Here is a 115,343-nt window from a genome sequence, read left to right as displayed (position 1 = left end):
TAATGAAAAGCAAACCAAAAAAAAATAAAAGCAGCCTGTCACTCAATTCTAGTGCGCAACTGCATGACCTGTGTAAAATTTTAGATTTTTCAATGGATCTTATCTGCTCTTTTGATCGGCAGGGAAGATTTGTCTGGGTAAATAAAGCCGTAAATCATATTTTGGGCTACAAGCCTGAGGAACTCATGGGGGAAGTTTATACTGATTTTGCATTTGCTGAGGATATTGATAATCCTCATATTGGCTTAAGTTTTAAAAATGCGACCCAGCTATCCATATTTGAGAAAAGATTTTTGCATAAAAATGGAAGTATTGTTTATCTGCAGTGGTCCTTAGTACGGGATGATATTAAGAAATTGAGCTACGGGATCGGAAGAAATATCACCGAGGAAAAAAAAATGAAAAAAGCCTTTGAGATCGAGCAGCTCCGTTTTCATAATTTATATTCTCAAGCACCGGCGTGTATGGGAATTTTAAAAGGGCCTAACCATGTTTATGAACTTGCCAATGAGCGTTACCTGCAATTAATACAAAGAAAAGATATTATAGGCAAGAGCATCAAGGAAGTGCTGCCGGAAATGAAAGCCCAGGGAATTATAAAAATTTTAGATGCTGTCTATCAAACAGGAGAAACTTTTTCAGCCAATGAAAAGCTTATAAAATTTGATCTTTTTGGTACTGGAGAACTTACTGATGTCTATTTAAATTTTATCTGCCAGGCGCATAGGAATGCGGAGAATACTATTGACGGCATTTTTTTCTTTGCAAGCGATGTAACCGAGCAGGTTTTATCGCGAAGAAAAATCGAGGAGCGTGAGCAAATGTACAGGGAACTTATTGATAAACTGCCTGTGGCAGCGTACTCATGCGATGCGCAGGGAAGAATATTGGTCTATAATAAGGCCGCCGCGGCTTTATGGGGAAAGAATCCTGTAATAGGAAAAGATTTTTGGGACAATTCGTGGAACGCTTCTGAAAATATAAAGTCCTCTGTAAGTTTATGTTCGATGGCCGAAGATCTCAAAGAAGCAGGCCCCAACCCTGTCAGGGAAATAATTATCAAACGTCCCAATGGGGAAAAACGTAACGTTTTGCCTTATCCGGTCCCATTTCGGGATTCGCAGGGAAAGGTGACAGGTGCCGTTATTGTGCTTGCTGATATTACAGAAATGAAACTTGCGCAGAAAGCACTCCGGAAGAGCGAAAAAAAATATCGCTATCTTTTTGATAATAATCCAATGCCTATGTGGATAATCGAACCGGTTACCTTCAAATTTCTTGATGTAAATAAAATGGCTGTCCTCCAGTATGGTTACAGCCGTGAAGAGTTCCTTTCTATGACTGCCTTGGACATAAGGCCATTGGAAGATAAAAATCATTTCATAAATTCCAGCGATCCCTCTGCAATAAACCAGTCCAATTATAATAGGGGAACATGGAATCACTTAAAAAAGGACGGCACTATTATTCCTGTTGAAATCATTGCACATGACATCTCCTATGAAGACCGTCAGGCAAGATTAATTCTTTCAAATAATATCTCTGACCGTAAAAAGGCCGAACAAAATCTGGAAAAAAGAAATGAGGCGCTTATTAAAACCAATTTAGAGCTCGATCGGTTTGTATACAGTGTCTCTCATGATTTACGCTCCCCGCTGACTTCCGTTCTAGGCCTTGTTTCTTTTATTGAAACAGATAGCCAGGAAGCCGATACCCTTAAACATGCCGCATTAATACGAAACAGTATCTGCCGTTTGGATAATTTTATTAAAAATATTTTAAGCTACTCACGCAACAATCGTACGGGACTTGAAATAGAAAAGATTTCCCTTAATGATACTGTACAGGAAATAATAGCTTCCTTTCAAACCATCAAAGAGGCAACAGGAATTCGTTTTCTCACTGACATCCGAGCGGAGCATCCTTTTTATACAGACAAAGTACGCATTGTAACGATCTTGGAGAACCTTATTTCCAACGCTATAAAGCACCATAAAAAAGACCATTCTGACAGATATATAAAAATAGCCGCACATTCGGACAGCAAAAGCCTCCAATTTACAATTGAGGATAATGGGATGGGAATTGACCAGGCCTATCACCAGAAAATATACGAAATGTTTTTTCGGATTTCAAATACAGATGGTTCAGGCATTGGCCTGTACATCGTGAAGGATGCCGTAGAACTGCTTGAGGGTTCTATCGAAATTCAGTCAGAGAAAGGAACCGGATCTGTATTTATGATAACCCTAAAAAATTTAAAACCATGATTGAGAATACCCAAAAAAAATTTGATACCGTCATGATTATTGATGATAATGCTATCGATTTATATATTACATCGCGCATGGTCCTAAAAAATAATTTCGCGGCAAATGTGTTAAACTATGAGTCTTCCCAAGAAGCTTTGCAGTTCATACACGATAATCAAAATGCAATTTCTAAACTGCCGCAGGTCATTTTTCTGGATATTTATATGCCTATAATTTCTGGATTTCAATTTTTAGAAGCATTTCATATATTGCCTGATGCGGTAAAAAATTATTGCAAAGTATATATTATATCTTCTACAATAGATAATGCCGATATAGCTGAGTCTAACTCCAATAAGGATGTAGTTTCCTTTCACAGCAAACCAATTACCAAAGAATTTCTTGACAGGATTACCTAGGCATTTCCATCTAAAGTTTCTTGTTTTAAGTTAATTGGAAATTGAAATGCTTGTAAGGTATGATGAAATTTAAATTCATCTATTTAATTAAGCTAATAAGAGCCCTGTTAATCAACACTATACTCCGCCTGCTACTTAATTCAATCCCTGCATTAATCTGAGATTCAAAAACTATGTTAGTGGTGAAAAGGCTAAAATTGGCATCCTTATAAAATTAAAAGGACTTATTATTTTTTTAAAGAGGATTCAATATCTTTTTGATGGTTTGCAAGTCTTATTCCTGCCAGGCATTTTTTACCCAAAAAGCGAAAACATCCAAAAGCAATTATGATACATGGCGGCATCGGGCCCAAACTTTAAATACACAGCCTGAAGATCAAATTTATTTTGGTTAAAAATGGATTTACTACACGTGTTTTTTCTAGTTTTTTTAAATATGATCAAATACTGCATTAATATATTTAAAAATTGACTCTAAAACCTATATTGGGTGTTAGCCCCAGTGATTTATTATCGACTTTAACGGCAGTATTTGAATCATTAGGACTGACTTTGTAATAACGGTTGATAACAGCATTTTTATTAGTTAGGTTAATTGCACCTATAGTGCAGGATGCCTTAATTGCAGATGATACATTGAAGTTATAATTCAATGAAGCATCAGACGCATAAAATTATCAAGATTTTCGCTGTTCGGAGAGCCATAATTTACCCTTATATTATTTCCGTTTTGAACTGTCTGACTGCCTTGAACCGGTTTTGTATAAGGCTGGCCGTTTCTCCAGATACCTCCCATAGCAATTTTTAGATTTTTAACAATTTCATAGTAAAAACCAGCAGACACAGAATGCCTGATATCTGCAATATTAGGAAAAACGGAAGGTGTTAATGCAGGAAATTCGTAGTTATTTATACTAAAGGTGTAACTTAACCAAGCACTATATTGAGGTGCGGTTTTGTTGCCCAGAAATTCAAAACCTTTAGTGGTATAACTTCCATTTGCATTGCTATACTGAAAATTGTTATAGAAACCCTGACTAGAAGAGGTAATGCCATTAACAATTTTATAAAAGCCTGCAGCCTCAATATTTAGTAATACTTCTTTTGTTATTTTTGAGCAGACTAACCAGGGATTGAGTGACAGTCCATTTTGAGCCCAACAGAAACTTACTCGAGACAACAGTAATTACTCATGAATTTGGTCATACAGTAGGACTCACTAACCTTGGTTCAGCCCGGCAAAGCAATCATGAGGATACAGAACATTTTAAACGCTGCAGTGAAAAGACCTGTTTGATGTAATGGTCTTCAGAAACCGGCGCAGGTATCTCTAATATGGTTTCAGGCGGTAAGGCATCAGAATTAGATGCGCAGTGTATTGCAGATCTTCTGGCTAACGGAGGAAAATAAAATTTAAATAAAATATAATATAAAACAGATGAAAATAATTTTTTTGATAATAGCTTTGCTCGTTGGTATAACAACAACCGTAAATGCACAGGATAACACTATTCCTAAATCAAATGCAGGAATAAAACTAGGTTATAATTTAGCGGCGGTAAGTTTTGACGGGGATGGGGAAAGCGGACAACGACACGGTTTTCATATTGGAATATATGGCGAGTTTTTTGTTAGCGAAAGCTTTTCTATCCAGCCAGAAATACTTTATTCCCAACAAGGGAATAAAATTACAAACAGTGGTGGAACCTTTACGCAAAAGCTGGATTACATCAACCTTCCTTTAATGTTTAAAGCCTATCCCTCTAAAAATTTCTTTTTGGAAATGGGCCGCAAATTGGGCTGGCAGTTTCCCATAAAGAAGAATATGACGGGCTTTTTAATACTTCACAACAATATGACCCTAACAGTTTTGATTGGGGTTTAACTTTGGCGCAGGGTTTAAAACAATTCCGTTATAAGCTTGTCGGCACGATATTATTTAGGTTAAGGAGATCATACGACAATGACAAAGCACAAAACAGAGTCTGGCAGTTTTCTATAGGTTTTGATCTATAATAATCTTAAGCTAATTATTATTTTTAAGACATTGCCCCTTTAAGATATAATACCATCATTAAAAGGGTTCTGCTAAAAAAGTTTTAGTGCTTTTTCTGCTGTCCAGGAGCATAAGCTTTTGCACTTTTACTTCCGGAAATCTTTTTTGCCTGTCCGGGAGGAATCTTTCCTGATCTTGAAGATGAACTGCTGACACTGCAGCTTGTGATCACGAGTGATAGCAAGATCACTACAGCTTTGGTTTTAAAAAATTCAATAGTATTCATAGATTTTTTGTTTTTCAAAGTTACATATTTAAATGGCTAGTATATTATGTCTTTATAGTTATTTTCGTTACAATGTGCAGATCTGGCCAAAAGGCAGTCCTCTAGTCAAGATTTCAGAACAAAGCCCAAAAAAATATAACTTTAAAGCAGCTCATCCAGAGACGCACTCTTCAATATACTGTTTGCATTATTCTAATTTCCTTACACTGCATCGAAATCTTCATCTGCAATAATTAAATTTCAAGCAGCACTTCAAAAGTTATAATAAGTCACTGGGGCGATTCGCCGGAAAGAAGATGGTATAGCCGACACCTGAGCCTTTAACGGATTTGGCCATAATAGTTCCCATATGTTTCTCTACAATTCTTTTGCAAAAAGCCATTCCGATGCTGACTTTATTAAACTGTGCCGACTTCTGGAGAATCTGAAATACCAGCGAGGAATCTGTCAGGAAACCTTCCCCGTTGTCTGTATAGGTTATTTTTACAAATTTTTCGTATTGATATTTATCCGATGATTCCATAAAAAGATTTTTTTGGGTTTCTATCATTGAAATATCTATCTTTAAATTCCCTTTTTCAGGGTCTCTGTTACTAATGGAATTACGTATGAGTTCTATAAATAAATGCCCCAGCAGGCGCTGGTCTGCATAAAAAATGGGACAGCGTGAGGGATAAGTTATCGCTATGCTCTGATCGCTGCTGTTTAATTCCCTTATGGCCTGCTGCACTACTGCATCAAGCTGTATGGGATCATACGACAGGTTTTTATTCTCCAACTCCTCGTAGCGCTGCAGGGTCAGAAGCATCTCACGCATCTGGGCGGAATAGCTCATTATTTTTCGGAGCTTTTCTGCCACACCGCTTTCAATTTTCTGGCTATCTGCTAAAAGAAAGTTGCCCGTAAAGACCGTTTTCCGCAGCGGCTCCTGAAGGTCATGGGCAATGATTTTGAATATCTCCTGCTGCTGTTCTTTTAAGGACTTAAGTTTTCTTAATTGAAATTCCAGTTCTTTCTGATGGTCCAGCAGCGCATTTTTAACTGCAGTAAGCTCTGCATTTTCAGCCAGGGTCTGCTCCGCGGTCCTTTTGGCCTCCATGAGTTCTTTCTCAAATCGGTTTCGGTTTGAAATGATCATGCCCCCGCAGTGCATCTCAATGCCACCCTCAGTCTGCGTGGCTTCAACGTTTAATAGTACCGGAATGGAATCGTCCGGCCCTTTAAAGGAGAGAAATATTTCGCGCACCGACTTTTGCATTTTTATCAAAGGATAAAAGTGGGTCTGAAAAAATATCCTGCTGCCCACGGTGAGCAGATCCTCTATACTGCGTCCTATTACAGTGCTATCAACGCCCAGTTTTAAGCGCATTTCGGCATTCATTCTCACTATCTTCCCATTATCTGAAAATGAAAATAAAAAGCACGGGACAGCATTGTAGATCTCTTCCCAGTGCAGTTGTGGGTTTTCGGATTTAATAGGTAGTCTGGTTTAGGAATTTCTGGATCAGTTCCACCGTCTCTTCCGGGTGGCTCATATGGGGGCAGTGTCCGGTGGCATTCATCTTTTCAAAAGTGCTTCCCTTTATTTTATCGTGGATGTACAGCCCTACCTCTTCAGGAGCAATCGCATCATCGGAGCACTGCAGCACCAGGCATGGCATTGTTAAATTCGAGAGGTCTTCCCTGTTGTCCGAGAAAAAAGTAACCTCCGCAAATCGTCTGGTAATCACCGGGTCGGTTGAGCAGAAACTCTCCACAAGTTCTTCTGTTAATTCAGTGCGGTCTTCATTTTTCATAACAACCGGCGCTAAGAAGTTTGCCCAGCCAATGAAATTATTCTCCATTACCTCAAGCAGGCCCTCAAGATCTTCACGCGAAAATCCTCCGGTATAGTCAACGTCATTGATGTATCTGGCTGAAGGACCGATAAAAACCATACAGGAGAAAATATCCGGATTTTCCAGTGCTGCCAAAAGTCCGATCATGGCACTCACACTGTGTCCCACAAAGATGATATCTTCGGCTTCAAGTGCCTTGCAAATCTCCAAAACGTCCTGTGCGTACCCATGCAGATTGGAATAACGATCGGCATTGTAGGCACTTATATCGGACTTGCCGCATCCAACATAATCAAAAAGAACAATTTTATAATCCTCTTCAAATGCAGGGGTGACAAACCTCCACATATTCTGGTCACATCCAAATCCGTGTGCAAACAGCATTACCTGACGGCCTTTTCCCTTTACTGTAACATTATTTTTTCTTAAAATATCGTGCGGCATTGTTTTCTTTTTTTTGTGAAATTTAAAATTATAACAGCAATGAAAAAGTACTGCTGTTTCGCATCGGCTAAATGCTTTTGTGTCCTGCAGCTAATTATACTGCATAAAGAATGCTTAGGTCTCTCCTATAAGAACATACTCCATGGGCGTTATTTATCGGTTTTTTGAGTCTGCACGAAAATTTATAACGCTCAATACATGAAATTATTGTAATGAACCCGCTTAACTTCATTCTACAAAAGAGTAAAGATACGTCATTTTTACACTTATTTAATAAACCTTTTACTTTATTAAACAAAAAATCAATAACTGCCCACTTACAAGTCTTTATTTTATTTTTTCCAGCTGTATTTTAAAATCAGTCTGACATTAAATGGGCTTTCTGCCGTAAAAGGGATTTCCTTTACCGCATTAGTTTGAGTCCCTAATCTGGTTTGAGCCAGGGATTGTGTTTATGAATCAGGTGTTTCGCCTTCTCGCTAACGCGCCCCGGAATAGCGCTTAACTTAATTTTAAAACCGCTTTAGTACAAGAACATTATGTGAGATTTCAAAAAAACCGTAATGATTTTCGAAAGTTTTATCGAACATAGTGTAAATGATGGAAGATTCAATAACGCAAGTGAAGTTGTCAGAGCCGGTCTTCGTCTTTTAGAAGATGAGGAAAATAAAATTGAAGCTTAAGAAAAGCGATCAATTATGGACGGGAAGTACACGTGCAGTAGATTTTGATGCTAAAAAATACCTTACGGTTTTAAAAGCAGGTAGAAAATCAAATGGCTAAATAGTATTTAACAAATAAAGCTGTTGATGACTTATCTGAAATTTGGGATTATACAATCGAACCTGGTCTGAAATGCAAGCTGAAAAGTAATATGATTTACTATGGCATCATGTGATGATTTAGGAAATAATCCAGAACTTGGCAGAAATTATGATATTGTAACAAGAGGAATATTAGGTTTTAAATCAGGTGAACATATTATTTTCTACTCAATTATATCAAAGAACGAAATAGAAATCGCAAGAATTCTTTATGCAATGATGGTTTTAAAAAGCAGACTATAAGCAAACTCACGTAATAACCACTACCACGGGTTTGGAAAATAGGCTTAATAGAAATATTGGTTTTATTTTGGGATGATTTATACTCGCCTGTTCGCTAAGGGTCTGGCACTTGGCATTTTTGCTATTGCTCGCGTTGCAAAACCGGAGCTACAGCGCAATTTATTGCCAAACCCGCTGTAATTCCGGAACATTATATGACATAAAATCGTTGTATCCTTATTCCAAGCTGTTATGTTAATTTTTAAACTATTATCTCTTGGAAACATCATCTGTTTATTTTTACAGCCAAATTAGTGAACTTGCCGAAAGTTACTCCAAAACCAGCAAATTCGAAGAGCTGGCAGCACTTGTAATGCCAGCATACAATAGTGCTAAACATTTACACGGAATATTGCTGCCAAGAGTCAAATCATGCAAAAATAGTAGATGCTCCTGAATCCGGCCACAGATGAAAGTTCTATAACCATAAAGGCCTGATCAAAATAAACAATACGGTATTTAGCAATTAACCTCATAACTTAAAACTCCTATTCTACATAATAGAATAGGAGTTTTCCTTTTTTTACTAAATTAGGTTTTATTTCAACATTTCAATCTCACCTGGTCTCCAAGATTTATCAAAAAATGACTCTAAAGGACTATACAAACGTAAACAAGTAAACCAGCCTTTTCCTGGCACAGTCTGAATCCAGTTCCCTCTTTTTACACCCTGTGGCTGTTTTGGGCTAAAGTATATTACAGTCGTTCCATCAGCTTCAGCTTCAGCAGCTGGAGAAGGATAACTTTGACTTCCAGCTCTTGGGTATTTTTGTGAGTATCCAACATAGATCGGGTAATATTATCGTAAAGTGTAAATGACCAGAAATTGGCTTCCGGAATCCCTTTTAGCAAAACTACTCTATATGTTTTTGCACCATCATAATATTGTTTTTTAGAATCTAATGCATTGATAAGGTATTGAGATCCTATTCCAGGCAAACGCATTGCCATAGCTGGCTAATTCCTGTAATCCCGTAAAAGAAGGCTGACCTTGCATTTAAAGTGCGATATCCAGTAGGTTCAAACGGTTTAACTCCCTCTTTTGTAAACATTACCTCTTTATATTTCAGATTAGGCTTTGTCGCATCTGCCAGGATCAAATATAAGACCTTAAGTAATTTAAGTTAGCCCGCAAATTTACAGACTGATTTAAACATAGTAATCAATATTTAACCATTTGCTTCTTTGTCTGCATCTTTGCAACTTTGATTCCGCTCAATGTTTGTCCGGCCGATTTAAAACTTTTAAAACCTAATTCATTTAGTATACCTACTAATAAAAAGGCGGTCCTGTTCTGCAATACTGTTGAAATATTTAACTGATGAATGTTACCTTTTAGAGCAAACTATTAAATATTTGAACTTGCTAGCGTAACAGGCACGAAACCTAAGAATAAAACCATAATTTAAAAATTAAGGACTCTACAAAAATTTGGAAGAAAAAAAAATAACCTTTAAAATGTCGCTTTACTTTTAATGCATTTTTAGTTTGAATATTCCAAAGTATGTCAATCCACAGGAAGTAAAAAAGCACTATACTATGATATTTACCTTATGCAAGTGAAAAAAACATCTCTAGCTAAATAGAAAAGAATTATCTTAGTTAAGAAAATAGCCGACTATTAATCACTATTGCTAAATTGGTAAATAAGTTATATAATTCACTAGGAAAAGAAGCATTACCTTATTTTTAATTAACATAAAGAAGTCAGTCAATTATACCTAAAATAATAAAATCTGAACTAAATCCCTGCTTTTTAATATGAAAAAAAAACTATATTTTTGCGCAATGGAAGCGTACGAAATCATTTTAACATTTGAAATTATCTTCTGCAATTTATCCATAATCAGGTCCTTAAGCCTCCTTTACATTGCGTACTCGTATGACTATTTCTATAATTTTGATTTCTGTAGAGATAAATACGAAAAATGCAGTATTATATTCACTCTTGCATACTCTATCAGCCCATTTGTAATAGGTGTTTTGTTTTCTTTTATTTTCAAAATGATATTTAAGCTAAATTGGTTTGTTTATATCTTGTCTTTATTTAATGGTTTGTTTTTTTTTAACTTACTAGATTCCAAATTTAGAACCCTTTTTATTTTGTTTGAAAATTCCAAAGTTAATCTTTTAGTCCATTGCCTATTTTTCTTTATTTTGGAAGTAATTGTAATAACATTTTTTTATATAAATAATAATAAGAATAAACTTTTATATCGCTAAAAACCAATAATCAATATAGAGCATCGAAACATGAATTACAAATTCATTTGCAAGCAAATTACAGTGGTATTGAATTCTCTTCTCACATTTCAATATAAAGTGATTGACTTTAATAAAAAACTCTATGCTTGTTGAAAATCTTCCCAATCTTCAATTGTTTGGAAATACCTAAGTTTAGGTATTTCCAAACAATATCCTTAAAATTTCAAAGCTCATTCTTTTACGATCTTGCTTCTTTAATGATCATTAGAGTACAATTTTTTCCTTATTTTGTTAAATCACTTAAGGATAAATTTATAGACCTTTTAAAATAAATACAACTGTTTTACCTTTCTTTCCCATTACATTATCTACTTACGTTTATTTCTTTTCTTACTAAAGCCACATCGTTCCTTAAAGATATTTTAATCTCTAATTATAATAAACTCGCTTCTCCTGCTTCTTTTGTTCTGCTCATTTGTACAAACCTTACAGTCATAGATAGGCTGGCTTTCTCCAAACCCTTTCGCATGTAATCTATTTGGATTTATTCCTTTTTTGACTAAATAGGACGTAGTAGATTTCGCTCTCTGATTGGAAAGTTTCATATTATAATCATATTGACCTATATTGTCTGTATGAGCTCTAACCTCTATTTTAATTTCAGGTGTGTTTTTCATAATCAGAAATATTTTGTCCAATTCGACAGATGCATCATAACGCAAAACGGCACTATTAAAATTAAAATAAATATTTTTTAATTTTAAAATTTTAGCTAAATCATTCTTTTCATCATAATCAATTTTGATTCTGGACATCGAAATATTCAAAATACCATTGTCTGAAGGAGGAACTGATACATTCACATTATCATATTCCTTTTTTTCAGCCGTGATACTTACACCTTTAATTGTACTCAAGGTAAACGTGAATTCACCTCTCTGGTTACTCTCAGATTGCTCAATTATGTTTCCATCAGTATCTTTAACTTTCAAAATAACACTGGAAAGAACTTGTTTTGTTGATGCATCTACGATAGTTCCGGTAACGGTATGATAAAGTGCATCTTTAACCGATTGTTTTTGAATAACACCATAAATATCATCACCATTATTTCTATTTGAACTAAAAAAGCCCTTATTTGTATTATTATTAATTCTAAATGAAAAATCGTCTGTTGGACCATTTACAGGAGCCCCTATATTAAATAATTTTTTATTTTCTATTGATAAATCAATATAGTAAATATCTAAACCTCCAAAGCCAAAATGACCATCGGATGAAAAATAAAGTTCATTTTCAGATGAAATAAACGGAAAAGATTCTCTGCCTACAGTATTTACCTGTGGTCCTAAATTTTGGGGCTTACCTAACGAACCATCGGGATGCACATCCACATAAAAAATATCTGTTTCTCCAAACGTTCCAGGCATATCCGATGCAAAATATAATTTTTTTTCATCATAGCTTAAAGAAGGGTGCGCATTTGAAAATGACTCCCCATTAATAGATAAATCCTTTATATCATCCCATTTCCCATTAATTTTAGAAGCCCGGTAAATTTTCAATCTGTCTATTCCTTTTCCTTTATTCTTTTTATTTAAAGAAACACTGGTCCTGGTGAAATACATTGTATTACCATCTTTGGTGATTATGGGAGAAGAATCATGAAACTTGGTACGTAATTTTCCTCCCAATACCTTAACCTTTCCAAACTTATTTTCAGTTTCATTATAATCAACAATGCTTATATCCAGAAAATTACTATCTGTCCAGGCATCAATATCATTATTATTTACATCATTTTTATTTGATGAAAAATAGAAATTTCCATCATATAAAAAGCCTCCGAAATCAATACCATTTGAATTTATCGGCAATGACTCTATAATATATCTATCGGAATGAGTATCAATATTTTCTATATATTCTTGAGCAGATTTATAAGTATGGCTCAGGCCTCCTTTAGTTTTCAAAAATTTATCATAAATAATGGCTGCTTTAGAATTATTGCCTGTAGCTAATAAAGACTGAGCATACCTCAAGAGAGCAATGTAATCAATCTGTCCTGCATATTTTGTATACAAAGCATCATACCATTTCCGGGATTGTACATAATCCGAGTTCAGATAATAGATATCACCTAAATTCTTTAAAACTTCCAGCGAATTGTTTCCATTATTAGCTAATGTTAAATATTTTTTAGCGGCATCTGAATATTTCAAACCATAAAAATCAACATTTGCCTTTTCCAGTGCTGCTACCTGGGCCTTCACCGTAAAAGAGGGAATGAGTAATAAGATGCCAGCAATAAGTAATATATATCTGTATTTCATATTCATATTTTTTTATGATACTTAATAATTAGAAAAATCTAGGAGAAACTTTTCCGTTATTTTTATTAAAAAATTCATAGCGCAAAAAGATTTCATGAGAACCAGAATTGTATCTGGAAAATTCCGTTGTATCAAAATCATATGCATAACCAATCATTAACCCCTTTGATATTTGAAATCCTGCCAGCACACTTATAGCTGCATCCATACGATAGGATACACCAAAAGTAAATTTATTGTCTAGTAGGAAATTAAACGATACATCGGCAGCCAGAGGTGCGCCAGATGTCATTTTAAACAATACTGCCGGCTTAAATTTTAATCTGTAATTCAGATCAAAGACATACCCCCCTATTGCATAAAAAGTTACCCGTTCAGAGGCAGAAGAAACAGCAATATCATCATAGTAATCCGTTTTCAAAAGATTTGGAACAGACAAGCCAATGTACCATCGATCATTGTGCAGATAGCCGCCAAGGCCAATAATGGGTGACAATCTATTGACATTCTGCTGAAAAGAAGTATCATTTGGATCATATATATTCAATTTACTGTAATCAATATTTAAAGAATTTATGCCCCCTTTTAATCCAAAAGAAAATTTTGTATCACTATAATCATTAACCGGAATTGTATAAGAGAAATCAACGGCGCTGCTTATTTCTTTTGAAGGGTTTATTTTATCATTAACAACTGAAAAGCCCAAGCCAACTCTTGCTGATACAGGCGCATTTACAGATATTGTCTGTGTTGTAGGAGCACCTTCAACCCCCGCCCATTGTGAACGGTGTACTCCATTCAGACTTAAGACCTGCCTGCTTCCGGCATACGCCGGATTTACAACTTGCGTATTGTACATATATTGCGAAAACTGTGCATCTTGCTGCGCAAAGATTGTATTGCTTAACAAGATAATAAATAGTGATATTTGGATATATTTCATGATCGATCAATTAAGATTGTGTATTTATTTTCATTTCAATAATGAAATCTAAAAGAGATGTAAAAAAGTTCTCCGTGAAATTAATCACTATTAATATATAAATATCCCGATTTCCTAATAAGCTGGGGTTTTGAAGAGTCTGTATACTCATAATTTAAAATATAAAAATAAGTCCCCGTTGGTAATTTACTTTGTTTATCAATAGTTATTCGGCCATTAGAGAATCCATTGAAGACATTATCTGTTTCATTATAGCCCTCTGCTTCATAGACTTTTACTCCCCAACGATTAAAAATCAATAATGAATTATTAGGATATTTAGCTATCCCGTCGATAAAGAAAAAACTGTTTTTCTCATCACCATTAAAGGAAATGGCATTATAAATAACAAGATTTCCAGGTAAAACTAAATCTTCTTTAACTCTCCCTAAAGTAAAAATGCCAAACCCGGTGCTGTCGCTTATTGTTGAAACAGTCTTATTTGCCTCATCAACAATACCACCCTCATCAACCCACATCCCTAAAGTTTCATCCCAGCGAAGAACATGCAGGGCTGATTTTGGGGAAGTAAGCAGATTTTGGGGAGTAGTTTGCTCATTCCATGAAAGTGTAACCCTGACATAAGAGCTACCGTTATCACGCGTTAAGGTCCAATATTCCGCATCATCAATTGTTTCAATTATCCCTGCCTTTAGTTTATGAGGATAGAGTGTATTGCTATTTACTCTAAAATATTTAGAAGTAAAATTATCAGATAATGCAGTTGGCGCGGAAATTTCAGATGGCCTGTAAAATAAACCGTCTCCAATAGGATAAACAAAAGACTTATTCCCTTTTTTACTCACTAAACCATTAACATGACCTGCATTTGAAGTACTTAAATGGTATCCGTTATTTTCAAAAACAAAACGGCCTCCAAAAGCATCATTGTTTACAATTCCTTTTAAAAAATCTGCGGTGTTAAAAACGTTAATATCTCCTGATAATTCAAAGGCAGATGGTGTAGTGGCATTGTTAAAAATGACTTTATAAAAATCCGATTCCTGAAGTCCCGATATTTTTTGGACATTCGGACCAACAAAACGTATTAAACTCGTAGTTTCAGTAGGAAAATAAGAAAACAAACCGTCATTGTTAAAATTGGCGTAAACAAAAAGCTCCCCATCATTCATAGCTGACCCTGTAGGCGTGTTATTAAAATCATCTAAAATACTTACCTGGGTATTGGGAAGAATCACTAAATCTCCCACATTAGTTGTTTGAGCTGAAAGTGCTACACCCGAAAAGAGAAATAATCCGAAAATTTTATATTGATTTTTCATCTTACTTTTATTAATTAGTATTGTCATAAAACTGTTATTTAAGAGGAAGGTAATAAATTAAATTACCCACCTTCCTCTTTCCTAACTCAATTAGAACTTCATAGGCTGTTCTACACCGTCCCTGAAATATTTACCATGACGCATGAAATCTGGTAATAATATTCCAACAGTAAAATATTTATTACCTGAAAAATCAAATTTAGCTTCATAATTACTACCATTAATCTCAAACGGAGAAGTTACCAAATTGGTCGTAAATCCTGAGTCATCGGCCACAATTAACACTAAATCTGTTTTACTTGGAAAGCCAGTAAGTGCAGATGCAGGTATTTGAATTGTAACTTCACCTACATTCCCTGTTTCCTGAACCAGCCAATTTCGGCTTATTTTCTTATCAAAACCTGCAGGAATACCAGAGGTTAGCACTATTGAAGGAGAAGCATCATTATTACTCCAGGACAAGAAATCATTATTTGCTGAAAACGAATTTGTATTAAGTGCATTTGTTGTGGCAATAGGCCCCAAACCAATGGTGATTATATCATCTCCATTAGATGATTTAGATTGTTTTTGGTTCAACACCGATATATCGTCTCTTCCAATAACGGTAATATCATGCTTAAATACAGAATTGACAGCAGCATTCCAGGCTATTACCTCCTCTGATGAAATGTAATTGGTAGGTGTTGTCTGGTCTAAAGTTATTCCGTATTTAATAGCCAAATAACTGTTTACTTTAAGTTCATCTATAACTGTCATCATAGTTGTATTTTTATAAACTACAACTTCAGATAATGATGTACCTGCTCCAGAAATGCCCGTGGAAGACAATGAACCTATGCGACTTGACCTGGACGCAGATACATCTGAACTTAAGGTTGTCGCAGCAGTTGCAACGCTTGCCGTTTGTTTTCCCTGTGCATAAGTAACAATATTTGTAGTAGATCTTTTACCCGACATTAAATTGGGTTTACTATACTCACCTGGTGCCAAATTTGCAAAAGCACGTGTAGGAGAAGGAGCATCAAAATATACGTTATTATCAGTATTATTTTTAAATAGACGGGTATCCACCCCAGTAGTGGCCTTTTCACACCATACAGATAGATATTTCCCAGACTCTGGAATTCCAACTGAAAACACATACATGTCATTGTAGGTTACTCCTGATCCGGTAAAAACTGAAGTTGGATATTGATAAAAAGAGGCCCCATCAAATCCTAACGAACTATTAAAGTTCACTCCTGAAGGATTGAGGCTTATAGTACCGGTATTAACAGCATCATGTGTATTACCACTATAATCATTCCAGTTAGTCACCGAAGCTTCTAAATCGGCACGCCACCAGGCACCCATTCCCGCTAGGACTCCACCAGGGGAAATAGCAGAATACCCAATGGTAAACACATCATTATTGGCAAAGTTTACTCCTGAAAAAGTTGCAGTTCTGCCCACTAACGTACCGGTGTATTTAACTATTGTGCCAGTTGTGAAATTAGAATCCCCATCAGAATCTATAAACAACTCTATGTTGGTAGCAATTGAAGGAATATCAAATACGGTTACTGAAACCGGCCCCACCGTTCCTGCTTTTGAAACCTTCCACTCTCTTCCCATACGGTGCGAACAAGTAGCAATACTAGGGCGTTCCGTTTTTTGCAAGGTAGTAGAAACATTATCATTCCCCCAAACCAAGAAGCTCTTATCTGATCCAAAAGTGTTCGTATTCGATGCATTGTCTGTTGCCAAGGCTCCTAAAGACATCGTTATCAAGGCATCTGCATTTACTGATCTAGACTGCTTTTGATTCAAAGCAGACGTATCATCTCTACCAATACCTGCAATATCATTAGCATAAGTGGCACTGGCATTCCACATTTTAGTTATACCATCAGAGGCTAAATAATCCGTTGGCGGGCTCTGGTCTAAAGTAATTCCATACTTCAGAGCGAGATAACTGTTTACTTGAAGTTCCTGCGTAGGTGTCATTGCACTGGAATTCTTATAAACAATAACTTCTGCTAATTGTGAACCTCCACCCGAAACATACGCAGATGTTGCTCCTATTCTGTTAAAGAGTCCTGCTGTTGCTGAACTTCGGCTAACATAAGTTCCTGTAGCGGTAACAGCTTCTTTACCCTGAATAAAATTGGTAATTGTTGTTGGTGTTTTCTTACCTGCCATCAGGTTGGGTTTATCATTGACTCCCCCTTTTGTTACAAAAACATTAGAGGCGCGGTAAGTATAGGGAGCATCCATATACAAATTGTTATTGCTATACTTAAAGAAAGAAGCATCATTTGCACCATTATTTGATCTCTCTGACCATACCGATAAGTGTTGTCCAGCTTTAGGAATACCTACAGAAAACACATACATATTATCATAGTTGTTTCCTCCGACAAAAATTGGGTTCCCAACATACTCAAAGAATGAGTTTGTTAACGCAAAAGCAGGATTAAAATTTACAGTTGCCGGATTTAATACTACAGTTCCATTATTTACGGCATTGTGGCCATTCCCGCTAAAATCACTCCAGGCAGTAGTAGAGGCATTTTTATCAGCTCGCCACCAGGCACCTAAACCTGTAATTACCCCACCCGGTGATAAAATAGAATACCCTAGTGTAAAGACATCCCCGTTATTTAAATCTACACCTGAAAAGGTTACTACCTCTGATGCAAATGAAATACCAGTCGTTATTTTAGTTGCATTGGTAAAATCACCATCACCATCAGTATCTATATACAACTCAAAATTAGATGCAGTAGTAGGAATGTCTTTAAATGCGATGGTAAAATTACTTAAAGATCCAACTTCGGTCACTTTCCATTCTCTTCCAATACGATAGGTCGCTGCAGCTACTGTTGGCTTTTCAGTAGTTTGAGTTGCTGTACTGGCACCGTTATTTCCCCAAGTTAAGAAGTTTCTGTCGACAGCAAAAACTCCGGTATTCAAATGATTATATTCTGCAATTTCTTTTAAACCAATGGTAACAATATCAGCTGTATTTGATGAACGTGATTGTTTTTGGCTTAAAGCAGTCAAATCATCACGACCAATTCCTGCGATATCGTTTTTATAAATACCATTGGCTGCGCTGTTCCAGCTAACCGTAATTCCGTCTGACGCCAAATAATTCCTAGGTGTTGTCTGATCTAAAGACATCCCATATTTTAAAGCCAGATAGGATTCTACTTGCTGGATTTCTACTGCGTTTAAGTCTCTGCCATACATTATCGTTTCTGAAACATAGGCAGCGGCTGGTTCAGAATTTCCTGCAATATTTAGATTTATTGTAGAATTAGCCGAACTAGTTCCTGTATATAAACTTTTTCCAGAAGTATACATATCATAAGCTCCAGAGGCCTGACGTTTTAGTGTATATAAATTTGGATTGGTAGTTGCTACCTTACCCGCAGTCGAAAAATTTGGGTTGTTGTCTAAATACAATACATCCTCTCTTCCATTGTAGTACCCGATGATAATATTACCTACATTGGATTTGTAAATTCTACGATTAGCCGTTCCTGAATATCTTGCCAAACTGAACATGGTGTATTGTCCTTTAAATGCTGTTACAGGATCGTGGCCGTCATCTCCATCATAGTAAACAGCTGGATTAAAGTTAGTACCATTGGTCAATTCATAAGTAGGATCTCCAACTGCAACACCATGTGCAGCAGCAGGTGACTGATCTGTCCAAACACCAATAGGATCATTCTGGTTCACTCCTCCTGTTCCTTCATTGGCTTTTAGCCAAAGACCTAAATTTGGAGAAACACCTCCTGGAAATGGCGCAGTATAACCATAAGTAAACCTGTCATTATTATTTAACATCACACCAGAGAAAGTGACCACTCCTCCCGACACAACTCCTCCGGTTATCACTGTTGCATTGGTAAAATTACTATCCCCATCAGTATCTATGTATAATTCTACATTCATAGCATTAATAGGAACATTACTTAATGCAATAGTTACTGGACCTACAGTGCCTATTTTCGATATTTTCCATTCCCTGCCCACACGGAAAACAGCATTAGCAGCAACAGGACGTTCGGTAGTCTGTAAATTTACTGAGGCATTATCATTACCCCAAACTAAGAAACTTCTGTCTACCGGGAAACTTCCCGCATTCAATTGATTGGTTGCCGTAATTGTTCCTAATCCAATAGTTACTAAAGCATCTGAATTTACAGAACGGGATTGTTTTTGACTCAAAGCGGTTAAATCATCACGACCAATTCCTGCAATATCATTGTTATATAAAGCATTGGCGGTAGCATCCCAAATTTTAGTAGTTCCGTCCGATGCTATATAATCGTATGGAATAGTCTGATTTAAGGTAATACCATACTTTAAAGCTGTGTATGAATTAACACGCTGACGTTCCAGATCGGTCAAAACTCTGCTGTATAATATTACTTCTCCGATATCCCCAGTAAAGTAAGTAGCATTTGTCTCTCCAATTGTTTCCCGATTGGCCGTTAAATTAAAATTAACCACATTACTAGTAGTAGAACTTATTTTAGGCTGCCCATTAAACTGCACACCATAAACATTAGCAGCACTATGAGTACCATAGATGTTCCAGTCGGCTGTATCGACAAAATCACCAGTTGCACTTGTCACACCTGCTTTTGTATCCACAATAGTATTCAGCAGCGGATTAAACCCGACACGATCCGTCGTAAACGAACCCTGATAAATATTATTATTGCTATGGATATAATGAAAACCACGAACACTTCCTCCAAAATCATAAGGATGACCTGAATTAACGCCAACCCCATCGTTTTTGAGTACTGTAATAGCTTCTGCTGCAGTAAAAGAAGATACAAACGGACTAGTTGAAAAACGGAAATAGTCATCTCCGTCAAATCTGATGACCGGATTGTAATTCAGGCCCCCTTCCACTAATTCCGGATCAGAAACAGCAATATTTGCATCGCGCACATTTGTAGTCTGATCACCCCAGGAAGTAACCGCTGTTGTTCCTAGAACATCAGCATCTGCTTTTAGCCAAACTGCTAAACTTCCTGTAACTCCCCCTGGGAAAGGGACGGTATAACCTACAGTAAATAAATCATTATTTTTTAAATTTACTCCAGAAAAAGTTACTGTTTTACCCACCAGTACACCACCGGTAATAACGGTTGCATTGGCAAAATTACCATCACCATCTGTATCCACATACAATTCGATGCTGGTGGCACTAGGGTGAATGTTATTGAAAGCAATTGCTAAAGGACCTGTATCATCTCCTGTTTCCTGTACCTTCCATTCTCTTCCCAGACGATAGATGGTATTGACTGAAGCTGCAGCTGGTCTTTCTGTAGTTTGCAAAGCAACAGGAGCATTGTCATTACCCCAAACCAGGTAACTTTTATCTCCGGTAAAAGAATTGGTATTACTTGAGTTATCTGCAGCAATAGCACCAAGACCAATGGTAACTACATTATCCAAGTTTACCGATTTGGATTGTTTTTGAACCAAAGAAGTAAAATCATCCCTGCCAATACCCGTAATGTCAAATGAATAAGCAGCATTGGCTGTAGCATCCCAAATTTTTGTTCCGTCAGTCGCCAAATAATCAGTAGCAACTGTCTGATCCAGAGTAATACCGTATTTAATGGCTAAATAACTATTGATCTGCTGAGCATCCGTAGCAGTCATTGCTGAGGAATTTTTATAGACAATGACCTCAGACAATTCTGAACCTCCATTTGATATGTATCCAGAGGTGGCACCAATACGGTTTAAAGCAGTACTGTTGTTAGAAGAGTAAGTAACATAGGTTCCTGTTACCGTTGCGGCTGCTTTACCTTGAATATAATTAGTAAATGATGTTGGTGTTTTCCTTCCCGCTATTAAATTAGGAATATCATTAACCCCACCGCCAGTAAGGAATACATTAGATAAACGATACCCATAAGGCGCATCCAGATACAAACTATTATTGTTAAGCTTAAAAAAAGCAGCATCATAGCCCTGTGTTGCTCTTTCCGACCATACAGACAGGTTTTGACCCGCTTTAGGAATTCCTACAGCAAATACATATATATTATCATAATTATTTGGAGAGGCAAAAATGGATTTCCCCGCAGGATATTCAAAATAAGAACCACTCAAATTGTACGAAGGATTAAAATTGGCACTTCCGGTATTCAATGTCAAAGTTCCAGCGGAAGCTTTTGTCGCATCATATCCGTTACCGCTATAATCAGCCCAGGTAGTGGTAGTGGCATTTTTATCAGCTCGCCACCACGCTCCTAATCCCGCCGGCACCCCACCTGGCGAAAGATTCGTATATCCTATAGTAAAGACATCATTATTATCTAAGTCCACACCCGTAAAAGTAGCGGTTCCATTCACTAATGTTCCTGCATACTTAACTATCGTTCCACTTGTAAATACCCCATCTCCATCTTTGTCTACATACAGCTCAAGGTTGTAAGAGGAATCCGGAATACTATTAACGGTAACAGTTAAATTACTTATGCTTCCGGTTTCCTGTACTTTCCATTCCCTTCCAATTCTAAAAATAGCAGTAGCCACACCAGGCAAATCTCCTGTTTGTGGAGAAAGAGAACCACTGTCATTGGCCCATACCAGGAAATTTTTATCTGCTACAAAAGTATTGGTATTAGCAATATTATTTGCTGCAATTGTTCCAAGACCAATAGTTAAAAACGCATTGGTATTGATCGATTTTGATTGTTTTTGATTAAGACCCGATAAATCATCGCGACCAATGCCCGCAATATTATTTTTATAAGCTCCTTTACCGGAAGTATCCCATATTTTAGTAGTCCCGTTAGAAGCTATGTAATCATAAGGAGTTGTTTGGTCTAATGTTACGCCATATTTAATAGCCAAATACGTTTCGACTTTTTGTGTTTCTAAAGCAGAAAGTGCTCTTTCATAAAGAATCGCTTCAGACACATACGCAGCAGATGGCTCTGTATTGCCTGAAATATCCAGATCAATAGTCGAATTAGCCGAAGTAGTACCCGTATACAAAGACTTACCTGCTGAATACATATCGTAAGCGCCAGAAGTCTGACGTTTTAGCGTGTATAAATGCGGATTGGTAGTTGCTGCTTTACCAGTTAACAAATTGGGTGTACCGTCTAGATATAAAACATCTTCCTTACCTTGCCAGTAACCCGCCAAAAAGTTACCCACATTGGATTTAAATATTCTGGCATTTTTAGTTCCCGACAATTTAGACATCGTAAGGAAGGTATATTGATCTTTTACCGATGTTGCCGGATTGTGTCCGTCATTACCGTCATGATAAATAGTTGGATTAAAATTTGTTCCGTTAGTGAATTCAAAAGTAGGATCTCCCACCGCCACCGCGTCCAATGTTTTGAGTGACTGGTCCAGCCATGTTCCTACTGCATCGTTTTCATTTACTCCTCCTGTACCTGCATCCGCTTTTAGCCATAAACCTAAATTTGCCGGTACTGCGCCCGGAAAAACAGCCGTGTAGCCCAATGTAAATAAATTATTATTATTTAAATTAACTCCTGTAAAAGTTACTGTTTTACCTACAAGTGTTCCGCCAGTAATTACCGTTGCGTTAGTAAAATCTCCATCACCGTCCGTATCTACATACAATTCAATATTGGTAGCCTGAGGATGCACATTTGTAAATGAAATACTTAAAAGACCAGTGTCAGGACCTGTTTCCTTAACTTTCCATTCCCTGCCTAAACGGTAAATAGTACTGGCAGATGCCGCAGCAGGACGCTCTGTTGTTTGTAATTCTAAGCTTGCATTATCATTACCCCAAACCAGGAAGTTTTTATCTGCGCTAAATGTATTGGTGTTTAACTGATTGGTTGTCGCTAATGTGCCTAAACCTATGCTTACAATAGCATCCGAGTTAACGGAACGGGATTGTTTCTGGTTTAAAGCAGTCGCATCATCACGGCCAATACCTGCAATGTCATTACTATACAAAGCATTTGCAGTAGCATCCCAGCTTTTTGTAGTTCCATTGGACGCCAAATAATCTGTAGGCGTAGTTTGGTCCAGTGTAATACCGTACTTTAAAGCCGTGTAGGAATTGACACGCTGACGTTCTAAACTCGTTAAAACCCTGTTATATAATATGACCTCACCAATATCGCCAGTAAAATAAAAATTTCCGGTAGCACCAATAAGCTCTTTGTTTACCCCCAAACTAAAATTGGTAGTATTTGTAGTTGTATTTATTTTTGTTAGTCCATTAAACTGAATAGTATATTGATTAGCTGCACTTTGTGTGTCGTAGATATTCCAGTCTTTAGTATCAATAAAATTTCCTGTAACTGCAGTCACACCTGCCTTTGCATCAGAAATCGTATTTAATAAAGGATTAAAACCGATACGGTCTGTGGTAAATGAACCCTGATAAACATTTCGATCTGACCATGTATACGTAAATTCACGAGAAGACCCGCCAAAATCATAAGGATGTCCGGAGCTAAGTCCATTCCCATTGTTTTTAACAACTGCAATTGCCTCGGCAGCAGTAAAACCTGTTACAAACGAATTGTTTGTAAAAGCCAGGTAATCATTACCATCAAAATTGACAACTGGATTGTAATTTACAGCTCCTTGTATTAATTCAGGATCTGAAACAGCAATATCTGCGTTTTTTAAATTCCCCGATTGATCTGCCCAGGACGTTACAGCAGTTGTACCTACTACATCTGCATCCGCCTTTAACCATAATAGAACAGCTGTTGAAACACCACCAGGATAAACGGCAGAGTAACCTAAAGTAAAAGAATCATTATTATTCAAATCTATACCCGTAAAAGTAACGGTTGTTCCTGCTAACGTACCCGGATAAATAGTAGCATTGGTAAAATCACCATCATTATCGGTATCGATATACAATTCTAAATTGGCTACTGAAGTTGGGATATTTTTAAAACGAATGGTCAGGTTATTCACATTTCCACCTGTTTCCTGTACTTTCCATTCTCTGTTGTATCTTAATTCTGCATTGGCTCCAGAGGGTAACTCTGTTGTTTTTAAAGTAAGATTACCTGTGTCATGACCCCAAACCAAAAACGTTTTATCACTCGCAAATGTAGCAGTATTTGCGTCATTAGAAGCAGCAATGCCTCCATAACCTATTGTAACAACTTCGGCAGGATCTACAGCTGCTGACTGTTTTTGTAATAATGCAGAAGCATCATCACGGCCTATACCGGCAATATCTTTAGAATATAAAGCATTTACTGCAGCGTTCCACATTTTGGTTGTTCCATCAGAAGCCAAATAATCTGTTGCTGTCGTTTGGTCTAAAGAGATACCATATTTAAGAGCTAAATAGGAATTTACTTTTTGGATTTCAAGCGGGGTAATGGCTGAGGCATTACTATATACTATTAACTCTGCGATTTCAGAATTTGCTGTTGAGGGATTACTTGCTATAGCACCAACATAATTAAAAGCTCCTGTAGAAGAATAGGATGTAAACGGTCCTGTAAGTGGAGTTCCTATTTCTTTACCTTGCAATAAAGAGGTCATATAGGCCGGTGTTTTTTTGGCTCCAAAAAGGTTAGGCACATTTGTAATACCGCCTAAAGTTCTATAATCGGCAGTAGTTTGCTGAATATTTGAAGGTGCACCAAAACTAATAGCTTCTGTAGTCCATTTATAAAAACGAAAATCATTGGTACCTGAATTAGAACGTTCCATTATAAAAGACAAATTACCTCCATCTTTTGGAATACCTACCGCAAAAATATATACGTTATCATAATTTACAGGAGCTGCAAAGATGGGGCTATTATTATAATTAAAATAGGAGCCATTAAAACGCATTGCCGGGTTAAAATTAACGGAATTTGTGGTAAGTACTATGGTTCCTGTAGTAACTAAATCATGTCCATTTCCACTATAATCTTTCCAGGTAGTGGCTGTAGCGTCCCTATCGGCTCTCCACCAGGCACCAAGACCATTGGTAACACCAGCTGGACCTACATTTTGTATTAAAGCTGAAGCACTAAATTCTGAAACAGATGCATTTTGAGAAAAATCTCTTAATGTAGCGGTCCAATATCCCGTCGCATCCCCTGCGTAGGTTAAGGTTCGTGTATAGGTTCCTGCTGCCAAGGCTGTTTCGGTTTTTACATAAGTACGACCGTTATCCTTGACATCTGTTGGAAGATTTCCGTAAAACTCGATGTTGCAATTGGTGCAAAAAGAAGGCACAATAAAGGTCACATCATAAGTCCCTGCGACTGTTCCGTTTTTAGACGACAATATCGTTATCGATTTACCTGTACTTTTCTCCAATCCATCGTTTCCATCTGCTGTAACATTGTCAATTCCGCCTTTAGCATTATTAAAATAGGTGTTTAGCGAATACAATACCCCATCGGCTTTTTCATTATAGATTCCCTGGCCTGTATTATTACTAAAAATATTATTGGTAATCTGAATATTTTTCACTCCTCCAATACCTGCCAGCCACACTCCTATTCCAGGGCCTGTTCCATTTGAAAAGGTGTTGTTGTGGATATTAAATGCATTAGTAGCATTATCAGTAACAATCTTTAAAGCAGTGTGACCTGATTCATCAAAAGTGGAGTTTTTTATCTCATTATTAGAACGGGAAGTATTTCCTTCGAATTGTATACCGTAATTATTGGATTTGGTAATATTACAATTATCTATGGTATAATCGTTAGCATTCAGAAAATAAAATCCTCCAAGGTCTACTTCAGTCAAATTTACTCTTGTTAATTTCACATTATTGGATACGGATGAATTAAAATAAAGCCCATAATTAGCATCATCAGTTGTTCCTGTAACATCACCATTTATAGTCACATCCGTAATAGTAACATTAGTTGTATTATTATTAAATTGTATCATATAGGCTGCACCTGAGCCATCAAAATTATCAAGCACCCCATTTAAAAGTGTAAAATCAGTAGCCGCCAAATTAACGAATATACCATTCGACTCTGCATCATGAATGGTAAAACCATTTATATTTACTGAAGAAGCAGTATTGACAAAATAAATACCTAAATTCCCATCCACATTACTAGTAGGATTATCCATATCAAGGAGAATATTGGTCATAGTTATCCCTGTAGCGGCCTGCTCAAACCTAATAGCATGTGAGGCTGATCCCCCTCTTCCCGTAGTAAAAGTATAATCTGTAATAGCAACAGTATTAGTAGTACCATTGAACCAAAGACCGTAAGTATCAATATTGAGTGTCTTTACATTGGTTAAGGTACTATTCAAAACATTGCTATTGAAAATAACACCATAATTCCCATCATTACCAGGTACGGTCATCGCACCATCTATGGTGACATTAGTCAATGTAATACCATCCGAAATACCTGAAAATTGAATCCCCTGAGCATTTACATGTCCTTCAAGATTATCTATTGTGGTATCTAAAATATTAACTGTAGTTGCTGCAGCTCTCAAATAAATTCCTACTACTTCTGCATCATGAATGGTTGAATTTTTGATGATAAAATTACTGGCTGCTCCAACTACTTCCATACCATAATCTCCATCATTTGTACTTCCTGGTACATCCATGTTAAGTATTGCTGTATCTATAGTAACATTATCAGCAGTAGTAGCAAAAGACAAACCAACATTTACACCTGCAGTTGCGCCAGATGTATACGTGTAACGGGTAATATTAATTCCGTTTGCATTATTAAGAAAATGTATGCCTCGAAAATCAGCACGCATAACACTTACATCTGTAATATTCACAGTTGTAGCAGTACTGTTGAAGTAAATTCCATAACTGCCATCATCTGCACCCGTTGGATTATCCATATTCAATGAAAGATTAGACATGGTAATGCCGGTTGCTGCTCCGTTAAAATTTATTCCGTAGGAACCTGTTCCACCTCTTCCGTTAGTGAAATTATAATCGGTAATAGCGACAGTGTTTGCAGTACCCACAAATCGAATTCCATAGCCATCGAAATTTAATGCCTTTACATTGTTCATGGTAACATTAGATGTATTGCCGTTAAAGTAAATTCCATAATCGCCATCGTTTCCTGCAATGTTCTTAGCGCCATCTACAGTGACATTGGTCAAGGTAACACCGGACGAAATACCATTAAAATTAATACCGTACACATCCGTATCGCCTTCCAAATTGTCTATTGTAGTATCTGATATATTTACAGTTGTGGCCAAAAGCCTAAAAAAAATGGCTTGACTTTCAGCATCATGGATAACACTATTTTTAATAACCGTATTGGTAGCATTATTATAAAAATAAAAACCGTACTCACCATCATCCGTATTCCCCGGCACATCCAAACTAACGTTTGCAGCATCAATTGTTACAGTGTCCATTACACCAATAATATAAATACCATAACTTCCTGTACCGCTCCCTCCCGCTGTAAAAGTATAACGTGTCATTTCTACTCTGGTGGCAGCTCCACTAAGATAAAGTCCTTGAATATCACAACTCAATACTTTTATATCTGTAAGGTTTACATCAGTAGTAGTGCTGCCAAAAACGATTCCATAATTACCATCATCAATACCGGCTGAATTATCTAAATCAAGTGTAGTATTTTTTATGGTTACGGTGTTAGCAGCTCCTGTAAACCTCATGGCAGCATCTGCCATTCCTGAATTAGAAACATTGAAATTATCAATAACCGTATTTGTGGTAGTACCTTGTACATAAAACGCAAAACGAGTAGTTGTGTTTTCAATTTGACTTACCGTCACATTCGTAACCGTCAGGCTACTAACATTCCCAACAAACCAAATGGCTTTGTCGATAAAATTATTCTCCGTGTGTTTTACTACAATATCCTGAATAGTAATTCCGGAAACAGTAGCTGTGAACTTAATGGCGGTATCCCCCATGTCCTGCAAAACAAAACCCTTTATTGTAGTGTTATTCGCTGCAGCTGTTCCCTGAAAAATAATAAAAGTATTATTTCCCGTTCCTGCATCTATAGTAATATCCGGTATATTATCATTGTTAATGTCTCCATTAATAGAAACCCCTGAAACAGTTAGAGTTGGTAAATTAGTCGCAATGTTTATCGTTTGACCGGAGAGCGCCGGACTAAATGTTATGGTATGCGGTCCTGCTCCGGCAGCATTTACATTAAGCATGGCCTGACGTAATGTTCCGGCTCCTGAGTCTGCAATGCTTGTAACAGTAATATTGAGTGCATTTGCATTATAGGTCAATAAAAATAATGCAAGCATATAAAAGGTACGCATGTAATTATTCATCATAATCTTAAGTTTATATGTTTAGTAGTGTACTCTTATTTTTTGTAGTTAAGAGTAATGTCTCCTATGCGTATTTTGGCAGTACTGTCACTCACTTTACTTGATAATTTTAATACAATTATACCTGTAGAACCTGCTGTAAGCGCTGCAACTGAAGTAACATTTATGTTTGTCCAGGTAGCTGCGGTAGAAACGGGTATTGTTGCCAAAAGCGCACCTCCTGCTGCATATACGAAACCAGAAAGATTAGTTCCTGCATCTGCCCTGTAAGAAATTTGTATAGGGCTTGCAGCATCCCAGGCCGTAAAATCGCTTGGTACCGTAAAACGTAAAATTACATCGTAATCCTGAACGGTAGCCTGACCACTGGACCACTCGTAGAAATTTATCCAATCTGGCGCACCGGTATTATCAGATGTCAAAGTCCCAATATTATTAGTACCATCGGCCATTAACACACCTCCTGCATATTCAGCACTATAAACTACTTTAGCAATTGAATTAATATAAGCACCTCCGTCAGTTCCTACCTTAATAGCATTATTTGGATTTGCACTTATTACATTAAGTTCTTCAGCAGTATTAACATCTTCATCCGGGACTCCTTCTTCATCAAAATATCTAATGACACCAGTAGTATTATCTTGTGATATTCTTGTTATAGTTTCTTTTAAAATAACATCTGCGTTTGCCTCATTCTTATAAGTTCCAATATCATGTCCTGTAGTCAAAGCCCCAGTAATAGCTGTTACAGTTTCATTAATATCAACCGAATTACTTAGTTCATTTGTATAAGTTCCAATCAGATTACCTGTCGGCAAAGCACCGGATAGTGTAGTTACTGTTTCATTAGCTTTAATAGTAGCCTGATTAATGAATACACCCCTGTCGGTTCCAGGAATGATTAAATTACCAGTATCAGCACTAATGAAAGCCCCCCATTCTGTACTCACTCCAAGTGCATCTGTTCTTAAAACCTGATTTGCAGCACCATTATTAATTTTCTCCACTGTTACATTTTTATCCGCTATATCTGTAGTTTTTACTTCTCCGTCTTTAATATCCTCAGATAAAATAGTTTCGTTTAGGATTTTTGCTGTAGTAACGGCTCCGTCAATTATTTTTGGAGTAGTTACGGCATTGTCTGCTAACTGCATTACCGTAATGCCTGAATCTTTTACTAAAAATGGACTGGTGGTTGTTCCTAATCCTGCTATAGTAGATTGATCTGCAATGGCTCCAAATGCACTTTTATCCAGCCATGCCACAACGCCGGCTGCATCTGTAACCAATACTTTGTCATTTCCTCCCGAGGCTATTTTAGTTGTAGTTACCGCATTGTCAGCTAATTTAGCCGTTACAATTCCAAGGTCTTTTACCAAAAACGGACTCGCTGTGGTTCCAAGGCCCTCGATGGTTACCTGGTCGGCAATAGCGCCAAATGCACTTTTGTCTAGCCATGCCACAACACCTGCTGCATCTGTAACCAAAACTTTATCGTTTCCGCCTGAGGCAATATCTTCAGATAAAATAGTACCGTTTAAAATTTTTCCTGTAGTCACCGCATCATCTGCTAATTTTGCCGTTACAATTCCTAAATCTTTTACCAAAAACGGGCTTGCAGTAGTTCCAAGGCCCTCGATGGTTACCTGGTCCGCAATAGCGCCAAATGCACTTTTGTCCAGCCATGCCACAACACCTGCTGCATCTGTAACCAAAACTTTGTCGTTTCCGCCTGAGGCAATATCAACCGTGGCTACCTCGCCATCTTTAATGTCTTCTGATAATATAGTTTCGTTTAGAATTTTTCCAGTAGTCACAGCGTCATCTGCTAATTTGGCCGTTACAATTCCAAGGTCTTTTACCAAAAACGGGCTTGCAGTAGTTCCAAGGCCCTCGATGGTTACCTGGTCCGCAATAGCGCCAAATGCACTTTTGTCCAGCCACGCCACAACACCTGCTGCATCTGTAACCAGAACTTTGTCGTTTCCGCCTGAGGCAATATCAACCGTGGCTACCTCGCCATCTTTAATGTCTTCTGATAATATAGTTTCGTTTAGAATTTTTCCAGTAGTCACAGCGTCATCTGCTAATTTGGCCGTTACAATTCCAAGGTCTTTTACCAAAAACGGGCTTGCAGTAGTTCCAAGGCCCTCGATGGTTACCTGGTCCGCAATAGCGCCAAATGCACTTTTGTCCAGCCACGCCACAACACCTGCTGCATCCGTAACTAAAACCTGATCATTGGATCCTGGTGCTATTTTTGTAGTGGTTACGGCATTGTCAGCAATTTTAGCTGTTACAATTCCTAAATCTTTTACCAAAAACGGGCTTGCAGTAGTTCCAAGGCCCTCGATGGTTACCTGGTCCGCAATAGCGCCAAATGCACTTTTGTCCAGCCACGCCACAACACCTGCTGCATCCGTAACTAAAACCTGATCATTGGATCCTGGTGCTATTTTTGCAGTAGTTACGGCATTGTCAGCAATTTTAGCCGTTGCAATTCCTAAATCTTTTACCAAAAACGGGCTTGCAGTAGTTCCAAGGCCCTCGATGGTTACCTGGTCCGCAATAGCGCCAAATGCACTTTTATCCAGCCACGCCACAACACCTGCTGCGTCTGTAACCAGAACTTTGTCGTTTCCGCCTGAGGCAATATCTTCAGATAAAATAGTACCGTTTAAAATTTTTCCAGTAGTCACAGCGTCATCTGCTAATTTTGCCGTTACAATTCCTAAATCTTTTACCAAAAACGGGCTTGCAGTGGTTCCAAGACCCTCGATTGTAATCTGGTCCGCAATAGCGCCAAATGCACTTTTGTCCAGCCATGCCACAACTCCTGATGCATCTGTAACCAAAACTTTGTCGTTTCCGCCTGAGGCAATATCAACCGTGGCTACCTCGCCATCTTTAATGTCTTCTGATAATATAGTTTCGTTTAGAATTTTTCCAGTAGTCACAGCGTCATCTGCTAATTTTGCCGTTACAATTCCTAAATCTTTTACCAAAAACGGGCTTGAAGTGGTTCCAAGACCCTCGATTGTAACCTGGTCCGCAATAGCGCCAAATGCACTTTTGTCCAGCCATGCCACAACTCCTGATGCATCTGTAACCAAAACTTTGTCGTTTCCGCCTGAGGCAATATCAACCGTGGCTACCTCGCCATCTTTAATGTCTTCTGATAATATAGTTTCGTTTAGAATTTTTCCAGTAGTCACAGCGTCATCTGCTAATTTGGCCGTTACAATTCCAAGGTCTTTTACCAAAAACGGGCTTGCAGTAGTTCCAAGACCCTCGATGGTTACCTGGTCTGCAATAGCGCCAAATGCACTTTTGTCCAGCCACGCCACAACACCTGCTGCGTCTGTAACCAGAACTTTGTCGCTTCCGCCTGAGGCAATATCAACCGTGGCTACCTCGCCATCTTTGATGTCTTCTGATAATATAGTTTCGTTTAGAATTTTTCCAGTAGTCACCGCGTCATCTGCTAATTTGGCCGTTACAATTCCTAAATCTTTTACCAAAAACGGGCTTGCAGTAGTTCCAAGGCCCTCGATGGTTACCTGGTCCGCAATAGCGCCAAATGCACTTTTGTCCAGCCACGCCACAACACCTGCTGCATCTGTAACCAATACTTTGTCATTTCCTCCCGAGGCTATTTTAGTTGTAGTTACCGCATTGTCAGCTAATTTAGCCGTTACAATTCCAAGGTCTTTTACCAAAAACGGACTCGCTGTGGTTCCAAGGCCCTCGATGGTTACCTGGTCGGCAATAGCGCCAAATGCACTTTTGTCTAGCCATGCCACAACACCTGCTGCATCTGTAACCAAAACTTTATCGTTTCCGCCTGAGGCAATATCTTCAGATAAAATAGTACCGTTTAAAATTTTTCCTGTAGTCACCGCATCATCTGCTAATTTTGCCGTTACAATTCCTAAATCTTTTACCAAAAACGGGCTTGCAGTAGTTCCAAGGCCCTCGATGGTTACCTGGTCCGCAATAGCGCCAAATGCACTTTTGTCCAGCCATGCCACAACACCTGCTGCATCTGTAACCAAAACTTTGTCGTTTCCGCCTGAGGCAATATCAACCGTGGCTACCTCGCCATCTTTAATGTCTTCTGATAATATAGTTTCGTTTAGAATTTTTCCAGTAGTCACAGCGTCATCTGCTAATTTGGCCGTTACAATTCCAAGGTCTTTTACCAAAAACGGGCTTGCAGTAGTTCCAAGGCCCTCGATGGTTACCTGGTCCGCAATAGCGCCAAATGCACTTTTGTCCAGCCACGCCACAACACCTGCTGCGTCTGTAACCAGAACTTTGTCGTTTCCGCCTGAGGCAATATCTTCAGATAAAATAGTACCGTTTAAAATTTTTCCAGTAGTCACAGCGTCATCTGCTAATTTTGCCGTTACAATTCCTAAATCTTTTACCAAAAACGGGCTTGCAGTGGTTCCAAGACCCTCGATTGTAACCTGGTCCGCAATAGCGCCAAATGCACTTTTGTCCAGCCACGCCACAACACCTGCTGCATCTGTAACCAGAACTTTGTCGTTTCCGCCTGAGGCAATATCAACCGTGGCTACCTCGCCATCTTTAATGTCTTCTGATAATATAGTTTCGTTTAGAATTTTTCCTGTAGTCACAGCGTCATCTGCTAATTTTGCCGTTACAATTCCAAGGTCTTTTACCAAAAACGGGCTTGCAGTAGTTCCAAGGCCCTCGATGGTTACCTGGTCCGCAATAGCGCCAAATGCACTTTTGTCCAGCCACGCCACAACACCTGCTGCATCCGTAACTAAAACCTGATCATTGGATCCTGGTGCTATTTTTGCAGTAGTTACGGCATTGTCAGCAATTTTAGCCGTTACAATTCCTAAATCTTTTACCATTAAAGGACTGGTAATTGTGCCCAAACCTTCAATGGTTGTCATATCCACCACTGTCTCAAAAGAATCTTTATTTATCCACGCCACTGCACCCGATGCATCCGTAACTAAAACTTTATTAATACCTCCTGAGGCTATATCCTCAGATAATATAGTTCCATTTAAGATTTTTGCACTAGTTACAGCATCATCAGCTAGTTTAGCCGTTACGATTCCTAAATCTTTTACCATCAAAGGACTGGCAATTGTGCCCAAACCTTCAATGGTGGTCATATCCACCACTGTCTCAAAAGAATCTTTATTTATCCACGCCACTGCACCCGATGCATCCGTAACTAAAACTTTATTAACACCTCCTGAGGCTATATCCTCAGATAATATAGTTCCATTTAAGATTTTTGCACTAGTTACAGCATCATCTGCTAACTTCGCCGTTACGATTCCTAAATCTTTTACCATTAAAGGACTGGCAATTGTGCCCAAACCTTCAATGGTTGTCATATCCACCACTGTCTCAAAAGAATCTTTATTTATCCACGCCACAGCACCCGATGCATCCGTAACTAAAACTTTATTAACACCTCCTGAGGCTATATCCTCAGATAATATAGTTCCATTTAAGATTTTTGCACTAGTTACAGCATCATCAGCTAGTTTAGCCGTTACGATTCCAAGGTCTTTTACCATTAAAGGACTGGCAATTGTGCCCAAACCTTCAATGGTGGTCATATCCACCACCGTTTCAAAAGCATCCTTGTTTATCCACGCTACTGCTCCGGCTGCATCAGTAACTAAAACCTTATTACTACCACCTGAAGCAATTTTCGGTATTGTAATACCTGAGTCTTTAACCTGCACGCCATTGGCTGGATTAACCTCAAGTGTAGTATTATCTACTTTTACCTGTAGATTCATATCCGCTAAAACCGATTTATTCTGTACTCCTGAAATAGAACCGTCCGATGAAGTTACATTTTTGCCTAATTTATCTGCGCCTACAACGGCATCAAGAAAAGCTTTGCCATCAGTACCCTGGATAATTATATTTCCCGGATCAGTACTTACTGAGCTAGAGGATTGAATTGACCATCCTCCGCCTTTAAATGTATAAATTTCACCCGTAGTTTCATTAACATATATATTACCGGCAGCAGGATTAGCAGGAAAAAGAGCCGTGGGAGCTCCCGGCCCTGAACTTAGAGGTAGATCTTTTTTATTTAATAGTTTGTTCCATTGTCCGGAGGACCAATAATAAAAACCTGGAGGCATTCCGGAAACATTAGTAATATTATAAACTATCAACCCTTCTACATTCCCACTAGTTATTGTCAAATTATCTGTTAAAGAGGTCAGGTTTAACTTTGGTATTAAAAGCCCCTTATTAGAGGATACAATCTCAAGTTGAGCTGAATTATTTGGTGCTGGTGTTCCAATACCGACTTGTGCATAAACACCTGATCCAAAAAGAAAGATTATTAATCGTAATTGTTGCTTCATAATTTCAGTAGATATAATTAATAAAATAAGGTAGTAAATAAAAAAACAACAACATTTAACAAAAACAGAACAATAAATAAATGCTGTTGTAATATGAATCTTAACAATATAAAGTTAATATTTTTTTTTAATTAAATGTAATTTTAGATAAAAATATGTTAAATTAATTATTTATAAGTAATCATTTACTTAAATTTTAATTGACAGCAAAAAAAAAGAAGGTTAAAAAACAGACATCTAAATTGTTTTGTTTTTTTTAAATTGGCCAGTAATACACCATTGACAGCATTTACAGAATATTTAGAATAAATTTTTCTTAAATATTTTTAAATAAAATAAGACCTTAAAGAGATTATTAATTTTATGCTGTACTTTAAAAAATAATAAAAGATTTCATTCTGCAACAAAAATAAAACCTATAAAAAATTATCGGTGTGTTTTTTGACACAAGGCAGGTATTAAAATGTTAAAATAAAACTATTTCACCCCTTTTTATAGACAGGAACATGGAGAAAATTTATTTTCCCAAAATGTAGTGGTACGGAGAAGTCAGATTTAAAAGAACATAAAAGATTAAAATCTGCAACGAATGGGCAAAAACGATTTTTTTATGATTTGACGGCAAAGCAAATTTAATTTTCCCCAATCTTGTTACTCCTAATAACGGCAAAAAAAATATAGTACAAGGGATCCCAAAGAGTAAAAAGAGGTGTATAAACTTAATGTTTAAACACCTCAATTAAAATCTACTCTTCCAAAGTATGATTAAAGATAACCTAAATTATCTTTAATCAAAAATAAGTATTTATTTTTATAATGATAAGTGTTTTTTTATAATATTTTCTATTTATTTACAGAATTACATAAATTTCAGACAGATTTGGTCTTTAACCCTGCTTGGAATAGAAATGATCATTAAGAATAATTCTCTTTCCAAAAAAAGGCTTATGTAACTGAAGAAGTAAGCACATTCATTGATAGATCAAATCCTATCGAAAACTGCCAAACTCTATTAAATGATTTATTTTCCTTATATAATTGCCTAACCCATAGGATGGCAGACTCCAAAACTTATACCAGAATCTGAGTTTATACCTGCCCAAAAATTTACCTCTCCAGTGAAAACTATTAGGATGCACTCTTGTGAACTGACAATAAAACCATAATATTCTTCTTTGTGGGCAGCAGCTCAGCCTATTTGAGTACCGCTTAGAGATAAAAATTTTTACAGGATAAGCCTTCAACATTAAAGGCAAATTAATTTAGTTTTTGCTTTGTGAAAGAATTTTGGACTATGGTATTTAATCTAGATTGAATAGATGTGCAGCAATTGGGTTTGAATGTGCACTTATCCAGGACAAAACAGGGGCCCTGCGGCTGCCCTAGCCCCGATAGCAGTAAAAATCCTTTTGTGCCGGTCTTCGGCACAAAAGATGGAACGATAGCGGGAAAAGCTCCTAAAAAAATATTAAGCCCAAAAAATAATATTATATCCAATTGACGATGCTGACCACTCCGAATTAAATTCCGGTAGCAACTCCTAATACCCGATTAATCCGGGACCTGCAGAACTCTGCCCGCTTTTGTAGAATCAAAAAAAGAAAAAGCATTATTTTGCAAGCAGCAAACAAAAATCTCCAATGACCCAAAATAGCTGTTGGGGGTTTGCGAGCGGCATAAGTACAATGATCCTGCCGGCAGCCCACGCTGATCTAAATCGCGTTTTGGGTAGCCGCAAGTTTTATAAAGGCTGCTAAATGTGCCTGCTTTGATTTCAGAGATAATTAAAGAATCAAATAATATTTTTATCTCTACATTTAAGTGTCACCAAAGCGCAATAATGAAGATCTGGAGCACTGGTACGGCAACAGCTTATTTTTTAACGTTTATTCACAAACGGGCAACAACGAGACATTCGTTGATATTTTTAATGCTAAAAAACCAGACTTCAGGCTGCAGCTGGGAAAAATTACTGCATCAAGCTCAAACAGGTAGGTTTAATTTAGTGTGGGTTTTAAACAATTCCGCCAAAAGGCCAAGACGCAATCCATTGACAATTGGCATCCATTAAATTCTGATGCTAATGTCATTTATTGGTATTTAATTGCTATATTGCCACCCTTTATTGCAAAGTATTGACGAACTTTCAATGTAGAATAAGATCTTTAAAGAGTTCGGCCGGTAAATCTATATTTATTTTTTTATATAAATGAAGAAAACATATTTAACTACAAATAAAAATTTCATGATAAAAAACCCAGCCTTATTTATTTTGATAGTATTATTTAGCGCTATGGGGTACTGCCAAGGCGGCCCAATGATTGAATTTGAAGCTCCGGAGAATACCATAGATTGTGGTAGAGTTTCAAAAGCGGATAACCAGGTTCATTCATTTGAATTTAAAAATACCGGAGATGCCCCCTTGTTAATCACACGTGCAGAATCAACACTAAGTTCGATCGTTGTTACCAAACCTGCCGCGGCTGTTATGCCGGGTAAAAAAGGTAAAATCAGTTTTAAGTATAATAATATGGCCCCAGGTCCCATTCGTAAAACAATTACAGTGGAGAGTAATGCGGTAAATTATCCTGAGGGAAGAGTTGCTTTAAGGATTAAAGGCGAAGTGCTGTAAAAAATAAATTCATTCTTACTTTTGCTTATTTGGCCTTCAGATTTCTGGATGCCTTTTTTTATGCCTATTTTTAAGCAGCAGCATCCCGGCAATGATCCCGGAATGAAAACTTTAATTTCAATATAATATTTAAAACAAAACAGGAACATTCTACTCAATTCGAATGTTCCTGTTTAAACTAAAACAAACACAATACTATTTTAGCCTGCTTTTAAAATTTCAAAATATACAATCTATTGCCATCTCTATTAGTCCCACTGGCAGGCGATAGTGTTTTTGCTTTTATTTTATTGGCTGCATCACTCCATATACCAAAATCATCATCATTGATAATCCCGATGGTATTGGAATTAATTAGCCAGATACCTTCTAATTTATCATGCGGGTAATTGCCCAAATACTTAAACACGTCCACCGCAAGCACCTTTGAAACCGGCTTGATATTCGCTGTGGTTAATTCTTCCTACGTATTTGCCTCCAATGCTTTACCATTGACCAAATATCCGTTTTCGGCATTAAAGTCAGTACCTGAAACATCTGTCGCCCCGGTAATATCAATTTTATAGATATGCTTCATCACCGCACCATCCCCGCTAAAATTTCCATCTCTTTCTACAAGAAGAAACTGAGTGGCGCTTAAAGCCGAAATTTCAGAATTTGAATTATTATCTATTTCCTGTTTGTATAAATATTGTTTGGTTGCCCATGATGCGATATCGAAAGTCACGATTCTGGTCAATGTTTTATTTATTGCTCCTGCATTTGATGGGTTATATAAACGTGACTGCATGATTCCAACAAGTGTTTTTTCGTCCGGGGTAATCGCCAGGCCTTCCATTCCGCGGTTTGCCTAACAGCTTCAGGTTTACAATTGCTTCTGTAGGTTTAATATTTTCGTCAAAATAAGGTGTAAGCGATTGAAATAAGCTTATAATATCAGCTCGTGGCTCTATTTTGAAGATACCTTTATCGCTTATTGTACATTTTTTGGGTAATTTGGTCTTATCTATTTTGCTATAAAACTCTCTTAAAACAGCTCTGTTAAAAACGAGGGAATTCCTTTATAAGAATCATCTCCTTTGCTTTTTTTATACATAACAGCACGATGATTTCTACGAATAAATGCGCATTCACCGGCATTTATAGTAATTCTTTCCGTATCATTTTCGATGATTTGCTCCCCGGAATATAAATAGGACAATATATGTTCTGGTGCTGCTTCAACACATTTCTCTGCCTGCTCATTAAAGCAAGATAGAAAAATGCCTGCGTAGCTTATTGTTTTTAAGTTTTCGTTCTGTTGCACATCCATAAATGTTTTTATTTATTAAATCTTACAAAGGTAAATAATTAGAGATGGAATTTTATTGCTTTAAAGCTCAATTTCTATTGTTGTCAGGCTCAGATTTATTGGGCATACTTTTTTGAACCATAAACCTATTTTTGACTTTTAGTTATATTTCTCTCTTCACCCCAAAAAAAAAGTGGAGTACACAGCTTCTGTGTACTGACCTTCATCGAGTTCTAACAATAAGAAAATTTTAGATAATTAATAGTTTATTTGATATATTTCCGCAACATCAAAAACGCTTTTCATAAATAAAAACAATAAAATTTTATGGTAGATATGGAAACAGAGGAACTGATAAGGAAAGAATATAACAATGAAATTAATTTGTTTTGTTTTGCTGGAGAAGCGGTATTAATTTGTGTTGGTCATAATTGATTTCTCATTTGATAACCTAGCAAGTTCGAAGACCAATGATAGAACAGAAACTGAATATGTAACACCCTGATTTGTTCCAATTAATTTTTAATGGCAAATAACAACGGGGCAATTTTACAATTAAAAATTGTCAACTTAACTTTTTAGCCCCGATAGCAGTAAAAATCCTCCTGCGCCGGTGTTCGACGCAAAAGATTGCTTCGCCAGTTCGCTTGCGCTCGGGTGAAACGCACAGCGGGAAAAAGCTCCCAAAAGAAAGCATTAAAAATCCCCATACCACTACAAAATCGCAGGCAGACTTAAAATGAAAGCAGGAAGCGATAAAAAAATAAATCCTAATTTTGCCTTTTTACACAGATTAAAACCTGCCACTTCTGGTTTGACAGTGCTGGAGACATGAAGAAATTTGAAATTAAAAAACAAGACAGCGGCAAATGGCTGACTGGCCTTTCCATTCAATTCTGCTCATATCGGTATCCCAGAACAAGCTTTTCCTTAAGCGGCTGTATTGGGCGCTTAGGGTTTATTTTTAGAATCTTTTTCTTTTATTTTATCTATATCAAAATACACCTGAAGGATCATCAGCGTACCCTGCTCAAGGGCAAGCGCGTGTTGTATTTTCAATGCGGTAGCTGTAAGCACCGTTTTTATTGGCTTAAAAACAGTTAATCAATTTAATCGCTAATTATTTAAAGCACGGATTAAGATACAACTAATTTATCTCATTTTTATTATAACAAAAATTATAAAAACCTAACCCTAAATCAGTCACTCGATGTTTGTAGCGCCTAATCTGTTGGTAAATTTAATGCTTTTCCTTATTTTAAGTTTGTAGCAACATCGTGGCGCATTTTATTTTGAAAAAAATAAACCCTCAGCAAAATATGGCTAAAGGAAACTTAGGTTCAAGCTGTATTGCTTATTATAATTAATTTACTTAGACAGGTTCTAGTCCTGTTCCTGCCCAAAATAATAATTCTAAATATGTTTAAATCTTGTCATTTGAGTTTTGTGGCAAAATCGCAGCAAATAGTATTTTCGAAAACATGAAAACCAGAAAAATCAGGCCTTCAGAAGCTCAGGTTCGAAAGTGTATAAGAAATATTGATTAAAAAGCCGATATTTTACAACTAACTAACTAACTAACTAACTAACTAACTAACTAACTAACTAACTAACTAACTAAGACAGCTTGAGACAGCTTGAGACAGCTTGAGACAGCGAACCGAAATTTACAGCAAAAATTCTATTTCATAAAAATCAAATTATTTCGTATTTTTGAAGTATGAGTACTAAAATTCAAATAGAACAAGATTTCATAATTGACAAATTAACAGATTCCATTTTAAACACAATTTCTGGAGACAGTTTTCAAACAGAAGTTAGCAGAATGACTACAGCTGACTTGAAAAATGTAACCAAAAAGAATGGCTGGAATTTTGACTGGAAATTAGAATTCAAAGATTTACAGAAAGAAGTTTATAAACTAACAATAGTAAACAACCCATCAATTTTGCAAGGCCTTTTAAGTATCACTGTTGAACAAGACCACATTTATATGAATTTACTTGAAAGTTCTCCGTTTAATATTGGTAAAGAAAAACTTTATGAGGGTGTTGCTGGAAATTTAGTGGCTTATGCTTGTAAAGTTTCTTTCCAAAAAGGTTTTGATGGTTTTGTCGCGTTTACAGCTAAAACAAACTTAATTAAACATTACGAAGAAAATTTAGGTGCTTTTCATTTTAAAAATCAGAAAATGATTATTGAAACGGAAGCAGCAAAAAATTTAGTGAAAAAATATTTTAAATCTTAGAGAGATGAACTTAATAAAAGAACCTAAAGGGGTCGATTTTATAATTCAAAGTCCCCCATTAACTGACCCAGAACGAAAAGAAATCAGCGATTTTATTGCAAGTAGAAAATCTAAAAAAAATGTTGCGAAAAAAATTGCAAAAGGAAAAATTACGGTGAAAAAATAAAAGCCGATCACATAAAATCAGCAATGGATTTGAGCAATCAGCTTAATAGGAAGCGGTCTTCATTTGAATAATTTGCTTTACCAGCCCGTTTTCTCTGTTTGCAATCCGAAGAATAGGCTTAATTTATTTCCAAAACTTTAGTATCAGAAGGTTGTTTTAAACCTAAAAAAAGATTCAATAAATTTCCAAACCGCACAAAAAGCTTGAGAAGGCACCCTCAGGCTTTTCAATTTCATAGTGCAGATAACAGACCCCGAACCAGTGCTGGAAATCTCATTAAACCATGAGTAATCAAATAGCCACCAAATAAATCTGCCAATAAAATCAAAAACATTCTTCTGGAAAGTCCCCCTATCACCGGCCAAAACAATAATAAAAAAATCTTAAAAGAAAAAAAACACAACTAACTAACTAACTAACTAACTAACTAACTAACTAACTAACTAACTAACTAACTAACTAACTAACTAACTAACTAACTAACTAATCTTTACGGTAGTAGCTTCAAATCTCCAGTAAAAAGTAATGGTTCGAATCTCGTCAATGTCCCTCTGCATAACAAAACAAACCATTATTTAATTCCGTAAACAAATGATCATCTTTGAGTGACAAAATAAGGGAAGACTTATAGATAATTCTTCAAGACAAAATAGGGCTTCTCAGAGTCCCTAGCCCCAATAGAAGATGAAATCCTTTGCGGCGGGATTCGTCGCAAAGATTGTAAAGCATAGCGGGGAAAAGCTCCAAAAAGACAGCATTAAAGAGCCCCATACCACTGCAAAATCGCAGGCATACTTAACATGAAAGCAGGAGCGATAAAAAAATAAATCCTAATTTTGCCTTTTTACACAGATTAAAAGCTACCACCTCTGGTTTGACAGCGCAGGAGACATGAAGAAATTTAAAATTATAAAACAAGACAGCGGCAAATGGTTGGTATCCCACAATGAGGTTCCAAAGTTCACCTGCCTTTTTGAAAATAAAAAATTTAATTACCAGAGGACCATCACAGGGCTATCCGACCCATCGGGAAATCCAGAGCAGATCCATCTGCTGCAGAAAATGGAAAAGTGGCTCTCACAGCATCACGGGGAAAAAATAAACGGATAACAGCAGCTCCGGGTTCCAATGCCAGCCAAATCCGCATTACTTTAAGGTAAACGTATCTGCAAGGTTTTCCTGATCGATAAATGCCGCGATATACTGCCGGGCTTCACCGCGCTTCTCCAGGTCCGTTTCAAAGGTATTGAGATGATATTCATCGTCCTGGTCCAGGATATGGATAATCTCGATATAGCCTTTCGATATCAGACTCCCTTTGAGCTTGATCACGCTGAGCTGCTGGCGCGGGTCCAAATCTTTTCTCACCTTTAATTGTATTGCGTTTTCCATTGTGAAAGATCTGTATTTTATAATAGTGGTAATTTTCATATCAAATATAGCAATTAAGATTTCAACCTCAGCGCCTTGCACTGTCTGGAAACATCAAAATGGCTATGGCCGCAAAAGCGAATCCAGCTGGGAAAGCAGCCCGCCAAAACTGTTGGGCTTGTGAGATAGGCAAGGATGTTTTGCTGCCCGATTTTGCTCTTCATGTAATCCGCTGAGGGGGTCGAGATCATCAGTACCGGAATATCCTTCAGCCTTGCGTCATTTTTTAAGGCCCCCAGCAGCTCCAGCCCATTGATTCTGGGCATATTATAATCTAGAAAAATCAGTTCGGGCAGGTTATCCGATTCCCTGAGTCCTTCCAAGGCAGTCTGCGGACTGCTCTCCCATCGCAGCAGTATGTTTTTATTGAGCAGGTCTACCGCTTCCATAAACAGCTCGGCATCATCACGATCGTCATCGATAAGCAGAATATTTTTATATAACATGGCACATATATTTTTAAGCTCCACGGCTGCAGTTAAATACGTTTTTTAGCTGGATGCGGTTTGGCGCGGCAGGCAAAAAACATAAATCGCCTATACAGCCCCGATAAAGGTACAGTGATTTTCTGCGGAAAATGGACGGCGCCTGCTAAAAGTGAAAATTTTATAACAGTATTTAGGAATTATATAAAAACAGTAGTGCAGTGAAGATTATTTTTTACGTTTTTATAAGATTTTTCATTACCTATCTGTATCATTTTAGATTTAAATGGAGGCTGTGAGAACCCTACTGCTCCTTTTTTGTGTACTGGCTGCCTGGCGCTTCTATCCGTAGCAGCACCATGATCGTAAAGTGCTTCTTGCCATTGAAACGGAGACTTTTTGAAAGGACAGGGGCGCTGCCCTGAAAAAGGCCGCCAGCCAGTTCCCTGCCTTTGCAAAAGAAGCCGCTGATCTTCAGAAAAAGGCTCAGGCGGTATTTGGAAGGGCAGAGAAAAATGCGGAACTCTTTCTGCGGCAGCAGCTCAGTGATCCGCAGTTCAGCAGTTTTAAAAAACACATTGACTTCTTGATAAAACAGTAGCTGTGATGGAAAAGGAAATGAAAAAATACTGATCTTAATTAATAATCTCCCCCAAGAATACCAAAACCTTGCACTTAATGAAAAATCCGTACAGGAAATTATACCCCCAAAGCAGGCTTATCCGCACAGAGCCGGTTACCATCGATGATATGCCCAGCATAATGGTGCAAATAGAGGAAATTTTGGACTCTCCCAAAAATAATATGAAACTGCCTTCTCCGACAAGCTCTTCACTTTCAGGCTGCAGTATTTCTACAACAACCAAACCGCTTTTCCTTAAGGCTGATGATGCCTTGTTTTCACAGCTGGCTGATATAATCGGCGAGTTGCTCTGTGAGATAAAAACATTCCGGTCAGACAGCGGACACCTTGTAAGGTCACTGCTTTACTTTATACTGATCAAACTCAACCGGGCCTATGCATCGCATTACCTTCTGTCATCCGAAACAGAAAATAACAGCACTGCATTCAGGTTTAAAGAGCTTTTACAAAATCAAATACGCAAAACAAGAAACATAGACCATTATGCCCGGCAGCTGGGAATCAGCAGGGTTATGCTCAATAAATGCATCCAAAAGCAGTTCGGGGTCACCGTCTCTGAAATGGTAAATGAATTTATTGTCTTTGAAATAAAGTCCCTGCTGTGCTATACCAGCCTTACTGCAAATGAAATTTCTTACCAGTTAGAATTCTCCCAGGCCAATCATCTGACGCGTTTCTTCAAGGCCCAGACCGGGACTTCCCTCAAAGAATTTAGGAATGCTTATCAAAATGGTAGTTCTGTTATCTAAGCGGTAATTATTCCCTTTGGGCTGTATTGTATTTTTGTACATGAAGATATTTTCCAAAACAGTCTGTCCATGAAAAAGCACATCCGATTTACCTTTATGTTTGCCTTAATACTGTTCCCCTGCTTACTATTGGGACAGCAGCGGCAAACTATTGAACTTGCTGATTTATACAAAAAAGCAAAGCTCAAACCGGTAAACAGAGAGATTAAAATTGTTTCAAGTGACAGCGGCGCTTACCTAAAAATAGCGGAAAATAAAAAGGAGGGCCTTGTATGGCTTACTGTTAAGGACTTTAAAAACGGAACAATTGAAATTGAAATGCGCGGAAAAGACGTTTTCCAACGGAGTTTTATCGGGATTGCCTTTCACGGGACAGATGACAGCACTTATGATGCTGTCTACTGCCGTCCTTTTAATTTCGCCGCAAAAGATTCCGTCCGCAGAATTCATGCCGTGCAGTATATTTCACATCCCGATTTTACCTGGGATAGATTAAGAAAGCAGAGCAATGCGGTTTTTGAGAAAGCAATCATCAATCCGCCTGATCCCAACGGATGGTTTACAATGAAATTAGTAATTGACGCCGCAACTGTCAAAGCGTATATAAACAATGCATCCCAGCCCTCGCTGACAGTCAAAAAACGCAGCAGTAGAACATCTGGAAAAATAGGGCTCTTTACAGCAGACAGCAGCGGAGGAGACTTTAAAACCATTAGGATAAATCATAAAAAATAAAAACACTGCCCAGCCCTGTGCCGGCAGTGTCCGGCCTCTTACAAAGAACCAATTTATTGACCGCCCCGCGCCTGGTCATATCGCAAGAAAGGCCTGTTCATTTGCTCTATAAAAACAGATTAATATTATGATCAAAAGAATGCTTTTAATTATCCTTCTCCTTACTCCCTTCTCGCTGCTCCATCACAAAAGCAGGGCTTTACCATCTGGGGAAGGATTGTTGATACTGGATACAGCCCTATTGAATCATTTTGCATTAAGGTTTTCGAGCTTGATGTTTTTACAGATCAGAGAAAAATGATCCAGAATTTTTAGCTCAGGGACAATAATGGGGAATTCTTAATAAAAAATCTTCATGCGCAGACTTATCTTATTGAAATTACAGTTGAAAATTATACCCGGTACAGTATCATTAAAACAGTCCTAAACAAAAACCAATCTGCCGGAGAACTCGTTCTGCAGAATACCTGGTAAAAATAAATGAAGGCGAAACTATACCGGAATTGTGTCCTTTTGAAACTAAAACTTACCAAAATGATGCTCTGGTATGACACAGATTTTTTCATCAGCAAAGCTTAAGCCGGCCAGGTTTTTAGAAGCGACAGCTGTGAAATCTGTCTGTCGCGGACTGCGTCGCAGACAGACTATAACGGACAGCGGGAAAATGCTGCCGGAAAAATTACTGCAGGCTTAAAAAGCAATTCTCAAAAAAATACCTTCTTGAGGCCAAAAAGAAAAAACAATCTTTTCTATTTTATCCTGTAAATCAGCTGCTGAATAATCGTAAGCCAGATTGCAGTGAGCAGCATCGTTGAAGTAATTACAGCCAGTGTTATCTGATAGACATAATTTTCCACTAATTTTAAAGAAGCTGCCATGGTCATCAAAATAAAACTGAATTCCCCTATCTGCGATAAGAGTGCCCCTGCATATAAACTGTCGCGCCAGGAGTTCTTAGTCAGTTTAAAAACAATAGTATTGATCAGGCTGTTTATAAATAGCACTGAAAATGAAATTAATATAATGGTTCCTGCATTCTGGATAAAAAAATGAATATCCAACTGCAGTCCCACGGCCAGGAAAAAGAAAGCCATAAAAAATACCCTGAAAGGAATAAGGGAACTTCCCAGCCAGCGGGTTGCCTTATCATGCCCGATTAATATCCCCGACGCAAAAGCACCAAAAGCAGTGGACAAGCCAAACCATCCGCTGATCCAGGCCATTGTGAAACAGATGCTGAAGCCGATAAAGACCTGCAGTTCATGGTCAGCGGCAATCTCTTTGCGCATCGGAATTTTAAAAAGCTTTTTAGTCACAGCCCCTTTCAAAAAAAGAACCATCAATGTCCCTCCTGCGCATACTTTTATCAATTGGACTGCCGATACAGCGGCACCGGACATAAAATTCAATGCCAGCATCATGGGTATAACCAATATATCCTGCATTAATAATACACCGCAGGTAATCATGCCCAGCCGGCTTTTAATTTCGCCTGTTCTGGCCAGATACTGAAATGCAATGGCCGAACTGCTGATGCTTATTATAAAAGCAGTCAGTACAATTGTGGTCATTTTCCATCCCCCATACGATCCTATAAAATACATGCCGATAAAACTAAGCGCGATCTGAACAAATGCAATTAACAGCGGCTTGTAAAAATTACGCGTGAGATCCTGAAGGTCAATCTCGCTTCCTAAAGAAAACATCATAATAATGATCCCGATCTCACCAAGTTCTGATATCACATCAGGTTTGTGGATAATATTAAACACCTGTGGACCTAAAAGCACGCCGGCCGCTATGTAGGCAATAAAGTAAGGCTGCTTTAAACGGCGCAGCAATAAAATCATCAATAAGACAATAAGGGATAGCACAGCTATCCCTGAGAATAATTGTGACAGCATATCTTTACATTATAATCAAGAAAGCTGCCTTTAAGGGCAGCTTTCAGTAAAATTGACAAAAGTTTTACGAAATCTCTATCATTCGCGGAGCTTTTTGTTTGCTCTGCTCCAGTTTGGGTATGGACAGCAGTAAAATTCCATTTTCGTATCGGGCACGAATTTTATCTTCGTCCACGACATTTTTAGGAAGCATAAAACTTCTCTGGAAAGACTGGTAGCTGAACTCTCTGCGCGTGTAATTTTCGTCCTGTCTGTCTACCTGCTCCTGCTTAAAAGAGGAGATAAGCAGCTTTCCATCCTCAAGGGTAACCCTGAAGTCTTCCCTGTTCATGCCGGGAGCAGCAACCTCTACTTCATAATTCTGGTCCGTTTCCTTAATGTTTACAGAAGGGAGTGTGGTGCTTGTAGCTGAAAAATTGTTGTTTTCCCAATTGAAAAGATCGCGGCCAAAAACATCATCAAAAAACAAACGCTGGAAAGCCGGCACACGGCCTTCGTTTCTTTTAATAAGATTCATAACAGTAATTTTTAAAATTGTTGTACAATAAATTTTTGAACTTGCACTAAGGCGTGCAGAAGAAAAAAAACAAAAAATATGCCAGTGTCCAATTCTGACATTTTATCATAATAGATAATGAAAAAATGTCATTAAGGATTATGGGAAACTTTAATCTTACTGCCATTTGTCCCTTTGACAAGAGCATGTGCAAAATACCCCTAAATTGCTGCTGCCGAATCAGCAGCGTGCGTCTAAGTATTCCCAGCTGCCTGCTCAATATCTTCTTTTTATAAAGACCCACTGCCTGTTTCTCAGGCAGATCGGATCAAAATCCTGATCAGCGCCAGTAAAATCTGTAAAGTTGCGCTGTATGGCTTCAGCATCATGCATATACTCGCATCGCCTTGCATGCAAAGCCATCATGTCAGCAATGCTGTAGTCCGGCAGAAGCTCATGCAGATCCCAAAAATCATTCTTGCGACCCCCAAACATCACGACATCAAGTTTCATGGCTATAATATCCTCAACACTTGCCATACGCACTCCATCCATCTCTAGAGCCGGATCAAGGAATTTCTCATTACTATAGTAAATATCCAATTTGATGGTATTTTCAGCATCAGTGCCTATCAGGTAGGATTTTCCAAAGGAAGCTATCCCTCCAAAATTGGGGTCTACATAATGGAAATGTCCTAGAAGATAGCTTTCAATTGCATCGAAATCAACTGTACTGTAATCCTGATCTGTAAAAAGGTCGATATCAATAGACATTCAATGCCCCCTGTGAAGACTCAGCGCTGTGCCTCCGACCAGCCTGAAACTACTGAATTCCGGCGCCTGCATTAAATCCAGCAGGCATTGCCTTAGCAGCCCATTAACCGTTTCCCAGTGCATCATTATTTTTTCATTTTTCATTTCTGCGAAACGGGCGCATCATTTCGTTTTTTTCTTTTAATTGGACTTATGCTTTCCGGCTTTAAATCTTTTGCGGCATTTAGCACCTTATTTTTAGGATCAAACCTATAATGCAGTTTTTTCGCTCTCAAATCCATTTTGGCATGCGCTGCATTAAGAACAGTCCGGATTTCAAGAGATCCATAAAATTTTACAATTTCTTTTTTCTCCCCTATATTCCCGCGTTCAAAAATCCTGTTGATTACTGCTGCTGATTGGCTTTTCCATTGTATCTTATTAATATCGGTATCCCAAAATAGACTTTTCCTTAAACGCTCGGTATTAGGTGTCTGAAGTTTTTTTTCCGTATCTTTTTCTTTTATTTTTTGTATATCAAAATAAACCTGAAGAATCATCAGGGTACCCTCTTCAAGTGCAAGCGCGTGTTCTATTTTCAAAGCTGTAGCTGTATTTAAGCTTCGTTTTCCTTTTAGTATGGCATTGATTGTCTGAGGAAATTCACCTATTGAAATGGCAAAAGGACGCTGTGCCATATTGCGTTTATCCAGTTCTCGTTTAAGTACGGTCCCTGGATGCAGTCCTTTGTATTTCTCATATTTTGGTTCCATAGTGCAAATGTAAACAAATTTGTTTACATAAAAAGATAATGAACTGTTAATTCATTTTTAGTGGCCACCCATCTCCGATATAATGCCTTTACCAAGAAAAAATCAATTTTCTATTTTAGACTTCATACTGTTTCTTCTACAAAAAGCTAAGATAAATTTTATAGTTTTTATCCTCCACAATTTTGGTACATTGTGATGGAGTTGCGTTCAATTTGCCGCAAAAGTTAAGGAGGTTTTAATAATAAGTCCTTAATGATTTGTTTTTCTAATGAAGCGAAATGTTGGTTTATTTCTTTATCGATAAAGTTCGAATCGTGCTCTATTTGAAAGAGATTAAATAGCATCAAATCAAGAAATTCGAAAGAAAAGCCGTATTTGTCTTTTAGACAGCGGATCGCTTTGCATTAGATGGTTTTGATGATGCATTGGAGCAATATAAGTATTCCTGACGTCTATTTATTTCGGTTATGATTAAATTTCAATGCGTCTGATTCGATTTCCTGAATGGTTTTCTTTTTTTCTTTAGAAATCCATTCCAAAAGTTCTTCTTCAAAAAAATAAAGTTTTTTACCATACTTATAGCACGGAATTTTTCTCTGCCTTACAAGAGCGTAAATTGTTGGCTTTGCTTTCCCTATTAGCCGGCTTGCTTCTTCAATGCCCATAGGAATGGTTTTTTCTTTAGATTCATATACCTGCACATTCTGAATCATAAGTTTAATCTCAGCAATTTCTTGCACTAAGTGCGCTACTGCTTTGGGCAGGTTCTCAAAAGAGATTTCGTTTGTGTCCATAACTGTCGTTTTAATAGTTATGGTGCAAATGAAAAAAGTGTTTCTGCTGTGTCCTTCTTCACAGCAGAAACACCTGAAAAACACAGTGATTTACAAGTATCGGCATTTAAAAATCTGTAAGATCTTCCATAATCTTTATAAGCCCTTTCTGTTCATCATCTTTCAGATGCGTTTTAATGCTTTTCTGCTCAACATCTTTTAAAGCGTCGGCAAAAGTCAGTTTTAAAAATTGTGCGGCTCTGTCCTGTCTGCTGGCTTTAAAACAATTCCAGATATTCCAGCCAAAATGATACAGATCCAGATTGGACAGATCTTTTACTTTTACCGGTTTAATCTTTTCAAAATTTATGCCTTCAGCATATATAATTATGTTGCTGCCCAATTGCTCCAGATCATCATCCGACATGTAAAGCGCGAACTCCTGCTGCGCATATCTCACGGCGATATCAATTCTGGCCTGTTTTTGATTTCTGGCTGCATTTTGCCGCTCCTTCCTTATCTGCTCAATATCAAGGGCTGAATTTTTATTTTCAGGCATTTCCGGCTTAATTAAAGCATCCTCTCGCTCCTCTTCTATTTTTACCAGGTCCTCACTTGTAATGCGGCTTTCAAGCGATTGCTTTTTTTCAGCCTTCAAAAAACGATTCACCAATCTCTCAGCCAAATCGTTTAGAAACAGGCTTAGAATTGCAAACATTAAAACTCCAAATCCAGTGCTGATCCAAAAGAAAACACCGGCCGTATATTCATCCGCACCTTTTTCCAGCAGCACCAGTCTTCCGATTACACCGACAAAGACACAGACTAAAAAAACAGACAGATAAACTGTAATATATTCGAAGTACTTTATTTTCATTGCGCTCTTTTCTTTAAAGATTCCAATTGTATTGCCTGCGAAGCTCTGTTTTTCTTCTCATCTATTACCTTGGCGTAGATTTGAGTAGTTTTTACGTTGGTATGCCCCAGCATTTTACTGACCGTATAGATGTCTGTCCCGCTGGACAGCTGCAGTGTTGCAAATGTATGGCGGAAGCAGTGGAAGGTTATGTTTTTTTTAATGCCTGCAGATTCAACCCATTTTTTCAGAGGGCGTGAAATCCACGACGGATCCGGCAGATCCTCAAAAACAAGCTGCCCGGGAAGCCTTGGCTCTCCGCAGAGCTGCAAAGCCTGCTCAGAAATAGGCATATATTCGACACCCCTTGTTTTTTTCTGGGTGAAATGCAGTTTGGCCATGTCGTCTTCCAGGCTTATCTCTTTCCAGCGGAGTTTCTGAATGTCGGAATGCCGCAGGCCGGTAAGCGCTGAGAAAAGCGCGGCTCTTTTAAGGACATCTTTTTCGCAGGGCGTTTCAGCCAGCACGTTCAATTCTTTAATGGTAAGATATTCGCGTCTTGATTCCTGCTCAGGTATGCCTTTTATTTTTGAAGACAAATCAACGGTTAGATACCCGTCGATAAAAGCCTGTTTCAAAGCGGCTTTAAATATGGAAAAATACCTTGCTGCAGTGTTACGGGAAAGTATTCCTTTTTTGCCTCCTCCGAGCGGCGCAGCCAGCAGAAACAGCTTAAAATCTTCCGCCATTCGGCCGTCAATCTGGGAAAACATCAGCCTGCCTTTGGAATAGATTTTTAAAAACTCTCCGGTCCGCTCCCAATTGATCATAATGGATTTTGAACTTCGGGCGTGCCTTTTAGCCGCCACAGCTGCAATGTATTTGATAAAATCCTCTTTTGCTTTTTCTTTCTGTTCAGCCAGCAGGTTCTCAGCATCACTGTACAGATCTGTATTATCGTATTCTTTCTGCCTGATTTTACGCACTCCGTCGGCATAGAGCATAATTTCACGGTCGATTTCGCTTCTGGTGATTATTATTCCGTTATCGCTGCGTCTGGGCTTATAGGATTTTATGCCCTGCGCATCTGTACGGGCGGTTCTCTGCTTGTCCCACTCCACGGTTTTTACGGTTCTGTTTAAGTATTCACGGATTCTCTGTGGCGTTTTCTTTCCAGAAACCTCAACAGGATAGCTTTCTATGTAGACATACCATTCCTCTCGGTCTTCTGCTTTTCGAAGACGCACAGTCACCTTGGTTTTTGCTAATTGTTTCATATAAAATCATTTCCGTTATACAAGTTATCAATTTCGCTTTTTGGAGCATATACATACTTTCCGATCTGCCTGGTAGGTATTGAATATTTCCTGATATGGCTGTAGACAGAACCTTCAGATATCTGAAATCTCTCAGCTATTTCGCCGATGGAATAGCAGTCTTCTTTCTCAAGGCTGTATAATTTTTTCTTCGGTGCGCTTTCATCCTGCCGCAGGCTGCGGGCAGGGCCAAACATCCTTTCCATAATGCTCCGGTCTATCCGTACAAGGCGGGTTCCCAGATTAACTGAAGGAATTTTTCCCTGATCGACAAACCTGTAAAGGGTTCTTTTTGCTATGCCAAAAAGCATGCCAGCTTCCGGGACAGAAAGAAATGCCCTATCCTGCGGTATTTTCTCGATCATCGCTTTGATGTCTGCTTCATTTTGAAGCTGCTTCATCTTCTGCTTGTATGCTTTTTTGCTGCATTTTGGCGAGCAGTAGATAGAAGTTACGGTCTTGGGCAGAAACACTTCCCCGCATACAAGACATTGTTTATTTATTCTTTTCATCCCCTTTATCCTCAATTTAAGTGCCATAAGTGTACATAAGTGCCACATTATCGCCTATTAAGTGCCGGTACAAATATGGTACAAATATATGATAAAAAACGATTAAAAAATAGTAGAAACAAAAATGCATAAAAAAGAAAAACCGCTGTAAACTTTACGTTTACAGCGGTTTAACACTTATTGTTAACTGATGTTAATCAGTACTTATTTGACTTCTTCGAATTCAACGTCTTCAACATTGTCTCCAGATTGCTCTTGTTGTGGAGCAGCTTGTTGACCTTGTTCACCACCTTGAGCGTACATTGCTTCTGTAGCTGTTTTCCAAGCTGCATTTACATTGTCTAATCCTTTTTGGATTGCCTCAAGATCTTGAGATTGGTGAGCAAATCTTAATTCAGTTAAAGCAAATTCGATAGCTGTTTTTTGATCGTCTGTTAATTTATCTCCCAATTCTTTCAATTGACTTTCAGTTTGGAAAATAGTACTATCAGCTTCGTTCAATTTCTCAGCTCTTTCTTTTGCAATTCTGTCAGCATCAGCGTTAGCTTCAGCATCTTTTTTCATTTTTTCGATTTCTTCAGCTGTTAATCCAGAAGAAGCTTCGATACGGATATCGTGAGATTTTCCAGTTCCTTTATCAGTTGCAGATACTTTGATAATACCATTAGCATCGATATCGAAAGTTACTTCGATTTGAGGAACTCCTCTTGGTGCTGGTGGGATACCATCTAAGTGGAAACGACCAATAGTTTTGTTATCAGCAGCCATAGCTCTTTCTCCTTGTAATACGTGGATTTCAACAGATGGTTGAGAATCAGCAGCAGTAGAGAATACTTGAGATTTTTTAGTTGGAATAGTTGTGTTAGACTCGATTAATTTAGTCAATACACCACCCATAGTTTCGATACCTAAAGAAAGAGGTGTTACGTCAAGTAACAATACATCTTTTACATCTCCAGATAAAACTCCACCTTGAATAGCAGCTCCAATAGCAACAACCTCATCAGGGTTAACACCTTTAGAAGCTTTTTTACCGAAGAATTTTTCAACTTCGTCAGCGATTCTTGGCATACGAGTAGAACCTCCTACAAGGATTACTTCGTCGATATCAGATGTAGATAAACCTGCATCTTTTAATGCTTTAGCAACTGGCTCCATAGAACGTTTTACTAAAGTATCAGATAATTGCTCAAATTTAGCTCTAGATAATTTTTTCACTAAGTGTTTTGGTCCAGAAGCAGTAGCAGTTACGTATGGTAAGTTGATTTCTGTTTCAGCAGAAGATGATAATTCAATCTTAGCTTTCTCAGCAGCTTCTTTTAAACGTTGTAATGACATTGGATCTAAACGTAAATCAATACCTTCTTCAGATTTGAATTCGTCAGCTAACCAGTCAATAATAACCTGGTCAAAATCATCACCACCTAAGTGAGTATCACCATTTGTAGATAATACTTCAAATACACCATCACCTAATTCAAGAACAGAGATATCAAAAGTACCTCCACCTAAATCGTAAACAGCAATTTTTTGATCAGTTCCTTTTTTATCTAATCCGTAAGCAAGTGCAGCAGCAGTTGGCTCATTGATGATACGCATAACTTTAAGACCAGCAATTTCACCAGCTTCTTTAGTAGCTTGACGTTGTGCATCGTTAAAGTAAGCAGGAACAGTAATAACCGCTTCAGTTACAGTTTGACCTAAATAGTCTTCAGCAGTTTTTTTCATTTTTTGAAGTGTCATTGCAGACAACTCCTGAGCAGTGTATAAACGACCATCAATATCCACACGTGGAGTATTGTTGTCACCTTTTACAACACTGTAAGGAACTCTTTTTGCCTCATCTTGAGTTTCAGCAAAAGTATGTCCCATAAAACGTTTAATAGAAGCAATCGTTTTTGTAGGATTCGTTACTGCTTGTCTTTTTGCAGGATCCCCTACTTTAATTTCGCCACCTTCAACAAAAGCGATGATAGATGGAGTCGTTCTTTTTCCTTCTGCATTAGGGATAACAACTGCTTCGTTACCTTCCATTACAGAAACACAAGAGTTCGTCGTACCTAAGTCAATTCCGATTATTTTACCCATTTTTTATATATTTAATTTTGATTTAATTTTCATAACTCACGTGGCATAAGTCAATCTTTGTGCCAAGATAAAAAACCAAAGTAAATTGTCAGTTTTAATATTGGCACAACAATAATCATCTGACAACATGACATTTTTCAAGACTGACAACCATGGCATAAATCTATAAATATGTCATAATTAAGGAGCTTATTCCCGCTATCCGCTATATCTTTTATGCTCTCGTTAAAGAAACGAGACCATAAAAGGATGCCGCTTCTATCGGGGCTAGGGCATTAGTTTTCATTAGAACTTTTGTCTTTCTCCAACCAGAATAATTTTTAATTAAATACTGAATTAAGTAAATTAGCATTTTTCTAAATCCAAAAAATGGAAAATTACAGTATCATTATATTTATACTTGCCATCGTAATCGGTTTATCTGCCTTTGCTGATAAAGCAAAACTTCCCTACCCTATTCTTCTTGTAATTGTTGGAATCGCCATTGGTTTTATTCCAACCATGACCGAAATCCAGATTAATCCCGAAATTATCTTTTTGATATTTCTGCCGCCATTATTATATGATGCTTCTTTTAATATTTCTCCAAAGGATTTTAAAACCAATCTCAACACCATCAGCACGCTGGCGATAACTTTAGTTTTTCTTACCACATTTTGGATTGCCGTAGTAGCTCATTATATGATCCCGAATATAACCTGGCCGCTGGCATTTGTACTCGGAGCAATCCTTTCTGCAACCGACGCCGTTGCTGCTGTAAGCATTACCAAAGGACTCGGAATATCTCATAAAACCATTACAATACTTGAAGGCGAAAGTTTAATAAACGATGCCTCTGCCCTTGTTGCCTATCGTTTTGCTGTTGCAGCCGTAATGGGATCTGCTTTTGTAATCTGGAAAGCAACACTGCAGTTTATTTTTTTATTAGGAGGTGGTTTTCTGGTAGGAATGATAATAGCAAAAATCCTAGCCTTTATATTAAGTAAAGTACATAAAAATACCAATGTCACGATTAGCTTTATGCTGTTAATGCCGTTTGTAGCCTACTTGGTAGCCGAACAATTCCATGTTTCAGGCGTAATTGCAGTAGTAGTTTCCGGATTGGCAATTGCCCGTTTCAGCAAAAAAATATTCCCCGAAAATTTAAAAAACAGTTCCCGAAGCCTTTGGGACATTATCATCTTTCTATTAAACGGATTAATCTTTATTCTAATTGGTCTTAATTTCAGGTATCTATTAAAAGATATTGATAACCACATGATTCTCCCTTATATTGGTTATGCTTTTATCATTACAATTGTAGCTTTGCTAATTAGGATGGTTAGAGTATTTCTCCAAAAAATTAATCTTCAAAAAGCATTTCAAAAAAACCGAGGCGGAAAAAGAAAAGTTAGTGAAGATGCGCTTTTAGACTTTAACAACAGTATTATTTTAGGCTGGTCCGGAATGCGCGGTATTGTATCTCTTGCCATTGCTATTGGACTTCCAAAATTCCTTGAAGACGGCACTCCGTTTCCCGAAAGAAATACAATTATTTTTATTTCTGTAGCAGTCGTACTTTTTACGCTTATTGGCCAAGGACTTACACTTCCGTGGATTGTTAAACGGTTAAATACTAAAAGTGAAAAAGAACAAAAACTAGAAGAAAATTTAAAATAAAAATAAAATACGGCTTCAAAATACAATACTATTTTACCTACATTAGCTTCGTTAACTTTAACCAAAAACTTCTAATGAAAAAAGTAGTATTACTGGCGATTGCCTTTATTTTCTTTTCTAATTCTTACGCCCAAAAAACCGAATTGAGAGTTTCTTTAGATTCAGGACTTTCTGCTTTTGGAGGAAAAAGTGCAGAATCATCTTCTTTTATTTTAGATTCTGAAACCATAGGTTATGGATATACCAATAATCCTTACGGATCAAAAAATGTACTCTCATACGGAGTTTCATTAAATCTAAAAAGAATAACCAAAGTTAATTTTATATACGGTATAGGAGCTGGTTACGAAGATCTGCGTAGCAAAACTTCCCTAACATCTGTATTTAAATATGAAGAAGCTGTTGCTATTCCCGTTTCTGGCGAAACTTTCATGAATGTTAACACCATCAACATAAACCCATTTGCCGGATATCGTTTTAATGCAGACAAATTTCCTATTGATTTAGTGGCCGGTTTTGATATTGCAAATATCCTTAGTGCCAAAGAAAAAGGAGATGCAGTTGATGCTTCCGGAAATAAATATACTACGTCCAGAGACAGAAAAACAATAAGTACAGATTTTCGCCCAAGAATTCAAATTTCAACAGATTATAAAAAATTTGGTGTTTATCTGGGTTATTCTTTCGGATTAAAAAATTATCTGGACGGATATGTTGGCGGTACAAACGAAGCTTATTCAAAAATTTTCAGATTTGGAGTAACATACCAAGTACTTTAAAAACAATTAAAGATTCTACAAAATGAAAAATAGCATTGCAATTTATGGCGCTTACGGACACACGGGAAAATTTATTGTTGCTGAACTTTCCAGAAAAGGATATCAATTAATTCTTTCCGGAAGAGATGAAGAAAACCTCCAGCAATTAAAAAAACAATATCCAAATTCGACAATAAAAGCCGCAGATATTAGTGATGCAACAAGTTTAGACAATGCTTTTTCTGAATCTGAAATTATTATAAATTGTGCAGGTCCGTTTTTAGATACTGCCGAACCTATCATTGAATCTGCTTTAAGATTAGGTATTCATTATATTGATTTAAGTGCCGAGCAAAAAGCTGTTTTAGATGTATTTGAAAATTATGCTGAAAAAGCCAAAGGTAAAATTTTAATAATTCCTGCCGTTGCATTTTATGGCGGTTTAGGAGATTTATTGAGTACGGCAGTAACGCAAGATTGGGACAAAATTGACGAAATAAACATTTATATTGGTCTTGATTCCTGGTATCCCACAAAAGGAACCAGATTAACGGGCGACAGAAATCATTACACCAGATTAACATTAAAAAACAATCAATTACAAGAACTGGAACCAAGTGTTCCAATTGACTGGAATTTCCAAAACCCAATTGGAATTAAACAAGTTGTGAGTCTTCCTCTCTCTGAAATTATTACCATTTCACGTCATTTAAATGTAAATACGATCAATACTTATTTAAGTCAAAATTCTTTAGACGATCTTAGAAATAAAGATACTCCTGAACCTGAACCTACTGACGAAAAGAACAGATCTTCACAGCATTTTTCTTTAGAAGTTGTTGCCACAAAAGATAATCTCAAAAGAAAAATTACGACACAAGGACAAGATATTTATGCCGTAACTTCACCTTTAGTCGTAGAAACGGTAAACAGAATACTATCTGACAAAACAGCAAAAACTGGTGTTACCGTTGTTGGAGAAATTTTTGACGCTGCAGATTTTTTAAAGTCTTTAAATGAAGATGACATCACAATTTCGGCTATAGAAGAATCTCATTTATAATTTTTCATTAGAAAAAAGTATCCGTAAAGTCCTGTAAACACAAGAGTTTTTAATTATTTTCAAATTTATTTCAAAAAAAATAAAATATTTTGTCCAATTCCGAAAGTTCGATTGTTATTAGAGTATAACATTAAAACTTTATACAAAATGGAAACAAGAATTAACATTCACGAAAAAGGACAAGACGCATTAAAAACACTTTACGGAATTGGTGGCTATTTAAAAAAATCAACTTTAGAATCAGCTCTTTTAGAATTAGTTTTATTTAGGGTTTCACAGATTAACAGCTGTGCTTATTGCTTAGATATGCATTATAAAGATGCACGCCATAAAGGAGAAACAGAACAACGTTTATACGGATTAAGTGCATGGAGAGAAACCTCATATTACACAAATCGCGAAAGAGCTGCTTTTGCCTGGGCCGAAGCTGTAACAAAATGCGACGTGCCAGATTCTGTTTATAAAGAAGCTGCAAGCGAATTTAACGAACAGGAATTAATTGATTTAACCTTGGCAATTACAAACATTAACACTTGGAACCGCATCAACCTTGCATTTCCTAACGAACCGGGAACTTACAAAGTTGGACAGTTCGGTTAATCAAAATAATTATCGCATAAAAATATTGAAATTAAAAAAATAATATCATGAACGAATTTGTATTAATATTTAGAAGAGATTATATCACTAAAGAAACGCAGCCTTCTCCGCAGGAATTGCAGGATTCACTTAAACTTTGGCAGGATTGGCTGGGCGGAATTGCGGCTCAGGATAAGCTTGCAAAACCTTTACAACGCTGGGATGGCGAAGGTAAAATTGTAAAATCGAACAAAAGTGTAATCAACGGACCGTATGCAGAAATTAAAGAAGCAATTGGCGGTTTGATTATGATAAAAGCGGCAGATTATGATGAAGCTGTAAGTATTGCAAACGGATGTCCGATTTTAGAATTGGGCGGAAATGTAGAAATTAGAATGGCCGTAACCGGAGCATAATAATCTTAAAAATAACTTCTTATCCTTTTAAAAAGGAATTTTATAAAATGGAAGAAAGTCAGCTTTTACCGAATTTATTTAGAACAGAGTACCGAAAAATAGTTTCGGTACTCTGTTATTTATTCGGAATTGAAAATATCGAAATCGCCGAAGATATTACCAGCGATACTTTTCTCGCCGCAACAGAATTATGGAGTTTAAAAGGAATTCCGGAAAACCCAACGGCATGGCTTTATACCGTTGCAAAAAACAAAACAAAAAATTACTTAAAACGTGATACACTCTTCGAACAAAAAATTGCGGTCGAAGTAAAACACAATGCTAATAAGTCTGAAGAAATTGAAATTGATTTATCCAATAAAAATATCTTTGACAGTCAGTTAGCCATGATTTTTACAGTTTGCGATCCCATAAATTCTGCCGAAGCCCAAATTGCATTGGCACTCAACCTATTATGCGGATTTGGAATTCAGGAAATTGCAGACGGATTTTTAACCAATAAAGAAGTCATTTACAAAAGAATTAACCGCGCCAAAGAAAAACTGAAAGAAGCCAATGTAAAAATTGAGCAGCCCAGCAATTCTGAAATAAACAACAGACTCGAAAATGTCTTAACAACCCTGTATTTATTATTTTCAGAAGGTTATTATTCGACTTCACAAAATACAATTTTAAGAAAAGACGTTTGTGCCGAAGCCATGCGATTGACTTTTTTATTAATCGAAAATCCTTCAACAAACCTGCCACCAGTAAACGCATTACTTTCCTTAATGTGTTTTCATTCTTCAAGATTTGATGCCAGAACAAACAGCGATGGAGAAACGGTTTTATATCAAAATCAGGATGAAACACTCTGGAATCAGGAACTTATAGAAAAAGGCACTTATTTTCTCGGTAAAGCATCAACCGGAAATACACTTACGAAATACCATCTTGAAGCCGGAATCGCGTATTGGCATACTCAAAAAGAAGATTCTGCCCAAAAATGGGAAAACATATTACAACTTTATAACCAATTATTAATTCTCGAATATTCGCCAATTGCAGCGCTCAACCGCACATTTGCCTTAGCCAAAACAAACGGAAAACAGACTGCCATTATTGAAGCAGAGAAATTACAATTAATCGATAATCATTTTTATTACTCTTTATTAGGGAACTTATATACACATATTGACAATAAAAAAGCACTCGAACATTTCGAAAAAGCTTTGCAGCTTGCCAGTTCCGTTTCTGATAAAAACATCATAAAACAAAACATCGATATACTCAAAATATAGATTAATCTCAAATTTACTTTCTCAGTTCCATTCAGTTTTTATTTGTAATTTAGATTTCTTAAAATGTATGTTCAAAAAACAATTTCAGTACAGCATTTAAAAAATTATTAAATTACAAATACAAAAATGGCTTCATTTATTAAAGAAATCTCTTTTCGCTGGTCAGATCTTGACCCAAATTTTCACGTTCGTCATAGTGCTTATTACGATTTTGGTGCACAGCATCGTATCGAAATTCTCGAAGAACTTGGCTTGACATTAAAAGTAATGCAAACGCAGGGTTTTGGTCCGGTTTTATTTAGAGAAGAATGTGTTTTTAGAAAAGAATTAAAACTTTCAGACAAAATATTTATTCATACCAAAACATCAAAAATGAAAGCAGATGCTTCGCGCTGGTCCATTATTCACGAATTTAGACGAGAAGATGACACACTTTGCGCCACCATTACAGTCGACGGTGCATGGATGGATACCAAACTTAGAAAACTGGCTTCTCCAACTCCCGAAATTGCAATTCAGGCATTAAGTATTTTCCCAAAAAGTGATGATTTTGTTGGATTGTAAAACACAAAACAAATGAAATATTCTATAGCGTTTTTAATTTTTCTGGCTGTTTTTACAAGCTGTGAATCGCATAAATCCAAAAAGGAAATCGCAACTCCAAAAGAAACTGTTACGGCTTATTTAGCTGCAACAAATCATTTTGATTTTAAAGCTGCGAAAGAATTCGTGATTCTTAATAAAGAGAATTTAATGAATTTAGAAACCCTTAAAAAGATGGAAAAAAGTATTCCGGATGATCAAAAAGCAAGATTTCTGGATAAAGAAAAAGACGCTCAATATTTCGAAAAAGAAATTACAGATTCGACTGCCCAAATAGTTGTTTCTCCAAATCAGGATATTGCTATGCCAATAGAATTTAACCTGAAAAAAGTAGACAAAAAATGGTTAATCGAATCTGTAATTTTACATTAATACAAAAATTCTCAAAGCTATGATCGATTACTTAAAAGACTTTAGAATAGGAATTTTTATTGCTATTATAGCCATCACAACCATAATTTTAGGTTCCATAACAGACAAAGTACTTCGTTATTTTTTATACCGAAAATTAAGCGATAAGGAATATGATGTAACCGGATTTAAGTTTCTAAAACATTTTATTATTACTGTAATTTATATTTTGGGATTTGCTTTTGCCTTAATTCAAATTCCTGAATTTAAAATCATCGGGCATTCCTTTTTAGCTGGTGCCGGCGTAATTTCTCTAGTTGCAGGTTTAGCTTCGCAACAGGCTTTGAGTAATATTGTGAGCGGAATATTTCTGGTGATTTTTAAACCTTTCAGAATCAATGATAAAATCACCATAAATAATTTTGTCGGCACAGTTGAAGACATCAATTTGAGACAAGTTGTTTTAAAAGATGCAGAAAACAACAGAATTATAATTCCAAACTCCGTTATCAGCAATCAGATTATTGTCAATACCAATATGCACGATACCAAATGCTGTAAAATAATCGAAATAGGAATTGGATACGAATCAAATGTTGAAAAAGCATTAGAAATAATGCAGGATGAAATTGCCAAACATCCGCTTTTTATTGACACCAGAACCGCCGAAAATAAAAAACAAAAAACGCCTTTGGTCGTAGCAAGAGTTGTCGCTTTGGCCGATTCTAGCGTAACATTAAAAGCCTGGGCTTGGGCAAAAAACTCTACAGACGGTTTTGTAATGTATTGCGATTTACTGCAAAGTATCAAAAAACGTTTTGACGAAGCAGAAATTGATATTCCGTATCCGCAAAGAGTTGTAACACTTAAAAAATAGTTTATAAACGACACTTCTCTCTTTTTTCTGATAATTTTAAGACTTTAATTTTTGCTTTTCAAAATGCATAGCGGTAAATTTATAATTCTTAATAAAAATGCATCAGAATGAAAATTATAAAACTCATCATATTAGTATTACCCTTATTTTGTTTTTCGCAAGAAGAAAAAATAAAGGCCTTAGATATCAATTTAAGCAATTATGACTATCCGTTTCCAATTCAGTTTTTAGAATTGAATAATCAGCGCCAAAATTTAAAAATGGCGTATATGGATATTAAACCAGACAACTACAATAACAAAAACATTGTTTTACTTCACGGAAAAAATTTCAACGGCGCTTATTGGGAAACTACAATAAAAGCTTTGACGGCAGCAGGTTTCCGAGTTATTGTTCCGGATCAGATTGGTTTTGGGAAATCATCAAAACCAGAAAATTATCAATACTCATTTCAGCAATTTGCCGAAAATACCAAGAAATTACTGGATCATTTAGGCATTACAAAAACAACGATTGTAGGACATTCTATGGGCGGAATGTTAGCTACAAGATTTACTTTGATGTATCCTGAAACTGCCGAAAAATTAGTTCTCGAAAACCCAATTGGTTTAGAAGACTGGAAACTTGTCGTTCCTTACAAACCAGTCGATTGGTGGTATGAATCTGAATTAAAACAAAATTATCAGGCTATCAAAAAATACCAAATGGAAAATTATTACGACGGAAAATGGAATCCCGATTATCAAAAATGGGCCGAACTTTCTGCCGGCTGGACTTCTGCTCCGGATTATAATAAAGTGGCCTGGAACTCTGCTTTAATGTACGATATGATTTTTACACAGCCTGTTTTATACGAATTCAAAAACATCAAAAGCCCGACGCTTTTAATCATCGGAACAAGAGATAAAACTGCAATAGGAAAACCTTTAGTTTCTGAAGAAATTCGGAAAACAATGGGAAATTATGCTGAGCTTGGTAAAAAAACTCAAAAAGCAATTCCGAATTCAAAATTGGTTGAAGTTCCAAATACCGGACATTTACCACACATAGAATCTTTCGATCAATTTATAAAACCATTAATCGTATTTTTGAAATAATATATTTTAATATATTTTTGGTTTGCCACAAATTATATTTTTATTCGCCACGAATTTCACTAATTTACACTAATTAATTTGAGCGCAGCGTAAATAAAAAATTCGTGAAAATTAGTGTAATTCGTGGCAGACAATAACTATCTAATAATCTAAAAATTAAATAATATGTTTACAATAGACCAAATCAAAGAAGCACATGCTAAAGTAAAAAGCGGCGCCGATTTTCCAAATTATATACAAGACTTAATTATTCTGGGCGTAAAAGGTTATGACACTTTTGTGAATGACGGACACGTTGAATATTATGGTGTTAATGGTTATTCTGTTACATCTGATGAAAAATACAATCCAATTTCAATTGCCGTAAGTGTAAACAAAGAGCTTTTTATCGAGTTTTTGGTAAAACACCAGCAAGGAGAAACAGATTACCTTACTTTTTGTAATCATGCCGGACAATGTGGAATTGCAAAATGGAGAGTTGATATTATCGAAATGACCTGCACTTATTTTGACAGCGCAGAAAACGAAATTTTAATTGAAAAAATTCCAGGTTAATCTAAAAAAATCGATGGCAAATTTAAATCCAATTTATTCGCTGATTAAAAAAGCTGTTTTAGTATTGCTTTTTTTAGCAAGTTTTTCAGGCTTTTCTCAGCATAAAAAAGAAAAATCAAAGTTTAAAGTAATTGCTTTTTACACCGCAAAAAACGATCAGGCACACATCAGTTTTGTGCATGAAGCTAATAAATGGTTCCCAAAAGCAGCCGAAGAAAATCATTTTGTTTACGACTCTACAGATAACTGGAACAATCTAAACGCAAAATTTTTAGCCAATTATCAAGTTGTTTTATTTTTAGATACAAGGCCAGAAACTCCAGAACAGCGTGAAGCTTTTCAAAAATATATGGAAAACGGCGGCGGTTTCATGGGATTTCATTTTTCGGCCTTTGCTTTAAACAATTCGAGTTATCCTCAAAATTGGGATTGGTATCATAATACCTTTTTAGGTTCGGGAGAATACGGAAGTAATACATGGCGCCCGACATCGGCAGTTTTAAGAGTTGAAAACCAGCATCCGGCAGTCAAAAATCTGCCTAAAACATTTACGTCTGCACCAAACGAATGGTACAGATGGAGCAAGGATCTTAGAAAAAATCCGGACATAAAAATTCTTCTTGCAATTGACGAAAGCAGTTTTCCTTTAGGAACCGGACCAAAAGCGCATGAAATTTGGCATGAAGGTTATTACCCAGTAGTTTGGACAAACAAAAACTACAAAATGCTGTATGTCAATATGGGACATAATGATATTGATTATGAAGGCGGAACCAACAAAACGCTTTCGTACACTTTTGAAAATAAAAACGAAAGCAAATTCATTCTTGATGCATTGCTTTGGTTAGGAACTTCTAAAAAATAAATGGATTAAAAATGTCTAAACTTTCACCCATTATAAACGCTGAAGAATTAGTAAAACTTAATTCCTCAGAAATTATTTTAATCGATGCCAGAGCAGGAATTAATGCAGAGGAAAACTTCAAGGCAGAACATTTAAAAGGTGCTCGTTATGTCGATTTAAACAAAGATTTAGCAACAGTCGACTGCAATCCGAAAAATGGTGGAAGACATCCGCTTCCATCTTTAGAAAAATTTTCAGAAGTACTTTCAAAAACAGGAATTTCACCAGAAACTCATGTTGTCATTTATGATGATAAAAATGGCTCAAATGCCGCTGCGAGATTTTGGTGGATGCTAAAAGCCGTAAATCATGAAAAAGTTCAGGTTTTAAATGGAGGTTTACAAGAAGCTATAAAAGCTGGTTTTCCTATAAGTTCAGAAATAGAAAATTTTGAAAAAACAGAAAATTATCCAATTTCAAAATGGAATTTAAAAACGGCTGCTATTGAAGAAGTCGAAAAAGCCCGAAATAACAGCGAAAATATCGTAATCGATGTAAGGGATAAAAATCGTTTTGATGGGCTTACAGAACCTTTAGATTTAATCGCCGGACATATTCCCGGAGCGGTAAATGTTCCGTTTAGTGAAAATCTGGACGAAAACGGGCTTTTCAAATCTCCTCAAGTTTTAGCTGAAAAATATACTGAAGTTTTAAATAATAAAACGTCAGAAAATGTAATTGTTCATTGCGGTTCGGGCGTTACGGCTTGTCATACTTTATTAGCTTTGAATTATGCAGGAATTGAAATTCCAAAACTTTACGTAGGTTCCTGGAGCGAATGGTCAAGAAATGACCGCGAAATGGCAACTAAACAATCAGAATAAATTATTTTTTTTGCCACAGATTAAAAGGATTAAAAAGATTAATCATTTAAATCTGTGCAATCTGTGGCAAAAAAATAATACAATCAATAAACAAAATACCACAATGCAACATTGGGATATACTTTTATCTAATCAGGTAAATAAAAAAGCATTCATAGACAGTTTACTTAACGGAGAAGCAAAAGGAGAATTAGCCGTTTTTAATACTCAAAAAGGGATTTTATTCTCAGACATTGCAATTGAAAAATTCATCGAAAAAGAATACCAATACGACAGCGTAGAAGCATCTCCTGAATCACACAGACAATTACGCACATTTTCATCTGGAGAACGTAAAAAAGAATTTTTAAAATACTGCATTAATCAAAAACCGGATTTTATCATTTTCGATAATCCGTTTGATCATTTGGATCAGGCTTCGAGAGTAATTTTAGCCGATTCGTTAAAAGATTTAACTACCGAAATCGCTATTATACAGCTGCTAAATCGTGTTGTTGATGTTTTGGCGTTTGTTCCAAATAAAGCACAGATAAACGATAATAAATTTGAATTACATCCCATTTCAAAAACCGAAAGTCATTTTAAAACTTTAAATACAGCGGCAATTCCAAAAGCAATTGAACCGCATTTTTTCCACGAAAGTGTATTAATAAAACTGGAAAATGTTTCGGTTAGTTATGACGAAAGAAAAATTCTTGACAACATTTCATGGACTATTAAACAAGGCGAATTCTGGCAGTTAATTGGCCCGAACGGTTCCGGAAAAAGCACGATTTTATCTTTAATTACAGGCGATAATCCAAAAGGATTTGGTCAGGATTTATATTTATTCGGAACAAAAAAAGGAAGCGGAGAAAGCGTTTGGGACATTAAAAAACAAATCGGAATCTTCACAACGTCAATGACGGATTTATTTCAAAAAGGACACACTTTGGAAGAAATGATTCTCTCCGGTTTTTTCGATTCCATCGGGCTTTATATCGAGCCAACAACGCATCAAAAACAAATTGTTTCGCAATGGCTTGAAGTTATCGAAATGACGCATTTAAGAAAAAAACGTTTCATTGATCTTTCTATCGGTCAGCAAAGAGTAGCTTTGATTGTTCGTGCCGTTTTAAAACATCCGCCTTTATTAATTTTAGACGAACCTGTAGAAGGTCTGGACGACGAAAATGTAGATTTGGTAATTCAGCTTATCAACACCATAAAACAAGAAACAAACGTTACAATTTTATACGTTTCTCACCGAATCGAACAAGGCCTCGCTCCTACTTCTGTTTTCGAACTTCTAACAAACCCAACGGGATCAATCGGCAAAATAAAATATCATTCAGAATTAAATTAAAAAAGATTGCCAATAGCATTATAGCACAAAGTATATATGTAGAGGCGCACTGCAGTGCGTCTCCGCAACGAATATCCACAATACGTTAGACGCACTGCAGTGCGCCTCTACAGAAAATTGGAACGATATAAAATTATAGCAAAACAAAAAAGCTCCCAAAAGGAGCTTTTTATTTATTTTCGCTAAAGAAATTATCTAATTTTCTAATTGACAAATTATCTAATTAATTCTCCTCATCTTCCGTATTATGTGACTTCACATACGTGCGCCATTTTTCAATACAATCCTGAAAATCCTGCGGTAACTCTGTATCAAAACGCATCATTTCGCCCGTATTTGGGTGAACGAATCCAAGCGTTTTAGCATGCAGCGCCTGACGCGGCAATGCTTTAAAACAATTCTCTATAAACTGTTTGTATTTTGTAAACGTAGTTCCTTTTAAAATCAAATGTCCGCCGTAACGTTCGTCATTAAATAACGGATGTCCGATATGTTTCATGTGCGCACGAATTTGGTGTGTTCTTCCAGTTTCCAGTTTGCAGGAAATCAAAGTCACATAACCAAAACGCTCTAAAACTTTATAATGTGTAATTGCCGGTTTACCTATTTCTGGATCAGCAAAAACCGCCATTTGCATGCGGTCTTTTAAATGTCTGGCAAGGTTTCCTTCAATTGTTCCGCTTTCTGCAGCAACATTTCCCCACACAAGGGCAATATATTCACGTTCTGTAGTTTTAGCTTCAAATTGTTTTGCCAAATGCGTCATTGCCGCTTCTGTTTTGGCAACAACCAAAAGTCCAGAAGTATCTTTATCAATTCTATGCACTAAACCAGGACGCTCACTGCTGTTCATTGGCAGATTATCAAAATGATGTGCCAAAGCATTTACAAGAGTTCCCGTATAATTTCCGTGACCCGGATGCACCACCATTCCCGGCTCTTTATTGATTAATAAAAAGGCGTCATCTTCATACACAATATTAATCGGAAGATCTTCCGGCAGAATATGGTTTTCATACGGCGGATGCGATAACATAACCGTAATCACATCAAAAGGTTTTACTTTATAGTTTGATTTTACCGGAATATCATTTACAAAAATATTTCCGTCAGATGCTGCGTTCTGAATTTTGTTACGCGTAGCATTCTGAATCAAATTCAGCAAATATTTATCAATACGTAAAAACGCCTGACCTTTTGGTACTTCAAATCTGTAATGTTCGAATAATTCGTCTTCCAGATCTAAATTTTCTTCAATATTATTGTTCATCTTTTGGGGTTTCTTCAGGCACTGCTGTACTATCTGCTGCCTGACTGTCATCTACATAACTCGCTTTTCCGTCACCTAAAACCAAATCAATTTTAGACGCTTTCAAAACACGGTCTCCTACTTTTAAATTTCTGCCTTTTAAACGCATTTCCAAAACCATATCTTTTCCAAGATTCGGAATATAAGTAATTGTTCCCGGCTCAAGTCCTAAAGCTTTTAAAGTTGGTACCGCTTCACGATATGTTTTTTCAATTAAATCAGGAATTTTCACAGACGAAAATCCCGAAGAATTAATTTTAATATATATTTTTCTTCCTACTTTAACTTTAGTTCCCGGCAGCGGATCCTGCTCTACAACACTATATTTCGGAAATTCACTTCGGTAATCAACACTATCCAAAAGCACATAATCTAAGTCCAGCTCGTCCAGTTTTTCTTCAACTTGTTCTTCAGTCAGCCTGGCTAAATTAGGAACAGCAATTTCGTGTCCGTGATCAGTTGTAAAAGTCAACCAATGCATAAACAAATAAACCAAAACCGCAACAATAGCAGCCGCACTTAATACCTGCAAGAAAAACACTCGGCTAGTTAAATACTTACGTAAACTCATAAATTTATTTTTAGTTGTCGCAAAGATAAAGTATTTCATTTCAAAAAAAATGATAATTTTGTTTAAAACAATAAACTCCTCAATTAGGCAGATAACCCTAGTGAATGCTGGATGTAGTTGGCACACGGATTTTACAGATGTAAACAGATTTGAAAAAAATAATTCATGAAAATTCGTGAAATTCGTGGCAAAAAACCTGAAACCTGAAACAAAGAAAACCTGAAACAAAATATAAAACAAAACATATAAATGAAAAACATTGCCATCATCATGGGCGGATATTCAAGCGAATACAAAATCTCGCTTATCAGCGGAAACGTTGTTTACCAATATCTTGACAAAACAAAATACAACGGATTCCGAATTCATATCTTCAAAGAAAAATGGGTTTATGTAGACGCAAACGACGCCGAATTCCCAATTGACAGAAATGATTTTTCTGTTACGGTAAATGGAGAAAAAATCACATTTGACTGTGTTTTCAACGCCATTCACGGAACTCCGGGCGAAGATGGATTAATGCAGGCTTATTTTGAATTATTAGGCATTCCGCAATCATCTTGCGATTATTACCAATCGGCATTGACTTTCAATAAAAGAGATTTATTATCTGTTTTAAAACCATACGGAATCAAAACCGCTATTTCTTATTACTTAAATAAAGGTGACGAAATCAATACAGCTGAAATCGTTAAAAAAGTTGGCCTGCCATGTTTCGTAAAACCAAACAAAGCGGGTTCAAGTTTTGGAATTTCAAAAGTAAAAAGCGAAGCTGAACTTCCTATCGCAATTGAAGTAGCGTATAAAGAAGACAACGAAATTATTATTGAAAGTTTCCTTGACGGAACTGAAGTTTCTGTAGGCGTAATTAATTACAAAGGAGAAGTTATCGTTTTACCAATTACCGAAATTGTATCAGACAATGATTTCTTCGATTACGAAGCTAAATACGAAGGAAAATCACAAGAAATCACACCAGCCAGAATCTCTGACGAGTTGACAAAAAAAGTGGGAGAAACAGCAAAACGTGCTTACGAAGTTTTAAAAATGAAAGGATTTTCAAGAAGCGAATTCATCATTGTAGACAACGAACCATACATGCTGGAAATGAACACAATTCCGGGTTTAACAACCGAAAGTTTGATTCCGCAGCAAGCAAAAGCAGCCGGAATTTCTCTGGAAGAATTATTTACAAATGCGATTGAGTTAGCTTTGGCATAGTTCCTAAGATACTAAGGTGCTAAGTTTCTAAGATCTTAGCACCTTTATTTTTTAATTTATACAACTGTCAGACTGAGCGAAGTCGAAGTCCTTCTCAAGAAATCTCCAAAAAACTTAGTAACTTAGAATCTCAGAACCTTAGCACCTAAAAAAATGAAAGAAATCTTCGAATGGAATAGACTATTTTTTAATGAACTGCCACAAGTTTTCCTTTTGGAAGTAATATTTCGTTCAACAGTAATGTTTACTATTTTACTGCTAACGTTAAAACTGGCCGGTAAAAGAGGTGTAAAACAATTATCGATTTTCGAAACCGTAATTATCATTGCATTAGGTTCTGCTGCCGGCGACCCAATGTTTTATGAAGATGTTGGAATTGCTCCTGCAGCCATCGTATTTTTGGTAATTATCATTCTCTATCGTTCTGTAACATGGCTTACCGGAAAAAGCAAAAAATTTGAAGAGTTTATAGAAGGCAAAACCGAATGCTTAATTAACGATGGAAAATTTTCTATAACGAGTTTTAAAAAAGAAACTTTGGCACAAGACGAATTTTTCTCAGAACTTCGCGTAAAATCAATCGAACATTTAGGACAGGTAAAACATGCCTTTATTGAGCCAAGCGGCGAAATAAGTGTATTTTTCTATGAAGAAAAAGATGTAAAATACGGTTTACCTATTTTACCAGCTTTGTTCAATAAAAAAAGTAAAATAATTTCAACAGACGGAATTTACGCCTGCACTTTCTGCGGTCATACACAAGAAGTTAAAAAAGGAACCACAAACTGCGAAATCTGTAAAAAAGATGAATGGGTTTCTGCAATAAAAACACTTAGAATAACGTAAATAAATTCCAATCCCGAAGTTTCGGGATAAATTCCAAATTCCAAAGCAAAGCTTCAACACAATTATTAAAAACTTTGAACCTTTGCAACTTTGAACCTTAGAACCTCAAAAAAATGAGAAAAGCAATATTTCCGGGCTCTTTTGACCCTATAACACTTGGACACGAAGATATTATCAAAAGAGGGATTTCTTTATTTGATGAAATCGTAATTGCCATTGGTGTCAACGCCGAAAAAAAATACATGTTTTCACTAGAAGAAAGAAAACGCTTTATTGAAGAAACCTTTAAAGACGAACCAAAGATTTCAGTAATCACTTATGAAGGATTGACCATAGATCTAGCCAAAAAACTAAAAGCCAATTTCATTTTAAGAGGCTTGCGCAACCCTGCCGATTTCGAATTTGAAAAAGCTATTGCACACACGAACAGACGCCTTTCTAAAATCGAAACAGTGTTTTTATTGACTGCAGCAAAAACGTCTTATATCAGTTCAAGTATCGTTCGTGATGTATTGCGAAATGGCGGTGAATATGAATTATTGGTTCCGGATGCGGTTAGGGTACAGAAATAAAGAAGAAATACATTTATGACAGAAGAATTTATAACTTTTGAAAAATTCAACGATAAACATTCTGCGGAAGAACTTGGGCAAATATTAAAAGAAACGAATATTGAATATCTTTTAGAAAATAACTCATTAAGTTTTGATCCCACTTTTGCAAATAATGGTTTTGGTACGGAGTATTGTTTAAAAATTAAGAAAGAAGACTTTAAAAAAGCCAACGAAATATTACTTAAAAAATCTGAAAAAGAGATAAATGAAATTGAAAAAGACTATTATCTTTTTACTTTTTCAGACGAGGAATTAATAGAGGTAGTTTCAAAAAGTGACGAATGGAACAAATTTGATGTTACTCTTGCAAAAAAACTCCTGAAAGAAAAAGGCATAGATGTTAGCGAAGAAAGAATTAAAAAGATTGAAGAACAAAGAATATTAGAATTATCTAAACCAGAAGAAAATCATAAAGGTTTTTTAATCTTGGGATATATTTCTGCATTTTTTGGAGGAATATGGGCATTATTTATTGGTTGGCATCTATTAACTTATAAAAAAACACTTCCAAACGGAAATCGAGTTTATACTTATTCAAAAGAAGACCGAAAACATGGAAACAGAATCTTAATAATTGGAATAATCTTTTCTATTCTATGGTTATTATATTACCTCCTGAAATAAAATATTCTAAATCATTTTAATAAAAAACATCAAAATCCATAAACTTGCAAACGAAGCAAATTATAAGTAATTTCGCATTTTTAAAACAAACAATAAATAATGAGCATCGAAAGAGAATTAAGCAAACGAAGCGGATCTAAATGTGAACTTTGCGGCGCCGAAGAAAACCTAAAAGTATATCAAGTATTACCAACTCAAAAAGGCGGTATTGATGAAGCTATATTAGCTTGTAACACCTGTATTGACCAAATTGAAAATCCTGATAATGTCGATTTAAATCACTGGAGATGTCTTAACGACAGTATGTGGAATGAAAATGTTCCGGTACAAGTTGTTGCCTGGAGAATGTTAAGCCGTTTACGTTCTGCCGGCTGGCCTCAGGAATTACTGGATATGATGTATTTAGATGAAGATACACTGGCGTGGGCACAAGCAACTGACGAAGGCGAAGATGATGAAAATAAACTCGTTCACCGCGATAGTAACGGCGTTGTTTTACAGCACGGAGATTCGGTTGTATTAATTAAAGATCTTAAAGTAAAAGGATCAAGTATGGTAGCCAAACAAGGAACTGCCGTAAGAAACATTCGCCTAGATCATGAAAACGCTGAATATATCGAAGGAAAAGTCGATGGACAGCAAATTGTTATTATTACACAGTACGTGAAAAAGATATAAGTCTTCAGTCGCAGTCGCAGTTTTCAGTCAAGTAAAACTGTAAACTGAGACCGCAAACTGTAAACTAAAAAAGGCCGTTCAAAAACTGAACGGCCTTTTTCAATATATTGTTTTTAACAACAAATTATTTTTGGAATAATTTGCTGATTTGATCTTTAACTAATGGCTCAGAAACGCTGTTTGTCGCTGCATCTCTATCTTTGCTAGAAACCATAAATTGAACTGTAGCTTTGTCTGGAACAACATTTCCTGTGTAGTGTAACCAAATATAGTTGTTTGGTAACTCTAATTTAATGTCATATAACGGACTCGCTGTAAAACCGCCAATAATAATGTTATATAGGTTAGTATAATCATTATTAACGTTTTTAAAAGAAAATTTTCTTAACGGAGAAGAATCATCATCGTTTAAAATACTTGTGTAGTACACAGTATACTCGTCTCCAATTTTCTGAATGTAGTTGTTATTTACTTTTCCTAATTTCTCTACAGGAACTGTTTCAATAACTTTAATTTGTGCAAACGAAACAAAACTAAAGAACAAAATGGCAATGGTAATAATCTTTTTCATAGTGGATTTGGGGTTTACAATTTTACTGCAACAAAAAAACACAGAAATATTGAAAAAACAGCTATCAATTCATTATTTTTTTAACACAAAATTGTTAATGTTGTTCAATAAACAATAAAAACCTGATATACAGAAGCATAAATACAATTCTAACTTTCTAAAACTATCTCAAAAAGCCTAAAATTTCTTATTTTTCTCTTCTTCTTTCTTTATGACATTTCGGGCAACTTCAATTTTAAACTTCTTGCCCTTCATTTTTTCATCTTTTATATTTTTTAGAAGCTCTTTTACTTTTCCAAATTTTACTGCCGCAAACGAAACAAAATCTTTTACTTCGATAAGTCCCAAATCATCTTTTTCAAGTTTTCCTTTTTGAGAAAAGAAACCTACGATATCAAACTTATTCAGTTTTGTCTTTTTTCCACCGCTGATATATATAGTTTGAAATTCTGGTGGATTTGGTAATGAAGTCACATTTTTCACATCCAAAACAGACATACCATAATCGATATAATCCAGTTGTTTTTCGCTTTCGTGAACAATAATATACGCCGTTCCTGTTGCCTGCATACGCGCTGTACGTCCGTTACGGTGTGTAAATTCATCTTCTTTTAAAGGCAAATGATAATGAATTACATGTTTCATTTCCGGAATATCTAATCCACGCGCAGCAAGATCTGTCGTGATGAGGTAACTTATACTTCCGTTTCTAAACTGAATCAAAGCGCGTTCACGTTCGTCCTGATCCATTCCGCCGTGATAATACGTAGCGTAAATTCCTTTTTCGTTTAAAGTATCGCTAATACGTTCTGCAGCATCACGATGGTTACAAAATATAATTGCCGACTGTGATTTTAAAGAACAGATTAAATTAAACAAACTTTCTAATTTATCTTTAGAAGGAGAAACAATCATTTTCATCGAAAGATTTGCTTTTTCCTCCTCTTCTACAATAAAATCCAAAACCGTTGGATTTACAACTCGTGTATATTTCGGAATCTCAATATCTGACGTTGCAGACACTAAAACTCTTTTGTTTACTTTCGGTAATCTTGCAATAATAAAAGACATTTGCTCGTGAAACCCAAGTTGAAGCGATTTATCAAACTCGTCTAAAATCAGCGTTTGAATTTTATCTGTTCTAAAAGTTTCTCTGTCAATATGATCGGCGATTCTTCCAGGCGTTCCAATTAAAACTGCCGGAGGATTGCTTAAATTTTTGATTTCAGTATCGATTGAATGTCCGCCGTAGCAAATATTTACTTTGTACTGCGTTCCCATTTTTTTCCAAACCTGCTCAATCTGCAGTCCAAGTTCGCGGGACGGAACCAAAATTAAACATTGAACCGATAAAATTTCAGGCTGTAATAATTCTAAAACAGGAAGTAAAAAAGCAAGTGTTTTTCCAGATCCGGTTGGAGAAAGCAATAAAACATTATTATCGTTCAGGATTACGTCCTGCGCTGTTTCCTGCATTTCGTTTAGGCTCTCAATGCCTAAATTCGAAAGTATATTATTAGAATGGTGTTTTTTATTCATTTTGCAAAAGTAGGGAAAAAAGTTGTTTCAAGTTTTTCTTGTTTCAAGTTTCAGGCTTCTATACTTTGGCTATAATTTTTTAACGCAAAGCGCGCAAAGTTTTTTTTTCATGTGAGGCTTTATAATAATGCAAAGTTCGCAAAGCTTTATCCACAAAGCTTTGCGAACTTTGTCTTTTTTAAAAGCTTGAATATAAAAAAATCTTTGCGCGCTTTGCGTTAAAAACATACAGTACGTCAAACCTGAAACCTGAAACTTGAAACAAAAAGCTATATATTTGATTCATAATAAAACCAAAATCATGAAACTTTTCACCATTATCATTTCACTTTTTACGCTTACCATTTTCGCTCAAAATAATAAAAAATACGATACCTTTTTTGAAAAAGGAAACGGAAATCAATCCGCATCTTATCCCGAAACTATTGCTTATTTTAAGCTTTTAGTAAATGATTTTCCAACGATTCAAATTAAAGAAATGGGTTTAACAGATTCTGGTGAACCTTTGCATATGGTAACTTTTAATCCTGACAAAGAATTTGATTTTGATAAAATCCAAAAAACAAAAGCAGTTCTTTTTGTTAATAACGGAATCCACGCCGGAGAACCGGACGGAATCGACGCCACAATGCAATTTTACAGAGATTTAGCAATTGGAAAACTAAAAGCGCCGAAAAATACTGTTTTAGTCTGCATTCCGGTTTATAATATTGGCGGCGCTTTAAATCGTAATTCGACAACGCGCGCAAATCAGGACGGACCTGAAATTTATGGTTTTAGAGGAAATGCCAGAAACTACGATTTGAATCGTGATTTAATGAAATCGGATACTAGAAATACAAAAAGTTTTGTTGAGATTTTCCAGAAAATAAATGCCGATGTTTTTATCGATAATCACGTAAGCAACGGATCTGATTATCAATATAAACTGACTTATATTATGACTCAGCATAATAAACTCGGAACTGTTTTGGGCGATTTTATGAACAACGAAATGATGCCGGCTTTGGTAAAAGATTTGCAGAAAAAGAAAATCGAAACTACGCCTTATGTAGATTCTTTTAAAGATACTCCAGACAAAGGCTTTGGGCAGTTTGTTGATAGTCCGCGATATACAACGGGTTACACTTCCCTATTTAATACGATTGGTTTTGTGGTCGAAACGCACATGCTGAAAAAATATGCCGAGCGTGTAAAAATGACATACGAATACATGAAATCGACTTTGGATTTTACGGATGCAAATTATCAGAAAATCAAAGAACTGAGAGTAAAAAACTTAGAACAATATCAGCCTAAAAAATCTTATACATTAAAATGGGAATTAGACAGCACAAAAGCGACAACTTTTTCATTTTTAGGATATGAAGCAGGTTACAAAAAAAGCGACGCCACAACCGGAAATCGTTTGTATTACGACCGAAGCAAACCGTACAAAAAAGACGTTCCGTATATCAAAGAATTTAAATCGGTTAAAGAAGTTGTGATTCCTACGGCTTATGTTATTCCGAGAGGTTATTGGAATATTATTGATCTTTTGAAAAACAATAATATTTCATTTAAACAAATTAAAAACGATACAATTATAGAAGTAGAAAGTTACAGAATTACCGATTTTAAAACCGTTCCGTCTGCTTACGAAGGACATTATGCACATCGAAATACAACCGTAACTTCTAAAATCGTTAAAATGGCTTTCGCCAAAGGTGATTACATCGTTCCAACCAACCAAAAAGGTGTAAAATATCTTGTAGAAGCTTTTGAACCAGAAGGCGTTGATTCGTTCTTTAATTGGAATTTCTTCGATCCTATTTTACAGCAAAAAGAACATTATTCTGAATATATTTTTGAAGATACTGCAGCAAATCTTTTAAAAGAAAATCCTGCTCTAAAAGCGGAATTAGAAACCAAAAAGCAAACTGATGCTGAATTTGCCAAAAATCCTGACGCGCAGTTAGATTGGATTTATAAGCATTCTGTCTATTATGAAAAAGCTCATTTGCAATATCCTGTTTATCGAGTGCTTTAAAGTTTTTAGCAATAAATAAAACTTTGATTTTGAAACTCTACGGATTTCCGTAACATTTTTATATTTGAAAAATATACTTTTGATAATAATAAAAACACTCAATTATGGCAAACCTTGAACTAATAAAAAGATTAAATTTAAAGTATAAAAAAACAACTCCTTTTTCAAGATCTACTAAAAGTTTTTCACTAAATGAATCATTTAATGGGAACATACAATTAGCAATTCAAGATAGTATTAATAGTCTAGGTCCAAATTACACCCAATATTTTGAAAATGGTAAGTCAGCTGAAGTTGTTCTACTTTTTATTGATGTTTGTAATTTTTCAACACGGTTTTCAAATTTAAGCGGTAACGAAATAAGTCAGTATTTTGATGAATACTATGATTTGGTAATTCCACTAATATATGAATTTGGAGGAGAAATAGATAAAATAATAGGCGATGGAATTATATGCATCTTTGGTCAACCTTTTTTAGACAAAAATCTGAAAGATTGTATATCTACTGCAGATGAATGTGCAAAAAAAATAATTATTGAGACAAAAAAGAAAGATAAATTTAAAAGTAAAATTGCATTTCATTTCGGAAAAATAAACTATTTCAAGAATAAATCAGGCTTTTATAATGAACTAACAATTGTCGGAAAACCATTAACGGAACTTTTTAGATTAGAATCAATTAGTGAGAACGAAAAAATAAATTACTTCATTGATTATCAATATGCACAAAATTGGAATCATTCAATTAATCAATACTCTTCACTATGGATACTAGAAAAAATTCAAGAAACACCCAGTAATTTAAAAGGTGTGAGTTACAAATATTTTCAAACAAACAAATATTTCATCTAAATGATTAAAAATTTATTAAGCGAAATTGAAAGCGACGTTGTAGATATCAAAACCAAAAAATTTGATTATGTAAAAACTCAAACAGTTCCCAATAGATATGATACAGCTTTAACTTTTGAACGAGGAGAAAATAAGATTGGAAAAGAGTTAGAAACTTGCGTATTATTTGTCGATATTAGAAATTCTGTTGCCTTAAATAAAAAACATACTACTCAAACAATGGGTAGAATATACAGTATTTTCACCAAATCAATTCTAAAAGCAGCTAAATATCATAATGGCCATATAAGAAACATAATTGGTGATCGAGTAATGATAGTATTTGATCCAAACAATTGTTTTACAAATTCAATTGAATGTGCATATACTATCAACAATATTTCCAATATTATTAATTCAAAATTTACTGAAGTAGATTTTAAATGCGGAATAGGAATAGATTACGGCAATCTAAAAGTATTAAAAATTGGTCTTCACAGAAGAGGTACAGAAGTTGTAGAAAACAGAAACTTAGTTTGGGTTGGGTATCCTGCAAATATAGCATCGCGTTTAACAGACAATGCAAATAAAATGTTATTTACTAGAAAATTTAATGTAACTTATAAATCAACTATAGATCTTAGTTTTTTAAGTTCTTCACCTACATTTAGTCCGTTTAAAAGTGGTGTTTTTTCTAACGAGATAACAGATAATCTAAGTCAAGATCAATTTTGTCAAAATATTAGTTTTGAAAGTGGAAAAATTAAGTACACAAAAGGAGAATTTATTAGTTTTACAAAAATTCCATCACTTAAAAGTTTTAAAAAAATCTTAATTACTAAAAGCGTTTTTCTTGGTTATAAAAAAGAAAATTCTAATCATAAAAGCATAAAAGAAAACTGGTGGAAAATTAATCGAAATCATGGTATAAAAGATGTTAATGAAGAAATATATGAATCATCAATACAGTGGACAATATGAATAACAAAATAGAAAACAGCTTAAATAAACTTGAAAATATAAATGCCTGGATCAATAATTGCGATTCTAAAAGTTCATACATTTTAACCTTTTTCGGTGTAATTATAACTATTATTTTCACTTCAAATATTGGAGAAGAAATGATTGCATGTTTAAAATTCACATCATCGGAAAAAATAACTGCCCAATCTTTTAGAAATTTTATTGAATTATTATTGTTTGTATTTTTTATGATTTCAACAATTGTTACTTTTTATTTCACTTATTTTACTTTGAAAGCTAGAATTAATAATTCTATTTTTGTTCAAGATGATTTAATAACGACAACTTCAAATCTTTTTTATGGAGCCATTTGTAAAAAAAAATTCAAAGATTTTAATTATGAGGTTAAAAATGAGACAGAAGAAGCTTTTCTTACTGATATAAATTCACAAATATTTATAAATAGCTATATCGCGAGTTTAAAATTCAAAAATTACAATTTAAGTTTAAAGTTTGTAATTATTACATTTAGCATTTTCTTACTTTACATATTTATCAAATAATCGAAAAAGAATAATTATTTATCCTTCAATATCTTTTCTAAATACTCAACTTTATCTTTTTCAGCTTGAACTAAACGTTCATAAAGTTGTTTATTTTCTTCATAAGCATCAATCAACTTTTCTAAAGGATTAAAAGTAAGATTACTGCAAGAGTTATTTAATATTTGTCCTTTTGCACTATTATCATAGAAATTATTGAAGTAATTAATTGCAGCTTCGTCTGAAAAGTTTTTAAGAGCTTCAACATTAACTCCTAAAGCTTTTGCAACAGCATTAAGTTTTTCATCATCAACCTCTTCACTATTTTCAATAACTGAAATTGCTTGCTGGCTCATTCCTAAAGCCTGCGCCAAAGCTTCCTGCTTCATATCTCTAAGTTCACGAATTCGGCTTATTTTTCGCCCTATATGGTTTGGTTTTGTAAATGTGCTCATAAGTCAAAGATAATATTAAGGTTCACAACAATCAATATGTAAAAAACATATTTTGCTATGTATGATACAAATTTTAAATGATTTGTATCATTTCGTTATCAAAACAAAAGTACGATTTTTGAGACATGAAATAGTTAAAAACTAAAAATTACTAAATATCTAAAAAAATCTTTTAAATGCAATTGTCGCGTGAGGTTACGTCAAAGTTGAAACAGGTATTTCAATAATAAAAAAATGTCTTATTCTGACATTTAAATGACTTATATGGTAGTTGAATAGTTTTTCGAAGGGTTAGTTTTAAGAATACTAACCTTATAACTATTTTATTATGAAAAGATTAAAAAAAGTACTAATGTCTTTTTTGTTTTTTGGCACTATTGTTTTAGTTGCTGGCTGTGACAATGAAGAAAATGACACAGGTCAATTAATAAGTCAAAATGCTAAAATTGGTCAGGCTAAAAATTGGTTTGAAAACTACAAATCAAACTCCACAACCAATAAATCAGAAGAAGGAGAATTTAATAAAGCATTTAGAAATCTTGATTACTATTGGGAAAATGCAAAAGTAATCCAACTGAGTGATAATTCTACAGGAATCACTGTACCTATTAAGGACAACCCCGAAGATCCAGATTACAAAGGACAGAAAATGTTATATTTGTATGAATCGGATTCAAAGTATCAAGCTCTAATACAGGAGATATTTCCAGAGTCGCAAGATAAAATTGATGATGCGCAAAAAAAGCAAGGGTTTGAGGATTTAACTTTTTTTAGCGGTTATATCATTCATTGGGATTTTAAAAAAGGCTTTTTAAAAGGAGCTAAATTAAAAGAAGGTCTTGTTATTGAAGATGTACAAGATGTGATAATGTTATTTGACAAAGATCACAAACATAGCTCGACATCTAAGATGATAGAAATGTTTGATGAGAGCGCTAATTATGGTGGAGAACGTGACGACACCTTACAGAGAGGAGGAACTGCGGCAATTCCATTAAATAACGTTATTGTTACGCAGAAATCTCCTGCTCCAGCTCCTAGGGACTTTAGCATTGCTGGTGCATTTGGTGGAGATGGAGGTTCAAGTGGGAATTCAAGTACTCCTAAAAGTGGAGGAGGTACTGGTGGAAGTAGTGGATCTGACATTAAAGATGTTTATCCTGATTGTTCTAGCTTTAATTTTATAAAATTAAATGGTGTACCTTGGCAAGAAGCTGCTGTGAAAAACATTCGATTTAATATTGTAATAATTCAATCTTTAACCCCGTTACGCACTAGTACGGAAACAATCGTATTACCACAAGCAGTATCTTTTCAAATGCCTACAAATACATCAATAGGAAATACAGACATTACTTCTGGAATAGCAGCTAGTATTGCCGCAAAGGCGGTAAACACAGCAATGGAAAAAACAAAAAATTATTATAAAGCTATTCCTGCAACTGAATTAATGGTAGATCAATTTTTTAGAAAAACATTGAAAGATGAATTTGAATTTATGGTTCCCGGAAGTAGATTAGTACTAAATCCTGTCAGCACAGTCCCACCAACTGAATATCGAAATAATTGGTTTTTCTCAAGCAATTGTAATTAAATATATTATGATAATCGAAATTTTAAAAAATATTTCAAATTCAAATTATCCGTCTAATATTTCGGAACTAAGTGAATTGGAAAAATATAACGAAAGTTATGAGCATAAAAATTTATGTAAAACATTAATCTTTTTTGAGAACAAGCATCGAAATGAAGGCTGTTTTACTGAATTAATAGAAGATTTCAAAGCAATAAACTTAAACATGAATTTTCATGATGCAACTTTGTTTAGTTCTTGTGATAGAGCCTTCAATTTACAACTTACCAAAATGAATGATAAAAATCTTCATTCTATTTGTTTAAACATAAGTGTTTTGTGCCCATATTTTACATGTTATGTTCTAGATGCAAAAGTTGATTTAAGTCTTGGAAAATGGATTGAAAAACCATATAAAAATGAAAATCTTGAAGTTTTGTATGCTGATGAAATTCATAAAATTAATGAATTAGTTGAAAAAAAATACCAAATTTCAAAGTTCCCTACAGAATTATTGAACTACAAACTTCCGCAGATTAGCAGAGGATTTATCCCATTTGGAGATTTTACATTTTTTAATGCGTTTTTTTTAGATGAATATTACACTAGATTATGAAATACATTATTTATTTCCTTCTGATTTTAGGAGGCGCATTGCTGATTTATGGTTGTATTTATCCATCTAAATATTGTTTAGATGTTAATATCCACGATACTTATTACGTGCTAACTTATATCCCAGTAGCAACATTTGTCTTTTTGTTTGCTTTTGTATTTTATGTTTTACATCTTTTATATCATTACTTAAGAAAATAACATTTTAATACTAGTTTCAGAAGTTTAAATCATACTAATAATAGCCCTAGAATGTCCTAGGGCTATGAGGTAGACTGGGAGTATTCATACTTCTAAATGGGGACTTGCGCCAGCGAGATATCAATAACACACCTAAACAAAAAATTCATGTCTATAAATTTGAAAGTTATAAAATTCATCGCCGTGCTATCTTTTTTAATAACTTATGGCGTTCAAGAGAATGGAGTACCAAATTTTATTCTTTTAATTATATATTTCTGCCAGTTTTTGTACGACCTCTTTAATAACACGTCGTCAATACTTTGGCAAGGATTAATAGTCATTCCTACATCTGGTCTGCTTGTTTTATTTTTAAGAAGCAGAAATTATAAAATTTTGCTGAGCTGTTTTGTAATCTTATTTTTTATAATGTTTTACATCACAGGAATACTGTACAATTACCACAGGATAAACACTGCTTTTGTAATCCCGTTAGTTCTATTTATAATATCTTCGGTTTATGCCATAGCGTTGGCAAGAAAAACAGCATCTTGATGTTATAGTGCCTAAATTAAATTAAAAAATGATAGAATAATTAATGGATCATTTAATTAATAATAAGACTGGCGAAATAATTACAGGTAAAAGACTTTAAACTATATAATTATGAAAGATGTAACAATTAATGACTTCTCAATATCATTGCTAATTTGGCAAATATTTTATATATGTTTTTTGGCAGCAATAGTATACTTATTGTATAAAATTTACAAAAAAGTCAAATAAGCTTTGTGCTCTACTAGCGTAAGCATCTCGCTCGTGAACGCAATCTAAAAAAGCCTAATAAACATAAGTTTTATTAGGCTTTTTAATTGGAAAAAGAATATCAGTTTTAAAACCGATAGCGCGGATTTGTAATCCGTGCCCGCAAAGTATATCTTTACGTCTTTTTGTCTTGATAATGCTTCTCTTTACGGGCACGGATTACAAATCCGCGCTATCGTTAATCGTTTTGCATTGTGTCCTCTAGGGACACTTGTTTTGCGGAAATATATCGATTACATTATTCAAACGTTCCTACGGAACGTATAAACACAAATCTTTTTTTGGCTACCAACCAAACATTTCTAACGGAATGAATTCTCACTGGCGCGCTCGCCGGCGAAAAAAACTTGAAAACCTATAGCGCGGATTTACAATCCGTGCCCGCAAAGTATATCTTTACGTCTTTTTGTCTTGATAATGCTTCTCTTTACGGGCACGGATTACAAATCCGCGTAATCGTTAAGGTTAATTTTAGCTTAGGATATTTAAATTGTAAAATCAAACTAAAAAAAAATCTGCAAGTAAAACGTAAGATTCAAAATAACAACACGAACTTCAAACCTGAAACGAATCTAACCTCAAAGTGCAGCTGCGTGAGGGATAGAGCTAAGCTACCGAAGTAGCAGCGAAAGCCCGACAGCATCCCGATAAAAGGGCGAATATGCGTAAAGTGAATTAGCCCTTTTATCGGGATGGTGGCACGCCCTAATTATTAAGTTTCAACGGAAAACGAATATCAATTTGAAATTCTAAAAAAAATCCCCACAATGTGACTTTCCGTAAAAATGGTTGGTTATAATATTTTATATTTGAAATAAATCTAACCAAATCCCAATCAAAATTCCTGCTGATGAAACACAAATTAATTTCGTTATTCGTGTTGGTTTTCATTATTTTTTCTTGTAAAAATGAAACTAAAGAAAGTAATTCTATTGCAGAACCTCAAAAATCGAACACAAATACAACTGAATCAGACAGCATAAAAAGTGATTCGGCAGCGGTGGAGTCTTCAACCAATAATTTGGCAGAAAACAAAAAATTATTGTTGGATTTTTATCTTAAAAACGACAAAAAACCGCAATACTTTTTAATAAACAACAATAAAGATACTACGATTGTCTGCGCCGAAAAAACCAAAATAACGATTACTGCGAATAGTTTTATTATTTCAAAAACACAAAAAGAAGTTTCGGGACAAATTAAAATATCGGTTAAAGAATATTATAGTATTTCGGATATTCTTTTAGGCAGACTTTCGACAACTTCAAACGGAAAGTTACTGGAAACTGGAGGAATGCTGGATATAAATGCTGTTTCTGGTGTGGAAAAATGTGATTTAAAAAAGGGAAAAAGTATTGAAATTGAAATGCCTAAAAAGAAAGAAAAAGAGGGAATGCAGCTTTTTAACGGAAAGAGAACAAATGATCAGGTTAATTGGCAGCTTGCTGAGGTTTCAATTAATTTGAATAAGGTTTATAATAAAGTTGATGAAATGCCTATTTATCCGGGTGGTAATCAAGTGTTATATAAAACTCTTGGCAACAGTATAGTTTTGCCGGACGAAATTATCTCAGGGAGAGTTATAACTACTTTTGTTGTAGATAAAGACGGAAATGTAACGAATATTAAAATAATAAAAGGCTTAAGCAAACAGGTTGATGAAGCTGTGGTTAAGGCTTTTAAAAAGCTTTCAAAGTTTATTCCGGGCAAAGTAAATGGCATTCCTGTAAATGTTCAATATTCACTTCCCGTTAATATCCACTCAGATGAAGATGGTAATAATGGCTATTTAAGTTCTACTACTAACAGCAGCGGATTTAGTAATTATGATGTAAAAAAAACAAAAGCAGAGGAATTTGGTTCTTACTTATTTAAAAGTGCGAAACTAGGTTTTATAAATTGTGACAGATTTTTGGATTATGACGAATCGTCTAAAATTGATTATGTGATTAATTTTAAAAATGACAGCAATACCTCTGTAAGCATTATATTTCATAGTATAAAATCTGTAATGACAGGATATTCAAATGCTGATAATGTCTCATTCAACAATATACCATCTGGAGAAAAGATTACTATTTTCGCCATTAAATATGTTGACGACAAGCCTTATTTAGCGACTCAGGAAACTGAAACTTCGCAACAAAAATTGAATAATTTGGCTTTTGAAGAAGTAACTCCTGAAAAATTAAAACAGGAAATAAAAAAACTGGACCGACTAAATTAATTGTCTTAATAAAAGGATTAACATTGATGATCTAAATAAATTATAATAAAAAGCCCCAATTAGTATTTGGGGCTTTTAATTTTATATTAATCTGCTTTGACTTTTATTTCTTCTGCAAACAAAAGCTTAATATTTTCATACGAGTTTTTAAGCGCTTCTTTGATTTGTTCCGGGTTTAGCCAGGCAACTTTTTCGATTCCTTCTTCGATTTGTCCGTGTGGAATTCCTTCAAAATCAGAATGCATTTCGAACCAATGTGTGATTTTGAGTTTGTATTTTCCGTTGCGTTTAAAGATATGATACGTTTTTTGGAGTTTTTGAACAATACGGAGTTTATTTACGCCCGTTTCTTCCTCGACTTCACGCATGGCGGTGGCTTCAATGTCCTCGCCTTTCTCGATTCCGCCTTTAGGTAAATCCCATTTTCCGTTTCTGAAGATAAATAAAACCTCGCCTTTTTTATTATAAACAAAACCTCCGCCGGCTTTATTTACCGGAATTTTGGCTTTAAGGGTTTTCATTATCTCACTTTCGTCAGGATGATATAAAATGGCTTTTTGAATTTTATTTTGAAAAATTTTTATGATAAGCTGTTCTATATCAATACTTTCCAACAAGAACAATTGAAAATCTGTCTCGCGGGAGATTTCATTTGTCAAAAAAAGTGGTTTGTCGTTCACAAAAACTTTATACATTTGTACTATGATTTTTAATAAAGATACTGCCGAAAAAACAGCCGAATTGCTTTTGCAAATAAATGCAATTAAATTGAATCCCGAAAATCCTTTTACATGGGCTTCTGGTTGGAAATCTCCTATTTATTGTGATAACAGGTTAATTCTTTCATTTCCGAGCATTAGAAACTATGTTCGTGATGAGTTTGCAAAGAACATCGAAAAACAATTTGGAAAGCCTGATGTGATTGCCGGTGTTGCTACTGGAGCCATTGGAATTGGAATTTTAGTTGCCGAAAGTCTTGGACTTCCGTTTGTATATGTACGTCCGGAACCAAAAAAACACGGAAGACAAAATCAGGTTGAAGGTTTTTTTCAAAAAGGACAAAATGTTGTAGTTGTTGAAGATTTAATCAGTACAGGAAACAGCAGTTTGCTTGCCGTTGAAGCTTTACGCAATGAAGGTGCTAATATTAAAGGAATGGCGGCGATTTTTACCTACGGATTTAATGTTGCCGAAGAAAATTTCAAAAATGCCAATGTTGACTTGTTTACGTTAAGCAACTACGAAAATCTTTTAGATTTAGCAGTTCAAAAACAATATATCACAGAAGACCAACAGTCTACACTACAAGAATGGAGCGTAAGTCCATCGACTTGGGGACAGGAATAGATTTTAGATTTTAGATTTTAGATTTTAGATTTTAGATTTTAGATTTTAGATTTTAGATTTTAGATTTTAGATTTTAGATTTTCTAAAAATCGCTTCGCTCTTTTTGGGATTTGGAATTTAAAAAATTGGAATTTATTTTGATTGCTACATACAAATAAAAAAACAAAATATTATATGAACTTAGAAAGTCCAAAAGTTACCGTTCAGAAATCAGCTCAGGATTTATTCGATCAACTGACTGATGTTAAGAATTTTGAAAAACTAATGCCGGATAACATCGCTAAATTTGAAGTAATTGGCGAAGATGCCTTTATTTTTGGATTGAAAGGTATGCCTGAAATCAAATTAAAAATGAAAGACAAATCAGCGCCAAACAAAATTGTTTTGGGTGCTGCAAGTGATAAACTTCCGTTTACTTTAACTTCAAATATTGACTCTATTTCTGATTCAGAAAGTGCTGTTCAGTTATTTTTTGAAGGCGAATTCAACGCTATGATGGCGATGATGGTTAAAGGACCAATCAGTAAGTTTATTGAAACTTTAGCAAACAATATGACAAAATTATAATTGTGAATTATAAATTGTTAATTATAAATGGAAGCCTGATCTGATAGATTGGGCTTTTTTTTGTTGCCACGAAGGCACAAAGGCGTAAAGAATTTGAAAGTATATTTCAAAAAAAACTTCGCGTCTTTGTGCCTTCGTGGCAAAAAACTTAGAATCTTAGAACCTTAGTATCTTAGCAACTTAGTAAAGCATCTGAATCTCCTTTATCTCAAATTCAGAAACAGAATCATCTTCCAGTAAAACCTGCAATTTTCCAATAGGGGAAACGCCTTGGATAATTCCCATAAAATTTTTATCCTGAAGATTTTTAAAAGGCATTGGGACTCCTTTTTTGAACAGCGAATTAAAATAATCTATCCAAAAAAGAGATGATGAGGTTACCCATAATTCGATTTTCTCTTGTATTTTTTCAGTAATTAAAATTGCCAGATTCTCTTTGTCAAATGTTTTTCCGGATATAACTGCCAGAGAAGAACCACGAGGCAGATCTTTATAATTGGTTTGATTGACATTTATTCCAATCCCGACAACTGACACGATCCTGCCATCGCTTTTTAGAGTATTTTCTATCAAAATGCCACCAATTTTTTTATTGTATGACATTATGTCGTTTGGCCATTTTATGCATAAATCAGGAATATTTAACGATTTCAAGGCGTCTAAAACAGCTAAAGAAACCACAATGCTCAAATTAAAAACCTGCTCATTATCAAACAGAAAATCTTTTACCAAGACGCTCATAATTAAGTTTTTACCCGTCTCAGAGCTCCACTTCGCCCCCATTTGCCCCTTGCCTTTTGTCTGATTTTCAGCCGTTACCACCGTAAAATTCTCCAGTTCATCCTGACTTGACAATGATTTTAAGAAATCATTTGTGGAATCTATGGCATCGAGTTTGATTAGTTTCATTAAATAATTTAAATATCTTAATTTAATATTTTGTTAAGGTTCAAAAATAATCACAAAATTTGGTAACTTTACAAATTCATATAAAATAATTCATGGCGAAAAAGACTATTAATAATGATGTTCTATTGGCGAACATAATCAAAGGGATTGAGGAAGTAAAAGGAAATGATATCGACATTCTTGACTTAAGAGATATAGACACAGCAGTTTGTGACTATTTTGTCATTTGCAACGGTAGCTCAAATACCCAAGTTAACGCCATTGTAAACTCAATTCAAAAAACAGTTTCAAAAGACTTAAAAGACAAACCCTGGCACGTAGAAGGAACCGATAATGCAGAATGGGTTCTTATGGATTATGTGCATATCGTGGTACATGTTTTCCAAAAACACATTCGTGAATACTATAATATCGAAAGCCTTTGGGGTGACGCCAAAATAACTACAATCGAAAACAAATACTAAAAGAAAAATTTTTCTAAATGGCTAAAGATAATAATCCAAATCCGAGTAAATTTAAAATAAGTCCCTGGTTAATATATACCGCAATACTTCTAGTTTTTTTATTTATAAGTTTTGCAACCGGTGGATCTAATTTAAGCGAACCTGCACAATTGACTTCTTCTAAATTTAATACTTTATTAGAAAAAGGTCAAATTGAAAAAGTGATCGTTTACAATAAAGCCGAAGCTGAAGTATACCTAACTGCCGCTGCTCTTAAAGACCCGGCAAACGAAAAGGTTTCTAAAGATATTTTTAAAAACCCTAACAAAGGGCCGCACTATACTTTAGAGATTGGTAACGACCAAATCTTTCAAACTAAACTTGAAAAAGCAGTTGGCGAAGGCAAACTAAAAGATTTTAATTTCCTTCAAAAAAATAACTGGAGCGATATTTTAATCAGCTTACTTCCTATCATCATCATTATTGGTGTATGGATTTTCATTATGCGTAAAATGTCTGGCGGAGGCGCTGGCGGAGGCGGACAGATTTTCAATATTGGAAAATCAAAAGCTAAACTTTTTGATGAAAAAACAGATATCAAAACTACATTTAAAGATGTTGCTGGTTTAGAAGGTGCTAAAGAAGAAATACAAGAAATTGTAGAGTTCCTGAAAAACCCTGAAAAATATACCAATCTTGGAGGTAAAATTCCTAAAGGAGCTTTACTTGTAGGGCCTCCTGGAACTGGTAAAACATTATTAGCAAAAGCTGTTGCGGGTGAAGCACAGGTTCCGTTTTTCTCATTATCAGGTTCTGATTTTGTTGAAATGTTTGTGGGAGTTGGTGCATCTCGTGTACGTGATTTGTTTAAACAGGCAAAAGAAAAATCTCCGGCAATTATCTTCATCGATGAAATTGATGCTGTAGGTAGAGCCCGTGGAAAAAGCAATATGTCTGGCGGAAACGACGAAAGAGAAAATACTTTGAACCAGTTATTGACAGAAATGGATGGTTTTGGTACAAACTCTAACGTAATTGTTTTGGCTGCTACAAACAGAGCCGATGTTCTTGATAAAGCTTTAATGCGTGCAGGACGTTTTGACAGACAAATTTTTGTTGACTTACCGGACATTCGCGAAAGAGCTGAAATTTTCAAAGTTCACTTAGCTCCTATCAAAAAAGTTGAAGGTTTAGATCTTGATTTCTTAGCAAAACAAACTCCGGGATTCTCTGGTGCTGATATTGCAAACGTTTGTAACGAAGCTGCCTTAATTGCTGCTCGTAACAACAAACCAGCTGTTGACAGACAAGATTTCCTTGATGCTGTTGATAGAATTATTGGAGGTCTTGAAAAGAAAAATAAAATTATTACTCCAGAAGAGAAAAGAGCAATCGCAATTCACGAAGCTGGTCACGCAACGGTAAGCTGGATGCTGGAACATGCTGCTCCGCTTATTAAAGTAACTATTGTTCCCCGCGGACAAAGTTTAGGTGCTGCATGGTATTTACCAGAAGAAAGACAAATCGTAAGAACTGATCAAATGCTTGACGAAATGTGTGCTACTATGGGAGGAAGAGCTGCTGAAAAGGTAACTTTTGACAGAATTTCGACTGGTGCATTAAGCGATTTAGAAAAAGTAACACGCCAGGCTCGTGCAATGGTAACGATTTATGGTTTGAACGATAAAATTGGAAATGTTACTTATTACGATTCGTCAGGACAAAGTGAGTACAACTTTTCAAAACCATATTCTGATGAAACAGCAAAAGTTATTGACAAAGAAATTTCAGAATTAATTGAAGGTCAATACCAAAGAGCTATTCAAATTTTACAAGAAAACAAAGACAAGCTAAATCAGCTTGCTGATATATTAATTGAAAAAGAAGTTATTTTTAAAGATGACTTAGAAGCAATTTTCGGAAAACGTACTTTTGACAAAAATTTAGAAGAAGTCGTTTCGTAAATTATTCATTAAATACACAATATTTTTTAAAATCTTAATTCAAAATACCCTTTTGAATTAAGATTTTTTTATCTTTGAACGTTTTCAATTAACATGTAAAGTATTTCATATAAAAAATGAATTTTTTCAAAAAAATATTTGGTTCCAGCGAATCTGCTTCTGACGAAGAACACGAAAGTGAGTACGCAGGAACTCCTGCTCCAAATAGTCATTTGTCTTTAGACGAACAATTCATCTTTAACTTTAAGAAAAATGGCGGTAAATTTTTGTATTGTGAAAACAATCAGGAAGCTGCAGAACAATTCGAAAATATTTTAGAAGAAAATGACTGGTTTGAAAGTGAAGTATTATGTTACGAACCGGCTCTTTTTCATTTATTGGACGAAAACAAATTATTTTATATTGCTCCATCTAAACCAAAATTTTTATTAGCAAGCTGCGAAAACCTGATTGCAGATGAAGGTTCTATTCTTTTCTCTTCAAAACAGATTAGACAAAATAAACCAAACGAATTACCAGCAAATATTGTAATTCTTGCAACAACTAGTCAGATTCTCCCAATGAAAAGTGATGGTTTAAGTGCCATTAAACGTAAATATGATCGAGATATCCCGACAAATATCACCACTATAAAATATTTCGAAAAAGCAAAAGAAGAAGATTTTACCCAATACGGAAGTGTTGCCAAAAATCTTTATTTATTGCTCTTAGAAGATCTTTAAGATGAACGAAACGCTTAAAAGAACCATTTCTGGTGCTGTTTATATTGCTCTGTTGTTAACTTCAATCTTGTTTTCTACCGAAAGCTTTATCATTCTCTTTGGAATTTTCCTAATTATTACCATTTATGAATTTTCAAATATTGTAAATCTTAACAAAGTCTTTTCGATTTTATTTGGGACTTTACTTTATACCATAGTAATACTAATTAGTCATTACAATAAACAAACTTCTGCTTATTTAAATAATATTTTTAAATCAAACCTTGATTTAGAAACCAATATTCAGCAATTAGATATTGTGCTTTTAGCCATTACACTGGTTGTATCTATTAAGTGTATTATCTTTTTATTTTACGACTCTGTTCAAAAAATAAGCACCTCCTCAAAATATCTATATCTTTTAGGATACATTGCATTACCATTTCTTTTTATCGTAAAAATTTCCTTTGGAACAAATGATTACAATCCAAAAATCATCATAGGTCTGTTTGTATTAATCTGGACAAATGACACTTTTGCTTATCTGGTTGGAAAATCAATAGGAAAACATAAGTTATTTGAGCGTGTTTCGCCTAAAAAAACAATTGAAGGATTTCTGGGCGGAATGATTTTTGCGGCTTTTGCAGGGTTCTTGATTTCAAAATTATATATACAGCCTAATCCGGCTTTTAGCGGTAAATCTATCCTTATATGGACAATTATTGCTTTAATTGTGAGTGTTTTTGGAACGATCGGTGATTTGATCGAATCAAAATTTAAACGAATTGCCGGCATTAAAGACAGCGGTTCGATTATGCCCGGACACGGAGGCATCTTAGATCGACTAGATAGTGTTATATTTGTAGCACCAATTATATTTTTATTTTATCAAATTTTATATTATGTTTCATAAAGAAGGAGCCCCATCTATTTTATTAGGAACAGTTTTCACTGTTGCCGTACTTGTAATTGCTGATAGATTTATTGATATCAATTGGCTGAGAATGCTAGTTCAGATAGCAGCATTATTGATTTTGATTATTATTTTACAATTTTTTAGAAATCCTAAAAGAATTGCTGTAAGAAACAGCGATCATATCCTTGCTCCTGTTGATGGAAAAGTTGTGGTTATTGAAGAAGTTTACGAAGGTGAATACTTTAAAGATAAACGCTTACAGGTTTCTATTTTTATGTCACCTATCAATGTTCACGTTACTCGTTATGCGATGGACGGAATTATAAAATTTAGCAAATACCACCCTGGAAAATTTTTGGTTGCATGGCACCCAAAAGCCAGTGAGGAAAACGAAAGAACAACTGTAGTAATCGAAAATGACACTTTTGGTGCCATCCTTTACAGACAAATTGCCGGTGCTTTGGCACGTAGAATTGTAAACTACGCTCAGGAAGGAATGCAGGTTATTCAGGGAACTGATGCCGGATTTATTAAATTTGGATCTAGAGTAGATTTATTTTTACCTTTAGGTACACCAATTAATGTGGTTTTAGACCAAAAAGCAATTGGAGGAAAAACTATTATTGCTACAAAAGCGTAAATGGCAGAAAAAGATTTAGATACACGCTTTAACGAGGCTGTTGAAACTGCATTGAAAATGACTCAGGCCTCACTGCCGCAAGATGTGCAGCTAAGACTTTATGCGTTTTACAAACAGGCTACTTTTGGAACTGCGGTTTACAATCAGTCTGAGAATTTTGATTTACGAAATGCTTTTAAAACGAATGCCTGGATGCAAATTAGTCATTTATCGATTGATGAAGCTAAGGAGTGTTACATCGAAATCATTAATTCACTAACATCAAAATAAATTAATATTATGAAGAATAACATTGTTCGTTTCAGCATTTTAGCTTCATTTTTTCTATTATTTTCTTGTAATGATAACAATAAGCTAACTGAAGTTGTAGAAGTTCCGCTGCCTACTAAAGAAGAAAAAATAACAATTGGCTCTCCAAATGATGTAAAAGCAGATCCCGGTTCGTTTGAACTTACAAAACTGTCTTTTGCTTACGACGGATTGAGTCCTGCGTTACGTTCCTTAACTTTAGAAACGCATTATTCTAAGCACTATTTATCGTATACAAATAATTTTAATAAAGAAATTGTATCTACTGAATTTGAAAATATGCCAATTGAGGATATTTTAAAAAAGATGGATCTTAATAACGCTAAGCTTCGTCAAAACGCGGGCGGATATTACAATCATACGCTTTATTTTAATGTTTTGACTCCAAAGCAGCAGACTCCAAAAGATACACTTGCGAGTTCAATTGATAAAGAATTTGGATCTTTTAATAATCTTACCAATCAGTTTAAAGGTCAGGCTGAAAAGCAATTTGGTTCTGGCTGGGTTTGGCTGGTTGTAGACAGATACGGAAAGTTACAAATTACAACTACTGAAGATCAGGATAACCCGTTAATGAAAAATGCATTGATTCCCGGAACGCCAATTTTAGGCATTGATTTATGGGAACATGCATATTATCTGGATTATCAAAACCGAAAAGGAAGTTATATTGATGCTTTTTACGAACACATAAACTGGGAAAAAGTAAACGAGTATTATGTAGAAGCCCTCAAAAAGGTCAAGAAAGTATAAAAAAGTAAAGCTGGTACTAAAAAAAGTATCAGCTTTTTTTTATTCCCTTATTTTAAAACTCAGTCTTCTTATTAATGAAAGATAAAAAAATATGACTAAAATCATAGCGTATCATTGTATATTCCTATATCTTTAAGCATCGTGAAATACTTTTTTAAATCAAGAATCATTTCACAAAGATCTATATAGCTATTTCGAGCAAACCAATATGCTAGGAAAAAATAGCTATTCTGAATGAAACTATTAAAAAAAAGTACAGTGAAGATTAAAGCTATTCTCTTATATTTTGTCTTAATGATTTTCTTTTCATGTGACAATAAAGAGAAAACCATTTCTATAAATAATACTCAAAAGAGTCCGTTTTTAAAAACCACTCCATTACATATCCACAATCAAAACTCTAAAACAATTGACGTAGAGTATTCATCTGAGCAGTTGGATAATAACAAAGGACTCTCAAATAGTTCTATTAATACTATTTTTCAGGATTCTGACAATTTACTCTGGATAGGAACCTGGGACGGTTTAAACCGTTATGACGGCAGTAACTTTAAAATTTATAGACCGGAAGCAAATAATGAGAACAGTCTGAGTAATCAGGTTATTTTAAAAATAGACGAAGACAACATTGGAAATATCTGGGTTGTTACTATACACGGCATCAATCGATTTGATAAAAAAACGGGTACTTTTCAACGTTATTACTTTTCGCGAAAAGATATCTCGCCGTTATCTGAATCTGAATTTAACATGGCGCTCGATTCTTCTAAGAGAGTATTTTGTGCTGCGAAAAATTGGGGAATTGGCTATTTTGAAAACGATAGTTTTCAATTATTAAATTCAAAAAATCTCCCTAAAAAGGCAGTAAAAAAAATGCAGTTCACACAAAAAGGTGAATTGCTGGTTTTGTTTGAAAATAATGATCTCTACAAATTATCTATTGAAACTGATAAAAATGGCAAAAAAGGGATTTCAGGAATAAAACTAATTTCGAAAGACATTCAGTCATTTGATGAAATTTCGAAACAAAAAATTGTTACAGTATCACTAAACGGAAACAGCAATTTATATTCTTTAAACAATGAAATTACTCCCTTCCATAAAAATCATATTGAAAAAATTATAGGAAAAATTGCTGAAGGCCTTATCGTTCTGGACAAATCAGGATATGCTGTTTTAGACCAAAATGGTGTTGAGGTAAAAAAAGATTGGCTAAAACATTTAAAAAACAAAACTACCGTTCTCATTCAGGGAAACGAAAATATATTTTGGGCAGGAACAGATGGCGACGGAATTTTTAAAATAAGTCCGCTTAAAAAACCTTTTAATCTCGTTTCTAAAACAGAGGTTCCAGAACTTGATGGTGCTATTGTGAGGGCATTTTTAGAATTAGAAGATCATTCTTTTCTGGTTGGTACAAAAGGAAAAGGTTTGTTTAAATTCTCTCCAAATTTTTATTCAAATCCTGAAAAACCATTAGATTATAAAAATTACAACGAGAGCAACAGCGCCATAAACAATTCGGTATTTTGTTTACACAAAGGACAAGATGATTTAATTTTTATTGGTACAGATGGCGATGGTATTACCGTTTATGATTCAAAAAAATCAAAATTAGTTACGTGGAAAGAAATTATAGGCAGCGACGCCTGTTCGTACTTTAAATCTGTTTATTCTATTTATCAGGATGAAAATGGTTTTATATGGGTTGGAACAAACGGATATGGTATGTTTCGATTTAAAATTGAGCATTTAGGAAATAATCTAAAAGTTTCTGATTTTAAAAACTATGCGGCCAATAATAATCAAAGTAATGCATTGAGCAGTAATATTGTCTTTTCGATAATTCCAAAAAACAAAAATCAACTCTGGATTGGTACTCGTTTAGGTGGATTAAATTTATTCGATATCAAATCAGAACGTTTTTATGCTTACAGAAACCATAAAAATGATCCTGAAAGTTTATCCAACAATGATATTTTATGTTTGGTTACCGATGCTAAAAACAGGCTTTGGATAGGAACCAGTCTCGGTTTAAACTTATTGGAAACAAAAAATGGCAAGCCTGTATTTAAAAGTTTTACGGTAAAAGACGGTTTGCCTAATAATACGATTCACGGAATTGTTTGTGATAAAAAAAACAATCTCTGGTTAAGCACCAATTTCGGTCTTTCTAATTTTAATGTCAAAGAATTAAACTTTACGAATTATACTAAAAACGAAGGGCTTCAAAACAATGAATTTGCTGACGGCGCTTTTTATCAAAATCTAAAATCAGATTTTATATTTATGGGCGGTATAAAAGGATTTAATTATTTTTTACCTCAAAATATAAAAGAGTCAAACATAATTCCAGATCTTTTTATTGATAAAATAAGTGGACAGAATCAGCCGCTGCCCTATTATCAAGGATTGGTTATCGCTCCAAATTCTACTTCTCATCCTTCTATTGTTTTAAATCATAATCAAAACTTTTTTGATATTGAACTGACTGCCCTGACTTTTATCAATACTGAAAAATGTCAATATGCTTACCAATTAAAGAATTTTGACAAAGACTGGAATGTTATTGATAATCGAAGAATTATTTCTTTTACAAACGTTCCTAAAGGAAATTATTCTTTATGGATAAAATGGTCAAACAGTGATGGTGTCTGGACTAAACCGGTTCAGGCTGTTGATATACGTGTTAAACCGGTATACTGGCAGTCCAACATTGCCTTTTTAATTTATGCCCTGCTCCTATTGGCTTTTGCATTTTTTATTCAGAGCTATTACAAAAAACGTCAATCATTAAACCAAAATATTTTATTTAGAAAAAAGGAAATGGAAATTCATGAAAACAGACTTACTTTTTTTACAGAAATAGCGCATGAATTTCAAACGCCGCTTACTTTAATTGTTGGGCCAATTCAAAAACTTTCTGAAGTAACAAACCTCAGCGAGAGAAATACAAAATTCATACACATGATTCAGCGCAATTCTTCACGTTTATTGTTTTTGACACAGCAATTACTTGAATTTAGAAAAGCTGAATTTGACCATATCGAAGTAAATGTAAAAAATTTTGATTTGGTAAATTTAATCGAACAAATAGCCGAATTATTTGATGAATGGGCAATCGAAAAAAACATTAGTTATTCGCTTGATATTCCGCCTGTTTTATTGGGTTGGTTTGACAAAGATAAAATCGAAAAAATAGTATTTAATCTAATGTCGAATGCTTTTAAATATACGCCTGAAAACGGAAAAATAACCTTGAAATTCAGCATTCAGGATATTGGCGCAGAAAAATTAAATATCACCATAACTAATACAGGAAAAGGAATTTCGAAAGAAGAATCAGATTCGCTGTTTGATCAATTTTTCTTAGCTAAATTAAATACAGATGCAGATAATACCATGTTTAGAACAGGTATTGGTCTGGCATATGTAAAAAAATTAATTACGGCATTAAGAGGCGAAATTTCGGTTTCAAGTCAGGAGAATGTCGAAACAACATTTACTGTTTTACTGCCTTGCAATAAAGCTTCTTTTGATGAAAAAGAACTGGACAGTACTGCAAGCGCCATTTTAATTTCGAATCATTTAAAAAATATTCTGGAAGAAACTCCCGCCAAAGAGGAAGAAACTCCGGATAAAATTTCATCATTAAGTCATATTACAGATGATCGAAAATCAATATTGATTGTTGAAGATGAAAAAGAAATTCATTTGCTTCTGAATGATTTATTAGATCAAAAGTATAAGCTTATTACAGCGTATAATGGCTTAGAAGCTTTAAAAATTATTGAAAATGAAATCCCTGATCTTATTATCAGCGATGTAATGATGCCATTTATGGACGGAATTGACTTTTGTAAAATAATTAAGAATGACCTTAAAACCTGTCATATTCCGTTTATCATGCTAACCGCAAAAGATTCTGTGCTGCATCGAATTGAAGGAATTGAAAGCGGCGCCAATTCCTATATCGCAAAACCATTTTATCCGGATCATTTACTCATAAGAGTTCAAAAACTGCTGGAAGAAAAAGAGCTGATCTCAAGACATTTTACACAAGATACCCCTATCGAAAATCTGGCTTCTCTGCCTATTAATAATGACGAAAAAGACTTCATAAAAAAAGTAATAGAACTAATTCGCCGTAATATAGACAATGAAAATCTTCAAAGTTTATTTATCGAAAAAGAACTAGGCATCAGCAATTCGCAATTGTATAGAAAAATTAAACAAATATTTGGTTTTACACCAGGCGATTTGATTCGAACCATCCGATTAAAATATGCTGCAGAATTATTGCGAAAGAATATTTTAACCGTATCTGAAGTTTGCTATAGTTCCGGCTTTAATAATCGCTCTTATTTTTACCGCGAGTTTAAAAAACTATATAATACTACGCCCAAAAATTACCAGCTCAAATACAAAAACAAGAGCTAAAAAAAGCACAAAATACTAAATATCAATACAATAAACACCAGTGTACACTTTTGAAGAAATAGTGTACACCGTTTCTTGTACACACCTGCTAATTTTATAAACGATAATTATTTCAATCGTTATCGTAAAACTTTACAAACATCTCTAACCTTTTTAACCATGAAAAAAAACAATCAAAACACTAACTCAACTAACACTTCCTTATCATGATGAAAAAATATATTTATAAGTTATTCCTGTTTGGAATAATGATGGTGGGAAGCATTATGAATGCTCAAACCATAAAAGGTGTAGTTTCTGATATTGATGGTCCAATGCCGCAGGCAAATATCAATGTAAAAGGAACCTCAACCTATGCCATAACCGATTTTGATGGTAATTATATCATTAATGCAGGTTCAGACGCTGTCCTTATTTTTAGCTATGTAGGATATCAATCTCAGGAAGTTGCCGTATCTGGCAGAAAAGAAATAAATGTTACGCTGGCAGCAGATTCAAATGCTTTGAATGAAGTTGTTATTGTAGGATATACAAGTGAAAAAAAATCGTCCATAACAGGTGCTGTTGCAACTGTAGATATGAGCGAATTAGCTAAAACAAAAGTATCTGATGTTGGACAAGCACTACAAGGGCAAGTTGCCGGAGTTTCGGTTTCGGCTAATACGGGTGCTCCTGGCGATGGACTTAAAATACGTATTAGAGGGGAAGGGACATTGGGTAACAACGAAGTACTTTATGTTGTAGATGGTGTTGCGACCCGCGACATTTCGTTTCTGAACATGTCTGATGTAAAATCGATGACCGTTTTAAAAGATGCTGCTGCAACAGCTATATACGGATCAAGATCTTCGGGCGGGGTTGTTATTCTTACTACTAAAAGCGGTGCAAAAGGAAAAGCAAATATTGACGTAGATTATTTTGGCGGAACAAGTTATGCCACTAACCTTCCAAAAATGCTAAACGCAGATCAGTATTTGACTGTAATGGATCAGGCTTGGCATAATTCTAACAATAATCCTGCAAATGCCATAAGTCCTTATCAAACCGATAGAACTAACGGACAGGTTAACGGAATTCCGTTATCAAACACAAACTGGTTAAACGAATTATTTGGTGCAGGAAGAACAGACAATTTCCAGATTTCAGCCAGCGGAGGTACTGATAAAACACAATACTTAATTTCCGGTGGTTATTTTGGACAAAATGGTATTGTAGTAGGCGATAAAGATACTTACAAACGTATCAATTTTAGAGCAAATATCAATACTGAAATTACAGAACGTCTTAAAGTGGGTACAAACTTTCAAATTACCAGCAGCAGACAGGATAAAATGTCTTCTAGCGGAGATGCTCCGGGAGTTATCAGACATGCGTTATTACGTCCTTCTGTTTTAGGAGTTTATAAAGATGTAAGCGATCCAACGTATAAAGCAAATGATCCTTATACTGATTTGCCTTTCTACTTAAACAATAATCCTAATGGCGGATGGAGCCGTAATTATGAGCTGACATCTAATCCTATTGCGATCGTTAATTTTACAGATGATGTACGATCTGCTTTTAAAACCTTTGGAAATGTTTATGCCGAATATGCTTTTCTGGCAGATAAATCATTAAAATTCAGAAGTAATTTTGGTGCTGAAATCACTTTCGATCACAATAAAGCTTTTGGAGAAAATTTTGGAGATGATAATGACAACGACCCAAATGAATTATATCCGGGACAAGGCAGACAAAACCGACCTTCAAACTTAAATGAAAACAGAGGTGAAGCCACAACTTTTACCTTTACCAATACTTTAAACTATACTAAAACTCTTGCAGAGAAACACAGTATCAATGCCTTATTAGGTGAAGAAACAGTTAGTTACGATCAATCTGCAGTTGGCGGAAGCAGAACGAATTATAACAATACGACAGATCCTTTCCGTTATTTGGATTACGGAAGTGATGTCAATAAAAACAGTTCAGGATCTGCACAAAGCTGGAACCTTATTTCCTTTTTTGCGTCTGCAAATTATGCATATGATAATAAATATTTAGTTTCAGGTACAATAAGAGCCGATGGTTCTTCGCGTTTTGGACCTAATAATAAATGGGGCTATTTTCCTTCGGTTTCCGGAGGCTGGGTTATGTCGAGAGAAAAATTCATGGAAAATGCAAAATGGGTTTCTAATCTAAAATGGAGAGCCAGCTGGGGACAATCAGGAAATCAGGAAATCCCTAATAATGCCTATGAAACTCTTGTTACTGAAACTGGCGGAATTATAAATGTGGTTCGTTACGGTAATCCTGACCTAAAATGGGAAACGACTACGCAAACTAACTTTGGTCTTGATTTAGGTGTTTTAGAAAATAAACTGACTTTCTCTGTCGATTATTTTGATAAAAGAACAGATGATATTTTACTAGCCGTAGGACTTCCGTCTGCAACAGTTGGTCAAATCAATAAAACCTACGTTAATGCCGGTGTTGTAACTAATAAAGGTTTTGAATTTGGAGCTAATTTTCAAAACAACGATCACGAATTTAAATACGGAATCAACGGAAATATTGCTACACTAAAAAATAATGTAGAACAGTTACAGCAATATGTTTCTGAAATTAATGATGATAAAACGCATACTAAAACAGTAGTTGGACAGCCAATTAGTTCGTATTATGGATTGAAGTTTGACGGAATTTATCAGAATCAGGCAGAAATAGATGCTGCTTTATACTCCAATTCAAACGGTGCAAAACCCGGCGATATTAAGTTTAAAGACTTAAACGGAGACGGACAAATTAATGCGAATGACAGAACGTTTATAGGAAGTTCAATCCCGAAAATAACATACGGATTTTCATTTAATGCTTCATATAAAAGATTTGACATGTCATTTCTTTTCCAAGGCGTTTCGGGTGTAGATCGTTACAATGATTTAAAACAAATTTTAGATTACGACAGCCGTCCTTTCAATTCTACTACTTCAGTATTAAACGCATGGAATGGCGAAGGTACAAGCAACACAATTCCTCGTAATACATTGAATGATAACGGAGGAAGTCAGGTTTCAAGTGTTTTTGTAGAAGATGCTTCTTATTTGAGATTAAAAAATCTTGAAATTGGATATACGTTTAATCCTAAAATAATTGGCGATACGTATTTAAGAATGTATGTATCCGGACAAAACTTATTGACTTTTACGAAATACACTGGTTTAGATCCAGAATCGACTTCTTTTATAGATCAGGGTACTTATCCTCAATCTAGTACAATATTAATAGGTCTAAAATTTAAAATTTAATAATCGAATCATGAAATATAAATATATAACAGTAATCCTTATTGCGCTTGCCTTAACAAGCTGCGAAGATGAACTTACTACAGATCCTATCGGAGCGCAAACTCAGGAACAAGCTAATTCTAAACCAACATTAGCTTCTGTAGAAAGTTCTGTAACTTCTTCTTACGATATGTTATCCAACAGATTAAATCAGCTGGCTGAATGGGATTGGAACGGAGGTCTAGTATTTCAAAATGATATTATTATAGATGATATCGCATCTGATGATATGGAGAAAAAATGGTCTCCGGATGGTGATCAATCCTGGATGGATGAAATCAATAATTTCACTTTTACTTCGACAAACGGTGGTCCAAACGGATTGTGGAAATACGATTATGAAGGTATCAAAAGAACCAACATTGCATTGAATTTTCTATTGAACCCGGAAATTGAATCGCTTACCGGAATTTCTACCCAAAGAAAAAACCAATTATTGGGCGAAGCTTATTTTTTACGTTCGTACTATTACTTTTCATTGGTAACCAATTTTGGTGATGTGCCTTTAATTCTGGCTCCTATAAAAACATATCAGGAAGCTTTTGATAAAGCCGTAAGAGCTCCAAAAGAAACCGTATGGAGCCAAATTAAAACAGATTTAGAAACAGCAAAAGGACTTTTACCAAACTTAAAATATTCGTCAAATACAGAAAAATGGAGAGTTTCAAAAGGGGCCGTTATTGCACTTTTGGCCAAAACCGCGCTATACAATAAAGACTGGTCGGCTGTAAATACTTTAGTATCAGAATTAGAAACAACAGGTTTTTATAGCCTTGATGCGAATTATTTTGATAACTTTAATATGAACAAGGAATATGCAGACAATGAAGTTATTTTCTCTTATAACCATGTTAAACAAGCTGATCCAAGAAAAGGAAACGGAATTTGTGCACCTCTTGGATGGGGATTTTTTGCTCCAAGCACTGATTTTTTAGCTTCGTTTGAGCCTAATGATCCTAGAAAATTATATACCGTAAATGCTCCTGAACAATGGGTTAATAAACTTTTAGGAACTACAGACGGCGGAAACAAAGGCGATGATGACGCTCCAAACAATAAAGTTTTCATTCGTTATGCTGATGTTTTACTTTGGAAAGCAGAAGCACTTAATGAAACAGGAAATTATTCAGGTGCGATTGACATTATAAACCAAATTAGAGCAAGAGCGAGAAATACAGTTACAACTGTTACGGTTAGAGTACAGGATCCGGCTTTTCCAGCTGACCCAAGTAAAACTATTCCGGTAACTTCTGTTGGTCCTCCTCCACCCGCAGGAACATTGCCAGACAGACCAAATTCTGGAGATAAAGCTCTTATAAAAACTTGGCTGATTGCTGAAAGAAGATCCGAATTAGGTTTTGAAAATCAAAGAATGCCCGATTTAAAAAGATGGGGAATTGCAAAAGAAGTAATGACGGCGCATGGAAAGGTTTTCTTAGACAAGCATATGCTGTATCCAATTCCGCAAGCAGAAGTAGATGCCTCAGCAGGGCTTTTAACACAAAATCCTGGATATTAAGATAAATCTATTTCCAACTTTTAAATTGCCTCCAGCTTTAGCTGGGGATCAAAAAGGGAATGAGAACTAGGCTTTAGCCAAAACACTTAATTATTTTGGCTAAAGCCGAATTTATTATCAATTCTTCAACCTCCAGCTAAAGCTGTAGGTAATTAAAAACGATAAAAAATAAAACTAAAAATCATGAAAGATATAGCGAAACGTTTTGCAGACAACCCATTATTATCGCCTGTAGACATTCCTGCAAGCAGAGAAGGATTAGAAATTACATGCTTATTAAATCCCGGCGTATTTCAATATGATAATAAAACCTGGCTGATAGTGCGCGTTGCCGAAAGACCAAAACAAAAGGATACTGTTATTTCGTTTCCCATACTGACTCAAACAGGTGAAATTCACATTATTGAAATAGAAAAAAACGATCCTGAACTTATTGCAACAGATGCACGTGTTATCAATTATAAAGGAGTTGATTATTTAACCACGCTTTCCCATCTTAGACTTTTATGCAGTGAAGACGGACATAATTTTTATGAACCCGAAAACTATCCGCATTTGGTTGGCGAAGGTATGCTCGAAACTTTTGGAATAGAAGACTGCCGCGTCGCCCAGATTGAAAGAACATATTACCTAACCTTCACTTCTGTATCAGACAATGGTGTTGGTGTTGGTTTGCGTACTACAACCGATTGGAAAAACTTTACCAAACACGGTATGATTTTACCCGCGCACAATAAAGACTGTGCCATTTTTGAAGAAAAAATAAACGGATTATTTTATGCTTTACACCGCCCAAGCAGCGTAGATATTGGCGGTAATTACATTTGGATTGCTTCTTCTCCTGATGGTATTCACTGGGGAAATCATCACTGCATCATAAAAACAAGAAAAGGAATCTGGGACAGTAAAAGGGTTGGTGCCGGAGCTGCGCCCATAAAAACAGAAAAAGGATGGCTCGAAATTTATCACGGTGCCAATGAAAACCATATGTATTGTTTAGGTGCTTTTTTAATGGATCTTGAAGATCCCACAAAAGTAATTGCAAGAACAATAGATCCTATTATGGTTCCTGCTGAAGAATATGAATTAAGCGGTTTTTTCGGAAACGTAGTATTCACCAACGGACACATTGTAGAGCCTGACGGAGACACTATTACCATGTATTACGGTGCATCAGATGAATTTGTATGCGGTGCTCAGTTTTCGATTAAAGAAATCCTTTTACTTTTAAAAAATAGCTAATGTTTAAAAAACTTATATCAGAAATTGATCATTTTAAAAGTCAGACCCATAATTTTCGTATTCTTATTTTCACCAACTTAGTCTACGCATTAGTACTGCCGGTTATCGATATATTTGTCGCCGCTTACATTATGCGAAACTCTAATGATACCTCAAAAGTAGTTATCTATCAATTGGCAATTTATACCGGGATTCCGCTTACATTTTTATTAAATGGATTTTTGCTGAAGCATATCAATATCAAAAAATTATATTCAATTGGAATGATGCTCAGCGGCGTTTCGATGATTATAATGATGTCCTTAAAAACACTCGATTTAATTGGAATTGGTGTTGCCGGGATTACTATGGGGCTTTCATTTGGATTATACTGGTCAAATCGCGATTATCTGGCTTTGTCTATAACAAATGACAACAACCGAAATTATTATTACGGATTAGAAACTTTTATTTATACCATAATTGCCATTGCAATACCTGCAGCAATTGGTTTGTTTATTCAGTCAAAAATAGGCGAAAACGAAAAACATCGGGCTTATGAAATCATTACAGCGGTTGTTTTTTTAATTACCATTATTGCTTCAATGGTTTGTTATAGAGGTAAATTTATAAATCCTGTACAAAAGCAATATATATTTTTCAAATTTCATCCGCTTTGGTACAAACTGCTGTCATTGGCAGCCTTCAAAGGTTTGGCGCAAGGATTTTTGGTTACCGCACCTGCCATGCTTATTTTTAAAATATTGGGAGAAGAAGGCGCATTAGGAAAAGCACAATCTATAGGGGCTGTTTTAGCCGCAATTATTATTTATTTCATTGGTCGTTTTTCTAAACCATCAGACAGGATTAAAACTTTTTCTGTAGGGTTAATTTTATTTGCTTTAGGCGCTTGTTTAAATGGTTTTCTTTTTAACAAAATGGGCGTAATAATCTTTTTACTATTATTACTTATAGCAAAACCGTTGATGGATTTAGCCTATTTCCCTATTCAGTTAAAAGTAATTGACATTGTTTCCAGAATCGAAAAAAGAGGCGAATTCGCTTATATCCTAAACCATGAAGCCGGTTTATACCTTGGAAGACTTTTAGGCGCCGGAACTTTCTTAACCTTGTATTTTGTTGTATCTGAAGATATTGCTCTAAGATATGCCATTGGTATTATCGCACTATTGCAATTATGCTCCATTTACATCAGCAAAAAAATTATCAAACAAGGTCTTGAACTTTCACCAGATGAAGAAATAGAAGCTAAAGTATTAGAAGAAACAGCCGCAGGACTTCTTTAAATTAAAAAGAACAAAATGAATACATTTATAAAAATAAGCACTTCGTGTCTGTTAGTTTTAAGTTTAACAGCAGCCGCACAAGTAACGCAGCAAAACATACCCCGTGTGGCACAAATGCCGGATTTACCACAGCCATTAAAAATTATTGACTATAAAAAACTGGCTTTAGATTTTGATAAAACAGTTTATGATTTTAATGCAAAAGGCAAATTTTGGCCAATGGTCTGGATGGATGACAGCAAGAAAAATTACCCGCAGACCGTTGTTGGATTATATACTGCTGTTGCAGATGTACGACAAGGCCCTAATCACAATAAAGGAATGTTTCATGAAGCCCTGGCAACAATGGGCGCGACACTTGGAGCCACATTAGTTGGAATAGACAAAAACAACTCGCAAAACCTGAACTATGTTGCGATGTTGAAAAACTATTTCAACAAAGAAACCAACTGGAATATTATGATGAATAATACCTGCCCTGAAGTTGCTTTACTGGGCGGAGGTTATGGCCGCGATTGGTGGTATGATGTATATCCGAATCTTTTGTTTTATGCCATTTATGATAAATATCCTAACGAACCCGGTTTTACAGAAATAGCCCGAAGTATTGCAGACAAATTTTATGAGGCCGATGTAATTTTAAACGGCAACTACGAATACTCCTATTTTGATTACAACAAAATGAAGCCTATGACAAACCAAATCTGTGCCCAGCCAGATGCAGCAGCTGGACATGCATGGGTATTGTATATGGCGTATAAAAAATTCGGCGATGCGAAATACTTAAAAGGAGCTAAAAGCGCATTGGCAGCATTAGAATCACAGTCCAAAAATCCGACTTATGAAGTATTAATGCCTTTTGGAGCTTATTTATCAGCAAGAATTAATGCCGAAGAAGGTACAAAATACGATACAAACAAAATGCTGGCCTGGACTTTTGACGGAACACCAATTTGCCGTGAAGGTTGGGGATCACTCGTAGGAAACTGGAATGGTATTGATATTTCGGGTGTTTTTGGAAGCACAGTAGATCACGGCGGATATGGTTTTTTAATGAATACTTATGACGCTGCCTGGCCACTTATACCAATGGTAAGATACGATCAATCATATGCAACGGCAATTGGAAAATGGATGCTGAATGCTGCCAATGCTTCTCGTTTTTTCTATCCGCAATATATGCCGAATGAGCATGAAACAATACCTGAACTAGCTGAAGTTACAAAAGGTGTTATTGGTTATGAAGGCATTATAAAGCAATCCAGTTATAAAGAATATGAAAACCTAAAAGGTCCTGTAGCACAAGGCGATGGTCCGCTTTGGGTACTTGGCGAAAATCCAAAAGAATCTCAATTTAGTATTTACGGCAGCGGTCATGTTGGTATTTTTGGAAGTATTATTCGTGAAACCAATGTTACAGGAATATTGGAATTAAATTTATTAGCAACCGATTTTTATAGCGATAAAGCTTATCCTTCTTATCTATATTATAATCCGTATTCTGCAAGTAAAACAGTAACTGTAAAAGTTGAAAAAGGAGCTAAAGTAGATTTGTATAATACCGTTTCGGGAAGTTTTGTAGCCAAAAATATTTCTGCTTCTGCAAAAATAAAAATGGATCCACTAAGTGCCGCTGTAATTGTACAAGTTCCTTCTAATGGAAAGGTAAGCTATGAAGGCTCAAAAATGTTAGTTGATGGTATAATTGTAGATTATCAGTATCAGCAAAAAAAATAAATCATTAAGTTTCACGCCTAGTTTGTCATTCCGAGGAACGAGGAATCGCACAAGAGAATCGACAAAGATTGGCGACATTCTTTACGGAGTTTCTCGTGCGATTCCTCGTTCCTCGGAATGACAAGATTGGGTACAAATAATGGATTAAAATCCAGAATTTCATATAGCGTTCCGAAGGAACAAAACATATTGTAGGGATGGATTTTAATTCATCCTTCGCAATTATAATCGACAATAATACTATGAAATCTAATACCTTCAATTATATATTCGTTTTTCTAATAATACTAAACATAAATCCAGCAATCGCTCAAAATACATCCAACAAAAAATGGTGGAAAGAATCCGTTTTCTATCAAATCTATATGCCAAGTTACGCCGATAGCAACGGAGACGGATATGGTGATTTTAAGGGAATGACTCAAAAGTTAGATTATCTAAAAGAATTAGGCATAAAAGGCATTTGGCTTACACCATTTCTTACTTCACCAAAAGTGGATAACGGTTATGATATTGCCAATTATTATGAAGTAGATCCAACATATGGTACTAAAGCAGATTTTGATATTTTTTTAAATGAAGCTCATAAAAGAGGAATAAAAGTCATCATTGATATGGTTTTAAATCATACTTCTACAGACTGTAAATGGTTTCAGGAATCGAGAAAATCAAAAGACAATCCGTATCGGGATTATTATATCTGGAAAGACGAACCGAATAATTGGGAATCTTTTTTTGGAGGTACAGCTTGGGAAAAAGACATCGCAACCAATCAATATTACTATCATAAGTTTGATAAAAGAATGGCCGATCTGAACTGGTCCAATCCAAAAGTAGTCGCTGAGGTTCAAAAAATACTTCGCTTTTGGCTTGATTCTGGTGTAGATGGTTTCAGGTTAGATGTAATAAACTTCCTGACTACTGACGGTATTACAAAAGATAATCCGATGAAAAACGGACAGCAGGAACACCTAAATGATATTGATCAGGAAGGCGTAAAAAACGCGATGAAAATTATAAAATCGACCGTAAATGAATATGATAACCGATTTATTGTGGGAGAAATTGGGAGCGATAAAATCGAGGTTTTAAAACAATATCAATCGCAGGATTTATTAGATGTTGTTTTTAATTTCAATTTTGGAAGTATTAAAGAATTTTCGACCCAGCGTATTTTTGACGAATTGCAAAGTATGGAAAAAAACATGAGCAATTATCCCACTTTGTTTTTTGGAAGCCATGATATGCCCAGAATGATCGACAGGCTGGCAGACGGAAATACAGACAGAGCCACCACACTTGCCGCTTTGATACTTACAGCAAAAGGAGTTCCGTTTATTTACTATGGCGAAGAGATTGGTATGCATAATATTATCGCCCAAAACATAAACGAAATGGTCGACATACAAGGCAAAACCCATTATCAACTGGCAATAGCACAAGGCAAAAACGACAAAGAAGCACTTCTTGAAGGTAACGAACACAATCGCGATAAATCCCGAAGCCCAATGCAATGGAACAGAGAAGCGTTTGCAGGATTTTCAACAGAAAAAAGCTGGATTAAAATCAATCCCGATTATAAAGAAATAAATGTGATGCTTTAAAACCTCAAAAAAAATCTATTCTTAACAGCTATAAAAAATTGATCGCTTTACGGAATAAAGAAAAAGTTTTGCAATATGGAATTTATGATAATCTGGAACTTGAGGGAGATAAAATTTCATTTACAAGATCTTTTGAAAATGAAAAAATTACTGTTCTAATTAATTTTGGTATAAAAAAAGAAATAACACTGCCTGCGAATGTCAAAGTATTAATGGGAAGCAAAATTCTAAAACCAAATAGTTTTATTATTTATAAAAATTAGTTTTCATCCTGCAAGGTTTTCGAAACCTTGCAGGTATGGTTCTAAAATAGTTAAGACCTACAAGGTTTCGAAAACCTTGCAGGACTAGCAAATCTGACAAGTTTAATTGTCGACTATTTCACTTCATAAATAAAAGATTCAGAAGGTTTTATTTTAACTCTTGCCGAACCTTCACCGTTTTTTACAGTAAAATAGGTTTTATCCTCAGAATATAATTTATCAACAAGCACATACGAACCATCTTTTAAATTCCATTTTGAAATAATATCTGATGGGATTTTTAATTCAAATTCACTTGTTTTTTCTGAAGAGAAATTAGCAACAATTATCAGTTTTTGATTTTCAGACCAGCGAACAAACGAATAAATCAATTCATCATATCCCACATTATTCTGACGGTTTACTGATTGAATTTCCTGAAAACTTCCCATTAAAGCCGGGCTTTTTATAGAGAAATTCAATAATCGTTTGTAAAAATCTCGTAAATGCTTTTCAGAATCAGACAATTGTCCGCCGTCAAATTTTCCTTCATTCATCCATTTTTGATGATTTGGAACTCCAATATAATCGAAAATAGAAGTTCTGGAACGAGTCCCAAAACCTGCATTTTCATTTCCGGCCTCTCCTACTTCCTGTCCAAAATAAACCATTGTTGGCGAAGTGCTCAAAGTAGTTGAAACTACCATTAAAGGTTTGCCGCGTTCCGGAGTTCCTGCAAATTCCGGAGAAGCTAAACGCTGTTCGTCATGATTGTCAAGAAAATGAAGCATATGATGCTCAATATCTGCCATTCCTTTTTGAATATCCGATAATCCATCCGGAGAAGATTTTCCACGAATAACATCTTTCAGTTTATCATAAGTTTCTACTTTATCATACAAATAATCCATTTTTCCTAAACGAATATAATTTCTGTATTCATTTGGATTATAAACTTCTGCCAATAAAAAAGCATTCGGATTTTTCATTTTAATTGCAGAGTTCATATAACTCCAAAATTCATACGGAACCATTTCTGCCATATCATAACGGAAACCATCAACACCTTTTGCTGTCCAGTATAAAGCTATTGATTTAAATTTTTTCCACGAATCGGGTATCTCTTTATCCTGCCAAAATGCAAAATGTTCCTGATAAGATTTTTGATCAAAACCAGTCGGAAGTTCAGGAAAATCTTTTGTACCGTCGGGACGAACTCCATAATTTACTTTTACTGTTTCATACCAGTCATTTTGATCCGGTTTTACTTTACGCGAACCATTTCCTGTCCACTTTGCCGGATTTTCATCAAAAACGCCATCAACAAGAGGATTTTTTTCTCCGTTTAACGGAATATCTCCATCGGGAATTTCAAAATGCATATTTGGAATATAGTAGAAATTATTGTCACGTTTGTATTCAACATTCACATCATCATCGGCACCAAAATCTCTTACACCCTCAGGATTATTTTTCCCTTCGTATTTTCTCGCAATATGATTTGGAACTATATCTATAATTAGTTTTAAACCTGCTTTATGTGTACGAGCAATTAAAGCCTCAAATTCCTGTAATCTGTTTGCGGGATTTACGGCTAAATCAGGATTTACATTATAATAATCTTTTACAGCATATGGTGAACCTGCACGGCCTTTTACCACTTCAGGATCGTCGTTTGAGATTCCATAAGCCGTATAATCACGAACCAAAGCGTGATGCGGAACGCCCGTATACCAAATATAAGTTACGCCTAAATCCTTAATTTCGTGAAGTGCTTTATCTGTAAAATCATTAAACTTTCCAACTCCGTTTTCTTCAATTGTTCCCCACGGTTTATTGGTTTTGTTTTTATTTCCGAATAAACGGGTAAAAACCTGGTAAACAACAATTTTATGATCTTTTGAATTTTCTTCTTTTACTTCACTCATTTTTAAATCTTTTGTTTTACAACCCGAAAACAACATTGCCGCGGCCATTCCCGCAACAATAAATTTACTTTTTATCATAGTTTTTTAAATCTAAACGTATCTGTTTATCGGAATTAGAAATCTAAATCCAATTCCTAAATTTAGTTTATTTTTTATAACTCCGAAGAATGCCATTTCAATTTATCATTTTGCAATAACGAAATCGTTAACTACAACGTGAGAGTTCACGGTTTTGTTGATAAAATTGAGGTACAAAGGTGCAAAGAGACAAAGGTTCAAAGGCCCTAAAATGTCATTAAAAATGCCAAATTCCACCTTTGAACCTTTGTACCTATGAGCCTCTGAACCTAAAAAGATAAATTAATGCTAATAACAATCTAAGGTTGTATCCTTTTTTATAAATTTGACAAAAATTTAATCACTTGAAGAAATTACTCTTTTTTATATCTTGTCTGCTTTTATTAAGTGTTCAAATCATTTCTGCGCAAGCACCAAAAAAAGCGCAGGGACCAAAAAAAATCAACATAGAACATTCTGATTATTTAGATGTGGATCAGGCTACAGCGCCTGATGCGGTCTTGCTTACCGGAAACGTAAAAGTAAACCATGACGGAGTAGTGCTTACTTGTAATAAAGCGTATTATTTTCAGAAAGAAAATTATTTAAAAGCCTTTGGAAATGTACAATTAGTACAAGGTGATACTTTGTTTTTAAATAGTAAATATGCCGAATATAACGGAAATATGAAAAAAGCTTTTGCAACTGGAGATGCTGTAATGACTTCGCCAGATGCTACTTTGCAAACAGACACTATTAATTTTGACCGAAATACCCAAGAAGTTTTCTACAATACAAAAGGAACAATTGTTAACAAAGACAATACTTTGGTTAGCAAGTCAGGAAGGTATTTTGTAGCCGAGAAAAAATTTCAGTTTTTGACAGAAGTTACGATTACGAACCCGAAGTATGTTATAAAATCAAATCATTTAGATTATTACAGTAATTCAGGGCATACTTATTTACTTGGTCCTTCAACAATTACCAGTAAAGCCAATTATATTTATACTGAAAAAGGGTTTTACGACACCAAGAAAAACCTCGCTCATTTTTTACGGAAATCATACATAAAATACGATGACCGACTCATTGAAGGAGATAGTTTATTTTATAATCGAAACACCGAATTTGCTTCGGCAACGCGAAATGTAAAAATCACAGATTCTATTAATAAAGGGCTTGTAAAAGGGCATTATGCCGAGATTTACAAACTAAAAGATTCTATGTTTGTTACCAAAAGGGCGGTTGCTATTAATTTAGTCGAAAACGATTCGGTTTACATTCACGGACAAAGATTAATGGTTACCGGAAAACAAGGTGAACGAATTTTGAGAGCGTTTAAAAATGTTCGTTTTTATAAAACCGACATGAGCGGAAAATGTGATTCGATACATTCAAATTCTAAAACCGCTTTAACAAAACTAATTGGAAGCCCGATTTTATGGAACGGCGACAGTCAGATTACAGGCGATTTAATGCATTTAATTGGCGATAATAATACCAAAAAATTAGATTCATTAAAGGTTATTAATAACACTTTCCTTATCTCCAAGGACACTTTAGGAACGGGATATAATCAGGTCAAGGGGCTCAATTTATTTGGAAAGTTTAAAGAAGGAAAACTCCACGATGTTGACGTCGTCAAAAATACCGAAGTCGTCTATTTTATGCGGAATGACGCCAATGAATTAATCGGAATTAATAAAAATGTCAGCAGTAAAATAAACCTGATTCTGGAGAATAATGCTGTAGAAACCATTACGTTTTTTAATCGTGTTGACGGAGATATTTTCCCCGAAGAAGATTTACCTGAAAATGCCCGTAAACTGCGTGGTTTTGTCTGGCGCGGTGACGAAAGAATAAAATCAAAAGACGATATTTTTACTGCCGAAGAAAATGAAATGAACGACAAATTAGTCAAAGAAGGAAAAGAGCAGGAAGAAAAAGATAAAAACGTTCCTATGAAAGTCAGGAAAGAGACTTTGAATTACGACAAGAAAAAACCAGCTGTGAAAACGGAGACTAAACCTAAGGTTAAATAGTTTTCAGTATTCAGTTTACAGTTTACAGACTTTGAAATTAGTCGCAGTATTCAGTCTCAGCTTTGCGATCTTCACATCAAGATGTAATCTTAGATTTTAACCTTACAAACTTTGCGTAAATCTTTGCGATCTTTGCGTTAAAAAAATAGTCTTAGTTTCAATTTTCAGTCGCAGTCACAGTTTTCAGCAACCTGAAACTTTAAACCTGAAACAAAAATCTAAGAACCTTAGCAACTTAGCATCTTAAAAAAAATGAACCCAGATTTTATAAAATACCAGGCACAAACTTCTCCTTATCCTTTAGGAATGGAAGTTTCGCACGCCATTGGATCATACATATACGATACAAACGATAAAAAATATTTAGATTTTGTTGCCGGAGTTTCGGCTTGTACGCTTGGACATCAGCATCCCAGAGTAAATCAGGCTATAAAAGACCAGTTAGACAAATATTCGCACGTAATGGTTTACGGAGAATATTCGCAAAGTCCGGCAGTTCAGTATTGCAAATTAATGGCCTCACTCCTTCCAGAATCACTAAACAAAACGTATTTAGTAAATTCAGGAACAGAAGCAATCGAAGGCGCTTTAAAACTAGCAAAACGAACAACAGGACGCAGTCAGCTTATTTCTTGCCATAACGCCTATCACGGAAACACGATGGGTTCTATGAGTGTTATGGGATTTGAAGAACGCAAACGAGCTTTTCGTCCTTTGCTTCCGGATGTAGATTTCATTACATTTAATAACGAAGCCGATTTAGAAAAAATAACAACCAGAACCGCAGCCATTCTTTTAGAAACAATTCAGGGCGGCGCTGGGTTTATTCAGCCGGAAAATAACTTTCTGCAAAAAGTCCGTAAGCGTTGTGACGAGGTTGGAGCGTTGATGATTGTAGATGAGATTCAGCCGGGTTTTGGAAGAACAGGAAAGCTTTTTGGCTTTCAAACCTACGATGTAGTTCCAGATATTGTTGTTATGGGAAAAGGTATGGGAGGCGGAATGCCGGTTGGCGCTTTTACTGCTTCGGCCGAAAGAATGGACCTTTTAACCGAAAATCCTAAATTGGGACATATCACCACATTTGGAGGTCATCCTGTCATTGCGTCAGCTTGTTTAGCTACTTTGCAGGAATTAACTGAGACAAATTTAATGCAGGAAGCCTTAGAAAAGGAAAAACTGTTCAGATCGCTTTTGGTACATCCTTTGATAAAGGAAGTTAGAGGAAAGGGATTAATGCTCGCAGCGATGACTGAAACGGCAGAAATAACGAATCAGGTTATTTTAAACTGTCAGGATAAAGGGCTAATACTGTTTTGGCTTTTGTTTGAAGGATGTGCAATCCGGATAACGCCGCCGCTTACGATTTCTGAAGAAGAAATAAGAGAAGGATGTTCCATAATTTTAAATGTTATGGATGAAATATTAAAAGCGGGCAATAATTAAATAATCTTTTAAAGATCAGAAGATTATAACTACATTTGGGACGTAAATTCTAAATTCATTGTTAATTAAATTGTTCAAAACAATTAATTTCCCTTCCCCACATCAATTATATGGTTGCCTAAATTTATAACAGGCTAATTTCAAATAAAACAAAGTATGCAATTAAGCAACGAAGAAGAAGATTATAACCTATCCTTATCGAAATTTGAGTCGATGTTAAAAACTAACAAAGTACTCTTTTTTGATTCTGAAGAATTTGAAGAAATTATTCTTCATTATTTAGATATAGGCAAGGCTAATTTAGCAAAAAAGGCCTTAAAACTTGCATTAGACCAACATCCAAAATCTACAGGCTTAAAATTAGTACAAGTAGAAATGCTGGTTTACGAAGACAAACTTGAAATAGCTGAGAAGCTTTTAAACGAGTTGTATGCAATCGAACCAAACAACGAGGAAATTTATATCCAAAAAGCAAATATTTGTTCTAAAAGAGATCAACACGAAAAAGCGGTAGAATTACTTAAAATTGCCCTGCAATATACAGATGATTATGCCGACGTGTACAACTTGATTGGAATGGAATATCTTTTTATGGATAATCTTGAACTGGCAAAAGAGAGCTTCATTAAATGTCTTGAAGAAGATTTAGAAGATCAATCTGCCTTATATAACGTAGTTTACTGTTTTGAATTTTTAGATCAAAATCAGGAAGCTATTGTTTATCTGAACGACTACATCAACAAAAACCCATATAGCGAAATTGCATGGCACCAGCTTGGAAGACTGCATTATGGCGTAAAAGAATATGA

87 protein-coding genes and 2 pseudogenes (1 of these 89 only partly in view) are annotated in these 115,343 nt (G+C 35.4%); 57 read left to right on the top strand and 32 right to left on the bottom strand.

What is annotated here, in order from left to right; translation table 11 throughout:
* The first annotated feature begins 2 nt into the window (after positions 1-2).
* Both NLJ00_RS14285 and NLJ00_RS14280 read left to right on the top strand, forming a co-directional pair.
* Positions 3-2,270 carry a PAS domain-containing sensor histidine kinase gene (locus tag NLJ00_RS14285; protein WP_256634234.1) on the top strand — a complete coding sequence of 756 codons (2,268 nt, stop codon included), beginning with the start codon at positions 3-5 and terminating at the stop codon, positions 2,268-2,270.
* Positions 2,267-2,671, top strand: coding sequence for a response regulator (locus tag NLJ00_RS14280; RefSeq protein ID WP_256634233.1), 405 nt, complete (start codon positions 2,267-2,269; stop codon positions 2,669-2,671). Before NLJ00_RS14285 ends, NLJ00_RS14280 begins: the two co-directional genes overlap by 4 nt.
* A 649-nt stretch (positions 2,672-3,320) precedes the next feature.
* Here NLJ00_RS14280 and NLJ00_RS25080 read toward each other — a convergent pair.
* On the bottom strand, positions 3,321-3,851 hold the full coding sequence (locus tag NLJ00_RS25080) for a hypothetical protein (RefSeq protein ID WP_319800426.1): 531 nt from the start codon (positions 3,849-3,851) through the stop codon (positions 3,321-3,323).
* Between the two features lie 258 nt (positions 3,852-4,109).
* Between NLJ00_RS25080 and NLJ00_RS14270 the strand changes: the two are divergent.
* Positions 4,110-4,687 (top strand): annotated as a pseudogene (locus tag NLJ00_RS14270) (porin family protein).
* A gap of 83 nt (positions 4,688-4,770) precedes the next feature.
* Here the strand turns inward: NLJ00_RS14270 and NLJ00_RS14265 are convergent.
* From NLJ00_RS14265 to NLJ00_RS14255, 3 genes are all read right to left on the bottom strand, one after another.
* Positions 4,771-4,953 carry a hypothetical protein gene (locus tag NLJ00_RS14265; RefSeq protein ID WP_256634231.1) on the bottom strand — a complete coding sequence of 61 codons (183 nt, stop codon included), beginning with the start codon at positions 4,951-4,953 and terminating at the stop codon, positions 4,771-4,773.
* 259 nt (positions 4,954-5,212) lie between these two features.
* Positions 5,213-6,334 (bottom strand): ATP-binding protein, encoded by a 1,122-nt coding sequence (locus NLJ00_RS14260; RefSeq protein WP_256634230.1) that lies wholly within the window; start codon positions 6,332-6,334, stop codon positions 5,213-5,215.
* Positions 6,335-6,425: 91 nt separating this feature from the next.
* Positions 6,426-7,235 carry an alpha/beta fold hydrolase gene (locus tag NLJ00_RS14255; RefSeq protein WP_256634229.1) on the bottom strand — a complete coding sequence of 270 codons (810 nt, stop codon included), beginning with the start codon at positions 7,233-7,235 and terminating at the stop codon, positions 6,426-6,428.
* Positions 7,236-7,798: 563 nt separating this feature from the next.
* Here NLJ00_RS14255 and NLJ00_RS14250 point away from each other — a divergent pair.
* From NLJ00_RS14250 to NLJ00_RS14240, 3 genes are all read left to right on the top strand, one after another.
* Positions 7,799-7,918 (top strand): type II toxin-antitoxin system ParD family antitoxin, encoded by a 120-nt coding sequence (locus NLJ00_RS14250; RefSeq protein ID WP_256634228.1) that lies wholly within the window; start codon positions 7,799-7,801, stop codon positions 7,916-7,918.
* Positions 7,893-8,018 (top strand): hypothetical protein, encoded by a 126-nt coding sequence (locus NLJ00_RS14245; RefSeq protein ID WP_256634227.1) that lies wholly within the window; start codon positions 7,893-7,895, stop codon positions 8,016-8,018. Before NLJ00_RS14250 ends, NLJ00_RS14245 begins: the two co-directional genes overlap by 26 nt.
* A gap of 101 nt (positions 8,019-8,119) precedes the next feature.
* Positions 8,120-8,302, top strand: coding sequence for a type II toxin-antitoxin system RelE/ParE family toxin (locus NLJ00_RS14240; protein WP_319800427.1), 183 nt, complete (start codon positions 8,120-8,122; stop codon positions 8,300-8,302).
* Positions 8,303-8,879: 577 nt separating this feature from the next.
* Here NLJ00_RS14240 and NLJ00_RS25105 read toward each other — a convergent pair.
* The 6 genes and pseudogenes from NLJ00_RS25105 to NLJ00_RS14210 all read right to left on the bottom strand — a co-directional run bounded on the left by NLJ00_RS25105 (position 8,880) and on the right by NLJ00_RS14210 (position 34,799).
* Positions 8,880-9,286, bottom strand: a pseudogene (locus tag NLJ00_RS25105) (DUF1214 domain-containing protein).
* A 1,682-nt stretch (positions 9,287-10,968) separates the two neighbouring features.
* Positions 10,969-12,879, bottom strand: coding sequence for an OmpA family protein (locus NLJ00_RS14230; protein ID WP_256634225.1), 1,911 nt, complete (start codon positions 12,877-12,879; stop codon positions 10,969-10,971).
* Positions 12,880-12,907: 28 nt separating this feature from the next.
* Positions 12,908-13,822: a PorP/SprF family type IX secretion system membrane protein gene (locus NLJ00_RS14225; RefSeq protein ID WP_256634224.1), complete on the bottom strand. Its 915-nt coding sequence runs from the start codon at positions 13,820-13,822 to the stop codon at positions 12,908-12,910.
* Between the two features lie 80 nt (positions 13,823-13,902).
* Positions 13,903-15,171, bottom strand: a complete 1,269-nt coding sequence (locus NLJ00_RS14220) for a gliding motility-associated C-terminal domain-containing protein (RefSeq protein WP_256634223.1) — start codon at positions 15,169-15,171, stop codon at positions 13,903-13,905.
* A gap of 63 nt (positions 15,172-15,234) precedes the next feature.
* Positions 15,235-28,416 (bottom strand): right-handed parallel beta-helix repeat-containing protein, encoded by a 13,182-nt coding sequence (locus tag NLJ00_RS14215; protein ID WP_256634222.1) that lies wholly within the window; start codon positions 28,414-28,416, stop codon positions 15,235-15,237.
* Positions 28,417-28,448: 32 nt separating this feature from the next.
* A complete protein-coding gene (locus NLJ00_RS14210) occupies positions 28,449-34,799 on the bottom strand; it encodes a hypothetical protein (RefSeq protein ID WP_256634221.1) in 6,351 nt (2,116 codons plus the stop codon).
* Between the two features lie 2,248 nt (positions 34,800-37,047).
* Here NLJ00_RS14210 and NLJ00_RS14205 point away from each other — a divergent pair.
* On the top strand, positions 37,048-37,431 hold the full coding sequence (locus tag NLJ00_RS14205; protein WP_408611649.1) for a DUF1573 domain-containing protein: 384 nt from the start codon (positions 37,048-37,050) through the stop codon (positions 37,429-37,431).
* Between the two features lie 463 nt (positions 37,432-37,894).
* On the opposite strand, the gene NLJ00_RS14200 is transcribed toward NLJ00_RS14205, so the two are convergent.
* Positions 37,895-38,269: an esterase-like activity of phytase family protein gene (locus NLJ00_RS14200; protein WP_256634219.1), complete on the bottom strand. Its 375-nt coding sequence runs from the start codon at positions 38,267-38,269 to the stop codon at positions 37,895-37,897.
* A 189-nt stretch (positions 38,270-38,458) separates the two neighbouring features.
* The gene (locus tag NLJ00_RS14195) at positions 38,459-38,743 is read right to left on the bottom strand and encodes a hypothetical protein (protein ID WP_256634218.1); all 285 of its coding nucleotides are present in this window, start codon (positions 38,741-38,743) and stop codon (positions 38,459-38,461) included.
* Positions 38,744-40,442: 1,699 nt separating this feature from the next.
* On the opposite strand from NLJ00_RS14195, the gene NLJ00_RS14190 reads away from it, so the two are divergent.
* The 3 genes from NLJ00_RS14190 (at position 40,443) to NLJ00_RS14180 (ending at position 42,246) form a co-directional block, all read left to right on the top strand.
* On the top strand, positions 40,443-40,970 hold the full coding sequence (locus NLJ00_RS14190) for a hypothetical protein (protein ID WP_256634217.1): 528 nt from the start codon (positions 40,443-40,445) through the stop codon (positions 40,968-40,970).
* Between the two features lie 4 nt (positions 40,971-40,974).
* The gene (locus NLJ00_RS14185; protein WP_256634216.1) at positions 40,975-41,136 is read left to right on the top strand and encodes a hypothetical protein; all 162 of its coding nucleotides are present in this window, start codon (positions 40,975-40,977) and stop codon (positions 41,134-41,136) included.
* A gap of 891 nt (positions 41,137-42,027) precedes the next feature.
* Positions 42,028-42,246, top strand: a complete 219-nt coding sequence (locus NLJ00_RS14180; RefSeq protein WP_256634215.1) for a hypothetical protein — start codon at positions 42,028-42,030, stop codon at positions 42,244-42,246.
* A gap of 36 nt (positions 42,247-42,282) precedes the next feature.
* Here the strand turns inward: NLJ00_RS14180 and NLJ00_RS14175 are convergent, their stop codons facing one another.
* The 3 genes from NLJ00_RS14175 to NLJ00_RS14165 all read right to left on the bottom strand — a co-directional run bounded on the left by NLJ00_RS14175 (position 42,283) and on the right by NLJ00_RS14165 (position 43,569).
* Complete coding sequence (locus NLJ00_RS14175; protein ID WP_256634214.1) at positions 42,283-42,528, bottom strand: hypothetical protein; 246 nt, start codon at positions 42,526-42,528, stop codon at positions 42,283-42,285.
* A gap of 53 nt (positions 42,529-42,581) precedes the next feature.
* On the bottom strand, positions 42,582-43,013 hold the full coding sequence (locus NLJ00_RS14170) for a response regulator (RefSeq protein ID WP_256634213.1): 432 nt from the start codon (positions 43,011-43,013) through the stop codon (positions 42,582-42,584).
* A gap of 283 nt (positions 43,014-43,296) precedes the next feature.
* Positions 43,297-43,569 carry a hypothetical protein gene (locus NLJ00_RS14165; protein WP_256634212.1) on the bottom strand — a complete coding sequence of 91 codons (273 nt, stop codon included), beginning with the start codon at positions 43,567-43,569 and terminating at the stop codon, positions 43,297-43,299.
* 101 nt (positions 43,570-43,670) lie between these two features.
* Between NLJ00_RS14165 and NLJ00_RS14160 the strand changes: the two genes are divergently transcribed.
* Entirely contained in the window at positions 43,671-44,384 is a 714-nt protein-coding gene (locus tag NLJ00_RS14160; protein WP_256634211.1) for a helix-turn-helix domain-containing protein, read from the top strand.
* A 69-nt stretch (positions 44,385-44,453) separates the two neighbouring features.
* On the top strand, positions 44,454-45,119 hold the full coding sequence (locus tag NLJ00_RS14155; RefSeq protein ID WP_256634210.1) for a family 16 glycoside hydrolase: 666 nt from the start codon (positions 44,454-44,456) through the stop codon (positions 45,117-45,119).
* Between the two features lie 749 nt (positions 45,120-45,868).
* Here NLJ00_RS14155 and NLJ00_RS14150 read toward each other — a convergent pair.
* From NLJ00_RS14150 to dnaK, 9 genes are all read right to left on the bottom strand, one after another.
* Complete coding sequence (locus tag NLJ00_RS14150) at positions 45,869-47,023, bottom strand: cation:proton antiporter domain-containing protein (RefSeq protein WP_256634209.1); 1,155 nt, start codon at positions 47,021-47,023, stop codon at positions 45,869-45,871.
* Between the two features lie 64 nt (positions 47,024-47,087).
* Complete coding sequence (locus tag NLJ00_RS14145; protein WP_256634208.1) at positions 47,088-47,540, bottom strand: Hsp20/alpha crystallin family protein; 453 nt, start codon at positions 47,538-47,540, stop codon at positions 47,088-47,090.
* A gap of 255 nt (positions 47,541-47,795) precedes the next feature.
* Positions 47,796-48,293, bottom strand: coding sequence for a nucleotidyl transferase AbiEii/AbiGii toxin family protein (locus tag NLJ00_RS14140; protein WP_256634207.1), 498 nt, complete (start codon positions 48,291-48,293; stop codon positions 47,796-47,798).
* Positions 48,294-48,433: 140 nt separating this feature from the next.
* A complete protein-coding gene (locus tag NLJ00_RS14135) occupies positions 48,434-49,045 on the bottom strand; it encodes a helix-turn-helix transcriptional regulator (RefSeq protein ID WP_256634206.1) in 612 nt (203 codons plus the stop codon).
* A gap of 452 nt (positions 49,046-49,497) precedes the next feature.
* Positions 49,498-49,839: a helix-turn-helix domain-containing protein gene (locus NLJ00_RS14130; protein WP_256634205.1), complete on the bottom strand. Its 342-nt coding sequence runs from the start codon at positions 49,837-49,839 to the stop codon at positions 49,498-49,500.
* 106 nt (positions 49,840-49,945) lie between these two features.
* Entirely contained in the window at positions 49,946-50,695 is a 750-nt protein-coding gene (locus NLJ00_RS14125; RefSeq protein WP_256634204.1) for a hypothetical protein, read from the bottom strand.
* The gene (locus tag NLJ00_RS14120) at positions 50,692-51,951 is read right to left on the bottom strand and encodes a site-specific integrase (protein WP_256634203.1); all 1,260 of its coding nucleotides are present in this window, start codon (positions 51,949-51,951) and stop codon (positions 50,692-50,694) included. The genes NLJ00_RS14125 and NLJ00_RS14120 overlap by 4 nt, the downstream gene beginning before the upstream one ends.
* Positions 51,948-52,502, bottom strand: a complete 555-nt coding sequence (locus NLJ00_RS14115; RefSeq protein WP_256634202.1) for a helix-turn-helix domain-containing protein — start codon at positions 52,500-52,502, stop codon at positions 51,948-51,950. The genes NLJ00_RS14120 and NLJ00_RS14115 overlap by 4 nt, the downstream gene beginning before the upstream one ends.
* 204 nt (positions 52,503-52,706) lie before the next feature.
* Positions 52,707-54,590: a molecular chaperone DnaK gene (gene dnaK / locus NLJ00_RS14110; RefSeq protein WP_053473507.1), complete on the bottom strand. Its 1,884-nt coding sequence runs from the start codon at positions 54,588-54,590 to the stop codon at positions 52,707-52,709.
* Between the two features lie 369 nt (positions 54,591-54,959).
* Between dnaK and NLJ00_RS14105 the strand changes: the two genes are divergently transcribed.
* The 14 genes from NLJ00_RS14105 to NLJ00_RS14040 all read left to right on the top strand — a co-directional run bounded on the left by NLJ00_RS14105 (position 54,960) and on the right by NLJ00_RS14040 (position 66,901).
* A complete protein-coding gene (locus tag NLJ00_RS14105) occupies positions 54,960-56,249 on the top strand; it encodes a Na+/H+ antiporter (RefSeq protein WP_256634201.1) in 1,290 nt (429 codons plus the stop codon).
* A gap of 74 nt (positions 56,250-56,323) precedes the next feature.
* The gene (locus NLJ00_RS14100) at positions 56,324-57,028 is read left to right on the top strand and encodes a hypothetical protein (protein ID WP_256634200.1); all 705 of its coding nucleotides are present in this window, start codon (positions 56,324-56,326) and stop codon (positions 57,026-57,028) included.
* A 22-nt stretch (positions 57,029-57,050) separates the two neighbouring features.
* On the top strand, positions 57,051-58,070 hold the full coding sequence (locus NLJ00_RS14095; RefSeq protein WP_256634199.1) for a saccharopine dehydrogenase family protein: 1,020 nt from the start codon (positions 57,051-57,053) through the stop codon (positions 58,068-58,070).
* A 147-nt stretch (positions 58,071-58,217) separates the two neighbouring features.
* A complete protein-coding gene (locus NLJ00_RS14090; protein WP_180857590.1) occupies positions 58,218-58,670 on the top strand; it encodes a carboxymuconolactone decarboxylase family protein in 453 nt (150 codons plus the stop codon).
* A gap of 47 nt (positions 58,671-58,717) precedes the next feature.
* Positions 58,718-59,065 (top strand): YciI family protein, encoded by a 348-nt coding sequence (locus tag NLJ00_RS14085; RefSeq protein ID WP_180857589.1) that lies wholly within the window; start codon positions 58,718-58,720, stop codon positions 59,063-59,065.
* Positions 59,066-59,112: 47 nt separating this feature from the next.
* Positions 59,113-60,345: an RNA polymerase sigma factor gene (locus tag NLJ00_RS14080; RefSeq protein ID WP_256634198.1), complete on the top strand. Its 1,233-nt coding sequence runs from the start codon at positions 59,113-59,115 to the stop codon at positions 60,343-60,345.
* Between the two features lie 126 nt (positions 60,346-60,471).
* Entirely contained in the window at positions 60,472-60,909 is a 438-nt protein-coding gene (locus NLJ00_RS14075; protein WP_073409155.1) for an acyl-CoA thioesterase, read from the top strand.
* Positions 60,910-60,921: 12 nt separating this feature from the next.
* Positions 60,922-61,320, top strand: coding sequence for a hypothetical protein (locus NLJ00_RS14070; RefSeq protein ID WP_053473515.1), 399 nt, complete (start codon positions 60,922-60,924; stop codon positions 61,318-61,320).
* A 19-nt stretch (positions 61,321-61,339) separates the two neighbouring features.
* Positions 61,340-62,176, top strand: a complete 837-nt coding sequence (locus NLJ00_RS14065; protein ID WP_053473516.1) for a mechanosensitive ion channel family protein — start codon at positions 61,340-61,342, stop codon at positions 62,174-62,176.
* A gap of 107 nt (positions 62,177-62,283) precedes the next feature.
* Positions 62,284-63,273 (top strand): alpha/beta fold hydrolase, encoded by a 990-nt coding sequence (locus NLJ00_RS14060; RefSeq protein ID WP_256634197.1) that lies wholly within the window; start codon positions 62,284-62,286, stop codon positions 63,271-63,273.
* A gap of 165 nt (positions 63,274-63,438) precedes the next feature.
* On the top strand, positions 63,439-63,828 hold the full coding sequence (locus NLJ00_RS14055; protein ID WP_256634196.1) for a DUF1398 domain-containing protein: 390 nt from the start codon (positions 63,439-63,441) through the stop codon (positions 63,826-63,828).
* 13 nt (positions 63,829-63,841) lie between these two features.
* Positions 63,842-64,693 carry a ThuA domain-containing protein gene (locus NLJ00_RS14050; RefSeq protein ID WP_256634195.1) on the top strand — a complete coding sequence of 284 codons (852 nt, stop codon included), beginning with the start codon at positions 63,842-63,844 and terminating at the stop codon, positions 64,691-64,693.
* An 11-nt stretch (positions 64,694-64,704) separates the two neighbouring features.
* Positions 64,705-65,556, top strand: coding sequence for a sulfurtransferase (locus NLJ00_RS14045; RefSeq protein ID WP_256634194.1), 852 nt, complete (start codon positions 64,705-64,707; stop codon positions 65,554-65,556).
* Positions 65,557-65,659: 103 nt separating this feature from the next.
* The gene (locus NLJ00_RS14040) at positions 65,660-66,901 is read left to right on the top strand and encodes an ATP-binding cassette domain-containing protein (RefSeq protein ID WP_256634193.1); all 1,242 of its coding nucleotides are present in this window, start codon (positions 65,660-65,662) and stop codon (positions 66,899-66,901) included.
* A 223-nt stretch (positions 66,902-67,124) separates the two neighbouring features.
* On the opposite strand, the gene NLJ00_RS14035 is transcribed toward NLJ00_RS14040, so the two are convergent.
* Together NLJ00_RS14035 and NLJ00_RS14030 are read right to left on the bottom strand one after the other, a co-directional pair.
* The gene (locus NLJ00_RS14035; RefSeq protein ID WP_256634192.1) at positions 67,125-68,171 is read right to left on the bottom strand and encodes an RluA family pseudouridine synthase; all 1,047 of its coding nucleotides are present in this window, start codon (positions 68,169-68,171) and stop codon (positions 67,125-67,127) included.
* Entirely contained in the window at positions 68,161-68,781 is a 621-nt protein-coding gene (locus NLJ00_RS14030) for a PASTA domain-containing protein (RefSeq protein WP_053473522.1), read from the bottom strand. Before NLJ00_RS14030 ends, NLJ00_RS14035 begins: the two co-directional genes overlap by 11 nt.
* A gap of 249 nt (positions 68,782-69,030) precedes the next feature.
* Between NLJ00_RS14030 and NLJ00_RS14025 the strand changes: the two genes are divergently transcribed.
* The 5 genes from NLJ00_RS14025 to NLJ00_RS14005 all read left to right on the top strand — a co-directional run bounded on the left by NLJ00_RS14025 (position 69,031) and on the right by NLJ00_RS14005 (position 72,764).
* Entirely contained in the window at positions 69,031-70,002 is a 972-nt protein-coding gene (locus NLJ00_RS14025) for a D-alanine--D-alanine ligase (RefSeq protein ID WP_256634191.1), read from the top strand.
* 153 nt (positions 70,003-70,155) lie between these two features.
* Complete coding sequence (locus tag NLJ00_RS14020; RefSeq protein WP_053473524.1) at positions 70,156-70,848, top strand: DUF421 domain-containing protein; 693 nt, start codon at positions 70,156-70,158, stop codon at positions 70,846-70,848.
* A gap of 113 nt (positions 70,849-70,961) precedes the next feature.
* Entirely contained in the window at positions 70,962-71,420 is a 459-nt protein-coding gene (gene coaD, locus NLJ00_RS14015; RefSeq protein ID WP_057122611.1) for a pantetheine-phosphate adenylyltransferase, read from the top strand.
* Between the two features lie 15 nt (positions 71,421-71,435).
* Positions 71,436-72,086 carry a hypothetical protein gene (locus tag NLJ00_RS14010; RefSeq protein WP_256634190.1) on the top strand — a complete coding sequence of 217 codons (651 nt, stop codon included), beginning with the start codon at positions 71,436-71,438 and terminating at the stop codon, positions 72,084-72,086.
* 99 nt (positions 72,087-72,185) lie between these two features.
* Positions 72,186-72,764 carry a PhnA domain-containing protein gene (locus tag NLJ00_RS14005; RefSeq protein ID WP_256634189.1) on the top strand — a complete coding sequence of 193 codons (579 nt, stop codon included), beginning with the start codon at positions 72,186-72,188 and terminating at the stop codon, positions 72,762-72,764.
* A gap of 124 nt (positions 72,765-72,888) precedes the next feature.
* Here NLJ00_RS14005 and NLJ00_RS14000 read toward each other — a convergent pair whose 3' ends face one another.
* Together NLJ00_RS14000 and NLJ00_RS13995 are read right to left on the bottom strand one after the other, a co-directional pair.
* A complete protein-coding gene (locus NLJ00_RS14000; protein ID WP_053473527.1) occupies positions 72,889-73,335 on the bottom strand; it encodes a hypothetical protein in 447 nt (148 codons plus the stop codon).
* Between the two features lie 177 nt (positions 73,336-73,512).
* The gene (locus NLJ00_RS13995; protein WP_256634188.1) at positions 73,513-74,874 is read right to left on the bottom strand and encodes a DEAD/DEAH box helicase; all 1,362 of its coding nucleotides are present in this window, start codon (positions 74,872-74,874) and stop codon (positions 73,513-73,515) included.
* A 301-nt stretch (positions 74,875-75,175) separates the two neighbouring features.
* Between NLJ00_RS13995 and NLJ00_RS13990 the strand changes: the two genes are divergently transcribed.
* From NLJ00_RS13990 to NLJ00_RS13975, 4 genes are all read left to right on the top strand, one after another.
* A complete protein-coding gene (locus NLJ00_RS13990) occupies positions 75,176-76,903 on the top strand; it encodes a M14 family metallopeptidase (RefSeq protein WP_256634187.1) in 1,728 nt (575 codons plus the stop codon).
* Between the two features lie 104 nt (positions 76,904-77,007).
* Complete coding sequence (locus tag NLJ00_RS13985; protein WP_256634186.1) at positions 77,008-77,757, top strand: nucleotidyl cyclase domain-containing protein; 750 nt, start codon at positions 77,008-77,010, stop codon at positions 77,755-77,757.
* A complete protein-coding gene (locus tag NLJ00_RS13980; protein ID WP_256634185.1) occupies positions 77,758-78,717 on the top strand; it encodes an adenylate/guanylate cyclase domain-containing protein in 960 nt (319 codons plus the stop codon). It begins immediately after the preceding gene.
* Positions 78,714-79,262, top strand: a complete 549-nt coding sequence (locus NLJ00_RS13975) for a hypothetical protein (protein WP_256634184.1) — start codon at positions 78,714-78,716, stop codon at positions 79,260-79,262. Before NLJ00_RS13980 ends, NLJ00_RS13975 begins: the two co-directional genes overlap by 4 nt.
* 14 nt (positions 79,263-79,276) lie before the next feature.
* On the opposite strand, the gene NLJ00_RS13970 is transcribed toward NLJ00_RS13975, so the two are convergent.
* The gene (locus NLJ00_RS13970) at positions 79,277-79,696 is read right to left on the bottom strand and encodes a helix-turn-helix domain-containing protein (protein ID WP_256634183.1); all 420 of its coding nucleotides are present in this window, start codon (positions 79,694-79,696) and stop codon (positions 79,277-79,279) included.
* Between the two features lie 328 nt (positions 79,697-80,024).
* Here NLJ00_RS13970 and NLJ00_RS13965 point away from each other — a divergent pair, with 328 nt between their 5' ends.
* The 3 genes from NLJ00_RS13965 (at position 80,025) to NLJ00_RS13955 (ending at position 85,116) form a co-directional block, all read left to right on the top strand.
* Complete coding sequence (locus NLJ00_RS13965) at positions 80,025-81,290, top strand: hypothetical protein (RefSeq protein ID WP_256634182.1); 1,266 nt, start codon at positions 80,025-80,027, stop codon at positions 81,288-81,290.
* A gap of 7 nt (positions 81,291-81,297) precedes the next feature.
* Positions 81,298-81,885 (top strand): hypothetical protein, encoded by a 588-nt coding sequence (locus NLJ00_RS13960; protein ID WP_180857567.1) that lies wholly within the window; start codon positions 81,298-81,300, stop codon positions 81,883-81,885.
* A 1,854-nt stretch (positions 81,886-83,739) separates the two neighbouring features.
* On the top strand, positions 83,740-85,116 hold the full coding sequence (locus NLJ00_RS13955; RefSeq protein WP_053473535.1) for an energy transducer TonB: 1,377 nt from the start codon (positions 83,740-83,742) through the stop codon (positions 85,114-85,116).
* Between the two features lie 86 nt (positions 85,117-85,202).
* Here NLJ00_RS13955 and NLJ00_RS13950 read toward each other — a convergent pair whose 3' ends face one another.
* On the bottom strand, positions 85,203-85,811 hold the full coding sequence (locus tag NLJ00_RS13950; protein ID WP_256634181.1) for an NUDIX hydrolase: 609 nt from the start codon (positions 85,809-85,811) through the stop codon (positions 85,203-85,205).
* A gap of 7 nt (positions 85,812-85,818) precedes the next feature.
* On the opposite strand from NLJ00_RS13950, the gene pyrE reads away from it, so the two are divergent.
* On the top strand, positions 85,819-86,463 hold the full coding sequence (gene pyrE / locus NLJ00_RS13945) for an orotate phosphoribosyltransferase (protein ID WP_053473537.1): 645 nt from the start codon (positions 85,819-85,821) through the stop codon (positions 86,461-86,463).
* A gap of 174 nt (positions 86,464-86,637) precedes the next feature.
* Positions 86,638-87,030, top strand: coding sequence for an SRPBCC family protein (locus NLJ00_RS13940; RefSeq protein WP_256634180.1), 393 nt, complete (start codon positions 86,638-86,640; stop codon positions 87,028-87,030).
* 180 nt (positions 87,031-87,210) lie between these two features.
* Here NLJ00_RS13940 and NLJ00_RS13935 read toward each other — a convergent pair whose 3' ends face one another.
* Complete coding sequence (locus NLJ00_RS13935; protein ID WP_256634179.1) at positions 87,211-87,939, bottom strand: biotin--[acetyl-CoA-carboxylase] ligase; 729 nt, start codon at positions 87,937-87,939, stop codon at positions 87,211-87,213.
* Positions 87,940-88,031: 92 nt separating this feature from the next.
* Between NLJ00_RS13935 and rsfS the strand changes: the two genes are divergently transcribed.
* The 14 genes from rsfS (at position 88,032) to NLJ00_RS13865 (ending at position 108,819) form a co-directional block, all read left to right on the top strand.
* A complete protein-coding gene (rsfS, locus tag NLJ00_RS13930; RefSeq protein WP_012024667.1) occupies positions 88,032-88,403 on the top strand; it encodes a ribosome silencing factor in 372 nt (123 codons plus the stop codon).
* 17 nt (positions 88,404-88,420) lie between these two features.
* Positions 88,421-90,346 carry an ATP-dependent zinc metalloprotease FtsH gene (ftsH, locus tag NLJ00_RS13925; RefSeq protein WP_053473540.1) on the top strand — a complete coding sequence of 642 codons (1,926 nt, stop codon included), beginning with the start codon at positions 88,421-88,423 and terminating at the stop codon, positions 90,344-90,346.
* 116 nt (positions 90,347-90,462) lie between these two features.
* Positions 90,463-91,068, top strand: a complete 606-nt coding sequence (locus NLJ00_RS13920) for a lactate utilization protein B/C (protein WP_053473541.1) — start codon at positions 90,463-90,465, stop codon at positions 91,066-91,068.
* A 1-nt stretch (position 91,069) separates the two neighbouring features.
* Positions 91,070-91,960: a phosphatidate cytidylyltransferase gene (locus tag NLJ00_RS13915; RefSeq protein WP_256634178.1), complete on the top strand. Its 891-nt coding sequence runs from the start codon at positions 91,070-91,072 to the stop codon at positions 91,958-91,960.
* Positions 91,950-92,603 carry a phosphatidylserine decarboxylase family protein gene (locus NLJ00_RS13910; protein ID WP_053473543.1) on the top strand — a complete coding sequence of 218 codons (654 nt, stop codon included), beginning with the start codon at positions 91,950-91,952 and terminating at the stop codon, positions 92,601-92,603. The genes NLJ00_RS13915 and NLJ00_RS13910 overlap by 11 nt, the downstream gene beginning before the upstream one ends.
* Positions 92,604-92,873 carry an acyl-CoA-binding protein gene (locus NLJ00_RS13905; protein WP_053473544.1) on the top strand — a complete coding sequence of 90 codons (270 nt, stop codon included), beginning with the start codon at positions 92,604-92,606 and terminating at the stop codon, positions 92,871-92,873.
* Between the two features lie 9 nt (positions 92,874-92,882).
* Positions 92,883-93,665 carry a superoxide dismutase gene (locus NLJ00_RS13900; RefSeq protein ID WP_053473545.1) on the top strand — a complete coding sequence of 261 codons (783 nt, stop codon included), beginning with the start codon at positions 92,883-92,885 and terminating at the stop codon, positions 93,663-93,665.
* 234 nt (positions 93,666-93,899) lie between these two features.
* Positions 93,900-98,105, top strand: a complete 4,206-nt coding sequence (locus NLJ00_RS13895) for a hybrid sensor histidine kinase/response regulator transcription factor (RefSeq protein WP_256634177.1) — start codon at positions 93,900-93,902, stop codon at positions 98,103-98,105.
* 206 nt (positions 98,106-98,311) lie between these two features.
* Positions 98,312-101,392 carry a SusC/RagA family TonB-linked outer membrane protein gene (locus tag NLJ00_RS13890; RefSeq protein ID WP_256634176.1) on the top strand — a complete coding sequence of 1,027 codons (3,081 nt, stop codon included), beginning with the start codon at positions 98,312-98,314 and terminating at the stop codon, positions 101,390-101,392.
* Between the two features lie 10 nt (positions 101,393-101,402).
* Positions 101,403-102,950, top strand: a complete 1,548-nt coding sequence (locus tag NLJ00_RS13885; RefSeq protein WP_256634175.1) for a RagB/SusD family nutrient uptake outer membrane protein — start codon at positions 101,403-101,405, stop codon at positions 102,948-102,950.
* Between the two features lie 183 nt (positions 102,951-103,133).
* Positions 103,134-104,192 carry a glycoside hydrolase family 130 protein gene (locus NLJ00_RS13880; protein ID WP_256634174.1) on the top strand — a complete coding sequence of 353 codons (1,059 nt, stop codon included), beginning with the start codon at positions 103,134-103,136 and terminating at the stop codon, positions 104,190-104,192.
* On the top strand, positions 104,192-105,478 hold the full coding sequence (locus NLJ00_RS13875) for an MFS transporter (protein WP_256634173.1): 1,287 nt from the start codon (positions 104,192-104,194) through the stop codon (positions 105,476-105,478). Before NLJ00_RS13880 ends, NLJ00_RS13875 begins: the two co-directional genes overlap by 1 nt.
* A 15-nt stretch (positions 105,479-105,493) precedes the next feature.
* Positions 105,494-107,215 carry a glycoside hydrolase family protein gene (locus NLJ00_RS13870; RefSeq protein WP_256634172.1) on the top strand — a complete coding sequence of 574 codons (1,722 nt, stop codon included), beginning with the start codon at positions 105,494-105,496 and terminating at the stop codon, positions 107,213-107,215.
* A gap of 242 nt (positions 107,216-107,457) precedes the next feature.
* Positions 107,458-108,819, top strand: coding sequence for an alpha-amylase family glycosyl hydrolase (locus NLJ00_RS13865; protein ID WP_256634171.1), 1,362 nt, complete (start codon positions 107,458-107,460; stop codon positions 108,817-108,819).
* 376 nt (positions 108,820-109,195) lie between these two features.
* Here NLJ00_RS13865 and NLJ00_RS13860 read toward each other — a convergent pair whose 3' ends face one another.
* Positions 109,196-111,067: an alpha-amylase family glycosyl hydrolase gene (locus NLJ00_RS13860; RefSeq protein WP_256634170.1), complete on the bottom strand. Its 1,872-nt coding sequence runs from the start codon at positions 111,065-111,067 to the stop codon at positions 109,196-109,198.
* A gap of 344 nt (positions 111,068-111,411) precedes the next feature.
* On the opposite strand from NLJ00_RS13860, the gene NLJ00_RS13855 reads away from it, so the two are divergent.
* The 3 genes from NLJ00_RS13855 to NLJ00_RS13845 form a co-directional block, all read left to right on the top strand.
* Entirely contained in the window at positions 111,412-113,088 is a 1,677-nt protein-coding gene (locus tag NLJ00_RS13855; RefSeq protein ID WP_256634169.1) for an OstA-like protein, read from the top strand.
* 252 nt (positions 113,089-113,340) lie between these two features.
* Positions 113,341-114,534 (top strand): aspartate aminotransferase family protein, encoded by a 1,194-nt coding sequence (locus tag NLJ00_RS13850; RefSeq protein ID WP_073482360.1) that lies wholly within the window; start codon positions 113,341-113,343, stop codon positions 114,532-114,534.
* 156 nt (positions 114,535-114,690) lie between these two features.
* Positions 114,691-115,343 carry the 5' end (the start) of a tetratricopeptide repeat protein gene (locus tag NLJ00_RS13845; protein WP_053473553.1) on the top strand. Its footprint extends 742 nt past the window's final position, so the window shows 653 of its 1,395 coding nt (coding positions 1-653); its start codon is at positions 114,691-114,693; its stop codon lies off the right edge, out of view.

This window comes from Flavobacterium panici (assembly GCF_024499525.1).
GTDB lineage: Bacteria > Bacteroidota > Bacteroidia > Flavobacteriales > Flavobacteriaceae > Flavobacterium > Flavobacterium panici.
This window is presented reverse-complemented; position numbering and strand designations above follow the sequence as displayed.

Bases quoted from the DNA above. Each gene is read 5' to 3' on its own strand.
- NLJ00_RS14285 (WP_256634234.1), top strand. From the start codon at position 3: ATGAAAAGCAAACCAAAAAAAAATAAAAGCAGCCTGTCACTCAATTCT.
- NLJ00_RS14280 (WP_256634233.1), top strand. From the start codon at position 2,267: ATGATTGAGAATACCCAAAAAAAATTTGATACCGTCATGATTATTGAT.
- NLJ00_RS14265 (WP_256634231.1), bottom strand. From the start codon at position 4,953: ATGAATACTATTGAATTTTTTAAAACCAAAGCTGTAGTGATCTTGCTA.
- NLJ00_RS14260 (WP_256634230.1), bottom strand. From the start codon at position 6,334: ATGAATGCCGAAATGCGCTTAAAACTGGGCGTTGATAGCACTGTAATA.
- NLJ00_RS14255 (WP_256634229.1), bottom strand. From the start codon at position 7,235: ATGCCGCACGATATTTTAAGAAAAAATAATGTTACAGTAAAGGGAAAA.
- NLJ00_RS14250 (WP_256634228.1), top strand. From the start codon at position 7,799: ATGATTTTCGAAAGTTTTATCGAACATAGTGTAAATGATGGAAGATTC.
- NLJ00_RS14245 (WP_256634227.1), top strand. From the start codon at position 7,893: ATGAGGAAAATAAAATTGAAGCTTAAGAAAAGCGATCAATTATGGACG.
- NLJ00_RS14240 (WP_319800427.1), top strand. From the start codon at position 8,120: ATGGCATCATGTGATGATTTAGGAAATAATCCAGAACTTGGCAGAAAT.
- NLJ00_RS14230 (WP_256634225.1), bottom strand. From the start codon at position 12,879: ATGAAATACAGATATATATTACTTATTGCTGGCATCTTATTACTCATT.
- NLJ00_RS14225 (WP_256634224.1), bottom strand. From the start codon at position 13,822: ATGAAATATATCCAAATATCACTATTTATTATCTTGTTAAGCAATACA.
- NLJ00_RS14220 (WP_256634223.1), bottom strand. From the start codon at position 15,171: ATGACAATACTAATTAATAAAAGTAAGATGAAAAATCAATATAAAATT.
- NLJ00_RS14215 (WP_256634222.1), bottom strand. From the start codon at position 28,416: ATGATGAATAATTACATGCGTACCTTTTATATGCTTGCATTATTTTTA.
- NLJ00_RS14210 (WP_256634221.1), bottom strand. From the start codon at position 34,799: ATGAAGCAACAATTACGATTAATAATCTTTCTTTTTGGATCAGGTGTT.
- NLJ00_RS14200 (WP_256634219.1), bottom strand. From the start codon at position 38,269: ATGGAAGGCCTGGCGATTACCCCGGACGAAAAAACACTTGTTGGAATC.
- NLJ00_RS14195 (WP_256634218.1), bottom strand. From the start codon at position 38,743: ATGGATGTGCAACAGAACGAAAACTTAAAAACAATAAGCTACGCAGGC.
- NLJ00_RS14190 (WP_256634217.1), top strand. From the start codon at position 40,443: ATGAGTACTAAAATTCAAATAGAACAAGATTTCATAATTGACAAATTA.
- NLJ00_RS14185 (WP_256634216.1), top strand. From the start codon at position 40,975: ATGAACTTAATAAAAGAACCTAAAGGGGTCGATTTTATAATTCAAAGT.
- NLJ00_RS14180 (WP_256634215.1), top strand. From the start codon at position 42,028: ATGAAGAAATTTAAAATTATAAAACAAGACAGCGGCAAATGGTTGGTA.
- NLJ00_RS14175 (WP_256634214.1), bottom strand. From the start codon at position 42,528: ATGGAAAACGCAATACAATTAAAGGTGAGAAAAGATTTGGACCCGCGC.
- NLJ00_RS14170 (WP_256634213.1), bottom strand. From the start codon at position 43,013: ATGTTATATAAAAATATTCTGCTTATCGATGACGATCGTGATGATGCC.
- NLJ00_RS14160 (WP_256634211.1), top strand. From the start codon at position 43,671: ATGAAAAATCCGTACAGGAAATTATACCCCCAAAGCAGGCTTATCCGC.
- NLJ00_RS14155 (WP_256634210.1), top strand. From the start codon at position 44,454: ATGAAAAAGCACATCCGATTTACCTTTATGTTTGCCTTAATACTGTTC.
- NLJ00_RS14150 (WP_256634209.1), bottom strand. From the start codon at position 47,023: ATGCTGTCACAATTATTCTCAGGGATAGCTGTGCTATCCCTTATTGTC.
- NLJ00_RS14145 (WP_256634208.1), bottom strand. From the start codon at position 47,540: ATGAATCTTATTAAAAGAAACGAAGGCCGTGTGCCGGCTTTCCAGCGT.
- NLJ00_RS14140 (WP_256634207.1), bottom strand. From the start codon at position 48,293: ATGTCTATTGATATCGACCTTTTTACAGATCAGGATTACAGTACAGTT.
- NLJ00_RS14135 (WP_256634206.1), bottom strand. From the start codon at position 49,045: ATGGAACCAAAATATGAGAAATACAAAGGACTGCATCCAGGGACCGTA.
- NLJ00_RS14130 (WP_256634205.1), bottom strand. From the start codon at position 49,839: ATGGACACAAACGAAATCTCTTTTGAGAACCTGCCCAAAGCAGTAGCG.
- NLJ00_RS14125 (WP_256634204.1), bottom strand. From the start codon at position 50,695: ATGAAAATAAAGTACTTCGAATATATTACAGTTTATCTGTCTGTTTTT.
- NLJ00_RS14120 (WP_256634203.1), bottom strand. From the start codon at position 51,951: ATGAAACAATTAGCAAAAACCAAGGTGACTGTGCGTCTTCGAAAAGCA.
- NLJ00_RS14115 (WP_256634202.1), bottom strand. From the start codon at position 52,502: ATGAAAAGAATAAATAAACAATGTCTTGTATGCGGGGAAGTGTTTCTG.
- dnaK (WP_053473507.1), bottom strand. From the start codon at position 54,590: ATGGGTAAAATAATCGGAATTGACTTAGGTACGACGAACTCTTGTGTT.
- NLJ00_RS14105 (WP_256634201.1), top strand. From the start codon at position 54,960: ATGGAAAATTACAGTATCATTATATTTATACTTGCCATCGTAATCGGT.
- NLJ00_RS14100 (WP_256634200.1), top strand. From the start codon at position 56,324: ATGAAAAAAGTAGTATTACTGGCGATTGCCTTTATTTTCTTTTCTAAT.
- NLJ00_RS14095 (WP_256634199.1), top strand. From the start codon at position 57,051: ATGAAAAATAGCATTGCAATTTATGGCGCTTACGGACACACGGGAAAA.
- NLJ00_RS14090 (WP_180857590.1), top strand. From the start codon at position 58,218: ATGGAAACAAGAATTAACATTCACGAAAAAGGACAAGACGCATTAAAA.
- NLJ00_RS14085 (WP_180857589.1), top strand. From the start codon at position 58,718: ATGAACGAATTTGTATTAATATTTAGAAGAGATTATATCACTAAAGAA.
- NLJ00_RS14080 (WP_256634198.1), top strand. From the start codon at position 59,113: ATGGAAGAAAGTCAGCTTTTACCGAATTTATTTAGAACAGAGTACCGA.
- NLJ00_RS14075 (WP_073409155.1), top strand. From the start codon at position 60,472: ATGGCTTCATTTATTAAAGAAATCTCTTTTCGCTGGTCAGATCTTGAC.
- NLJ00_RS14070 (WP_053473515.1), top strand. From the start codon at position 60,922: ATGAAATATTCTATAGCGTTTTTAATTTTTCTGGCTGTTTTTACAAGC.
- NLJ00_RS14065 (WP_053473516.1), top strand. From the start codon at position 61,340: ATGATCGATTACTTAAAAGACTTTAGAATAGGAATTTTTATTGCTATT.
- NLJ00_RS14060 (WP_256634197.1), top strand. From the start codon at position 62,284: ATGAAAATTATAAAACTCATCATATTAGTATTACCCTTATTTTGTTTT.
- NLJ00_RS14055 (WP_256634196.1), top strand. From the start codon at position 63,439: ATGTTTACAATAGACCAAATCAAAGAAGCACATGCTAAAGTAAAAAGC.
- NLJ00_RS14050 (WP_256634195.1), top strand. From the start codon at position 63,842: ATGGCAAATTTAAATCCAATTTATTCGCTGATTAAAAAAGCTGTTTTA.
- NLJ00_RS14045 (WP_256634194.1), top strand. From the start codon at position 64,705: ATGTCTAAACTTTCACCCATTATAAACGCTGAAGAATTAGTAAAACTT.
- NLJ00_RS14040 (WP_256634193.1), top strand. From the start codon at position 65,660: ATGCAACATTGGGATATACTTTTATCTAATCAGGTAAATAAAAAAGCA.
- NLJ00_RS14035 (WP_256634192.1), bottom strand. From the start codon at position 68,171: ATGAACAATAATATTGAAGAAAATTTAGATCTGGAAGACGAATTATTC.
- NLJ00_RS14030 (WP_053473522.1), bottom strand. From the start codon at position 68,781: ATGAGTTTACGTAAGTATTTAACTAGCCGAGTGTTTTTCTTGCAGGTA.
- NLJ00_RS14025 (WP_256634191.1), top strand. From the start codon at position 69,031: ATGAAAAACATTGCCATCATCATGGGCGGATATTCAAGCGAATACAAA.
- NLJ00_RS14020 (WP_053473524.1), top strand. From the start codon at position 70,156: ATGAAAGAAATCTTCGAATGGAATAGACTATTTTTTAATGAACTGCCA.
- coaD (WP_057122611.1), top strand. From the start codon at position 70,962: ATGAGAAAAGCAATATTTCCGGGCTCTTTTGACCCTATAACACTTGGA.
- NLJ00_RS14010 (WP_256634190.1), top strand. From the start codon at position 71,436: ATGACAGAAGAATTTATAACTTTTGAAAAATTCAACGATAAACATTCT.
- NLJ00_RS14005 (WP_256634189.1), top strand. From the start codon at position 72,186: ATGAGCATCGAAAGAGAATTAAGCAAACGAAGCGGATCTAAATGTGAA.
- NLJ00_RS14000 (WP_053473527.1), bottom strand. From the start codon at position 73,335: ATGAAAAAGATTATTACCATTGCCATTTTGTTCTTTAGTTTTGTTTCG.
- NLJ00_RS13995 (WP_256634188.1), bottom strand. From the start codon at position 74,874: ATGAATAAAAAACACCATTCTAATAATATACTTTCGAATTTAGGCATT.
- NLJ00_RS13990 (WP_256634187.1), top strand. From the start codon at position 75,176: ATGAAACTTTTCACCATTATCATTTCACTTTTTACGCTTACCATTTTC.
- NLJ00_RS13985 (WP_256634186.1), top strand. From the start codon at position 77,008: ATGGCAAACCTTGAACTAATAAAAAGATTAAATTTAAAGTATAAAAAA.
- NLJ00_RS13980 (WP_256634185.1), top strand. From the start codon at position 77,758: ATGATTAAAAATTTATTAAGCGAAATTGAAAGCGACGTTGTAGATATC.
- NLJ00_RS13975 (WP_256634184.1), top strand. From the start codon at position 78,714: ATGAATAACAAAATAGAAAACAGCTTAAATAAACTTGAAAATATAAAT.
- NLJ00_RS13970 (WP_256634183.1), bottom strand. From the start codon at position 79,696: ATGAGCACATTTACAAAACCAAACCATATAGGGCGAAAAATAAGCCGA.
- NLJ00_RS13965 (WP_256634182.1), top strand. From the start codon at position 80,025: ATGAAAAGATTAAAAAAAGTACTAATGTCTTTTTTGTTTTTTGGCACT.
- NLJ00_RS13960 (WP_180857567.1), top strand. From the start codon at position 81,298: ATGATAATCGAAATTTTAAAAAATATTTCAAATTCAAATTATCCGTCT.
- NLJ00_RS13955 (WP_053473535.1), top strand. From the start codon at position 83,740: ATGAAACACAAATTAATTTCGTTATTCGTGTTGGTTTTCATTATTTTT.
- NLJ00_RS13950 (WP_256634181.1), bottom strand. From the start codon at position 85,811: ATGTATAAAGTTTTTGTGAACGACAAACCACTTTTTTTGACAAATGAA.
- pyrE (WP_053473537.1), top strand. From the start codon at position 85,819: ATGATTTTTAATAAAGATACTGCCGAAAAAACAGCCGAATTGCTTTTG.
- NLJ00_RS13940 (WP_256634180.1), top strand. From the start codon at position 86,638: ATGAACTTAGAAAGTCCAAAAGTTACCGTTCAGAAATCAGCTCAGGAT.
- NLJ00_RS13935 (WP_256634179.1), bottom strand. From the start codon at position 87,939: ATGAAACTAATCAAACTCGATGCCATAGATTCCACAAATGATTTCTTA.
- rsfS (WP_012024667.1), top strand. From the start codon at position 88,032: ATGGCGAAAAAGACTATTAATAATGATGTTCTATTGGCGAACATAATC.
- ftsH (WP_053473540.1), top strand. From the start codon at position 88,421: ATGGCTAAAGATAATAATCCAAATCCGAGTAAATTTAAAATAAGTCCC.
- NLJ00_RS13920 (WP_053473541.1), top strand. From the start codon at position 90,463: ATGAATTTTTTCAAAAAAATATTTGGTTCCAGCGAATCTGCTTCTGAC.
- NLJ00_RS13915 (WP_256634178.1), top strand. From the start codon at position 91,070: ATGAACGAAACGCTTAAAAGAACCATTTCTGGTGCTGTTTATATTGCT.
- NLJ00_RS13910 (WP_053473543.1), top strand. From the start codon at position 91,950: ATGTTTCATAAAGAAGGAGCCCCATCTATTTTATTAGGAACAGTTTTC.
- NLJ00_RS13905 (WP_053473544.1), top strand. From the start codon at position 92,604: ATGGCAGAAAAAGATTTAGATACACGCTTTAACGAGGCTGTTGAAACT.
- NLJ00_RS13900 (WP_053473545.1), top strand. From the start codon at position 92,883: ATGAAGAATAACATTGTTCGTTTCAGCATTTTAGCTTCATTTTTTCTA.
- NLJ00_RS13895 (WP_256634177.1), top strand. From the start codon at position 93,900: ATGAAACTATTAAAAAAAAGTACAGTGAAGATTAAAGCTATTCTCTTA.
- NLJ00_RS13890 (WP_256634176.1), top strand. From the start codon at position 98,312: ATGATGAAAAAATATATTTATAAGTTATTCCTGTTTGGAATAATGATG.
- NLJ00_RS13885 (WP_256634175.1), top strand. From the start codon at position 101,403: ATGAAATATAAATATATAACAGTAATCCTTATTGCGCTTGCCTTAACA.
- NLJ00_RS13880 (WP_256634174.1), top strand. From the start codon at position 103,134: ATGAAAGATATAGCGAAACGTTTTGCAGACAACCCATTATTATCGCCT.
- NLJ00_RS13875 (WP_256634173.1), top strand. From the start codon at position 104,192: ATGTTTAAAAAACTTATATCAGAAATTGATCATTTTAAAAGTCAGACC.
- NLJ00_RS13870 (WP_256634172.1), top strand. From the start codon at position 105,494: ATGAATACATTTATAAAAATAAGCACTTCGTGTCTGTTAGTTTTAAGT.
- NLJ00_RS13865 (WP_256634171.1), top strand. From the start codon at position 107,458: ATGAAATCTAATACCTTCAATTATATATTCGTTTTTCTAATAATACTA.
- NLJ00_RS13860 (WP_256634170.1), bottom strand. From the start codon at position 111,067: ATGATAAAAAGTAAATTTATTGTTGCGGGAATGGCCGCGGCAATGTTG.
- NLJ00_RS13850 (WP_073482360.1), top strand. From the start codon at position 113,341: ATGAACCCAGATTTTATAAAATACCAGGCACAAACTTCTCCTTATCCT.